We start from the raw sequence: 93,247 nt of genomic DNA, 5'->3' as shown, positions 1-93,247 counted from the left end.
CCAAACCGCACCAACAATGCCGCCCGCGCCCCCTCCGGCAATAAGGAAATGTGATACTCCCAAACCGGCTTGGTTTTGCCTCCCACTTTCCTCGAAAGTTCAGAGTTTTTTCTCCAATATGCCCGTCCGTGGTTTTCAAGACTTTTATATGTTTTCGGCAACCCTGGCAAAGCTGCCTCAGCCAATTCGGCAATAGTAAACCACTCCTTCATGGCTGCCCCCTTTTAATGCGAACCGGCGTTGCGCGCATGGCTTTCAATCGCGCTGCAATCTCCCGCTGTTCCTGCTGCAACCGCGCAATCTCTGCTAAACGCGCCTCATCCCCTTGCAACAGCAACAATCCATCTTCACTCACCACCTCATCCCAGAGCCAAAATGCCTCTGTCGCCCGCACAAATGCCTTAAACCGCNCTAAATAATGCGCCATACGCTCCGCAATCACACTGCGCTCATGCCGGCATTCTCTCAAAGCCCGCGCCATCGCACGCTTAATGCGTGAGCGAAACCGCCCTAAATCAATCTGCGCAACGGGTTCACGACAGGGAAAAACCGGCTTTTGGAAAAAATCAAGCTGCCCGCAACCATGCCTTTTCATGACAGCACCTCCCCACATTCTCTTGCAAGATAATCACAAAACCGCGCCTTTGTCTGCGCATCTGCTCTCTGCCAAACACCCAATAACTGAGCAAAAATCCGTTCCTGTTCATTAATTTGCGGTGGCGTATTAACCCCATTGACCAAATCAACAGCCCGCCTCAAATCCCCATCAACCTGTTGGAGCGCAATCGCCACCCGCCGTTGCGAAACCGGCTCCATCTTGGCAAGCTTTAATAACTGCGCTTGATTATCCGCCAATGCCGTCCCCCGCAAAACCGCCCGCAACTCCGGCTGTAGATGCTGGGCAATACAGTTAAGACGTTTTACAACATCTTGAGACAAACCAATACGATCCGCCACATGTTTGGCAAAGTGCAAACCTTGCACTTTGCCATTTAAGTCACCATCATTTGGCAAAGGTGCAACTTGCACCTTTGCCACTTTGTCCTTTGTATATTGATTACCATGGTCACCGCCACGTTGAATCTCCCCATACTTCTTTTCCCACAACTCGCGGTAAGTCTGGACAAAAAGCGCACGGTCAATCACAGACAATTCATTGCGAAACAGATTTTCAGCCACTTCTAAAAGCGCAGCATTATCCTTATCAGCCTGCACCACAACCGCATCGATTTCGCTATACCCTAAAAGCTCCGCAGCACGAAGCCGATGCGCTCCAGCAATAAGCGTATAATTGCCTTCCTTAGCATTAGGGGTATGGCGCACCGTAATCGGATTCATCAATCCCTCCCGCGCCATTGATTGTGCAAGCGCCTTGGCATGCTCATCATCTACAGGGCGTATACGCTCCGGCACCACAATCACATCAAGAGCAAGCTTTTGAAACTGTGCCATCACGCCCCCACCTTTCTGATCTCTTTAAAGAACAAATCCATCGCACGCCCCGCCCATCTTTGATAAGCTTTCGCAAAAACGGGTTCTTCCAAACGCCGGTTAATGGTACGCAAAGAACGAGCAACAGCAGTGCGTTCACGCTCTTGCATGGCAACAATACGCCGCCGCGGCACCTCAAACTGATAATGCAAAATATGAATAACAATCTGCCGTGCTAACGCCGCATCAAATAAGCCATGCGGAGGGTCAATAATATACCGGATCGGCAGATGCTTAAATCCACCACTCACCGCCTTAAAAGAACAGGCAAGCATAGCTTCCAAACGTTCAACTTCTGAATAAGGATTAACGATATCGCTTCTGGCTTCTGGGGTCCATAAATTACAAGCAGCAACCATAACCACCCCCTATAAAAACAATATGACCACCATCTAATCGCCAAAACCAACCCATCCAAACGGCTGTTCTATGATGCAACTCTCTGCAATTTATCTTGCCTATTTCGTACTGATCTTTAGACATTGATAAACCTTTTTATCTTATGGTATTTAAATTCATGGCAAATGCGCAAAAACGCAAAGCCGTGTAACGAAGTTCAAGCAGCATTCCCACGCAAAGCAGAATGCGCACGCGAATCTGTGTTGGCATGTTTTGCTGCTTTAAAAATGCGACGGCGACTTTTGGGGTAGCGGTCGCTAAAAACCTGCTCAACGGGCAAACCGATAAAATCGGCAATAGCGCGTTCGGCTTTCTCGTTAGACCGTGTCCAGATATGTTGAACACTGGATGACGATAGTTGATAAGCTTTCGCGAGCTCCGCCAAGGTCATATTACGGCGGCGTAGCTCAGCTAAAATACTATGGCGATCCCATACTTGTGTGATAGTCATAAATTTCGCTCCTGCTTCAAACGGATGCTCAAACCATCCGTTTTTTGTGGGGTTAATTGTAAAATATCTGCCCTCTATATCGGGCGGTAATTAGATGTGTATACCAAATATTTTGTGTTGTAAACAATTTATTTTGTATAGAGGTGATTTTTTTTGGCACGTCCAGAAGTAGAACCAAAAACAGAACTGGCAAAACGCTTGCGTGAAATACGACGAATACTCGGAAACGAAGAGCGGGGCATTTTTGCGCAACGCCTTAATTTACAACGCAATACCCTTGCCAATTATGAAATCGGAGCACATGAGCCAACATCCTCAGCAATTAACGCCTATCATAGAGTCTATAACATTAACCCCCATTGGCTCGTTACGGGTGAAGGTGAAATGTTTAGTGACATGGCAAAAGCGAAAGCAGCAGGTTTTAAAGCGCCCACCATTCCTGCTGGTCTCATGAAAAAGCTTGGTCGCATAGCTTATACAACCTATCGCGATGCTAAAATAAAACTCCCCCCTGAAGATATAGCGGAACTCGCGGCGGAACTTTATAAAAAACTGCAAGAGCTTGTTCAAGACATCAACGACACGGAAGAAGTCGAAGCGACTTTCCCTCTTCTTAAAATTCATTTAAAGCGTCAAATAGAGGCTGAAAGAGTACATCTAGAAACTACACAAGATACGGCTTAATGCCTCTCTAAAATGAAAAATACAGGCGCGTTTCTATTTACATTAAGAAACTTAAATAACGAATTGTTTTTAAAGAATTATATTTGCAAAAAATAGAAACGCGCCATATGGCGCATATCTTTTTTGCTTTTTGGGTCATTTTTGGCTGATTTTGGAGTCAATTGAACTTTTGGAGTGATTTTTTTCACAGGGTCTTCAAAGGCGGTTTTCTGGGCTTTCACAGACTTTTCAAAATTTTTCACAGGGTTTTCAAAGACCTTTCAAAGCCTTCTCTCATTTTTACCATGAAAACGCACTTTTTTCTGATTTTCACTATTTTTCGCTCTTTTTTACAATTTTAGGTGTCAAAATCTATTTTGACAAAACGCGCATTTAATGCTAAATTTTATACATAAAAACAACAAATTACCACGTATTCCTACCTAATCCCACCTTTTCCCACTTAGTATAAAACCTAGTGTCAAACTACAGTAGCTTTCCGGTTGTAGCTTGTCAGCAGGTTTTGTACCAATTTATTTTTTTTCAAAGAGTTTTTAAGGGGTTCTCAAAGGGTCTTCAAAGACCTCTCAAAGGTCTTTATCGTTTTTGCGAATAAATTCTCATTTTTACAATTTTTGCACTTTTTTGATTTTCTGTTACATAAATCTAATCCAGATAATAAGAGAAGGCATAGTAAAATTAAAGAATTATCTCATATTTCTCTCTCATTCTACTTTTGCTTAGTTAGTACAAAACCTACTGTAAAATTATATTATTTTGCACGTCTTGCTTGAATATGTGCTAGCAACCCTAATGTTGAACTATCACGATTATCCGCTTTACTTTCTCCACGAAGAATTGGTAGTAACTCGTTTGCTAATTCTTTACCAAGTTCAACACCCCATTGATCAAATGAATTAATATTCATTAAAATCCCTTCAACAAAAGTGCGATGTTCATAAAGCGCAATAAGACGACCGAGTGCAAAAGGTGTTAATGAATCTTGAACCAGCGTAATGCTGGGACGGTTTCCTTTAAAACTTCTATGACGTGCTAAATGGTCTGCTTCACCCTCATCAACTCCATTTTTTATCAAGATATGCCGAGCATCTTCAAGACTACGCCCCTTCATCAAGGCTTTTGATTGTGCTAAACCGTTTGCTAGCAACATCTCATACATAGAATGTAATTTTTTCTCATGCCCTTTTATAAATAAAATAAATTCTACAGGAATAATATCTGTTCCTTGATGCAGAAGCTGAAAAAAAGCATGTTGACTATTTGTTCCTGAATCCCCCCAAACAATTGGACCACTTGAAAAACTTAATGGTTTTCCATCCAGCGAGACTTGCTTACCATTTGATTCCATATCAAGCTGTTGTAAATAAGCTGGAAAATGTATTAAACGCTGTGCATAAGGAATGATCGAACGTGATGAATAACCACAAATAACACGATGCCAGAATCCTAAAAGAGCAAAACGAATAGGAATATTTTTATGCAAAGGCATAGTTTTAAAATGTTGATCCATTTGCAAAGCACCATTGAGAAATTGGCGAAAATTTCCACCACCTATTGCAAACATAACAACAAGTCCAATGGCTGACCAAATTGAATAACGTCCTCCAACCCAATTCCAAAATTTAAAAACTCTTGTGGAATCTATGCCAAATTCTGCCACTTTATCAAGCGCACTTGAAACAGCAACAAAATGCGTACAAACGGCTTCTTCTCCTAAATGTGAACAAATCCACTGACGTGCAACTTGAGCATTGACCATTGTTTCAGCCGTTGTAAAAGTTTTAGAAGCAATGACAAACAGCGTTGTTGCTGGATTCAAAATAGAAAGAGTATCAGAAATATGGGCACTGTCAGCATTCGAAACAAAATGACACTGTGGACCATCATGATAAGGTTTTAAAGCATATGTGACCATTGCAGGACCAAGATCAGAACCACCAATACCAATATTGACAATATCACTTATTCTCTCGCCACTGCTTCCCTTATAGCTTCCATCACGCACCTTTTCAGAAAATCTTTCCATATCTTCAAGGACGTCTTGAATATCGCGAATAAGATTATGACCATCCAACATGAAAATTTCATCAGCAGGTAAACGTAATGCAATATGAAGAACTGAGCGTTTTTCAGTTGTATTAATCGCCTTACCAGAAAACATTGCATCACGCCGGCCTAACACATCTGCTGCGACCGCTAAATCATCTAGAAGTTGCAATGTTTTAAATGTCACACCACATTTTGAAAAATCGAAAAGAAGATCATCAAGTCTGAGGGAAAAATGGGAAAAACGCTGTTCATCTTCTACAAAATGCCGACGAATATCATAGACCCCATCCTTTGCGGCATGGTTTCTTAAAGCTTTTAATGTGGCTTCAAAAGCCATTTCATTTCGAATCGAAAAGCTATCTCCCATAAGCTTATCCTATACGGTTATTGATAATGAAATCTATGCCCAAACAATAACAAAGCAGAAAACACCTCCTTTATTGCTCGCTATTTTCACTGCTCACATAAAAATGAAGGAATATACAAAATAAAAGGATAAGATCCGAAAATGATATTTTTACAAGAATAAACTTTCAAATCTTTTCTATCATATACATCATTTAACTTGATTGAGTTCTTTTGTTAAACGTAAATCTTCTTCTGCTTTTGGTCTTATAAAACGCCCTAAAAAAAGATAAACAACCGGTGTGACATAAAGCGTAAAAATAGTTGCTAAACCTAAGCCACCAACGATAACCCAACCTAAGGCTATACGAGCTTCTGCGCCAGCACCTTTGGCCAAAACCAAAGGAATACCTCCTAAAATGGCACAAATCATTGTCATACAAACTGGACGAAGGCGAATGTTTGCTGCTTCTTCTACGGCTTCACGCACGCTTCTTCCCTGATCACGTAATTGATCTGCAAATTCAACAATAAGAATACCATTTTTTGCCATAACACCAATTAACAAAATTAATCCAATTTGGCTGTAAATATTAAGACTTACACCACTTAATAGCATAGCAATTACAGCACAACCAATCCCTAATGGGACAGTGGCCATAATAATGAATCCTGAAATAAAGCTTTCAAACTGAGCAGCCAAAATCAACAAAATAATCAAAAAAGCAATGCCAAAAACAATCATAAAATTGGAAGATGTTTCGTTAAGCGTTTCGGCTTCCCCTAAGGGAACCAAGTAAGTTCCTTTCGATAACAAAGGAGAAGCAATTTTCTGTACAGTTTGGTAAGCTTCCCCTAAAGCGATATCTGGAGCAAGATTTGCGCTTAAAATAACAGCACTCATGCGTTTTTCCCGTTTTAATTGAGGAGCAATAGCTTTTTCATGTAAACGCGCAATAACCGATAAAGGAACATATCGATTGTCTTTGGTTTTTAAAAAAATATTTTCTAAATCGCTAGGACTCTTCATAGAATTTGTACGCGATATCAATTTAACATCGTAAGAATGATCATCCACGTTAATGGAACCAATCTTTTTACCATCCAACATTGTTTGTAATGTATCGCCCAAATTGGTGATATCAATCCCTAAATCGGAGGCTTTTTTTCGATTGATTTCAATAAAAAATTGCGGTTGTGTTGCATCAACAGTAAGGCGTGGGCGAATAAAACGCGGATCATCTTGTAAAGCACTTACCAGCTTATCAGCAATGGGTTGTAATATTGCATAATCATTGCCAAGAATTGCAAATTGCAACCCTTGCCCAGTTCCGCTCACACCTAGAGAATTTCCCTGCGCAGCAAACACAAAAACTGCGGGAAACTGTTTAACCTTTGCATTAATATCTTTCACGATTTCTTGCTGACTCCGTAAACGTTTATCCCAAGATGAAAGCAATAAAATCAAAAAAGCAGTATTGGGTGAACCGCCAGCACCCGCAATAGAGTAACTGTTAGCAATCTCCCCTGCATCACGTAATGGCTGTAGACTTGCTTCAATTTGCTCTATTTGCTCGTTCAAATATTGTGTTGAAATACCTTGTGGTCCATTAATAACCAAAAAGATCACAGCTCTGTCTTCTGCTGGCGTTAATTCCTGTTGTAGCTTCGTATAGCCTCCAACACAAAGACCCGCAAAAATAAGTGAAGCAAAAACAACAGCCCAAGGCTTTTCTAAACACTTATGCAAACTGTAAGTATATGCCTTATGAAAAAAAGTACCTAATTTATATAAAAAAGCAAAATGATGGGACTTTTCCTCTTTTTCCTCAATATGTTCTTTGAGAAAACGCGAAGCCAACATTGGACAAAGCGTTAAGGCAACAACTGAAGAAAGCAAAATAGAAATTGCCAAAACAAAACCAAATTCTCTAAAAAGACCTCCAACTTGCCCAGGAAGAAAGGAAATAGGAACAAACACAGCCACTAAAGTCAATGTTGTTGCTAAAACAGCAAAAAATACTTCACGTGTTCCTATCACTGCTGCTGCTCTGGAACCTAATCCCATGTTGCGCCACCGAACAATATTTTCAAGAACAACAATGGCATCATCCACAACAAGCCCTGTTGCTAAAACAAGTCCTAAAAATGTGAGAATATTCAATGAAAACCCTACAAGATAAATAGCCGCAATGGTACCAATCAAAGCGACAGGAAGAGATAAAGCAGGTATCAGCGTTACACGAATGTCTCTGAGAAAAAGAAAAATGACCAAGATAACGCTCAAAATAGCAATAACCAACGCAACTTCAACCTCATGAAGAGCGCTTTTAATAAAAATTGCATCGTCATTAATAACGTCTATATTTACAGAAGAAGGAACAATACTTTTGAGATTATCAACAACGGCTCTCACACCTTCAGAAATATTAAGAGTGTTGGATTGTGCTTTACGCACGATACCTAATCCAATACCTGTCTTTCCATTGATACGAAGAATAACTGTTTCTATATCCGGCGATAAAGTAACATGCGCAACATCACCAAGATGCACATGAGGCTTTAAAACAACTTGTTCAAAAGATTCTGGTGTTGTTAAACGTGCAGTAGCACGTACAACTAAAGTTTGCTTAGAATTGCGTAATGACCCTACTGGCACATCTGTTGTCATATCAGCAAGAACACGTGAAATATCTGCTACAGTTAATCCATAACTTGCAAGTTTTGCTTGATCTATATCAATCTGAAAAATCTTTGTGCGAGCACTATCGACCTGTACATCACCAACACCATCAACAGCAGAAATAGCATCAACAATCTGATCGTTTACAATCGTGGTTAAATCATCAACACTCATTGTTGGTGACGTCACAACCAAATACATCATGGCAGCAGCATTCGAATCTGCTTTAATAATCAAAGGCGAATCCGCATCTTTCGGTAAAGAATAGGTAACACGGGAGAGAGCATCACGAATATCAGATGCTGCAACATTCAAATCAACACCGACATTAAAGTTAATCTTCACACGGGAGCGTCCAAAAGAAGACGTTGAAGAAATCGTCTTAACACCTGAAACACGAGAAACAGCATCTTCTATAACTTTTGTAACTTCACGATCAATTGTTTCTGCCGATGCACCAGAAAACATCGTCACAATCGTTGTTACAGGAGTATCAACATCGGGTAATTCTCTTACATCAACATTTAACCATGCTGCAAATCCTGCAATGATGATCATAGCATTCAAAACAAGAGTAAAAACCGGTCTGCGAATAAATAAGGTAATGAGACCACCTTGCTCCACCTTTGACGTAGGCTGTTTTGTGCTCAATTCTTGGCTCATTGTATATCCGTTCCATAACCTACTGATAATTGCTGTTGATGAGACTTTGGATCATCAATAGTTACTTTACTTCCTGGATAAAGCATTTGCACCCCTTGAATGACAACTTGATCACCATTTTCTAGGGGAGCTTTCACGAAAACATGATCGGCTTTATGCTGAATAATTGTTACGGGAATAGACTCTACTTTTCCTTCTCTCACACGCCAAACGAATGACCCTTTACTATTCCATTGAACTGCAAGAGGATTAACGACAGGAAAAGAACCACCATGAAACTGCAAGGAAACAGAAAAGGACATACCAGACATGAGCGTATCTTTTTCATTATTGATTTCAACCTGAACATGAAGTGTGCGACTTTCTGGATCAACGATATTATCAATCGCATAAATATGACCAACAAAAGATCTATCTGGCTGCGCGATTAACGTTGCCGTTACCTCATCTCCTTTATGGATGCGCGACACATATCGTTCAGGGGCCCATACATCGACCAAAATACGTTCTCTATTCTCAATACGGCCTATTACAGTATTAAGGGTCACGTTATTCCCCGCATCAACAGGCAAAATACCAACAACTCCAGGAATCGGTGCTCGAATTGTTCGCCGATCGAGATCTAATTCAGCATTACGCAAAACTAAATTTGCGTTATCCAACTCTAAGCGTGCCATAATTTCTTGAACTTCCGTTGCTGTATTGCTGGCGCGTAATTTAAGAATACGCGAAAGCGTCAACGCATTGTTATCACGTTGCACTTTTGCTTTTGCAGCCGCTATTTCTTCTTTTTTAGAATCAAGCTTTGCAATCACATCATCAGCTTGTACTTTTGTACCCGCTGATACAAAAAGCTTATCAATAACACCTGAGGATAAAGGGGTAAGTTCGACTTCTGCAAGAGCTTTTCCACTCCCAAGAACGTTAAGTTGTTCATAAAGATCTTGAACTTTTACAAGATCAACGACAACATTTACCGGTGGCCTTCCCATTTTTTCATTTGAAGCTTTATCCGATATTCTTGTTTTATCCACCATAGAAATGGGTTGGTCTGCACTCTTTTTTCCAGCCCAATAAGTAACCGTTAAAACAACGATTAAAAACACTAATGGAAAGCTCTTTTTTAATAACGCCATACATCCGCCCTTGCTGTGTCATGTTCATCTGAAATAGTTTTCAACAGTAATATCGGCGTTTTACACAAAAACCCAACAGCGGGTGTATATATCTTACCCCCACCGCAAAAAACACATCTCATCTCTGCTTGACTATCTTTCATAGATTAAAACGTCAAGTTAACTATCGTTCATATTGCTTTGTATGGTCATGACAAAAAAATGTTCATATCAAAATCAACTGAAGCCATAATATATTATATCCTTTTTTAAAATATCTCATAAAAAAGAGAAATTTTTTTTATTACTATCCAAGTTTCACTTGCATTTCTTTAATGAAACGATTAGGAACCCTTTGTCTTAGACAATGTAAAAAATTGAAATGTATGCACCCGTAGCTCAGCTGGATAGAGCACCAGACTACGAATCTGGGGGTCAGGAGTTCGAATCTCTTCGGGTGCGCCATCTATCAATATCTTCTTATAAAGTCAGACTTTTTAAATTCTTTATTTTGTGATTTATTTTTACCTATCTTTGTATTTTGTTATTTCATTCTGTTGTGAGTCGTTTCTTTAGCCATTTGCTAGAATAAGATGTTATGAGTCCTTCAATTCAGCTCTAAGGTGCTTTTATTAGCTTATAATCGTAGCGATTGCATGAGTAGCGTATGTTGTTGTTTTCTTTTTTCAATCTATGCGCTTGTTTTTGGTCTCTTCCGGATTATACTCTCTACTCAGTTAGGTAATTTTTTACGTTCTTATTTCTAATTGTTCCATAACTGGATGTTTCTGGATATTTTATTCCTAGCAGTCCCATCTTAAGAGGGACTTCAGATGTGTCGCCATAAATTCCGGTTTACCACCATGTGAAACTTTTTCAGTGTGTTGTTAGAAAGAATAAATAAACTACTTCTCAAACGTACTACTATGAAACACTTATGGTATCCATTAATGTCATCAACATTTGTTGCAAACCAAAGCTTCTTTTCGCAATATTTTTAATTGAATTAAACGTATTTTTACTGCTTAAAAGCAAAAAGATTCTTTTTCCTAAAAAACAATAAAACTCTTCTTGTGCTTCTTTAGCATTATCTCTTGCATGGCATATCATCGATTTCTATGATATCTTAATATTTTTCTGTTCTCTATGAATTTTTCTAATTAATCCATGGAGTACAGATCTCAAACATTAATAAAAGCTGAATTTAAAGAATTTTTCCATGCCTAAAACTGATATTGAAATTGCTCGCACTGCTAAAAAGCAACATATTATTGAAATTGCACAAAAAATTGGTATTTCACATGAAAATCTCATTCCCTATGGTCATGATAAAGCTAAAATTTCTTCTGAATACATAAAATCGCTTAATAAAAATCCAGATGGTAAACTTATCCTTGTCACAGCTATCAATCCCACACCTGCCGGAGAAGGCAAAACAACAACAACAGTTGGACTAAGTGATGCTCTTAATCTTATTGGTAAAAAAACAATAGCTACCTTGAGAGAACCATCTTTAGGTCCCTGTTTTGGTGTAAAAGGTGGTGCTGCTGGTGGTGGTTATGCGCAAGTCATTCCAATGGATGACCTTAATTTACATTTTACCGGTGATTTTCATGCTATTACATCTGCTCATAATCTTCTTGCCGCAATGATAGATAATCATCTTTATTGGGGAAATACTCTAAACATTGATCCACGTCGCATTGTTTGGAAACGCGTTCTTGATATGAATGACCGTGTATTGCGCGATATTGTCATTTCATTGGGGGGCATAACAAATGGTTTTCCACGTCAAACAGGTTTTGATATTACTGTTGCATCAGAAATTATGGCGCTTCTTTGTCTCTCTGAAAATTTAGAAAACCTTACACAAAGACTCAAAAAAATTATTGTTGCTTATCGTTATGATAAAACGCCCATCACCGTTGCTGATCTCAATGCGGAAGGTGCAATGGCAGTTCTTCTCAAAGATGCTATACAACCCAATCTCGTACAGACAATTGAAAATAATCCTGTTCTCGTTCATGGAGGACCTTTTGCCAACATTGCTCATGGTTGCAATTCAGTTATAGCAACAAAAACTGCTTTAAAACTTGCTGATTATGTTGTCACAGAAGCAGGGTTTGGAGCAGATCTTGGAGCAGAAAAGTTCTTCAATATCAAATGTAGGCAAGCAGGTATTGTACCAAATGCTACAGTGATCGTCGCAACTATTCGTGCATTAAAAATGAATGGTGGTCTGGATAAAAATAACCTGACAGAAGAAAATATCACCGCTTTAGAAAAAGGAGCTGCCAATCTTTTACGACACATAGAAAATATGAAGCACTACGGTATTTCTTGTGTTGTGGCTATCAATCATTTTGACAGCGATAGCGATGCTGAAATAAAAACATTACAAAAAATAGTTGCAACAACTGGACACAAAGCTATTATCTGTAAGCATTGGGAACAAGGTGGAAAAGGCGCTATAGAACTTGCACAAGAACTCGTTACCTTGATTGAAAAGCACGATTCTGATTTTAAAGTTCTCTATCAAGATGATATTCCCCTCGTTCAAAAAATTAATTGTATTATAACAAAGCTATACGGTGGACGTGGTGCCATTATCTCAGCCCCTATTCTCAAACAACTTGAAACTTGGGAAAAAGAAGGTTTTGGCGTCTACCCTATTTGTATGGCAAAAACACCTTATTCTTTTTCTTCTGATCCCAAGCAATACGGTGCTCCTGTTGATTTTGAAATTCCCATACGAGAAGTTCATCTCTGTGCAGGAGCCGGTTTTATTGTTGTCATTTGTGGAGATGTTATGACCATGCCGGGACTACCCCATTATCCCACGGCTGAAAAAATTCATCTTGACGAAAATGATCAAATACAAGGACTTTCATAAGTTTATAATCATGAAATCTATCATTCATTATAAAAAGCATTTTATTACAAAAAAAATAGAATTTTTAAAAGCGATATAGACAAATGTCTTATTTATATGATATAAGTTTCTGTCCTTTTGGATATGCCTTTAAAAGGACGTAGGTTTTCCTATTATTTGTGACACTGAAAAAAGCAGGATAAATAGTGCAAGTACTCGTTCGTGATAATAATGTTGATCAAGCGCTCCGCGCGTTGAAAAAAAAGATGCAGCGTGAAGGTATCTTCCGTGAAATGAAAATGCGTAGTTATTATGAGAAGCCATCTGAGAAGCGTGCTCGTGAAAAAGCTGAAGCTATTCGTCGTACACGCAAGCTTGCTCGTAAGCGTGCACAAAGAGAAGGTTTTGTTAGTAACGGACGAACTGTTGCGGTAAAGTAATATACTTTATGATATTATATAATTGCATAAGCAATAGATAGTAAGCTACTAGAAAATTTTATCTTCATAGGCAATTGCGATGAATTGCTTGTGTAGGTTTTTATGTACAATGTTATCTAATATGTTAGTTATTTGAAAATAATAAGGTTTCTATCATAGAGGTGGTTTTTATTTCACTCTTATATTTTAAAAATAGATAACAAACTACACTTGAGATATTTAAGCGACTTTTTCCTATGTAAATTGAGTGCGGGGTGTTTTATTATCACTTTTCGCTATAATTTTCTCCTTCTGGATATCTCTTACATCACTGCTTCTTATGTGCAAATTTCATGATGAATTTCTTTTTGTCATTAAATATTCTACATCTTTCGATCATCCTAGGTCTGATTACAAAACAAAAATAACTATCGCAATATGCGATTGTGTGTAAAATATAATATCAAATTCATAATCCTCTTTCCCTTCAGTTATGTAACGAAACGATATAATTCCATAACTTTTTATATCTCTTGATTCTGTCTCTCTAAAGGATGACGAATTTCAACCACTGCACTATAGATTCTTTTTTCTTGATAAATTTCTTCTATTCATCACTTATGTAATTACCCTCATCAGTGTATCGAATAAGCCTTTCTATTTCATTCAACTTTCTTCTATACTGAGTTAGAGAAAAAGAAAATTGACAATAAACAGAGAAAACACTGTGTTTTAATATGGATGAATGTGCCTTTTATTACCATTTTTGATGGAAATGTTTTTAAAATTTAAATAACGAGTTAAGGTTTTTAACGCGGAGATTTGTTATTATAAGTAATCGTTTTTCATATTAAGTAATAATTCTGAATAACGTAAAGTTTCTCAACACTTTCTCATATTGAATCAATCAAGATTATCTTCTTGTACATCATAAGCGGGATTCGTACGCAAATAGAATAAAAGCTATTTAAGAAAAAACAAAAATGCTTCTTATGAATACCATAAATAATAGGAACTGCATAACATTGAAAGCTGGTAAATAGAACGATGAAGCCAGCTTATCTACCATACGGATAAGCATTATCATGGCATAAGATTAGAGTGTAGCAAATTTTATAAATGAATTATCACGAAAAAGTATCCTGTTAAAATTAGCCCTTCATATATCAATCTACTCTATAAATGTTGCTCATATTTTTACGCTTAAATGTTTTATTTATCGTATTATTTTGTTCATTCAAAACTTCTTTTCAAGCCACACAATAATCCCTTTCTGAACAGCTCTTTGTTCATAGTATGCATACATGCACTTTTACTTTGAGAAACAAACTCAAAAAAGAGATGCAATACTTTAGCCCTAATTTCCTGTACAAAAACTGCCTATGGCTCCAATATACTTTACTGTTTTATCACGCTTACAGCTACATAAAAATCTAATGTTTATTTATATCTACCCCCTCATAAACAAGATAAGCACTAAGAAATACAAACCTTTTGTTTTCCTTATTTTGATATTTTTGTAGCAATTTTTTCATCGTTTAGATCTCTTTAACGAGCAATGTGTCATACTTTTTATCAGTTTCCAGTCTTATCTTTCAGATTTTAAATTTCCAATATATGACGAAATAAAGGAGTTCGGTGTGCAAAATTCTCGTTGGTTTCGCGTTTCAATACTCATATCATGTATCTTAATAGCAACAGTCATTGTATTGGGTTCACCTCATTTGTTGCATGCACAAACATTTAATCAAAATTTAGGGCCCAGTGGTTTACCACTTCCGCGATTTGCTTCGATTAAACCCACCAGCGTTAATGTACGCGTCGGACCAGGAAGCAACTATTCTATCATTTTCACCTACAAAAAGAAGGGCTTACCTATTGAAATCATTCAAGAATATGATCAATGGCGCAAAATTCGTGATGCAGAAGGCGATGAGGGATGGGTGTATCAATCGCTTTTATCGGGAAAGCGAACTGCTATAACTATTCCATGGCAAAAAGATAAAACAAAAAGGCTGATGCTACGAAAAAACCCCACCGACAACGCAGAACTTGTGGCGGAAGTAGAACCTAACGTCATTGGTAACATCCGCCAATGTGATGGACAATGGTGCGAACTAAACATTAATAATACGCGCGGATGGCTTCAGCAACCCCAGTTATGGGGAATCTATCCTGATGAAAAAGTAAAAGGTTGGTGAATACTCAAACTCAACAAGTTTAATTTTTATTCCTCATTAAATATCCTCACTGCCTATCACAAGATTGATTTTTTGGTTTCAATCGCACGATTAAATCAACATGTGAAATTTCCATACCTTCTGGTGGCTTAGGCAAATTTTTAATAATGGGAGCTTCTTCCAAATTATAAGGAATATCAAGAATACGATTTTCGCCTTCTATATAAAAATGGTAGTGATCAGAGGTATTGGTATCAAACCAAGTTTTTGAGCCTTCTACGGCAATAATCCGTAATAATCCCGCTTCCGTAAATTGATGAAGCGTATTATAAACCGTTGCTAAAGATACAGGTACACCTACCCTCACCGCTTCCTCATAGAGCTCTTCAGCAGTAATATGACGATTTCCTTGAGAAAAAATCATATGTGCAAGTTCCAACCGCTGACGTGTTGGACGCAGACCATTTTGACGCAAACGTTTTTCTAACATAGAAATGGAATAATATTGCACAATTTTTCCACACTCTTTTGTGAACTGCTGCTCTTCATTCATATCTAAATTGTCTGCACTCACTGACATATTACAAACCCAAATATATTCCTACTAAATAAGATCAAAATACAAAAAAATGGGAATAGTATGGTGTAATCTTGTATTCCATTTTTAAATAATTACCTATGTAGAATACATAAAAAAAGGCTTTTGTCATTAAAAATGATATAAAATCATTTCCCTCTCTTTAAAATTTGCTCTAAAAGTAGGTTGGGAAAAGCGCAGAAATAAAGATATATGCAAATAAATGGAGTAACAATGGCTGAACAAAAGTCTCGCTACACTTATGAAGAGCTTCTAAGCTGCGCTCGCGGCGAAATGTTTGGTAGAGGTAATGCGCAATTGCCAGCACCGCCAATGTTAATGATTCATCGAATCACTCAAATTAGTGAAACTGATGGTAAATACGATAAAGGAATGGTTCGCGCCGAATTTGACATTACACCAGACATGTGGTTCTTTAATTGTCACTTTATAGGCGATCCCGTCATGCCAGGATGTCTCGGACTGGATGGTATGTGGCAATTAACAGGTTTTTTTCTTGGTTGGCTAGGCGAACCAGGCAAAGGAAGAGCAATATCAACAGGTGAAGTAAAGTTATCAGGGATGGTAACTCCACAAACCAAAATTCTTGAATATGAAATAGATTTTAAGCGTATTCGACGTGGAAATTTAGTCTTAGGAATAGCTGATGGGTGGCTAAAAGCAGATGGAGAGACTATTTATAAGGCGAACGATTTACGCGTTGCTTTATTCAAAGAAGATTGAACGTTATTTCCGTCAGAAAGAACTTTTCACTATTCTGTATGGAACGAGGAGGTATGAATGCGTCGAGTTGTTGTAACCGGAATGGGAATTGTCTCCGCAATTGGAAATAACCCTGGAGCTGTTTTAACCAGTTTACGTGAAGCAAAATCCGGAATTTCTTACGCACCTCAATATGCTGAATTAGGCTTTCGTAGCAGAGTTTATGGCAAGCCCGATATTAATATAGAAGAACTCGTAGATCGACGTGCTCTACGTTTTCATGGGCGTGGAACAGCATGGAATCACATCGCCATGGATCAAGCAATTGCTGATGCGGGTCTAGAACCGCATGAAGTATCGAACGAACACACGGGTATTATTATGGGTTCTGGAGGTGCTTCAACACATTCAATCGTAGAAGCTGCTGACATTACACGCCAAAAAGGTCCAAAACGTGTTGGACCTTTTGTTGTCCCTAAAGCGATGAGTTCCACAGCATCTGCAACATTAGCAACTTTCTTTAAAATAAAGGGGATCAATTATTCAATCTCTTCAGCTTGTGCTACCTCCAATCATTGTATTGGTAATGCTTACGAAATGATACAATATGGTAAACAGAAGCGCATCTTTGCCGGTGGCTGCGAAGATTTGGATTGGACACTATCTGTTTTATTCGATGCCATGGGCGCTATGTCCAGCAGATATAATGACATTCCTCACAAAGCTTCACGTGCTTATGATGTTAATCGTGATGGTTTTGTCATTGCTGGAGGTGCTGGCGTTTTAGTCCTTGAAGATTTAGAACTTGCTAAAGCACGTGGTGCAAAAATCTACGGAGAAATCGTTGGATACGGTGCGACATCCGATGGACATGATATGGTTGCCCCATCAGGAGAGGGAGCAGAACGATGCATGCGCATGGCCCTTGCAACAGTCGATAATAAAATTGATTATATCAATCCCCATGCGACAGCAACTCCTGTTGGTGATCCTCCTGAGATAGAAGCTATCCGTCGTGTCTTTGGAGCAGGTGATCAATGCCCCCCCATTTCCGCTACCAAGTCTCTAACAGGACATTCCTTGGGAGCAGCAGGTGTTCACGAAGCAATCTATACATTGTTAATGATGAATCATAATTTTATTTGTGAAAGTGCCCATATTGAAGAACTTGATCCAGCTTTTGCTGATATACCAATCGTTCGTGAACGACGTGATCATCAACAACTGAATACCGTATTGTCGAATACTTTTGGCTTTGGCGGTACCAATGCAACGCTTGTTTTCCAACGTTATGTATAAACAAAAGCTCTTAGTAATTGAAAAAAGTACGGTCTTACGGAGAATAATATGAAAGGTTTGATGGAGGGCAAACGCGGCCTTATTATGGGAATTGCGAATGACCATTCAATTGCTTGGGGCATTGCCTGTCAGCTCGCACAAGCAGGAGCGGAATTAGCGTTGACTTATCAAGGAAATGCTTTTGGAAAACGTGTTCATCCCCTAGCAGATAAACTTGGCTGCAAATTAGTGCTAGAGTGTGACGTTGAAAAAAGTGAAAATATTGATTACGTCTTTGAGCAACTTGAAAAAGAATGGAAAACAATTGATTTTATTGTCCATGCCATTGGTTTTTCAGATAAAACTCAGCTAAAAGGGCGTTACGTTGATGTTACAACACGTGAAAACTTTCAACGCACGATGGTTATTTCAGCTTATTCCTTTACTGAAATTGCCCAGCGCGCGGGTAAGCTTATGCCCAATGGAGGAACACTTTTAACTCTTACCTATGGTGCTTCACAGCAAGTTGTGCCTAATTATAACATCATGGGTGTTGCTAAAGCAGCTTTAGAAGCTATGGTACGTTATTTAGCAGCGGACTTTGGTCCTCAAAATATTCGTGTCAATGCGATTTCCGCTGGTCCTGTTAGAACTTTAGCAGGTAATGGTATTGCAGCTGCACGGGCAATATTTTCACATCAACGCCGTAATGCCCCATTACGGCGTACCGTAGATATTCATGAAATTGGAAAATCTGCTCTTTATCTACTCTCTGACTTATCATCAGGTGTTACAGGTGAAATCCATTATGTTGATTCAGGCTATAACATCATGTCTATGCCAATACTTGAAGAACTGAAAAAAAGTGACGATTCCCAAGAAGAATAAAATTTGTTTCATTGCACTAAAAAAGAAAATCAATCATGTACATAGTGCTTTAATCGGGTATTGAGTACTTTCTCAGCTATATAATAGTGTATTGACTTATAATAATATGACGTAAGGAATATGTGCAAATGTTTGTAAGAATAAGTCAATACAAAACCAGATGTACGATGCCTTGTTTCGCAAAATATTTTATAAAAGCCGGAATATTTCTTCAATCCATGGTTGATAAAGTGTGTATTTTATGACGTTATTTACCTTACTAAAGCATACGCTTTTGCCATTGCTTATAAATCAATATCCAACCCTCATGCCACCGCAGTTTGAAACAGAGATTAGAGAATTATTAAAACCCTTAGTTTCAGCTTTTGTGTAGCAAATTGAAAAAATATTCCTACCGTTTGATTTATTCTTGAAACGCAAATACAATCTAATTTAGGATGAATATGAAGGCGTAAAGAAATCAATCATTAATCTTACTATTGTTCTTTAATGAAAGCATTGCTCTGATGTGTCAGGTAAAATAGAACACCCAAAAACACTATAGCTGTTTCTCCTTCATGCATTTTTTAAAGATATCTCTCAATGCACGCCATTCCATTTCACAATGGTACCTGTAGAACGTATAAAAAATCCTTGTGAAGTACATAAAATCCTTTTTTTACCACCATTTTAATGTTTATACAGATGACAAACCGACACCGTCATTTTACTTGCCATGTTCTAATATTGAAACAACCCTTGACACTTGAGATGATTCATTAGAAGTATCTTTAATAATTTTTATCCACATACTAACCCGCTTGTGACAAGCAAACATATATTTTTAATTAACTCAATACAAAAATAAAATGAATCATTTATATAAATCAATTTTTTATCTTTATAATCACATTATTTTTCAGTTTAAATGACAGCCATAAACAAGTACAATAACATTTTTTCAATCTTAGACTTTCAAAGTTATAATTCCAAAAATCATTTCTTGCATATAAAAAACAGAATTGACATGTGAGAAAATAAAAGGCTTAAATATCTCTACTGAACAGCTTCAAGTGCCAAGAGCTGTCTCACAACATTTGGGGGTGTAATGATGCTCGTCTTCCTCCTTCATAAACATAAAGATGGGGATGTGCACAATAGCTTTATCGGTTACACTATTCACGGTCACCGTCGCAAATTGGACTTAGGATTTTTAAGAGAGGTCTCTTTAAAACAAGCACGTGAATATATAACAGCAATCGTGTTTTTTGGGACGTTCTATTTTACCTGACACATCAGAGAAATGCTTTCATTAGAAAATGAGAAAAATAAAGGTGTGAGATAATCTCCATTATTTAAAAGATATTGCTTTAGATAGCGTAAAACTGAATTTAAAAATGATTGTAGAAATGGGAACAGATTTTCAGCTTTAAAATTTCATCTTCTTCCCAAATTAGATTCTCTTCTTGTTTTAAAGAATTACAAAAACAGAGATTCACAATATCCCTGCCCCGATATTCTTAGCTTATACGTTACATAAATAAGATGCTTCTACCTAATGAGTCTTGTACTATTCTGTTTGCAAATATCATTGTGAGATGAATTTAAGAGACAATAAAAATATCTTGTTCATTACATTACATAAACATGTGTAAGTGGAAACGATAATTTATCTTCAAAGAGATAGCTCTGAGACAAAAGCCAAAACTTTTATATTTCAGCCATGTTTCATAAAGAATCGAATGATATGAATCTATAATTTTCTGGAATATGACCGCCTTATACAACCATCAATAAAATCTATTTTATATGTCTATCATAACATGTTTCTATTTTTTACGATTGGAATTATTAAAAAACAGGATATCATTGAATTTCGTCCTTGAGGGCGCGGCTTAGTAATGTGTTTGCCGCTTCAGTTATATTTTTACCACAATAGAGAATTTGATAAATTTGTTCTACAATGGGCATTTCTACCCCAATACGCTGCGCCAACGTATATACTTCCTTGGTATTTAAGTATCCTTCCACAACCTGACCAATTTGTTTTTCTGCTTCTTTTATATCTATTCCTTTACCAAGAAGTATTCCAAAACGGCGATTACGCGACTGATTATCAGTACATGTCAAAACCAGATCACCTAAGCCTGTCATTCCCATAAATGTGGAAAGCTCAGCACCCATAGCCCCCCCTAAACGACTGATTTCAGCTAGTCCTCGTGTGATAAGAGCTATTCGTGCATTTGCCCCAAAACCTATGCCATCTGATATTCCTGCACCAATAGCAATAACATTTTTGACTGCCCCCCCTAATTGAACACCAATCATATCTGAACTTTTATAAACTCTAAAAGTTTTGTCACAATGAAAAAGTTGCTGCAATTCTTTACCAAACTCAACATCAGAAGCTGCTATCGTCATTGCAGTAGGCCAACCAATAGCTAGTTCTTGCGCAAAAGTTGGTCCAGAAAAAACAGCTAAAGGAATTTTTTCACCTAAAATCTCACGAGCAACCTCTTGTAAGAAACGTCCAGTACCATGTTCTAAACCTTTTGTAGCCCAAATAACGCGTGAATGCTGATCTAAATAAGGCTGAATATTATACAAAACTTGATGAAATACATGGCTTGGAACAGCGATTAATATATTGTGACTTGCCGTTATTGCAGTTTCAAGGGAAGCTTCAAGTAATAAATTTTCAGGAAATCGAACATCGGGTAAATATACTTGATTACAACGTTGTTCCTGTAATTCTTTGATATGTTGAGGACTATATCCCCAAAGTAAAACATTATGACCATTACGGGCAAGAGCTATCGCTAATGCAGTACCAAAAGAACCAGCACCTATAACTGTCATTGCAACGGTTTTCATTAAATTTTCTGATTATTCTCTAAATTTTTGATTTCAATTGCATATTATTATTACAAATAATTTTAATGCTATACTAAATACCCCACGGACTTTCTCTTTTAAATTAAAAGTATATTCAAAATAATGATACTCATTCCACTGATATCTTGTACTTATCCCTGCTTTATATCCTACGAATTTCTTCTACGAAGCTGATACATGCCGCATCAGCTCCGTAGATATTTCTAACAACTACTCCACAGGAAACTGCGTATTTGGATCTTGCTCCATGGGCATTTCTGAACCAGGTGCTTGATCTACAGGAGTTTGCGTACTTAGACCCTGCCCCATAGGCATTTCTGAACCAGGTGCTTGATCTACAGGAGTTTGCGTACTTGCACCTTGCTCCATAGGCATTTCTGAACCAGGTGCTTGATCTACAGGAGTTTGCGTACTTGCACCTTGCTCCATCGAAACCTCTGAGCCCTGTATCTTTTCTGGCTGTTTTCTTACGGATATATCTTTGTTTGATAACTGCTCAGACACTGAAGAATCATCTCTACTTGATATTTCCGGTTCAATAACACGTCCTGAACCACCCATCATATTATAATTCAAATGAGAAATAGCCCACCAAGTTCCCCCAATAATAACAAAAACGCAAATAGCAGCAAACCACAACGCGCTTAAATTCCACTTGGCGTCTGGACCAGAATTCAAGTGCAAAAAGAAAACAATTTGTACTATAATCTGAATAATCGCCATCCCAATAAGATACGCAACCTTTGTACTAATTGCCCAACTTTCCATCATTCCATACATCACAGGAATAAAAGAACCCAAAGTGAAAAATACAGCCAGAATAAAACCAACCAAATAGGAACCAGTACTGGGACCATGTGTTTCATTTTGCACGCTCATCACAACGCTCCTAATAGATAAACCATGGTGAAAACACCAATCCATACAATATCAAGTAAATGCCAAAAAATGGAAAGACATGCTAAACGTGTTTTATTGTTCTGATCCAAGCCATTACGACGAAGATGAAAAAACATCACAACCATCCAAAGAAGGCCAACACTTACGTGAAGTCCATGAGTGCCAACCAAAGCAAAAAATGCTGACCAATAAGCAGAGAGAATTTCCCGTCCAAAAAGCTGTAAACCTGTTGCAGGATCAATACCCGCATAAGCATTTGGATCGAAATAAAAAACCTTACTCAAAAGTTCATGAAATTCGTAAAGTTCCATACCAATGAAGCAACATCCCAATACAAAGGTAATAGCCATCCATAAACGCACACCACTGATGTTATTTTTATGTGCTTGTGCCATTGCAAAGCCATAAGTGACGGACGAAAACAACAAGAAAGCAGTCTCAACCAAAACAAACTTTAAATCTATAAACTCACTGCCCGCTTTACCACCACCATAAGAAGCAGAAAATACAGCAAAACTTGAAAACAGTGTCGAAAACAGGATTAAGTCTGAAAGAATATAGACCCAAAAACCAAACGTCATTACCGAGCTACTATCGTGGTGAAGTTCATCTATAGTACTCGCGTTATTCATTGTTACAGCACTCATACTGTCACTCCTTGTTCTTTAAGAACAGCCGTAAAGGCATCTTCAGTTTTTTGCACTTCTTCAGCTGGAATATAGTAACCATGATGATCACCTGTTAATGAATGACACACAAGCGTTGCAATAAAACCAACCAGTCCAACCGCAACAAGCCACCAAATATGCCAAACAAGCGCAAAACCAACAACTAATGAGAAGAAGCCAGCAATAATTCCAGCCGATGTATTCGATGGCATATGAATTTTTGTAAATCCACTTGTCGGCCGTTGATAACCACTTTTCTTCATATTCCAATAAGCATCATCAGACTGTATCTTTGGAAGGAGGGCAAAATTATAAGAAGGAGGCGGTGAAGAGGTAAACCATTCAAGTGTACGTGCATCACCCCAAGAATCATTTAATGTTACCGGTAAGTGCCCTTTATGCTTAATACCGTACCAAATCGCCAAAACAACCTGTAGCACAAAACAAAGGATACCAAGTAAGATAATACAAGCACCCAATGCAGCAATAATAAACATCGGCTGCCAACTAGGTTCCATGTAATGCTGCAGACGACGCGTCGCCCCCATTAAACCAAGCGCATAAACGGGGAAAAAGGCAAGGTAAAAACCAATAAACCAACACCAAAAAGATGTAATACCTAGTATGCGATTTGGTTTATAACCAAAAACTTTTGGAAACCAAAATGCAATCCCCGCTAAGTACGCAAAAACCACACCTCCAATAATTGTATGATGGAAATGTGCTATCAAAAAGAGCGAATTATGAAACTGCCAATCAGCAGGAACAATAGATAATAAAACACCTGTTAATCCACCACCAACAAATGTAAAGATCATACCCATGCACCAAAGCATAGGAGGCTCAAAGCGAATCCGACCTCTATACATCGTAAGCAGCCAATTAAAAACTTTTACACCGGTTGGAACTGCAATAATCATCGTAGCAATACTAAAGAAGGTATTTACAGCTTCACCCCCACCCATTGTGAAGAAATGATGGCCCCAAACAAGAAGCGAAAGAATCAAAATAACCAACATGGCCCATATCATTGAAGTATAACCAAAGAGGCGTTTTGAAGAAAAAGTTGATACAACTTCAGAAACAATTCCAAAAGCAGGAACAACCAAAACATAAACCTCAGGATGACCAAAAACCCAAACATAGTTAATCCATACCATCGGATTTCCGCCACCAACATTGGTAAAGAAATTCATGTTCAAATAACGATCACATGCCAAGAGTGCAAATGCTACAGCCAAAACAGGATAAATGACTACAATAAGAACATTGCTGACAAAAGCACTCCAACAAAAAATAGGCATTCTCATCATTGTCATTCCAGGAGCACGCATTTTAATCATCGTTGCAATAAAATTCACTGATCCCATTGTTGTTGCAATACCAGAAAGCTGAAGTGACCATAAATAATAATCTACCCCTGTATCTGGACTCGTTTGCAATTCTGTAAAAGGTGGATACATCAACCAACCACCACGACCAAAATTCCCAACACCTAGGGATATGTTAATCAATATCGCCCCTGCAGCCGTAATCCAAAAACCTAGATTATTTGCAAAGGGAAAAGCAACATCACGCGCACCAATTTGAAGTGGTATAAGATAATTAAAAAGACCAAATAAAATAGGCGTGGCCATGAAAAAAATCATGATCGTACCATGCGCCGAAAAAATTTGATCAAAATGCTCAGGGGGCAAATAACCTGCTGTTTCACTCCCAAGAGCTAAAGCTTGATGCGTTCGCATCATAAGTGCATCCGCAAAACCGCGAACAAGCATAATAATTCCAAGAACGATGTACATAATACCTATGCGTTTATGGTCAACCGTTGTAATCCAATTTCGCCATAGAATCCCCCACCACCCAAGTACTGTTAGAGCAATAACAGCAATTAAACCAACCAAAACAATCGCAATACATGTATACAAAACGATCGGTTCATGTGCAAGCGCATGAAAAGCACCTGCCGTAGGATCTGTAAGTCTTCCAAACATTTCTCAACCCATTTCAAATGAAATTCAAGTTTAAAAGAAACCTTTGTTAAAAGGGCTCTTTACTTTATTGACTCTGTTAAATAACATCAGGATCAAATACTGAACATAGTGCACCCCATAGCGTCTGAGCAGCAGCACGTTTCATTAAATCTTCATTACATACCGTCTTTTCATCGACACATCGATTAACAACACGATAGTAAAGCCGCTTCTCAACAGGTGCAAAATAACGAACTTCAGCATCTTTTTCCTTCGCAGCAATATCACCCATACGAGGCGCAATAGAAAGTTGACGATAAGATGAACGATCAAGTACTCGACCATTAGCCCGAGCTTTTACAATCCAATCCTCAAAATCCTGCAAAGACACAGAATGCCACTTAAACCGCATACCCGAAAAACCATCACCACTATAATTTGCTGAGGCCCCTTTGAATACTCCTTGCTCTTCAGCGACCAAATGCAACTTAGCATTCATCTGCGGCATAGCGTAAAGAACTGTACCCAATTTGGGAACCCAAAAAGCATTGACAGAATTCTCTGACGTCAATTGCAATAAAACTTGACGTCCTTCAGGCGCATAAATCTCATTAATCGATGCAACACCGTATTCAGGATAAATAAAAAGCCATTTCCAATCAAGAGCAACAGCATCAATCTGTAATGGCTTTCCTTCACCTACAACTTCCACTGGAAGAGGATTTGTAGGTTCAAGCTTATAGGTATAATAAGCTGTTAATGAACCTAAAACCATTACAATTACAACTGGAATACCCCACATCAATGCTTCAATTTTATTTGAATGTGCCCAATCAGGAGAATAGTCCGCTTTCATATTCGATGCACGATATTTTATAGCTAAAAATACCACACTCACCATAACTGGGATAACAATACAAAGCATCACCACCACACAAACAACGATCAAAATGAGCTGTTGACGTGCAACATAACCTGATGGCTGCATAACATCAATTTTACAACCAGACAAAAGCAGTGCTCCCCCTAAAATCACAAGCATTTCTAATTGTCTAACAAAGCTTTTCATCTCTATTTACCCCCGTCATACGCACTAAAAACTGTCATAAATATATACCTCACATTGTACAGATTTGAAAATAATTATCAAGAGAATTAAATGCCTATATTACTCTTATTAAACGCTTACTCTTTACCTATCACAATTTAATTGTTTTGCTTAATTGTTTTGCAATATACTCAAGTGCAAACCGATATCCATCACCTCCACACCCAGTTATGATAGCGTCTACACCTGCAGATGTATAAGAATGGTGACGAAAAGCTTCACGCTGATAAATATGAGATAAATGAACTTCTACTTTCGGCCCTGAAAACATTTTTAGGGCATCAAGAAGTGCAACAGATGTATGACTGTAAGCCGCTGGGTTAATGATCAATCCAGAACTTGCCTCTATTGCTTCTTGTATCCATGCCACTAATTGCCCTTCATAGTTACTTTGATAAAAATTTATTATAATATCATTTTTTTTTGCCCATTCTCTGCATCTTTTTTCAATATCTTCTAGAGTTTCAGTTCCATAAATTTCTGGCTCACGTTGACCTAGAAAATTTAAATTAGGACCATTTAAAATCGTTATTATCTCTGACATAGCAAGCCTTTTCTTTCAGACCTATCACTTATTAAAAAATATTTAGCATGTTTTTACGGCAATAAAGCTCCATCCTTAATCTCAAAGAATTCTGCGCGTCCTTTTAAGTCATCAAATAAAAGACGATCTGTTCCTGTCATAAATGTTTGTACAGCTAAATCATCAAGAATATCAAATAGAGCAGCACGTCGATGCGAATCAAGATGGGCAGCCATTTCATCAAGAAGAAGAATGGGAGATCTTTCCGACATCATACCTGTTAGACGTGCATGACACAAAACTAAACCTGTTAGCAGCGCTTTTTGTTCACCTGTTGAACAAGATGTTGCTGCTCTATTTTTATCAGCATAAAAAACCTGCAAATCTGCACGATGTGGTCCTTCTAACGTCCGACCAGCAGCACGATCCATTGCGCGATTATGCCGCAATCGATCACAAAATTGTTCTTCAACTTCAGTTGCTGATATTTCACTAAGAGCTGTTTCTAAAAAACCATCAATTTGCAAAAAAGCTCGTGGAAAAGGTATCTGTGAGGGCATTTGTGTAAACATGTCATTTAAAAGACGAATAACATCAACACGCGCCGCAGAAATAGCTGTCGCCAATTCTGCCATTTGCTTTTCTAAAGCATCAAACCAAGCACAATCTTCATTTCCATCTAAAAACAAACGATTACGTGCGCGCATAGCTCTATCATAATCGGCTATGCGGCGCCTATGCAAGGGATCAATCGCCAAAACCATACGGTCCAAAAAACTACGGCGCTCAAGTGAAGGACCTGTAAAAAGACCATCCATAGACGGTGTTAGGACACTAATATGACAATAATCTGTTAGGCAATCACTCGACTCATTCACACCATTAATATGGACCTTTCGACTGTTATCGCTAACCTCAAAAGCTGTACCAATCTTTACTTCACCATAAAGAGCGCATTCAAGACGCGCAAATACAACAAATCCTCCACCATCACCATCTACAAAGCTAACGTCAGAATAAACAGCACGCCGCAAACCACGACCAGGAGAAAGAAAAGATAACGCCTCTAAAAGGTTCGTCTTACCAGCACCATTATGGCCAGTAAAAACCACATGCTGACCAGAAAAATGAATATTGAAAAAAGAATAATTGCGATAACGTAAAAGCTTCAGCTGCCTCACTGCCACTTTGTGCACATGACTGGCCATGCATTGCAAAACAACTGCCCCTAAACGCGAATAGGCATCAGTACATAGAGCACATCCGCATCATCATTATCACGAATCAGAGCTGGTGCTCCAGCCTCAGCCAACATAAAAACCATCTCATCACTTGAAAGCTGCCCAGCAATATCCAAAAGATAACGTGAATTAAATCCTATCTCAAGCGGTTCAGATGCATAAGTTACTGATAATTGATCTTCTGCACTGCCCGAATCTGGGCTATTAACAACAAGCCTTAACTGTCCATGCTCAATCGTTAATTTAACTGCACGCCCCCGATCACTTGAAATCGTTGAAACACGATCAACTGCAGAAGAAAAGTCCTGCCTATTAACAATTAATTCTTTATCATTTCCAAGAGGGATAACACGTTGATAATCTGGAAATGTTCCATCAATTAATTTTGATGTAAAAATCACAGAGCCTATAGAAAAACGAATTTTTGTCTCCGAAAGCTCTATACATACATCGCTATCATTTTCTTCTGAAAGAAGTTTTTGCAATTCTCCTACAGCTTTACGGGGAACAATAACACCAGGCATTCCCTCAACTCCCGAAGGAGCTTCCATCTCAACTTGTGCCAAACGATGACCATCAGTTGCAACCAAACGCAATTTCAAAACACCATCATTAATAATATGGAAATAAATACCATTAAGATAATAACGGGTTTCTTCAGTAGAAATGGCAAATTGTGTACAATCAAGTAAATGTTTTAAGCCTGATGCCGATAAAGAAAAACGATAACCAAATTGCCCAGGAAGCGACTCTGGAAAGTCTGACTTCGGAAGACATTGAAGCTGAAAATGTGCACAACCCGAAACAACGGACATTGTACCTGCTTGATTCTCATCGAGGGATAATACAACTTCATTGCTATCAGGAAGTTTTCGAATGATATCATAGAGCAAATGTGCCGGAACAGTTGTTGCTCCAGCTTGTTTAACATTAACTGCAAAAGATTCCATAACCTCTAAATCAAGGTCTGTTGCTTTTAACTGTACACGGCCATTTTCTGCATCAATCAACACATTCGATAAAATAGGAACAGTATTACGGCGCTCTACCACACGGTGAACCCGACCAAGAGACTTGAGAAATTGACTGCGATCAACTGTAATACGCATAAAAGCCCCGTATGATTTACTAAAAACTATAAGAATTCCTTAGAATTAAAGAATAGATCCCTTTAGAGAATCGCCTGCTAGAGTTTATTAAACCTCTCTTAAAATGGCAAGTCACTCCTGCATAAGAAAAAATAAATCTTTTCATTAAATTCTTTAAAGTCTCTCCAAAGAAAGAAACGATAAACACTATACAGCCTGTTCTCCAATCAACCGCTTAAGCAACTCAAGTTCCTTAGCCAAGGTCTGATCACCACAAACCAAATCTTCAATTTTACGCACAGCGTGTAAAACTGTTGTATGATCACGCCCACCAAAACGGCGCCCAATTTCTGGTAATGAGCGAGGAGTTAATACTTTTGCTAAATACATTGCAACTTGCCGTGGCTTCACAACCGTACGTGTTCGACGATTAGATAACAAGTCCTGTTTAGAAACATTATAATGGCGTGCTACCGTACGCTGAATTTCTTCAATCCGAATACGCTTAGGTTCACCAGGACGTGTCAAATGACCTAATAACTCATCAATCCGCTCTAAAGATAAATCAGACTCAAAAGATTGACGAAACAAGAGCTGATTAAACGCACCTTCAATATCACGCCCCGACCCTAAAACCGTTTTCGCAATATATTCCAAGATATCATCAGAAATTGATACCATGCCATCATCTTGTTGTGCCACCTTCAACCGCTGGCGCAACATTTGCAAACGCATTTCATAATCTGGTGCTTCAATTTCAAGAGCTACCCCTCCCTGAAGACGAGAGCGAACGCGAAGATCAAGCGATTCTAATTCTGCTGGTGGACGATCTGCAGCGACAACAACCTGTTTTGCACTATCAAGCAACATATTAAGCAAATGGCAAAACTCATGTTGTATCGACTTACCCTGCAAAAACTGCATATCATCAATAATCAAAAGGTCGATATCACGAAGCTGTTCTTTAAAAGAAAGAGCATCATTATCACGAATAGCTGTTGCAAAACGCCACATAAAATATTCAGCAGTTAAATAAATAACGCGCGCAGACGTTAAACGCTTCAATGCAGAAGCAGCAATCGCTTGAAGCAAATGTGTTTTTCCTAAGCCAACAGATGCGTGAATAAAAAGAGGATTAAAACGCAAAGCACTTTTATGCCCCTCTGCAATGGAACGCGCAGCTGCTAAAGCAACACGATTAGAAGCCCCCTCAACAAAACTTTCAAAAGTATAGCGAGAATCAAGTGGAGATCCAAAAACTCCCGTTTGAGAACTCTTAACTGAATGCTCTGCACAACTTTCAACAAAAGATGAAGTCGCTTGCTCCTCTAGCACAGCAGAAGGAACACTTCTTTTACAAACGACGTCTCTTGAAACGCGTTCCATACCACGAACAATAACTTCAACACGAAGAATTGCTGAATTCTCTTGTTTCCATAAATGAGTCAAAAGAGAACCATAGTGATTATTAATCCATGAACGTAAAAAAGCTGTAGGAACAGAAAGCTTTACAAGAGTATGGCTATATTCAGCAAGCTTCACACGTCCAAACCAACTGGTATAAGCCTCAACACCAACCTGCACCTTTAATTGCGCCATAACACGTATAAAAGCCGCCGCACTTTCCTCCTCTGAAACAATAGAATGCCCTATAGAAGCATTTCTACAAACGTCCTCATCACTCTCTGTCATCCTATTCTTTATTATGTTCTCTGCCGACAGGATATTCACCGAAACCCTTTTAAAGGAACTAGCTTTAGAGTTCAATTTATCCACCATCTTCCATCCTGATAAAAATAAAATTTTGTCCTGCCAAACAACTAAAATAAATCTAGCGAAGGCAAAACGCCCTACCCCAAATAAGATTACTCACCCTCCCCTAGGATAGCCTCATCACAACCCCACTAACAAAGATGACCAATAAGATTTACTTGCACTCATGATATGACCCACCCTTCTAAAATGGTAAACATATCCATTAAGAAAACTAAAAAACCGTCAGAAAACCTCTCCAACACAAAAGTTTCGAAAAGCCTAAATCAAAACATCTTGTATTCAACAAAATACAGAATAATGCGCTGATGTGACCCCTTCATGCTTCTTAGTCTTCATAAGAACCATACAAAACAGCAGAGGTAAAATGCAAGAGGTCAAAATAAAATCAAAAAACCCGAAAAAAATGCTTATATTAATGAGGACTGAAAAAAATATTGATTCAATTCATTTTTTTTCTCTAAATTTACCAATAATTAAAGAATCTCTTCAGATTTAAAAAAAAAAATAAAATGCTTGACAAAAAAGACTCTGTACAAATCCACAAAGCTTGTGGATAACCATACCTCCCCCTATAAACTTTCTCTCCTTTTTCAAGTGGAGAATCATTATCGATTCTTATTTTCAATAGAAACTTTTTGAAATAATAAACAAAAAGCCAGCATCCTCATGGATACTGGCTTTGTTCTCAATTAAAGGAGAAAAGCTTAAACGCTGAGAGCCTTCAAACGTTTAGCTAAACGCGATACTTTCCTCGCAGCAGCATTTTTATGAAAAACCCCTTTAGAAACTGCACGCATAATTTCAGGCTCAAAATTCTTAAATGCAATCTCTGCAGATGCCTTATCGCCACCCGCTAAAGCATCATCAAACTTACGTATAAAAGTACGAACGCGTGAACGGCGGGCCTTATTAACCTGTGTGCGCGCCGCAACCTTGCGCACCGCTTTTCGAGCAGAAGGTGTATTCGCCATAAATATAATCTCTCTTTCAACACCTTGGTAAAATAAGTCTCAATAACAACTCTACCAATATAAATAAATCCAACCCAAGCAAAACTATAAAGCTGCCTATAACCGTGTGGGTTATAGCGCAATCCTAAAGCTAACGTCAATTAGATTTTCAAAGATAGCCATAAAAAAACGAAGCCAAACTCTTTGATCCGCAACTTTATAGCTTAATAATAGATATTCCTTAACAAACAAAAGAATTTAAACGGCTAACTTACGCAAGACATATTGCAAAATTCCACCATGATGCAAATAATCTAGCTCATCTTCAGTATCAACACGGCATAATAATGGAACGGTTTTTACCGTACCATCAGAAAAAGTAATTTTCGCTACAGTCTTTTGACGAGGTTTCAAGTTATGAATCCCTTCAATTGTCACCTTTTCATCTCCCTTTAAGCCTAAAGATTTCCAACTTAGCCCCTCCTCAAAAACAAAAGGGACAATGCCCATACCAACAAGATTAGAGCGATGAATCCTTTCAAAAGACTGCACAATCACTGCTTTGACACCAAGAAGATTGGTCCCCTTGGCAGCCCAATCGCGAGATGATCCATTACCATATTCAATACCTGCAAAAACAACGAGTGGAATACCTTCTTGTTTATACGCCATTGCTGCATCGTAAATGGTTTGTTCTGCCGCTGACGGATAATGAACCGTATAACCTCCTTCTCGACCATTTTCCCCTAACATGAAATTACGAATGCGAATATTGGCAAAGGTCCCACGCACCATAACTTCATGATTCCCACGACGCGTTCCATACTGATTAAAATCAGCCACTTTAACACCATGATCCATTAAATATTTTCCGGCAGGAGAAGCTGCTTTAATAGAACCAGCAGGAGAAATATGATCCGTCGTGATTTTATCACCAAATAAACCTAAAATCCGTGCATCTTTAATATCTGGTAAGATATCAGGTGTTTTCTGCATATCATCGAAATAAGGTGGATTGCGTACATAGGTGGATTGCTCATCCCAAGAATAGGTAGAACCCGTAGGAATCTGAACTTTTTGCCAATTTTCATCTCCCTTAAAAACATCTGCATACTTTTCGGCAAAAACCTTCCGCGTGACATTTTTTTCGATAAACTCCTGTATTTCTTGAGAAGTTGGCCAAATATCTCTCAAATAAATGGGGTGGCCATTTGAATCTTCACCTAGAGGCTCCTTGGTTAAATCTTTACACACCGTCCCGATGAGCGCATGTGCAACAACTAACGGTGGTGAAGCTAAATAATTCGCTTGCACATCAGGGGAAACACGCCCTTCAAAATTACGATTTCCTGAAAGAACCGCAGATGCAATTATACCATTGTCATTAATCGTTTTGGAAATAGCTGGATGCAAAGGACCAGAATTACCAATACATGTTGTGCACCCAAATCCTACTAAGTTAAATCCTAATGCATCTAAATCTTTTTGCAGACCCGAATTTTGAAGGTAAGCTTCAACGACTTGTGAACCAGGTGCAAGAGAAGTTTTTACCCATGGCTTACTCTTAAGACCCTTTGCCACAGCATTTCGTGCCAAAAGACCCGCTGCAATAAGAACACTTGGATTCGATGTATTCGTACACGACGTAATCGCAGCGATCACCACATCACCGTGACCAAGCGTATATTCTTCACCCTCAACCTGATAACGCTTATCTTGTCCAGAAGTCTTCTTATAGTCTTCGACCAATGCCTTCTCAAAACCCTGCCCAACATTTTCCAATGCAATACGTCCTTCAGGACGTTTAGGACCAGCCATAGAAGGGACAACGGTTCCCATATCTAATTCAATTGTATCACTAAAAATGGGATGAGCCACCATTTCATCATGCCACATCCCTTGTGCTTTGGTGTAAGCCTCCACTAAGGCAATCCGACTTTCATCACGCCCTGTCATATTGAGATAACGCACTGTCTCCTTATCAATTGGGAAAAAACCACACGTTGCTCCATATTCAGGTGCCATATTTCCAATCGTTGCCCGATCAGCAAGCGTCATATGCTCCAAACCAGGACCAAAAAACTCAACAAATTTACCGACAACACCCTTCCGACGTAGCATTTGGGTCACCGTTAATACGAGATCGGTGGCTGTTACACCTTCCTTAAGTTTACCTGTTAGACGAAAACCAATCACTTCAGGTAACAACATAGAAACAGGTTGGCCTAACATTGCTGCTTCTGCTTCAATACCACCAACACCCCAACCTAAAACCCCTAAACCATTTACCATAGTCGTATGCGAATCAGTTCCCACACAGGTGTCAGGATAAATCGTCTCACAGCCCTCTTCATTCTTCATCCATACACATTGTGCTAAATATTCTAAGTTAACCTGATGACAAATCCCTGTTCCTGGAGGAACAACGCGAAAATTTTGAAAGGCTTGTTGCCCCCATTTAAGGAAACGATAGCGTTCACCATTGCGTTCATATTCATGCTCAACGTTTTCCTTAAAAGCCATGGAATTGCCAAAAGCATCAACAATAACTGAGTGATCAATGATGAGATCAACGGGAATGAGAGGATTGATTTTTTCAGCGTTACCGCCAAGTTTAACCATAGCATCACGCATTGCAGAAAGATCAACAACTGCTGGAACACCTGTAAAATCCTGCATAAGAACACGTGCAGGACGGTAAGCAATTTCTGCCCCAGCGCTCCCTTTGTCGTTTAACCACTTAGCAACATTGAAGATATCCTCTTTTTTAACTGTGCGACCATCTTCGAATCGCAATAAATTTTCGAGAATAACTTTCATCGAAAACGGTAAACGAGAAACACCTTCAAGTCCGTTCTTCTCCGCTTCAATCAAGCTATAATAAGTATATTCTTTGCCACCAACATTTAATACTCTACGACAATTAAAGCTATCAATTTGAGTCATGACTGTCCACCCTCATACTATAACCACCCAATTTCCAGGAATGAACAACACAAACTACGAGTCAAGGTCGCAGCTTGAGCGCAGACGCAATTACCTCCGCCATCCATTTCCCCTCCACCCTCTAGGCATAATGCGGAAATCAGCGCCAGAAACCATTTTACACCAGATATTGATGTAAGGTATCCCTTATAGAACTATTTCTAGAACTATTCTAGGTACAATTGCATAAAAAATGTGTTTTTTATTCTATAATGCAATTAAAGAATATGAAAATAAAAACAAAATAGGCAATCACATGGTGTTATCAGGAAAAGATTTAGCCGCTTACAGAAACGAGGAAATTCTGTTTCAAGGTCTTTCTTTTTGTTTATTTTCACAGCAACTTATGACAATCACCGGTCCTAATGGTATCGGAAAGTCTACATTACTCCGAATCATTGTCGGTCTTCTTGAAGCTGCTGAAGGTCATATAATACTTAAAGACCATGATCAAATATACCCTGTTGCAACTGCTTGTCATTATCTTGGTCCTCAAAATGCTATGAAACCTCTCTTATCTGTCATTGATAATTTGCAATTTTGGGCAGATTTTTACGGTCAACATTTACGTTTTGCGCATGAAGCTCTTGCCGATATTGGTCTTTCTAATCTTGAACATTTACCCTTTAACGCTCTGTCAACTGGACAACAAAGACGCGTAGCTATTGCTCGCCTTTTGCTCTCCTATCGTCCTCTTTGGATTTTAGATGAACCAATATCTGGGCTTGATAACCATGCTCAAAAACTCCTTGCTCGTATTTTCCAGCGTCATCTCAATCAAGGTGGTATGATTATCGCTGCAACTCATAATTCCATAGGCATTCCAGAAAACCATAAAATCGCTCTGGAAAAATTTTTACCTCTCTAGGAGAGAATAAAATGAAAGCACTGTTCTGGCGTGATCTTAAACTATTATTAGCGCTACAAGCCACTTCACTAACAGGATTATTGTTTTTTATCGCTGTTGTTGTCATAACCCCCTTTGCCATTGGACCAGATCCCAAAACTCTTGCACAAATAGGACCAGGTATATTGTGGTTTGGAGCCCTTCTTGCAGGACTCCTCAATCTGAACAAACTTTTCCAAATCGATCGCGATGATGGTAATCTCGACCAATTTATCCTTTCAGGAAAAAGACACAGTTTTACACTAATTGTCTTTACAAAATGTCTTGCCCATTGGGTAGGAACAATGCTTCCTCTTATTTTTGCCACACCTATTTTAGCCCTCATGCTCCATTTAGATGTAGTAATAACTTTTACAACAATACTTACCCTTTTATGCGGAACACCAGCTATTATTTTTATTGGTGCTATAGGCGCTGCACTCGCAACCTCATTGTTGCACAGTACTTTGCTTATTTTTATCATTATCTTGCCGTGGATCATTCCAATTATGATTTTTGGTGTTTCCGCTGCTACAGCCCCAATAAACCCAAATACCTCTTTTCTCACTTCTCTAGCTCTTCTCAGCGCTTTTTCACTTCTTTTGAGTCTCTTTAGCTCTTTTGTTGCTGCGATAACGCTTAAACTTTTATCAGAATAATAAAAGATGATTGCCGCATAGCAAAACTCTGCCTATTATGAATTTTATGAATAAACTATCTCGTACATATAAAATCAGGTTACTCCCTGCAAGTTTCACCCTTTTCATGAAAATAAGCAGAGTCGTCTTACCTTGGTTGGCTGGCATAACATTGTGTTTCCTTATCTTAGGGCTTATTCTAGTGATGCATTCCCCTGATGACTATCAACAAGGCATTACTGTTAAAATTATGTACCTTCATGTACCCTTTGCGTGGTTGTCTACATTCTGCTATGTAACGATGAGTGCAGCGGCTTTAGGAAATCTGATTTGGAAATATCATCTTGCTGATGTAGCACTTAAATGTGGAGCGCCTATTGGGGCAATTTTTACCGCCTTGGCTCTCATGACAGGAGCGCTTTGGGGGCGACCTACATGGGGAACATGGTGGGTCTGGGATGCACGATTAACATCAGTTTTAATTCTGCTTTTTATCTATCTCTCCATTATCCTGCTTGGGCGTGCTTTTGACAACCAAGTAAAAGCCGCTCGTGCTACTGCAATTCTTACACTTGTTGGATTTGTTAATATCCCTGTTATTAAATTTTCCGTTAATTGGTGGAATACATTGCATCAACCAGCATCATTGTTACGTGCTGGAGGATCAACAATCGACAATGCTATGTTATGGCCCCTTATAACAATGCTCTTTTGTTTCATCTTTATGTTTATTGCTCTTTATTTGATGGCTATGCGAAATGAAATCAATCGTCATTATATCCGAATACTTCAGATTAAAAAATCCCGTCGTGCACAACAACAGGACGCTTCATCATGCTCGACCTAAATGGCATCCACGGCGGACTTTTAGGAAATCTATCTCAGAAAATTGATTTTTTCCTGAGCACCCTTAAACACGAGCAAATTGTTGTTTTAAGCTATGTGCTTTCTGCAATATGCCTCTTATGTCTTATTGGATATATTCTTTGCAAAGCCCTATACCAAAAAAAAATTCTCCAACAGCTAAACAAAAAAGAGCTGTCCCAAAAAGAAAAGTATAATGAAAAACATCCCTCCAAAACTTAAAAAAAATATATCTTTACCTGTTCTGCTTGTTTTTTTGGGACCATTTGTGCTTTTTCTTCTTCTCATGATGTTTTTTTTCAACTTTATGGGTAAAAAATACCTTCAAGATTCTTCTCTTCTCCCAAATGCATTGGCTGAAAAACCTGCCCCCAATATTCATCTTCCTCTTCTTGATAAAGAAAGTTATCTCAATTCAAAACAGTTTAAAGGACGTGTTACATTGGTCAATTTTTGGGGCTCTTGGTGTTTGCCCTGTCGCGAAGAGCATCCTATTCTTATGCAAATTGCACAAGATAAACGTTTTGATCTGATTGGTATTAATTACAAAGACAATAAAACAAACGCCCTGCGCTTTTTAAACAGTTTTGGTAATCCTTTTAAATTTATTGGCTTTGATGATTCAGGATATACAGCCATTGATTGGGGAATATATGGACCTCCAGAAACCTTTCTCTTGAATAAAGAGAGCATCATTATTGCCAAACATGTTGGTCCCTTAACATGGCAAATTTATCAAAAAAAAATTCTACCAAAAATTGAACAAGCGATTATGACAGAAGAAAAATAATGCAGGTTTGTAAAAACATAACGTTTTATCATGCTATGTATGCTATTTTATTTATACGGCCACGTATTCCTCTCAGAAAAATTTGACAAGAGTATTATCATTGTTGATTCAAAAACATGTGTAAAGAAATATCTGTAGAACAAACCTCCAAAATATGACAAAAATTTTAAGTAGTTTTCATTTTTCTTTAGAGATTAAATATCTGTTTGGGAGCTTTATTTTTGATTATTTGAACAAAACAATATTGCTATAGAACCATCGTTAGCTTAGTGACAGCAACCAACTATTGTTTTCAAAATCATATAGTATTTTTTCTCCGCTTTTTTATCTGAAATACACATTGTTATGAGGGGACTTCACCACTATTCTCATCTTTATAAAATAATAAATCTGCTCTTTTGCAGCGTCATTGTTATATTTATTCCCATTACACTTATCTGTTCGTAATAGACTCCATAAAGTCTATATTGAATCTATACATTCTTATTCTCTCGATAATTTCCCTTATGGTTATAACTAATAAGCTTGATTGAGTCTTAATAAGATAAATTCGAGTAAGAAAATATGGCTACAATCAAAAAGTCTCATTTAACAGAGAAGATAAGTTATGAGTACATAATCAATTTATCAATGAACATTATAAAAGAATTCATTGTAAGAAATAAACTTTTGAGATGTAAAAAGTACACAAGAAGCTTTTTCGAGAGGAGAAAATATATTTTACAGAGAACTCTTTTTTAAGCACTCTATGACGTAATTACTGATCTCAACAGAACGATCACTCGTATACACTAAAAAAACTCTAAGACAAGAAATATTCTAGAAGTTCATATGAGCTTATACGTAAACTTTTATGACGCAAATAAAATAGGCTTTTGTTGCAATCATCATTTTTTATGAAAAATATTTGATTATGTTTTTTCTTCTAAAAATTCTTGCGGTGTAAAACAATATGTTTTTGAGCAAAATTCACATGTGACTGAAATATATTTATTTTTAACCATTTTATTGCGTTCATCAATAGAAAAGCCTTCTAGAATTCCTTTAATTTTTTCGTGTGAACAAGAACATTGATCGACAAGAGAAAAAGGGTTAAAAACTCTAATACCTTGTTCATGAAAAAGACGGAACAAGAGCTGTTTACTACCGACTTGGGGATCTGTTAATTCTGAACTTTCAATCGTTGCCATGAGTATTTTAGCTTCCTGCCATTGGTTATCCAATTGGGTATGAGTTTTCGTTTCTTCTCGCTTTTGATGAGGGGCATCTATTTTATGATGAGACGATTCTTGGGGTAAAAGTTGGATCAAAATACCTCCAGCTCTCCAGCTTTTCTGCTGTTTTCCTTGTTGGTCACGATTAATTAATATAGCAACAGCCAGACGGATATCGGTAGGAATTTGTTCTGATTGATCAAAATAAATACGAGAAGCTTCTTGTAAATTTGATCCATCTAATGCAACTATCCCTTGATAGGGTTGCATATGGGGACCTTGATCAATTGTGAAAGCTAAAGTGCCTTTTCCTAAAAGTGTTTCTGAAGAGGTTTGACCATTGTCTATGGCTTGTTTAAGCTGTTCTTTATCAAAACGAGCGTATCCACGTAAACTTGAAGGAGGCAAAAAATCGCTCACCAACATATTAACTGGTCCATCGGAATGAGTTTGTAAAATAAATTTTCCCGTAAGTTTTAGAGAAGTTCCAAACAGAACCGTTAAAAGTAAAGCTTCTGCTAGAAGATAAGAAACCGGTTCAGGGTATTGATGTCTTGTGAGAATAGAATTTAAAGTTTCCCCAAGTTGTACGGCACGTCCACGGATATCAAGTTCTTCAACTTGAAAGGGAATAACACTATCATCTTCATGCAAGAAGTTGTTGTTGAGAGAGGCTTCATCTTTAGCTTGTTCACTCATAGCTTTGCCTTTTTTATATAATTTGTTGTAGGGAGGCTATTGTGGAGAGAAAAACGCATCTTGTAAACACCAAGAAAGAATTGCTTTTTGAGCATGAAGACGATTTTCAGCCTCATCGAAAACAACGGAGTGCGGTCCATCAATCACAGAATCAACCACTTCTTCACCACGATGAGCAGGAAGACAATGCATAAAAAGAGCATCAGATTTTGCTAATTTCATGAGAGATTCATTGACTTGATAAGGCTGAAAAATAGAATGACTGCGAGCACGAAATTCTTGTCCCATGGAGACCCATGTATCGGTCATAATACAATCAGCATCTTGAGCCGCTTTTTGGGGATCATGGGTTAGCATAAGATGTGCTCCCCGCTCACGTGCCCAATGTACAAATTGTTCCCGTGGTTCACTGCCCTTTGGTGTGGCAATACGCAAATGAAAACCAAAAAGAGCTGCAGCTTCAATTAAGGAATGAAGCACATTATTACCATCCCCCATCCACGCAAATATTTTGCTAGCAATTGGCCCCCGATGCTCCTCATAGGTTAAGATATCTGCTAGAATTTGGCAAGGATGTGTATCATCTGTAAGGGCATTAATGACAGGAATTTGTGCATATTGTGCCAATTCGAGCATACGTTGGTGTTTCGTTGTTCGCAATATCACGATATCCACAAAACGGGATAAAACGCGCGCCGTATCAGCTATGGTTTCACTATGACCAAGTTGCATCTCTGAACCCGTGAGCATGATTGTATCTCCGCCAAGCTGGCGCATACTGATATCGAATGAAATACGGGTTCGTGTGGATGGTTTTTCAAAAATCATCGCAAGTGTTTTACCTATAAAAGGTTTTGAACCTTTTCCTGCTTTAAAAGATGCTTTAAGGATCTTTGCATAATCGATCAGTGCACGTGCTATTGCTGGCGTTAAAATGGATAAGTCCGTGAAATGACGAAGAGCATTTGTCATGTGTGTGATATTTGTCTTTCTTTGTTTACTTGTGAAAGATACGCTATTGCTTTTTCAATACGATGTAAACTTTCATCTATTTCTTCTTCCCTAATGATAAGAGGGGGCAATAAGCGCACAACGTTGTTGTTGGCTGCAACGCTTAAGAGATATTCATTTTCCAAAGCATTAACGACAAGATTTGAAGGTACAATACACTGAATACCCAACATAAGCCCCATCCCCTGAACTGCGCAGATAATATCAGGATAGATATTGAGAATGTGCAAAAGTCCACTTTTTAGTTTATCCCCCATACGCTGAACATGGTTAAGAAAACTTGGCTCTAACAAAACATCAAGAACACTATTTCCTACAGCCATTCCAAGAAGATTTCCTCCAAAGGTTGAGCCATGTGTCCCAAGTGTCATGCTTTTTGCAACTTTATCCGTTGCAAGGCAAGCACCTAATGGAAATCCCCCTCCTAATCCTTTTGCGAGGGTAAGAATATCAGGCGTGATATCACTCCATTCATAAGCAAAAAGCTTTCCTGTTCGTCCTATACCCGTTTGGACTTCATCTAAAATCAATAACAGACCATTATCATCGCATATTTTGCGCAAAAATCTTAAATATTCATGAGGGACCGTTCGTATTCCTCCTTCTCCTTGAATAGGTTCAATAAGAATAGCGGCGGTATTTTTATTAATAGCGTTACGCAAAGCGACTTCATCACAAAAAGGTACTTGAATAAATCCACCAGCTTTAGGTCCAAAGCCTTCAAGATATTTTTCATGCCCAGTCGCAGCAAGTGCAGCAAGTGTACGTCCATGAAATGCCCCTTCAAAAGTAATTATTTCAATGCGTTCTGAATGACCAGCAGCATAATAATAATGGCGTGCCGTTTTGAATGCGCACTCCAATGCTTCAGTACCTGAATTGCAGAAAAAAACCTTATCCGCAAAACTATTTGCACAAAGCCGCGTGGCAAAAGATGCTTGTTCAGGAGATTGAAAAATATTAGAAACATGCCAAAGTTTTTCAGCTTGTATTTTGAGCGTATCAACCAATTTTGGATGTGAATACCCTAATGCGTTAACAGCAATACCAGATGTGAAATCAAGATAATGTTCTCCTTTATCGGAAATAAGCCATACACCATGCCCTTGTTCAAAATGCAAATTTCGTCGTGCGAAGCATTCATAAAGTGGTTGTATAGAGACGACATCCATCATAATTCCCTTTATATTTTAGTCTTTTCAATATATATACAAAGCAACACTACAAATAAAACAGCATGGTATATTTCGTTACGGTGCTTTCAACATTTCATTACGATTAGTGATTACACCTATAGAATAGATCATTACACCAATTGAAAAAAAGTCAATGAAGGTTCTACAAATAAGCATTTTGGGAAAAAGCCTTAAACAAAAGTGAAAGTTTAACCTATGATTGATTTGCAAGTTGGGGAAAACATTCTAAATAAACTCTTCAAGAGGTAAAGACTCTTGTCATAGAGTGAGTGCATATTGTAATTTACAATATAATAAGCAAGATGATGTGTTTTGATTTGTAAATCCACAGGTTGGATGATTTTTTTATGCTCACGTAGAGTGTAAAGTTCTTTCATTCAGCGTAATGAAAACATTATTTAAACATTTGAAGATGCAACGGGGGAGAGCATCTTAGTGACGTAATCGGAATGGAGTGCTGGTATGGGTTGGACATGTGAACGCGTTGAGCTTCTTAAAAAGCTTTGGAGTGAAGGGTTAAGTGCAAGTCAAATTGCTGCTCAATTAGGTGGGGTCAGCAGAAATGCAGTCATCGGCAAAGTACATCGATTAAAGTTACCAGGACGTGGTAAGACAGCACAAGGAAGCACGCGTGCGCAAAAAACTCCCGTGGGAAGCAGCAGCCCATCATCTCCACGTGTGCGTCGCAACACATCCACGGTATCGCCAATAAACACATCATCTGTAAGTATTGAAGAAACAGCTTTAAAGACAGAATTTGTAGTGGAAGATGTAAAAGAAGTTGATATGTCCACAAAATCCAATGTCGTTGTGCCTATATCACGTCAACTTAATCTTCTACAATTGAGTGAAAATACATGTAGATGGCCGGTTGGCGATCCATTATCAGCAGATTTTCATTTTTGTGGTGCAGATTCTGATGAAAATAGCCCCTATTGTGCCTTTCATGCTAAGCTAGCATTTCAACCAATATCTGAAAGACGTCGGATAAGAGTGTAATATCCTCAATTGAATCTCGTATTCTACGCCTTCTGCGCTTCGCTATTAAATTTTAATTATCGAATTATTATGAGAAAGAAATTTAATGGAGCTTTTAATAAATGAAAAAATTTCTTCATGAAACTATTCAACGAAACTGTATCTTTTGGTGCTATTGCGCAGCTGTGTGTTGTAAAGTTATATTCCTGTTTATTTTCACAATTTTCTTTAATTTAGTTGTACTGCTTTTAACACTATCCATAGCGACATCTTTTGAATGAGCTAGTTTCTCAATTTCTCATGTTTTTATGCTTCGTGTATTTATATAGAGTAATGCTGTGGTTTATAAAAATAATTTATCGCTTTGCAACCTGAATGAGATCCATTTATATCTCTCTCATTTTAAGTCCTCTTATATTGAAACAATCAAAATCTTTTGTTTGGGCGTCACGAGCGAGATGAGAACTGTGGAGAGTTAAAAACACTTAAAGAAAAGCATGCCTCTTATAAATGCTTTCAAGTGCCAAGGACTTAAAGGGTTGTTGCAACATTGGGAGATGGCAAAGTGTATAATGATGCCAGATTGCTCTTTTATTAAGTATAAAGATAGGGGGGTGCTTCATGGATTTATCGTTATACCCTTCACGGATGCCGTCGCAAAATAGGCTTGGGAGCGTTGAGAGATGTTTCTTTAAAACAAGCCTGTGAATACATGCAATTCAATGTTATTCTGTTTTGCGTGAGGGATGTGCCCCGTTAAAGAATGCGATAAACAAAAGCGTGAAGCAATACGTAGAATGTAAAATAATATCTTTATAATTTTTTATAAAAAATTATAAAGAAGGGAATATTGTATTCAAGGCTCTTACGAAATATACAAAAACAATAAATTATAAGTATAAATAAATATAAAATTTAGAGCGACCACAATAACATCACTTTCCTTCTCCCGACACAAAACGGCGTAACCAAACATAAAGCGCGCCTTCTCCGCCATGCTGACGCGCTGCTTGTTCAAACGCGTGGACATAATATCGAAAAGCTGGTGTTGATAACCAATACGGAACAAATCTATACAAAGCTCCATCGCTCCCAACGGATCGTCCTTTTCCTGTAATCACAAGGACATAACGCAATCCTCTCTGCTGAGAGGACTGTAGAAATTTTTTTAAGAAAAAATAAGCTTCTTCCTGCATATAACCATGGAGATCAAGACGCGCCTCAAGAGGACAACGACCTTGGGAAATTTTACGATATGCAACATGATCAAAGAAATGAATCTTTTGTTCTTGTGTAACTGACCTCTTTTCTCTTTTAATAATTGTCGAGGGTTGTTGATTTTCCTGAGACAATGAGGAGATTTGAGTTACAGGCTGTTTTTTATCATTAATATTTGCAATAGTTTCTGAAGTAGAAGAGAGCATCTTACCGTGAAGCGGTGTTATCGTACGACAAACCATCTCCCATAAAAGACGATCTTGTGGAGCCAATAAATCTCTTTTTTGTCTCCATTTACTTGAGGACATTTTAATTTCTCATAAATCATTGAATGCTTATGGAAGAAAAACAAAAAGTATTTTAATTTTCATTTTCTGTAGCAAAAAGCTTCCAGTTGGGATCTGACGATAAACTATTGCGAACAAAAGTCCAAATATCCCTGATTTCTACAATAGCATCAGGATCACCGTCTATACGCTCGCCCTGTTCATTATAAGTAACAGAAATCATTTCACTGACAATACGTATCGTTAAAAGTTCATCTTTTTCTTGTATTGCCGCCGCAACAAATTCGGCCTTATTAATTCCAACAAAAGTGAATTCTATTCTTTCTTTATTTTTTTCTCGTTGCTCAATAGCCATACAAAAGCTCTCAAAAACATCCTGACAAAGCAAGCTTTTAAGTTGATTGCGATCACCTTTGGCAAAAGCTGTTACAATCATTTCATACGCAATTTGTGCACCTTTTATAAAAAGTTGAGGAGAAAAATGAGGATCAATTCTATGAAATTCCCGCAAATTTTTATTCAAAACACTCCCCTCCGGTGAAATTTTATCAATTTCACTAAAGTCGTCTTTTTGTGAATTTTTCTGATGAGGGAACGAAACAATATTATCAGCCGTTTCTGCTTCAACTTGTTTTTTAGAACGTCGTGAATAAGGATCAAAGGGTGGCTTTTCAAACCCAATTCGTTTCCCTAATACATTACGGAGTTGCACAAAAATAACAACCATAACAACAAGAGCTATGACAAGTATAACGTCAAATTCCATAGGCGCTGTCAATCTCCAAAGCTTAAGTCTCTAATAAACATTGCAGTCAATACCATTTATCAATAAATATGTAAAATAAGGAATCTTATCATTCAAATATTTTTATAGATTTTGTATTTAAACGGAGTTCTCTTAAGAATTTCTCCCCCTACTCATCTAGAAGGAAACTTTCATGTGATAAAACTTTATTCTATAAATCCTCGTTTTTTTGTTGTTATCTTTCTTTGCATTCTTTTAATCGAGATTGCTGGTTTTATCTTTGTTGGTCAAGAAATTGGTATTTTGGCAACCTTGAGCTTGGTTATTCTCACAACCATAGTTGGGGTTGTTTTATTGCGAATTCAAGGGATTAGCCTCTTAAAAAATATACAAAATGAACTTATCCAAGGACGCACATTAGAGAATAATATTATTAATGATGCTTTCATCATGTTTAGTGCAATTTTACTTATTCTTCCCGGCTTTGTAACTGACCTCTTGGGAATATTACTTCTTATTAAACCAATTCGCTCTGTTGCTTGGCATTTCTTTGCATCATTAAAAAACAAAATGAATCCCAATACTAAAAGAAAAAATGACTCTGAAAAAATAATTGATCTAAAAGCAGAAGATTACACAATTCATGATACGACAGAATCTCCATGGCGCAAAAATGATGATAACCATTGAAATGCCTAAAAAATCTGTAACAAACTAAAAAAATATTCAAGATAAAGAGCGCATTTCTTGCAACCTTTTGCAAGGCGTGATAACCAATCTGGTCTTTAGATCTAAAATAAATATACATATTATAATGGAAGAGGTTTGTCGTATGGCCGAAGATGAAATGAATAACAGTGGTGGAGAGCCGGTTTTTGCTGTATTAACTCAATATTTAAAAGATTTATCATTCGAAAACCCTGGTGCTCCTCGTTCATTACGTGCACGTGAAAAATCACCACAAATTGATATCAATATTAACGTCAATGCTAACCCAATTGGTGATGACAATTATGATGTCGTTTTGTCTCTCTCCGTCAAAGCCAATGATGAAACTGAAACCTTATTTCATGTAGAACTTATTTACGGTGGTGTTTTTCACCTTAAAAACATTCCACAAGAACATGTTATGCCACTGGTCTTTATTGAATGTCCCCGTCTTTTATTTCCATTTGCTCGCCAAATTATATCTGATGCTACTCAAAGTGGTGGTTTTCCACCTTTGTGGATTGATCCTATTGATTTTGCAGCACTCTTCCAAAAGCGTCTTTCTGAAGAGCAAAAAGACAATCAAATACAGCCCTCTTAAAAAATTTATTTTTTTTGCTATCAAAAAGCCCCTTGATATATTATTGGTATATTAGGGGCTTTTTTCCTTTAGACGACTTTTGCGGCATGATAAGCCGCAAGCATTGCAATATTGACAACATCTGTATCGCTCCCACTAAACGGTACAATTTGGACAGATTTTTCCAATCCAATTAAAATAGGACCAATGATAGTTGCTTCACCGAGTTCTTGTAACATTTTGCTTGCAATGGAAGATGCGTGATATCCAGGCATAACCAAAATGTTAGCAGGCTCCGTTAATCCCATAAATGGATATTGCTGCATCAATTTGGAATTGAGTGCCACATCAGCACTCATTTCTCCATCAAACTCAAAATCAACTTTGCGTTCATGCAAAATATTAATCGCATCCTGAATTTGCTGCGTCGTCTTCCCTTTCATATAACCAAATGTAGAAAATGCTAAAAATGCTACCCGTGGTTGATATCCAAATCCTCGCACAAATGAAGCTGCTTGTTCAGCTATATCTGCAAGTTCTTCAGCATTAGGATTTTCATAAACGGCTGTATCCGTAATAAACACAATTCGTCCACGGCAAATAGCCATTGAAATACCAATCAATCGTTCTTTTGGTTTTTCATCAATTGCACGACGTATATCGATCAACGCTGTTTCATAATTGCGTGTCACCCCTGTAACCATTGCATCAGCATCTCCTAGTGCCACCATACACGCAGCAAAATAATTGCGATCATTGTTGATACGACGATGACAATCACGCAACAGCCAACCTTGACGCTGCATCTTTTTATAAAGATAATTCGCATAAGCATCTGTACGGCAAGAAAGCTTAGCATTCATAATAGAAATACCTTCACGCTCCAGATCAATTCCAGCGATAACAGCCGCTTCTCTTACTTGCTCTTCACGACCAACCAAAATAGCTTGTCCTAATTTTTGATGAACATAGGAAACGGCTGCTCGCATAACTTGCTCTTCTTCACCTTCTGCAAAGACAATTTGTTTTGGTGCTTGACGAACATGGTTATAAACTCCACGCATCATCGAGGAAGTAGGATCACGTCTCGCATTCAAATCGCGCTCATAGGCCTCTAAATCATCTATGTTCTTTTGCGCAACACCGCTTTCCATTGCTGCTTTTGCTACCGCTATTGAAACAACCGTAAATAAACGCGGATCAAAAGGAACAGGGATGATATAGTTAGGACCAAACTTTAATCGCTTTCCATAATAAGCTTCTGCAACGCTGTCAGGCACTTCTTCATGCGCTAAATTAGCAAGAGCCTTTGCCGCAGCAATCTTCATGTCTTCATTAATAACTCTTGCACGCACATCAAGCGCACCACGAAATATATAAGGAAAACAAAGAACATTATTAATCTGATTTGGATAATCGGAACGTCCTGTTGCGACAATGGCATCATGACGCACTTGCATAACCTCTTCCGGCGTAATTTCTGGATCGGGATTAGCCATAGCAAAAATAATCGGCTGGGGTGCCATGGATCTTACCATTTCAGGAGTAAGAGCACCTTTAGCAGAAACCCCAAAAAATATATCTGCACCTTCCATTGCTTCCATAAGCGTACGTTTATCTGTTTGAATAGCATGCGCAGATTTCCACTGATTCATTCCCTCTTTGCGGCCTTCATAGACCACACCCTTTGTGTCACATAATATGATATTTTCGGAACGAAAGCCCATCGCTTTAATCAATTCAATACAAGCAATCCCTGCAGAACCAGCACCATTACAGACTAACCGCGTATTTTGCATATCGCGCCCTGTTAAAGTCAAAGCATTGAGAACACCCGCAGCAACAATAATCGCTGTACCGTGTTGATCATCGTGAAAAACAGGTATATTCATCACCTCGCGTAGGCGGCTTTCAATCATAAAGCACTCTGGCGCCTTAATGTCTTCAAGATTAATTCCACCAAAAGAAGGTTCTAAATGGCGCACCAAATTGATAAAACTTTCTGTATCGTTTATATCAATTTCTAAATCAATGGAATCAATATCCGCAAAACGCTTAAACAACACTGCTTTGCCTTCCATGACCGGCTTAGAGGCAAGTGCCCCTAAGTTGCCTAACCCTAAAATAGCGGTTCCATTTGAAATAACAGCAACAAGATTACCTTTTGCTGTATAATCATAAGCTAGCGCTGGATTTTGAGCAATTGCCTTAACTGGAACTGCAACACCTGGTGAATAAGCAAGTGCTAAATCATGCTGTGTTGCCATAGACTTTGTTGCAATAATCTCAAGCTTTCCTGGTCGACCACGACTATGAAAATCTAGAGCTTCTCTTTCGCTCGCACTGTAAACAGTTTGAGACATTTTCTGATCCTGCTCGCTCTTTTTCATCTCACTTTATTTTCTCCAAAAACAGTGTAAATTTTGCTTGATAATGCGTATAGTCATTAAATTTGATTCATATATTAGAAATCGCTATTCTTGCCTTAGCAAATCTGATGATGCGTTGCAATTTAGAGATAAATAGATATTGAAGTAAACAAAAAAGAGTAAAAACTTCACTTAAAGGAAACAGGCCTCGTACAAATGGATAAAAAAAACAATCATAAAAATAATTTAATTCCACAGCCTGCCTCCCCATCTGCTTCCTCTCAAGAACGTCTTACACCTATGATGGAGCAGTACATAGAAATCAAAGCCGTCCATCATGATTCCCTTCTCTTTTACCGAATGGGGGATTTTTATGAATTATTTTTTAATGATGCGATTGAAGCTGCTCAGGCTTTAGGAATCACACTCACAGCACGCGGAAAACATTTAGGACAAGATATTCCTATGTGTGGTGTTCCCGTTCATGCTGCAGATGATTATTTACAAAAACTGATTGCTTGTGGTTATCGCGTTGCTGTTTGTGAACAAATAGAAGATCCTGCTGAGGCAAAAAAACGGGGCTCAAAATCTGTTGTTCGGCGTGATGTTGTTCGCCTTGTAACCCCTGGAACGATAACAGAAGAAAAACTCCTTGATCCAACACGCGCAAACTATTTGATGACACTCTCCCGTATAAAAACCGGAGATGGAGAAGAATTTGCCCTTTCTTGGATTGATATTTCAACAGGTATATTTCGTGTAACAGAAAGCCGCCAAGAAAAACTTTTAGCAGATATTATGCGTGTGGATCCACAAGAAATCATTGTTTCTGATTCATTTTTTCATGATAAATCTCACAAGTCACTTTTTAGTGTTCTTGCTCGTATCGTTTCACCTCAACCTGCTTGTCTCTTTGATGCACTCACCGCTGAACGCGATATTTGCAATTATTTTAAACTCTCAACTCTTGAAGGCGTTGCCGATTATTCACGCTGTGAACTCTCTGCAATTGTAGCTGCTATTCGTTATATCGAAAAAACACAAATCACGCATCGCCCTCCCCTCATGCAGCCTGAACGCCAAAATGAAAGTGCAACTCTTTTTATTGATGCCGCAACCAGATTAAGCCTTGAACTTATTCGAACGACATCAGGTCAACGGGATGGAAGTTTATTAAAAGCTATTGATCGCACTGTAACAGGAGGAGGATCACGCCTTCTTATTGACCGCCTTATTGCTCCCCTCACCACTCCTTCAGCTATTGATACGCGTTTGGATTCTATCGATTTTTTTCTACGTAATCCTTCTCTTGCAGAAGCGATAAAGCTTATTTTAAAGGGGGGACCAGATATGCCCCGCGCCGTTTCACGTTTGGCTCTTGGACGAGGAGGTCCCCGTGATATGGCGACAATCCAGCGTGGCTTTGAAATCATTCGTGAATTGCATCAACTTCTTGATAATGAGCTTCTTCCTCAAGAAATAAGTGATGTACAACAGGTGTTCTCAAACTTACCCACAGCGTTATACTTTCATTTAGAACAAGCATTAGCTGATGATCTCCCACTCCTTAAACGTGATGGTGGTTTTATTCGTTCCAATTATCATAAAGAGCTCGATGAAATGCGTGCTTTACGTGATGAATCTCGCCGTGTCATTGCTGAACTTCAAGCGCAATATGCCCAAAAAACAGATATTAAGACGCTTAAAATAAAGCATAATAATATTCTAGGTTATTTCATTGAAGTAACCAGCACACAAGCATCTGCTCTTACAAATAATCCAGAAGCTAAAGCACGTTTTATTCATCGGCAAACAATGGCAAACGCTATGCGTTTTACGACAACAGAGCTTGCTGACCTTGAAAGCCGTATTGCCCATGCTGCCAATCACGCATTGACACTTGAACTAGAGATTTTTGATATTCTCGTTCAGGAAATTACCGAACAAGTTGACTTTATTCGTAAAGCCTCTGAAGCACTTGCTATTTTAGATGTCTCTGTCGCTTTAGCATATCTTGCTGAAGAACAAGGATATTGCCGCCCTAAAATTGATCTTTCACTTACCTTTCATATCACAGCAGGACGCCACCCTGTCGTTGAGCAAGCACTCCGCAAACAAGCAGCAGAACCTTTTATTGCCAATAATTGTGATCTCTCTGTGCAAGAAAATCAGCAATATGCAGCAATCTGGCTGTTGACAGGGCCTAATATGGGAGGAAAATCAACTTTTTTGCGGCAAAATGCTCTTATTGCTATTATGGCGCAAATGGGGTCCTTTGTTCCAGCAACTTCAGCACATATTGGTGTCGTTGATCGCCTATTTAGTCGCGTTGGAGCTTCCGATGATCTTGCACGAGGGCGCTCAACCTTTATGATGGAAATGGTTGAAACAGCAACGATTCTCAATCATGCTAGCCACCATTCCCTTGTTATTCTTGATGAAATAGGACGTGGAACATCAACCTTTGATGGACTTTCTATTGCTTGGGCTGCTGTTGAATATCTCCATGAAGTTAACCATTGTCGTGCTATTCTTGCTACCCATTTTCATGAAATGACTGCACTTACCGAAAAACTTGACAGACTGCATAATGTAACCATGAAAGTCAAAAACTGGGATGGTGATGTAGTTTTTCTTCATGAAATCACACCAGGAGCTGCTGACCGTTCCTATGGTGTACAAGTCGCAAAGCTTGCTGGACTTCCCCCAGCCGTTATTACACGAGCAACAGATGTACTCCATCAATTAGAACAAAGCGAAATGGCTGGAAAAGGACATAAACTCATTGATGATTTACCACTCTTTTCTCTTAAAGCAACATCTCCCGTCAATGAAGCAAAAAACAAACATTGTATACTTCACGAAGCTTTAAAAAATATTCATCCCGATGAACTCTCTCCTAAACAAGCTTTAGAAGCAATTTACCACCTCAAACAGCTTGAAAAGAGTAACCCTTTATAGAAAACAGATGTTATTTTTTATTAAAAAACCTTCTTAATAGGAGATAACGTAACCATTTTTGATATACCACAGCATAAACAGTTATTTATCGTATTCCCATCGCTTTTCTACATAATATATTTTGATAAGTGTAATGGCCTATAGGCAAAACCCTATGCATTATATTTCATATTTCCTTAGATTAATATTGGCTCTTATACAAAAAATTGGTCAAGATCGACTATTTTTACAAGATAGTCGTTTTTTGTAAAGATTGTCATGAAATCTCCTCCACCTTGAAAATACGCCATATTTAGTGAATTATGCTTTTTCACGATCGATATTATTGTTATCATAGCAACATTTCTAGTTTAAAGCTGTTGGTGTTGGAATACCATCCCATTTTGCATAATAAATTCATGGATAATGGATCTCGTATTTTCTTCACATTTTAAGTTATAAAGAGCTCTTTTACTGTTTTCATATGAAACATATAATCAGATATATCACAGCTGTACTTTATTTTCATAAACATCCTTCAACTCCTTCCCACACCTTAATGGATAAGGATTTTCATTCGAATCAAGTCTGCAAATAGTCCAGCTTCTAACGGATTTTCCTTGACTTCCTAATCATGTGCTTCTCTTAAACTCAAAGCTTTACAAACAAGTCTAAGAATATTCACCACACACTAAAAACACACTTAATATTTAAGGAAGATGCCGTATATCACAGTCCTAAATGACAGTGTTTTACGGTACAACAAGATAATGCCACCAGTACAATAAATATCTTTCATAAATATGAGTAATAAGAAATCATAATCTCATATAAGATTGGAATATGATATGAAAAGTAATTATACTGTATCTGTTTTACATAGCTGCTAAAATAAGCAATCTACCGCAGTTTTTAGTTGTATTGATAGCTTTTTAATCATACTCATCATGACTCGAAATATTCTGATAAGTTCATAAACTCATAAAATAATTAGCTTAGAATATCGTGCAAAAGATGCAAAAAATCAGAACACTATCTCTATTCAACTCATCAAATATTACGTACTGCACCCTTTGCAGCAGATGTGGTCATCGCTGCATAGGCTTTGAGAGCCTTTGAAACTTTACGCTGACGCTTCTCAATCGGTTGCCAAGCGCCTTTTCCTTTTGCTTCCATCTTAGAACGGCGCTGCTTCATCTCAACGTCATCCACCAACATATGAATTCTACGATTTGGAATATCAATTTCTATGATATCCCCCTCTTCCACCAACGCAATTTCTCCTCCTTCAGCAGCTTCTGGTGAAATATGTCCTATTGAGAGCCCTGAACTTCCCCCTGAAAAACGTCCATCTGTAACAAGTGCACAAACCTTGCCTAATCCTTTAGATTTGAGATAACTCGTTGGATAAAGCATTTCTTGCATTCCAGGTCCACCACGTGGGCCTTCATAACGGATTAAAACAATTTCACCTGTTTTAATCTTATCAGTTAATATAGCTGAAACAGCTGAATCTTGGCTTTCAAAAATTCTTGCTGGACCTTTAAAGGTTAAAATTGACTGATCAACACCTGCTGTTTTTACAATACAGCCATCTTTTGCAAGATTTCCATAAAGAACTGCCAATCCTCCATCTTGTGAATATGCATGTTCCCTATCGCGAATCACACCTTTTTCACGATCAAGATCAAGGCTCTCATAGCGACAAGATTGGCTAAAAGCTGTCTGTGTTGGAATACCACCTGGAGCGGCACGATAAAATGCATGAACTGTTGGCTCATTAGTTTGCTTTACATCCCAGCGATAAAGAGCTTCTTTCATTGTTTTTGCGTGAACCGTATAAGTCGATGTATCAATGAGTCCCGCCGCATCCAGTTCGCCTAGAAGCCCCATAATACCACCAGCGCGATGAACATCTTCCATATGTACATTTGCAACAGCAGGAGCAACCTTACATAAAACAGGAACACGACGTGAAAGATGATCAATATCCGTCATGGTAAAATCCACCTCACCTTCTTGCGCCGCGGCTAAAAGATGCAGTACTGTATTGGTTGATCCCCCCATGGCAATATCAACGGTCATTGCATTTTCAAAAGCCTTGCGTGAAGCAATAGAGCGCGGCAAAACTGTTTCATCATCTTCTTCATAATAACGTTTAACCAATGCAACAATCTGTTTTCCAGCTTCTTCAAAAAGCATTCGTCGATCTGAATGTGTTGCTAACATTGATCCATTTCCAGGAAGCGAAAGCCCCAATGCTTCCGTTAAGCAATTCATAGAGTTGGCCGTAAACATCCCTGAACAAGAACCACATGTAGGACAAGCTGCACGCTCCATTTCAGCAACTTCTTCTTCTGAATTTTGTTCTGAAGCTGCTGCAACCATGGCATCGACCAAATCAACCGTTAGATCTTGATCCTTCCATTTAATCTTACCTGCTTCCATAGGACCGCCTGAAACAAAGATTGTCGGAATATTCAACCGTAAAGCAGCCATTAACATACCAGGCGTAATTTTGTCACAATTAGAAATACAAACAAGTGCATCTGCACAGTGTGCATTAACCATATACTCTACAGAATCAGCAATGATTTCACGTGAGGGCAAAGAATAGAGCATTCCATCGTGCCCCATCGCAATTCCATCATCTACAGCAATGGTATTAAATTCTTTCGCAACACCACCGGCAACGGCTATCTGTTGTGCGACTAATTGCCCAAGATCTTTTAAATGGACATGCCCTGGTACAAATTGTGTAAAAGAATTCGCAATCGCAATAATGGGTTTACCAAAATCTGCATCTTTCATCCCTGTTGCACGCCAAAGACCACGGGCTCCTGCCATATTGCGCCCGTGAGTCGATATTCTTGAACGGTAAGAAGGCATTATTTTTTCCCCTCAAATAATTCCATTTTGCTTGTTGTGCTGTAACTTCATTATAAAAACAAGAGCTTTAATATTCAAAAGAGAAAAATACCTTGTACTGCGGCATTTGAAGCACAAAATTAAAAGCTCTGCATAAACTTTTTCATAAAGCCTTTGTTTTTTATTACCTGTTAATCAACATCTAATCCCTGTGCAAGTCCACGTTTGAGACAAATATCAAAACGCTTCAGTATGACACGAACTGTTCCAGATTTTTGTATGCCAGATTTGGTTAGCATATTGCATCTATCTGTTTGCGTAATTTCTGGAATTGGAAAGAATATAAAGAAATCGTGATAAAAATCTATCATCTCCTTATAATTCAGCTTTACACCTTTCAAACGCATTCATAAAAATATCTTTTAAATAATGATGACGCATTATCTCATGCTTTTGTTTTTACACTCTTCAATAGAGCTACTCCCCTCAGGAAGAACAAAACACACCAAACAAAATACACTTGTATAGCCTTTATACTCATTTTAAAGAGACATCTTTCAATGCACTCGAGCCCATTTCACGATAGCGCCTATGAATGGTATAACAGCCCCCGTGAATAATATAAATCTATAAGGGACATCTTCACACTTATGAAGAAGAAAACTGACACCATCATACATTTTTTTATCCCCATATCGTGAACGTCCTTGGTAATTGAGACAATTAAAAAGAGATATTTTTATTCCTTTCTTCAAGTGTTTTTATCCACATGGCTCTCCCTGCTTATGACATCAAGCAAGTGACTTTAATTGTTTCAATATAAGAAGATCTCAAATGAGAGAACCTTATGATATTCGGGACTCTCATTCCAGTTGTAAAAAATTAATTATGAATATAAATCAATACTTAATCTAATTATAACTCACATTACACACTTTACGAAAAAACAGATAGAATTTATAAAGAGTACAGCTTTTTCTCGTAAGGTAATCTAGTGCAGAGTTACAATTTGTAGTTCATGCTCATTGGCTCCAGCAAGGGCGATAGAACGCTCATCGGATAAAATGATAGGATAACCTGTTTCACCAAAGAGAGCCCATATCGTAATGCCTGGGGTCATCGGTGGAAGATCTGGAAAGTTTTTAGCCAGATCATCTGTACAAACTTTTTTTAAATAGGCAATCTGTCCCGCATCAGAGTAGGATGTGTTCTGAAACGACAAGTTTTGTTTGTGTTCTCCCATTTCACTGTTCCTTTACGCCTTAACTTTTATGACTCACCACTACTGACTTTAATTGGAATCTGTTTTATTTCTTTTTTTAATTTTGGTTGATACAGATTAATTGATAAAAGACCATTTTTCAACTCTGCATTTGTAACATGCATCCCTTCCGCGAGAACAAAGGTTCGCTGGAATTGTCGCGCAGCTATACCGCGATATAAATATTGATGATTTTGGTTGTCTGTTTGTTTACCATGAATAACCAATTGATTATCATCGAGTAAAATATTAAGATGGTTAATCTTAAATCCAGCAACAGCCAAAGTTATCCGGATATGATTTGCATCATCACTTTTATGCAAACGTTCAATATTATAGGCTGGGTAAGCCTCATCAGCTTTACCGATACGTTGCAATATTTTTTCTACGGTTTCAAACCCTAAAAGAAAAGGATTGGAGAAAGGCGTCACATGTGTCATTCATGAGTATCCTCTTTAAAACGGCTTTACTTGACCAAACTCTATAAAAGTGTTCGCTGCACTCCTCTCATATGGCGAGCGTGAATGATAACTTCAAGAGAGAAGATTTAAGAGAGTTCAATGCCTCAAAGTAACATAAAATTATCAAAGGTGCGAAATTTATTTAGTATATTGTATAATAAAGATGAAATTGCGGAAATATTTCGCCGTTTTTCTGTGCAACGCCCAACACCTAAGAGTGATCTTAACTACATAAATACTTTTACACTTTTAGTTGCCGTTGTGCTTTCGGCTCAAGCGACAGATGTAAGCGTTAATAAAGCGACAAAAGAATTATTTTGCCTTGCTGATCAACCGGAAAAAATGGTTGCATTAGGGGAAGAAGAAATAGCAAATCATATCCGTTCAATTGGCCTTTGGCGTGCAAAAGCACGTAATGTTTATGCGCTTTGCAACTGTTTAATTGATTATTATGGCGGTCAAGTACCCGATACGCGTGAAGCACTCATGGCCCTTCCTGGAGTGGGGCGCAAAACGGCTAATGTGGTCTTGAATGTTGCTTTTGGTCAGCCTACATTGGCAGTAGATACACATATTTTTCGCTTAAGCAATCGTCTTGGTTTGGCGCCTGGCAAAACACCAGAAATTGTTGAGAAAAAATTATTAAAGATTATACCGGTTCATTATATTCGCCATGCGCATCATTGGCTGATTTTACATGGTCGCTATATTTGTCAAGCCCGTAAACCACAATGTACGCAATGCATTATTGCCGATTTATGTAAAGCAGCCATCAAAACAAATGCAATTCCAGCACCTTTGGTTGAGCTTCAAGGCAATGGAGCGCCAATTTTTTTGTAATACGGTCTTGCTATTTTGTGTATACTAGCTTATGAAAACATCTTTAAGAGCCGCCCGGCAGGGCATGCCGTGGCTGTTTAAATGCTTGTTCAAGCGTTGGTCCGCTTGAGTGAATAAAATGTTTGATTGAATAAATTAATGTACGGAGTAGCAAAATGCCCAAGATGAAGACCAAATCATCCGCTAAAAAGCGGTTTAAAATCACTGCGTCAGGCAAAATTAAAGTAGCAGCTGCCGGTAAGCGCCACGGCATGATTAAGCGTTCGAATAAATTTATTCGCGATGCACGTGGAACAATGGTTTTGTGTGAACAAGATGCTAAAAAAGTCATTCAGCATTATTTGCCGAATGGTATTTAAACCTTACGCTTTTGATTTTGAGGAGATTATAATATGGCTCGTGTGAAAAGAGGTGTGACAGCACACGCTAAGCACAAAAAAGTTCTTAAACAGGCTGAAGGTTTTTACGGTCGTCGTAAAAATACCATTCGTGCAGCTAAAGCAGCGGTTGATCGTTCAAAGCAATACGCTTATCGTGATCGCAAAAATAGGAAACGTACTTTCCGTGCTTTGTGGATTCAGAGAATTAATGCGGCTGTTCGCGCAGAAGGTTTAACTTATGGACGTTTTATTGATGGCTTATCAAAAGCCGGTATTGAGGTTGATCGTAAGGTTCTTTCAGATATAGCAATCCATGAGGCAGAAGCATTTTCTGCTTTAGTTGATTCGGCAAAAAAAGCTTTAGAATATTTAAAAGATACGACACCTAATGCTTTCGAAGGCGCTGTCAAATAAGCCAGTCGTGTTCTCTTAAAGCATTCATTTATTCGAGGTCCCGTGCTGGCTATTGCGAGTGCGGGTTTTTCTTTATTAAAAAATAGGCAAAAATATGAATGATATTGAGCGTCTGGAACAAGAAATTTGTTTAGCCTTAGAGGCAGCAGGTGATGAACAAGCACTTGAAGAAGTGCGTATTGCAGCATTGGGTAAAAAAGGTAGTATCTCTGAAAAATTAAAAGAATTAGGAAAAATGGATGCTGGCGAGCGCCATAAAGTTGGACCAGTTCTTAATGGATTAAAAAATCGCATTTTAGAATTATGGGCACAAAAGCGTGATCTTCTGAAAAGACAGGCAATGGATGCCCGTCTTTCTCGTGAAACAGTTGATGTTACCTTGCCTGTTCGCTCTTCACCTATAGAACGGGGACGCATTCATCCTATTTCACAAGTGATTGAGGAAATTATTGCCATTTATACAAAGTTGGGTTTTTCTCTTGCAGAGGGACCTGATATTGAAACAGATTATTATAATTTTACAGCATTGAATTTTCCTGAAGGGCATCCAGCGCGTGAAATGCATGATACCTTCTTTTTTGATGTTGATAAAATGGGAGAACGAAAATTATTGCGAACCCATACATCACCCGTACAAATTCGCACACTAGAAAAACAAAAAGCACCGATACGAATCATTATTCCTGGAAAAACTTACCGCATGGATTCGGATGCAACACATTCTCCCATGTTCCATCAGGTAGAAGGTCTTGTCATCGATAAAACCTCCACCATAGCCCATATGATGTGGCTACATGAAACCTTTTGTAAAGCATTTTTTGAAGTTCCCTCTGTAAAAATGCGTTTTCGTCCCTCTTTTTTCCCTTTTACCGAACCATCTATGGAGGTAGATATTCAATGTGATCGTTCTGGTTCAGACGTAAAGTTCGGAGAAGGACAGGATTGGTTGGAAATTTTAGGATGCGGAATGGTGCATCCCCAAGTGTTGAAAAATGTTGGTTTAGATCCAGATGAATATCAAGGTTTTGCATGGGGCATGGGCATTGATCGTATTACCATGTTGAAATACGGTACGCCTGATTTGCGGGCTTTTTTTGATGCTGATCTGCGTTGGTTAGACCATTATGGCTTTCGTTGCTTTGATATGCCTGCTTTTTTTCCTAATAGAAATGTGTGATCTTAGTCATCGCTTTCATGTGAGGTTTTAAAATGAAGTTTACATTGTCCTGGTTAAAAGATCACTTAGAAACAAATGCATCTTTGAATGAAATTTGTGAAAAATTAACCGCTATAGGTCTTGAGGTTGATTACGTTGATGATCGATCTTCTTTAAAAGGTTTTGTGATTGCAAAAGTTTTAACAGCAATAAAGCATCCTGATGCAGATAAACTTCAAATTTTATCAGTCGATACAGGGACTTCCACACCTGTTCAAGTTGTCTGTGGAGCACCAAATGCACGCGCAGGTCTTGTTGGTGTTCTGGCACTACCAGGCACTTATATTCCAGGACTTGATGTAACATTATCTGTAGGAAAAATCCGAGGTGTTGAAAGTTTTGGGATGATGTGTTCACAAGCGGAGCTTGAATTATCAAATGAGCATGATGGGATTATTGAACTTCCAGAAGATAGTCCTATTGGAGGTTCATTTGCAGCTTATGCTGGTTTAGATGATCCGGTTATTGATATTGGTTTGACCCCTAATCGTTCCGATTGCACAGGTGTTCGTGGTATTGCACGTGATCTTGCTGCCGCTGGAATGGGAAAATTAAAAGAATTATCCCTGTCAAAATTTGATCCTTCCTTTGAAACACCTCTCGATGTTTCATTAGATTTTTCGCAAGATTCATCATTATGTTTAGGTTTTGCTTGGCGTGAAGTGCGCAATGTTCAAAATGGTGCATCACCACAGTGGATGCAACAGCGTTTGAATGCAATTGGTCTGAGACCGATTAATGCGCTTGTTGATATGACCAATTACATCAGTTTTGACCTTGGTCGTCCACTCCATGTTTTTGATGCAGATAAAATTAAAGGTAATTTGTGTGTACGTTGCGCGCGTGAAGGAGAGCAGCTTCAAGCACTGAACGGAAAAATCTATCATCTGGGCCCTAAGAATTGTGTCATTGCAGACGACGAGGGGGTTGTTTCGATTGCCGGTATCATGGGCGGAGAAAGAACGAGTTGTGATGAAACAACACATCGCGTTATTATTGAATCGGCGCTTTGGGATGCGCGAAGCATTGCACAAACAGGAAGAGCATTAGGTCTTATCAGTGATGCACGTTATCGATTTGAACGAGGTGTTGATCCGGCTTTTATAGACACAGGACTTGAGATTGCAACAGAATTGGTCTTACGTCTTTGTGGTGGTGAAGTATCTAAAAAGAGGATCGTTGGCTATCAGCAACAAGAAATCAAACAGATCGCTTTTCCTTTTTCTGAAATTAAACGTTTAACAAATTTGGAAATAGAACCTGAAAAAGTCATCTCTATTTTAACAAAACTTGGATTTTTTGTTGAAGGAAAAGGAGAAGTCGTTACGGTAAAAGTACCATCATGGCGCCCTGATATTATGGGTAAAGCCGATTTGGTGGAAGAGGTTATGAGAATTTATGGGTTAGATAAAATTAAACCTATTCCTTTGGAAAACTTTGCAGAAGGAAAAGATCAAATTTTAACATGCGCACAAATTCGTTCACGTGCTACACGTTTGGCTCTAGTGCAACGTGGTATGAAAGAAGCGGTGACATGGTCTTTTATTTCTGAAAATCAAGCTCTTGCTTTTGGAGGAGGTCAAGAAGAGCTTAAATTAGTTAATCCTATTGCTGCTGATATGTCAATGATGCGTCCTTCCCTTTTACCTGGCTTGATTATGGCGGCACAAAGAAATGCTGATCGTGGTTTTTCCGATCTTGCTTTGTTTGAAGTTTCAAGTATTTATGAGGGCGACACCCCTGATAAACAACACCGTGTTGTTAGTGGAATTCGTCGCGGAACAGAGCAATTTAAAGGGGCTGGGCGTTTTTGGAATGGAAATGCAACCGTCGTTGATGTTTTTGATGCCAAAGCAGATGCTTTAGCTATTTTAGAAGCATGCGATATGGATGTTGGGAAAGTGCAGATTGAAGTTGGAGCACCGGATTGGTATCATCCTGGTCGTTCAGGTGCCATAAAACTTGGATCAAAGATTATTCTTGGTTTTTTTGGTGTTTTTCATCCTGCTACATTAGAAAAGTTAGATGTCAGTGGCCCTTTATGCGGCTTTGAAATTTTTCTAGATCGAATTCCAGAATCAAAGAAAAAAACGACCAAAAGCCGTCCTCCTTTGAAACTCTCACCTTTTCAAATGGTGCGGCGTGATTTTGCCTTTATAGCGGATAAAACTGTTGCCTCTTCTCTTATTATTCGGGCGGCAAGTGGAGCCGATAAAAAACTTATTCATTCAGTGCAGGTTTTTGATATTTTTGAAGATTTAAGCTTTGGTGAAGATAAAAAATCTGTTGCAATTGAAGTAACTATTCAGCCCATAGAACGGACTCTAACAGATGAAGATTTAGAAAAGCTTGCCTCAAAGATCGTGGATAATGTTACCAAAATGACAGGTGCATATTTACGCTACTGAATATTCTCATTTTTTATGAGATATTTTACATGAAGTGGGAGCTTGTTTGAGTACTCCCTTTTTGTTTAGCACTCAAGAGCTATAGAGCTTCTTGAAAGGGGATTTTATTACCAAAACAAGCTGCTTAAATCATCAGTTTTTTCAATATGAAAAAACTGTTTTTAAACATCTTGAAAAGTTATTTTTTCTCTTAATCCTTCATTGCAAATGTAAAAGATAACTGCTATTGCTAAATGATAATGCAAATTATTTGCAATAAAAAGAAGGCATATAAAGAAAAGAGAGAATCAATGAACGTAAGAACGTTTTTCACCATAGTTTTTGGAAGTGTTATTTTTTTTACACCCAATTTTGCTTTGTGTGCTGGTAAATTTAAAGCTGTTACGACATTCACTATCATTGCTGATATGGCACGCAATGTAGCAGGTGATGCCGCTGATGTTGAATCCATTACAAAACCAGGTGCGGAAATTCATGAATACCAACCCACCCCACGCGATCTTATGCGTGCTCAGGGAGCTAACCTTGTATTGTGGAATGGTTTAGAGTTAGAGCTTTGGTTTGAAAAGTTTTTTCAAAATATCAAGGATGTTCCAAGTGTTGTTGTTTCAAAAGGTATTGTACCCATTAAAATTGGTGAGGGCCCCTTTAGCGGTAAACCCAATCCTCATGCGTGGATGTCACCGACCTCTGCTTTGATTTACGTTGATAATATTCGCGATGCTTTTGTAAAATATGATCCTGAACATGCTGAAATTTATAAACAGAATGCTGAAATTTATAAACAGAAAATTCGTGCAACGATTGATCCAATTAGGGCTGAATTAGAAGCTGTACCGCAAGATAAACGTTGGCTTGTAACCAGTGAGGGGGCTTTTAGCTATTTGGCGCGTGATTTTGATCTAAAAGAACTTTATTTATGGCCCATCAATGCTGACCAACAAGGAACACCACAGCAGGTCAAGCATGTTATTGATATGGTTCGCAAATACAATATTCATGCAGTTTTTTCTGAAAGCACTATTTCCCCTGCGCCTGCTAAGCAGGTTGCCAGAGAAACAGGAGCTAAATACGGTGGTGTTCTTTATGTTGATTCTTTAAGTGAGAAAAATGGTGAGGTACCCACTTATATTGATTTATTACGTGTCACGAGTGGGCGTATTAGCAATGCTTTAGTAGAGGGAGTAAAAAACCAATGACGGAATGTGGAATTTTTGCCCAAGGAGTAACGGTAACATATCGTAATGGACATACAGCTTTACGCGAAGTGAATTTTGAAAGTCCAAAGGGTTCTATTACGGCATTGGTTGGTGTTAATGGATCCGGTAAGTCAACGTTATTTAAAGCGATTATGGGGTTTGTACGCCCCTCAAAGGGAAAAATTCGTATGTTTGATTTGCCCGTTGATATAGCTTTGAAAAAAAATCTTATTGCTTATGTTCCTCAAAGTGAAGATGTTGATTGGAATTTTCCTGTCTTGGTTGAAGATGTTGTATTGATGGGGCGGTACGGTCATATGAATTTCTTTCGCTATGCCCGTACACAAGATTATGAAGCCGTTCGTATTGCCTTAGAACGCGTTGATATGTTGGCTTTTGCCAAGCGCCAAATTGGAGAACTTTCTGGTGGACAGAAAAAGCGTGTTTTCCTAGCGCGCGCTCTTGCACAGAAAGCAAAAGCTATTTTATTAGATGAGCCGTTTACAGGGGTTGACGTTACAACAGAAGATAAAATCATTGCTTTGTTACAAGATCTCCGTAAAGAAGGAGCAGTGATCTTGGTTTCAACTCACAATTTGGGTTCTGTTCGCGAATTTTGTGATCATACAGTTTTAATAAAAGGTACTGTTTTAGCTTCTGGGTTAACAGAAAAAATCTTTACAAAGGAAAATCTGGAGAAAACTTTTGGTGGGTCTTTGCATCACCATATTTTTGATCTTCAAACCACAAAAAAAAATGATGTTTTCATGGGAAGAAAGCAGTCTGCCGTTTGTGAAGATATTGAAAGAGTGGAGCACGTTGCATGATTTCTTGGTTGCTTGAGCCACTGAGCTATCAATATATGGTGAATGCAATGTGGGTTTCTGGGTTAGTTGGGTGTGTTTGTGCCTTTCTTTCAGCTTTTTTGATGTTAAAAGGTTGGTCATTGATTGGTGATGCACTTTCCCATTCGATTGTTCCTGGTGTAGCAGGAGCTTACCTTTTAGGGTTACCTTTTTCACTCGGCGCTTTTTTTTCTGGTGGTCTTGCAGCAGCAGCAATGCTCTTTTTTAACCACCGGACAAAGCTTAAAGAAGATACCATTATTGGGCTCATTTTTTCTTCCTTTTTTGCCTTTGGGTTGTTTCTCAAATCATTAAAACCAATGGCTGTTAATATTGATACGATTGTTTTGGGAAATATTTTAGCAGTGAGTTCAACAGATATTCTACAATTGGCTTTTATCGGCTTTGTTTCGTTGCTTATATTGCTTTTGAAATGGAAAGATCTTCTTGTTTCATTATTTGATGAAACGCATGCGCATGCCATTGGATTAAACGTAAAATTTTTAAAGATTCTCTTTTTCACATTGCTTGCCGCTTGTACCGTTGCTGCGATGCAAACCGTTGGAGCGTTCTTAGTCATTTGTCTTGTTGTGACACCTGGGGCAACGGCCTATCTTTTAAGTGATCGTTTCGTAAACATCTTGGTTATTGCAGTTGTAATTGGAACCTTCACAAGTGTCTTGGGTGTTTATGTGAGTTATTTTTTGAATGCACAAACGGGGGGGGTTGTAGTGCTTTTTCAAGCATCTTTATTTGTTTTGGCTTTTATTTTTGCTCCTAAACATGGGTTTATTGCTGCGCGCTTACGCATAAATGCGGCAAAAAAGGGTGTAATATTATCATGATTGATCAATTACTGCTTCCGTTTCAGTTTTCTTTTATGCTTAAGGGTATGCTTATTGTCATGATTCTTTCTATTCCCATGGCGATGCTTTCCTGTTTTCTTATTTTGAAAGGATGGGCGCTGTTAGGCGATGCCATTTCTCATGCAGTTTTTCCAGGTGTTGTTGTTGGTTATATGACAACACCATGGGTAATCGCATTTTTAACTTCTTTGCCATTTGCTTGGTTTCAGCATATACGTCCAGAGAATATTACAATGACTTTGATTACTTGCGGTGCTTTTGTTGCAGGAATGGTGTGTGCACTATTAACGGGTTTTTTAGGGAGCAATAGCCGTATCAAACAGGACACGGTGATGGGTGTGGTCTTTTCTTCAATGTTTGGTTTGGGGCTTGTTTTAGCCACGTCTATTTATAGTAGCTTAGATTTGAATCATATTCTATTTGGTAATCTCTTGGGTGTTAACTGGCTTGATATAACGCAGACGGCAATCATTTCTGCTGTTGTCACTTTTATTTTAGCAGCAAAATGGCGCGACTTTATGCTGTATATTTTTGACACAGTTCAAGGACGTGCAATGGGGTTACCAATATCTCTACTCCACTATACCCTGCTAACGATGATTTCTCTTACAATTGTTGCGGCTTTGAAAGCTGTAGGTATCGTACTCGTTATTTCTTTACTGATAGCACCAGGAGCAATTGCCTATCTTGTCACAAAGCGGTTTTCTTTTATGTTAATGATCGCGATACTTGTTGCAGCTTTTTCTGGTTTTTTAGGGATTTATCTCAGCTTATTTATCGGCTCTGATTCTGCTTCCACAATTGTGTTGATCTTGACGTTGATTTTTATGGCTATTTTCATGATGATTTTCTTTCGTCGAAACACAGTTCAAGAGACTTGAAAGTGTTAAAATTCATGCATATCAGCCATGCATTTTTATATATTGTTTCTCATTTTTATTTTAATTAGAGTCCGGGGTGCTAGATTATTTTTCCTCCTAATATCTAGCAGGTGAATGCAGTAAATTTTCTCCCCCCCAACACTGCATTCTTAATTAAGAGGCTGCATTGATTTCTTCTGCAGCCTTTTTATTTTTTTGTTTTTCTAAAATCTCTCCTCTTTTCTTGAAATCATTTAAAATGATTATAATATTGTGTAAGCTATTCGGTATTTTCAAGGAACTTATAACAGCAAAGACACTTACGCATGAAGGGATAGAGCGTAATTGTACACTCAGACATGTAAACAGAAAAAAACAGATACAATGTTTTTGTATAGGGTTTTGCGTAGAGGAAAATAGTACGAGAAAATGAAAAAAGATTTGAAGATATCGCACCCTTTACGTATCTGCTATTATATAGCAGGGTGGGCGATGGTTATATTAGGTATTATCGGTGTCGTATTACCTATTATGCCAACTGTGCCTTTTTTATTGGTTGCCTCATGGTGTTTTACGCGTTCTTCTCCACGTTTTCATCAATGGTTGAATAATCATCGTATTTTTGGTCCCCCTATTAAGCGATGGGAAGAAAAAAAAGCAATCTCTCCATTCGTTAAAGTTTTTGCAATGATGAGTATGACAGGAGGATTTTTATCCTTTTTTGTAATGCTACACCCTCCTTTGTGGATTTCTTTACTTGTTGCGGTTATATTATTGCTGATTGCCATTTATATTATAACACGTCCATCTTCCTAATGATAAAAAAGGCTTTATGGGATACTCTTTTTAGCTTCAACTTATTTGTAAAAACTATGAGAACTTTTAAGTTTTGAATATAAGCTCTCCATTTCCAAAATGCATATGAAATAGCAAGCTTTTTGAACGCAATTAATTAATAATATGTTTGTGAAATAATTTTTATGAACACTCAAAATGTTCTCACTTGGTAAACAATGATAAATCACATTCATGGAAGAGAGTCATTATTTTTGTAAAGCATGTTTGTATGAATCTCTACATATACATCATTAAAAAGTCATTGATATGATAGTCATTTCTTTCTAAAAGACATTTCGTTTATTTTCATATCTCTTAATGAGGATATAATACAAAGCTTACTAAACACCATCATTTTTATACTTATACAGTTAAGAAGCCGGTCTATTATATCAATCTTTAATGTTACATCTGTTATTAACTTAAGAATAATTCATAAGAAACAACAGAGTTTTTCAAATGGTTTTATATATACACGCATTCTTATTATAATATGCGAATAAATAATTTCTCTGTCTTTGTATAAAGCTTATTCGAAATAAAAATATTATTGCATTCTCTGTTTTTTAATGAAGTCATGCCCCTCACGTAAAACAAAAGGTCTCCAAAATCATGTTATTTACACATTTATTTTTAATGAAACATTTCTCAACGCTTTACTCATTTCATAATAGCAGACTATACATGGATAAAGTAAAATCTCCTGTAACATGTATAAAATCTATTTGAGCACCATCATCCTTGCCTTTCAAAATGCACACCAATAGTCACCATGCTATTTGTCATCCTCCAATGTTGCCTTAGTAATTCCTAATGCTACAATTATAGCTTGTCATCTGGTTTTGTATATTTTGACACTAGATTTTGTACCAATTTATTTTTTTCAAAGAGTTTAAAGATGTTCTCAAAGGGTTTTGAAAGCCTTTTCTCATTTTTACTTATGGAAACGCACTTTTTTCTGATTTTCGGTAATTTTTGTAATTTTAGGTGTCAAAATCTATTTTGATAAAACGCGCATTGAATGGTCAAAATTGTACATAAAAACAACAAATTACCACGTATTCCTACTTAATCCAACCTCTTCCCACTTAGTATAAAACCTACTGTCAAACTACAACAATAACCCTTAGAACTTGAAAACCTTCATACATGCAAGGAGATGAGTGTGCTTGATTTAACAGGGTTAAAATGAGAAAATCTCCTTGGCTAAACTTCCTTGGCACGTTAAGTATTTTTTTAATGCGTCGTAAATATTTTTAAGTCTTATCTATCGCGCCTTATGTAAGTGAAGCGTATGCGTGGTAGGCCAAGTAGAATCTGCTCAAAAACAGCCGAACTGTTTACAGACCAGCAAAGGTTAAGAATCCTCGTCCTTAGGGTAGGACAAAAATCAATCTTATAAACAATATGATGGATCAATATACTTGTTTTAAAGAACCGGAAACTATGTCTTTATAGGTCTAGCAATTCGCTTTTTATTACCAAAAAAATTGAGATAACGTTGTACTTCTTTTGAATCACCGATCGTTTTTTCAGGATTATCTGAAAGTTTTACGGCTGGTTGACCATTGGCATAGGTCACCTTACAAACAAGGGAAAGAGCATCAAGAGTTTCGATTTCCTGAGGTGCACAGCCTGTAAAATCATTGGTAAGATCCGTGCCCCATCCAAAACTCATGCGCACTTTACCATGGAAATGATGATAGGTTTTTTCAATTGTATTGACATCAAGAGCATCAGAAAAAATTAAAAGTTTTTTGCGTGGATCTTTTCCTTTTTCTTTCCACCATTGAATAATACGTTCACCACCTTCAATAGGGGGCGCACTATCGGGTCTGAAACCCGTCCAATCAGCGACCCAATCTGGTGCATTGCGTAAAAATTCTTCTGTACCAAAGGTATCAGGTAATACAATGAGAAGATTTCCACCATAATAACGATTCCAATCTTGCAAGACTTGATACGGAGCTCTGCGTAATTCATCATCATTGTTGCTGAGAGCCGCAATAACCATAGGCAATTCGTGTGCATTGGTTCCAAGAGCTTCTAAATCCGTATCCATGGCAAGAAGAACATTAGAAGTTCCAGTAAAAGAATGACCAATGCCTTCTTTTAATGCTTCCACACACCAGCGCTGCCATAAAAAAGAATGGCGACGCCTTGTCCCAAAGTCAGATATTTTAATATCAGGCAATTTTTTGAGACGTTCAACTTTACTCCACATTTTTGCTTTAGCACGCGCATAAAGTACATCAAGAGCAAAACGATCCAGTTTTTTGAGAGCAGCACGTGAACGTAATTCACTAATAATAGCAAGGGCAGGAATTTCCCACATGGAACTATGGGCCCAGGGTCCATGAAAATGAAGGATATATTGGCCATCTTTGCGGGTGAGTTCATATTCTGGAAGTTGAAAATTCTCAAGCCACTGAAGAAAATCCGGTTCAAAAATTTGTTTGCGTCCATAAAATGTATTACCAGCAAGCCAAATCATTTCTTTTTTTGTAAAGCGCAAACTAAGAGCATGATCAAGTTGGGCACGCAATTCACTCTCATCAATATCATCGACAAGACGTATTGTTTTAGAGCGATTTATGAGGGAAAAAGTAACATTAACATTAGGATATAACCCCCAAATCATCTGCACCATTAGAAGCTTATAAAAATCCGTATCAAGAAGTGACCGAATAATGGGATCAAGTTTCCAAGTGTGATTGTAAACACGTCTAGCAATATCCGGATGATTCATAACCTTTTTCTTTCATTTTCATAAAATCTAAAATATTATGCACCAACACGGCTAATATAGGCGGTGCAATATAACAACTCTACAGTTTTGGACAAGAATAAAAAGTCTGCTCTCTTTTTTCATCTTTAATCTTTAAGATTTGACAATACGTATAATTTCATGCTGACCTGTTTTTTGTAACTTTATCCCTGTATGAACTTCGGTATATTCTTTGCTATTAATATAGAGCATATTTTTAGGTCCCCATTTTACTTTAATGCAATAAACGGCATCATAAAACTTCATTGTTGCTTCATATTTTGGCCAAATAGAGGGTAAATGTGGCTGCAAAAACAATAGGTCTCCCTGACGCTGTATTCCAAGAATAGCTTGTGTTGCGGCGCGATAAAACCAACCGGCTGAACCTGTATACCAAGTCCAACCGCCTTGACCACATCGTGGTTCAACAGCATAAATATCTGCGACCATTACATAAGGTTCAACACGATAAATTTCAGGATCTTGTCCATGGGTAATTGGGTTTATCATAGAAAATAAAGCATAAGCTTTATCGTTTTGTTCCATTTCAGCCAACGCAAAAATACTCCAAATGGCACCATGCGTGTATTGACCACCATTTTCTCGAATTCCTGGAGGATAACCTTTTATATAACCAGGCTCGAGCGTACTTTTATCAAAAGGCGGCCAAAAAAGGCGAATGAGTCCGCCTTTTTTATCATAGAGATGTTCCAACATTGATGTCATTGCTTGTTTTTGACGTTCAGGCGATGCCATTTGAGAAATGACAGCCCAAGATTGAGCAATGGTATCAATTTGACATTCATCATTGATTTTAGAGCCAAGAGGTGTTCCATCATCAAAATAACCACGTCGATACCAAGCACCATCCCAACCATTTTTCTCTAGGGATTTTGTTAAATGTTCAAGGTACGTACTCCATATTTGCATATGGCTATTGTCACCACGTTTTTTGGCTAAAGAGATAAATGCTTGTAATGTGTACCCAAGAAACCATCCTAACCAAATGCTTTCGCCTTTTCCTTCCACACCGACCAAATTCATGCCATCATTCCAATCCCCACCTAAAATAAGAGGGAGACCATGTGGTCCGCAGCGTTTAATGGCAAGGTCTAAAGCTAAAACACAATGTTCATAAACTGTTGCAACCTTTGGGGATTGGGTGGGTTGAAAATAAGCATCCTGTTGCCCACTTTTGAGAACATCACCTTCAATAAAAGGAATGAGCGTATCAAGAAAAGCGTCATCACCAGTGGTAGTGACATAGAGAGCTGTTGCATATGCAAGCCAAACGATATCATCAGAAATGTATGTACGAACACCAGCATTTGTGTCAGGCAACCACCAATGTTGCACATCACCTTCAAGAAATTGGTGCGCTGCTGCATTTAACAATTGTTCACGTGCTAATTGTGGTTCCAGCAATAACAAAGACAAGCTATCTTGTAACTGGTCACGAAAACCAAATGCACCACTCGCTTGGTAAAAGCCTGCGCGTGCCATGATGCGGCATGCGTAGATTTGATAAGGAAGCCAATGGTTGACCATAAGATTAAAAGAAGCATCAGGTGTTTTGACTTGGAAAGGAGAAACAAAATCACTCCATTGCTGTTTTTGTTTTGTGAGCTGAATTTCAAAATCACTTGCACGTACTTGATTGAGTAATTTTTCAGCTTCTTGCCTATTTTCAGCACTGCCAAGATAGAAGATGATTTCTTTTGTTTGCCCTGGTTGAAGATCAATATCATAGGCGAATGCTGAACAAGGATCACATCCTGCTTCAATGGTATTTGAAAGAGCAGCGGCTTTACGGATCGCATTTGGACGTGTTACGGTTCCCGTTGCACCAATAAATTCAGCGCGATTGGTCGTCGTGCTGGTTGGCATTTCGGATGCTGATAAAAATGTAACTTGTTGAGATTTCTCGATGTGATAGGGATTTTGAATAAAATGTGCACCCCATCTGGTCTCATAAGAGGAAACAATAAAGGGGGCATATTTTGTACGGACATTTCCCAAAACCCATTCAACATAATTATAAAGGCGTAAACTGCGTGGTTTTTTCCCTTCATTCGTAAGGATAAGACGTGAAAAGCGAATAGGTTTTTCGGGATCAAGTGTATGAGTCAGTTCTAATGCGATTTCTGAATGTGTTGATTTAAAAGTTGAGAATCCAAACCCATGACACGCCTCATAGACAATATTTTCGTCACATTCAACAGTAGAAACGGGTGAGAAACGTTTTAAAGACTGGCGATCAACCAGATAAAGAGCTTCTCCTGGCCGGTTAGACGTTGGATCATTCGCCCAAGGAGTTAGTTGATAATCGCGGCTATTGTTAGCCCAAGTAAAAATTGCACCTTCAGCAGAGACATGAAAACCAAATCTGTGATTAGCAATGACATTAATCCACGGATGCGGTGTAGTGGTACGTCCATGAAGACGTATTACATAATGATTGTGCTGATTAAAACCACCGTAACCATTCCAATATCTTAGATCTTCTCCATTTGGGAGTAAAGAGGATGGTTTTTGTTGGCTAATAAGACCAATGGAAGAAAAAAGATTTTGTTCAGTTTGTGTTGTAAATTGCTGTCCTTCATTATATCTTGGCAAGTCTAATTGATCATAAGGTTCTTGATAATTTTTACGAACTGTGAGATTAAAATCATTCTCATCAAGTCGTTTAAGTTGTTCAGATAAAGAGCCATTTTGGGCATCAAGAACGATACGCGCTGATGCAAGAAGCGTTTTAAAACTCTGTTCACTCATTTGATCGCGTCGAAGCATGAAAATATGTTGGCGTTCATCTGCTTTTTGCATGTGGTGATAATAAGATTCACAGACCCACTCAAGAGCGCGTTGTGTACTTTGTATATAAGAAAATGTTTGTTCATTAAGAATGACCAAATCAACAACAAGACCGCGCATACGCCAATATTCATGTGCTTTAAGGAGCTCGCGCAGTACAGTTATATTTCCCTCGTTATTTAATCTAAGAAGACAGAGTGGATTGTCTCCTGAGATAGACATGGGCCAAAGATTAGACTGTTTTCCTAGCGTTTTTGCTAATATTTCAGAAGGAAGACGCCACGTTCTTTCTGGATAAATAAGCGGTGTTGCATATTTTTGATAGATAATAGCTTCTTTAAGCTGGGTTCCGCTCTGATACAGTGCGACTTGTGAGCGCGTCCATGCCATTGAAAGTTCTTTTTGAAACATATCAGGTTGTCGATAATGTTTAATATGATTATTTAGTGCTTCTTTTGTATGAGCAGCGAAAGTCCAAAAAATAAGTTCTGCTTTTTCATGGGCTGAAATTTTTATACGGCATCGCAATGACATAACAGGGTCAAGAACACAACCTTGACTGTTACTAAAACGAGTATTTTGGTCAAATGCAGCGGGACGATGAATAGATCGCCCCCGACCAATAAACAGAGAGCGATCTGTTTCAGCTTCTGTCTCTTGGAGAGTATCTGTTGTACTAGAAACAAAATGAGCAATATGAATATCAGGGTCGCTAGGTGAGCGTTTACGCCTTTTGGCAAAAATTGTTTTACCTTCTTCAGTAATTTCTGTCTCTATAAACATACGGGAAAAAACAGGATGAACTTGGTCTGTATCCATTGTGGCAAGTGCTAATTCACCATAAGAAGTCACTTCAATGAGTCGGTCTTTATTTGTCGTATTCATCAGTTGAATACGTCTCCCTTCGCCACATCCTTCAGATGTAATAAGACATTCAAGTGTTGATTTAATACCATCAACCATTTTTGTATATTCAGCCTTTTCATCTGTAAAAATGCTGACAGCGTCTTCTTCAATAACACGTGTTGGCTCACCAGTAACAGACCACCACCGTCCACTATGCGTGTCACGTAAGAAGAATAAAGTACCTTGTTGATCTTCTGTTGCATCAGGAATAAAGCGCGTAATCGCATAATCGTGCCAACGACTGTAACCAGAACCGTTCGCTGTTAACATGGTAGAATAAAAGCCATTAGACAAAAGTAAAGTTGCTCGTGGTTTGAGTAACGGGTTTGTAATAATGCGCAAAGGGGCTTCGTCAAATGCTTGAGACTTATTGCGCATACGATTAACAGCTTTGGTATGAATAATAGGAATGAGATGAGGCGCTCTTTCCTGTAAGAGCAATTGTGTTGCTTCAATAACGGGATCACGATGAAAACGATCACGCATTCGCCCTTGAAAAATAACATTGTTAAGAGCAAGAATAGACATGCCATGATGGTGCGCATAATAATTGCGTACAATGGCGTATTTTTCCCCTGTTTTCACACGTGTTGGAGTAAAATCAACAGAGTCATAATAACCATATGTTCCTAAAGCTCCAAGATCACGGAGTCGTTTTAAATTAGCGACAGCGCAAGCAGGAGCATATTGTGCCGCTAGAAGGCTGGCATAGGGAGCAATGACAGCATTGCGTGAAAGACCACGTTGGAGTCCGAGGTTTGGAACACCAAAATGAGCGTATTGGTAATTCATTAAATGATCGCGAGCATTAAATGCGGCTTCTGAAATACCCCATGGCAATTCCCGTTTATGGGCATATTGTATTTGACAACGAATAATCAATCGATTTGTTTGATCTAGGAGAGATCCTAAAGGTTCATGCATTACGAGAGATGGCATAAGATATTCAAACATTGATCCAGACCATGATAGGAGTGCACCTTTCCCACCTATGGGTACGAGAAGTCGACCAAGACGAAACCAATGTTTAAGTTTTATATCTCTTTTTGCGATGGCAAAAAAGCTTGCAAGACGTGCTTCTGAAGCAAGTAGGTCATAACAATTTTCATCGAGTTTGTTTTCTTGAACACGATATCCAATGGATAAGAGATGCCGTTTAGGCTGTTCTAAAAAGTCAAATTTCATATCAAAGGCTATTTGCCGTGCTGCTATAGCCAGCCTGTTTAGTTTTTTACGTAATTTTTCAGTATCACAATGAGCAGTCGCATCATTATGATGAGCGTTACAGGTGTCGATAAGGCATTTAGCCCAAGAAAGCGCACCAGCAGATTCTATCGTTTGAATTTTGTGGTCAAGTTCACCGACTAAGTGCACAATATCGTGGGCTGCAAGTGAAAGATCTATGATGTGAGAAGGGACCGTATTTTCTTGTTCTAAAAAAGTGAAGACAGAGTCATGAAAACGAGTGATGTTTTCTTCGATTTTTTGGCGTAAAGAGCGTAAACTGGGTTGATGATCTGGAATTTCTCTGACAGTTTCTTCAAGAATAGCAAGAACATCCGATAAGCCTTCTCGATCACTTTGGAAAAAAAGAGGCGGTTTTTCAGCCCATTCACTTAAAGCAGAAGAGAGTGTTACCAAATGACCAGCAAGATTTCCTGAATCAACGGTTGATACATAAGTAGGTAAAAGAGGCCTGAGTGTATCCGTTTCATACCAATTATAGAGATGACCGCGGAACTTTTCCATTTTTGTAAGAGAGCGTAATGTACATTCAATACGGGTAATGGTCTCTTCAAAACCAATCCAACCAAAATCACGTGCTGCAATAATAGACAGGAGATAAACGCCAATATTCGTAGGCGATGTACGTTGAGCAACAAGAGGTTCAGGATCTTCTTGAAAATTATCGGGAGGCAGATGGTTGTTTTGTGCATTGACAAAGGTTGCATAATAAAGCCATGTCCGCCGTGCAATAGAACGGAGTTTTTTTTCATCTTTTGAAGAAAGATCAAAGCTATCTTGAAAGGTTGAAGGTTGACTCACAATCCAAGCAATGAAGGGTGAAAAAAACCATGCTATCCCAAAAGGCAAAGCAACCAAGCTTGCAAAACTATCAGAAAAAAGAGGGAGTGCTATAGTAAGAATACCAATAAGCGATGCTGGTGCCATTGTAAAAACATAGAAACGCAAACTATTGGGTATTGATTTTGTTGCGGCAGAAGTTTTCCATTCAAGAAGATGCTGTTTTGAAATCGTCATACGATAGAGTGTACGAATAATCGCATCGGTCATAAAATACGCCGAATGAGCAAGAAACGTCGTTTTAAGAAATATATCAGCGCTTGTAAGAGCAATTTTGTTCCAAATTAATTGAAAATGTCCACGCAAAGAATGATCTATATTGGATGAGACAAGCGTTTTTAATACACATAGAATGGGTGAAATGAAGGAGCTAAACAACAAGAATAGTTGCCAGACGATTGCACTCTTTAAAGACAAAAAAGCCCATCCTGCAAATGCTGCGATTAACCACATAAGTGGAGTGAGAGAACGACGTAAATTATCCTGCATTTTCCAACGCGTCACGGAACTTATTTGACGGTGGGGAAAAAGATAAGGCAAAAGCTGCCAATCACCACGGACCCAACGATGATAACGCATAACATCAATATTGTAAGCGGTTGGATAGTCTTCAATGACTTCTATGCTACTTACCAGAGCAGTACGAGCATAACCTCCTTCTAAGAGATCATGACTAAGAATAGTATTTTCTTTAATTTTTCCATCAAGTGCTTGTTCAAATGCATCAATATTATAAAGACCTTTACCGATAAAGGTGCCTTCTCCTAAAAGATCTTGATAAGTATCAGAAACAGCAAAAACATAAGGATCAATGCCACGGTTGATAGAAAAAACCCGTTGGAGAATTGATGTTTTTTTTCCTGTTGTAAGAGAAGGAATAATGCGTGGTTGTAAAATGCTATAGCCCTTTACAACCTTTCCACTTTGTGGATCAAAAACGGGATAATTGAGTGGATGGTTAAGCTTTCCAACAAGTTTCGCGACGCTCTCTGGAGTAAGACGTGTATCACAATCTAGCGTCATAACAAAACGGCAATCCATAGGAAGATGTGGATTGGGAGGATAAAAGCTTGTATTTTTATCGCCTCTTAAGAGCCGATTAAGTTCATGAAGTTTTCCTCGCTTTCGTTCCCATCCCATCCAACATTTTTCGCTTGTATTATAAAGGCGTCGGCGATGTAAAAGGAAAAAAAGCGGAAGTTTATCACGATGATAACGACTATTGAGTTTATCAATACTCTTTTGCGCATAGTGCAATAAATCAAGATCATCTTGCGTTTCTCTCAATGGAGCATCCACCCAATCTGTAATGAGTGCAAAATGAATGGCACCTTTAGGATTGGAAAGATAGCGCACTTCAAGATTGCGCACTTGTTCATCAATGTCAGCGCGTGATGTCATCAAAGTAGGTACAACAACCATTGTCCGTGCATGTTTTGGAATACCTTCTTTATATTCATAACCAATGAGTTGTTTTGATGGGACAAACCACGAAACAACAGTGTTAAATAAAGCAAAAGCAGCATCGATAGCAGGAAAAAGCGCCAATCCAGTAAAGCAAAAAGACATCCATTGTGTCATGCCAGATAGCTGTAAAAGGGCGTAAATTACCAGCAAAAGAGCAAGCGTCAGAAAAGAGACAGGAACGGCGATGACTCGCAATTTTGAGCAACAGGAAGCGCGTGTCCATTTTATGAGAAAGGGCGGAATATACCCACAAGCCTTTTCAAATATGCCACGACCATCATCAACAAGGTACCACCCCACACAAGAATGATGAGGCATATCTTTAGAAGTGGAATTTGCCATTTCTACAACTTTATGTGCAACTTCCAGTTCACTAAGAGGCGAAAAGCGAGAAACTTTTTCAATGACTTGTCGATAAATATTGCGTGAGTGAGCATCAATTTCAGAAAAATCACTATTTTTACGCAAAATAGAATCGACACAACTCACTGTTTCAAACCATGCTGTCCAATCAACATCATCTATAGCTTTAAGAGAACGGATAATATTTCCCATGGTCACACCATCTGCTGCTTGTCGGGTATGTTCATCAGCTGTTGCAATCTCTAAGCTACTGCCTTGGCTTTTCAATTGCTTTTCAAGCCAAGTTAATGCTACGGTTGAATCGACAGATGCACTGCGCAGGCGATAGAATAAATGTGCTGAAAAAGTTGGATCAACAGTAAATGGTTTATATTGCGTAAAAAGAGAGTGTAGATTTGTTTTATTTTCTACAAGAGAAATTTTATCAGCTACTTGACTAGCAAGATGGCGCATATGTCGCGCTTTTTCGATACGTACTGAAAGACGACGGACATTTTCAATGAGCAGCATTTGCATAACTGAAGGAAGAGCCCACAATTCACCAATTGTGAGCGCACAAACTTCTTGAAATCCGTTGGTCATAGCAGTGAGTGTTTCTTGTGAAAAGCTGCTATCGGTATGCGCAATATAAAGCCAAGTTAAAGCAAAAATTCGTGGTATTCCGGCTTTGTGTGTAGAAAGAGGAAGTTGCTTTATGAAGGACTTGGGTAGATTACGACGTAGCTTTTGTATGGTTTTATCAATGGTGTAATGATTATCAATGAGCCATTGAGCAGATGGTGCGATGGTTTCATCATTTCGAGCAGCAAAATCACTGGTATGAAAGGCATGAAGAATAAGTTTAGCATTTTCATTCAATCTCTTGCGAAAATCTCCTACTCCTTCATATTCAGGGAGTAAAATTTCTTTACCAGAAGCTATATCATGCCCTAAGTTATAAAGATCTTCCTGTACCTTATAAATTGCACGAAGAGGAAAATCCGTATTAATAAAATGATCTTTTTTCTCTTTTTGAGAAAAAAAGCACTTTATGAAAGGTATTATGCACGTCATAGTGTCCCATTGTTATTCAATTACATCGTTTTTTATTTAAATTTTAAGCATTTTATCTGAATAGTGAACCGTTGTTAGACAAAAAACAAACTTTTTGTTTTTATTTGCAAGCATTTATAATTTTTTTTCAATAATTTAAAAATAAGCAGACAATTTTTTTAGAAAATAAAAAGGTCACTCCTAATGAGTGACCTTAATAATAAAACCAACTTTAATGATTGATGATTAATCTTGTTCTTGTTTTTTTAAAGCTGCACCCAGAATATCACCAAGAGAAGCACCTGAATCTGTAGAACCATATTGTGCAACAGCTTCTTTTTCCTCTGCAATTTCTAAAGCTTTAATCGATACTGAAATTTTACGTGTTTTTTTATCAAATGCTGTGATGCGAGCATCAACCTTTTGCCCAATTGCGAAACGCTCAGGACGTTGCTCATCACGATCACGCGCAAGATCAGCACGCCGAATGGTTGTCTCAAGGTTGTGGTCAATCAATTTCACACCAATATCATTGTCGTTAACAGCAATCACTTCGCATGTTACAACTGCACCTTTTCGCAATTCGCCAGAAGCAGCTGCTTCTCCAACTTTATCGCTGGAAAGCTGCTTAATTCCAAGAGAAATGCGCTCTTTTTCAATGTCAACATCAAGGACCACAGCTTTAACAATATCGCCTTTATTGTAAGTATCAATAACTTGTTCACCAGGACGGTTCCAATCAAGATCAGACAAATGAACCATACCGTCAACATCGCCTTCAAGCCCAATAAACAGACCAAATTCTGTTTTATTTTTAACCTCTCCTTCAATTTGCGAATTGACAGGAAATTTATTGGCAAAAGCTTCCCATGGATTTTCAAATGTTTGTTTTAAGCCAAGAGAAATACGCCGTTTAGAAGGATCAATCTCAAGAACAACCACTTCTACTTCTTGTGATGTAGACAGAATTTTTCCAGGATGAACATTTTTCTTTGTCCAGCTCATTTCAGAAACATGGATCAGCCCTTCGATTCCTGGTTCAATTTCAACAAAACCACCGTAATCAGTAATGTTGGTAACAGCACCCGTAATTTTTTTACCAATCGGATACCGGACACTGATGCTTTCCCAAGGATCACTTTCAAGCTGTTTCATTCCAAGAGAAATACGGTGCGTATCTTGATTAATGCGAATAATCTGCACTTTAATTGTTTGGCCAATTGTGAGCACTTCAGATGGGTGATTAACACGCCGCCATGCCATATCTGTAACGTGCAAGAGACCATCAATCCCACCAAGATCAACAAAGGCACCATAATCTGTAATATTTTTCACCACACCTTCAACGATTTGATTTTCTTCAAGATTTTGTACGATTTCTGAACGTTGCTCAGCGCGACTTTCTTCTAAAACAGTGCGGCGTGAGACCACAATATTGCCACGACGACGATCCATCTTCAAAATTTCAAAGGACTGTGAATTATGCATGAGGGGTGAAACATCACGAATGGGACGAATATCAACTTGGCTGCGAGGCAAGAAAGCAACGGCACCATCAAGATCAACTGTAAAACCACCTTTTACTTGGCTAAAGATCACTCCATCAACGCGTGCACCAGCATTGAATTTTTCCTCTAAACGGACCCAACTTTCTTCGCGCCGTGCTTTTTCACGCGATAAAACAGCTTCACCCATCGCATTTTCAATGCGTTCAATGTAAACCTCAACTTCATCGCCAACTTGCAAAGAACCATCTTTTGCTTTAGCTCCAAATTCTTTGAGAGGAATACGTCCTTCGACTTTAAGACCAGCATCAATAATGGCCATGTCTTTTTCGATTGCAATAACACGACCTTTAACAACAGATCCTTCATTAAGATCATTAGTTTGAAAAGATTCTGTTAAAAGGGCTTCAAAATCCGCTGTTGTGGGATTGTATTGTGACATAAGAACTCCTAATATATACCTTGTATTATAAGGTATGAGCGCTAGGTTAGTGTTAACATAAGTAACTCCCTAGCCTTTTCCTTGAATAAAGGAAAAAAGTTAGCGCTAGGCTGGAAGTTACCTTAACGAATTTATCCAATTATATGCATTTTTATGATTGGATCAACAAAACTGCATGCAATTTCAAATGTTGCTTCTATACTCAATTCTGACGTATCAAGCAAGTGGGCGTTTTTTGCTGGTTTTAGTGGATTTTGTTTGCGCGTTATATCGCGACTGTCGCGCTGTTCAAGTTGAGCTAGGATTTCATGATAATTTGCTTGAACACCTTTTTTTAAAATCTCTTGGTAGCGGCGTTTGGCGCGTGTTTGAACATTGGCTAGAATATAAAACTTGATATCGGCATCAGGACAAACAATCGTTCCGATATCACGCCCATCAAGCACACAGCCGGGCAAAACTTTAGCAAAGTTGCGTTGTTTTTCGACAAGAATTTTGCGTACAGCAGGGTTAATTGCTATTTTTGAAGCCGCTTCACCAAGTTCATGAGAAGAAAGAAGAGAAGGATTTAAGGTATTACAATCAAGTTCTTTAGCATAAATAATAGCATTTTTTTCATCATTAAGAGCTAAATTTTGTTGTAAAAGCGTATGAGCAACACTACGATAAGTAAGACCAGTATCGAGATGACGAAGGCGATAATGTGCAGCAATTTTGCGTGCTAAGGTTCCTTTGCCTGAGGCAGCAGGTCCATCAATGGCGATAACAAAAGGCTTCAAGCGATTTTTCCCCCAAGTTGTTTTATAAAAGGAATAAATTCTGGAAAGCTCGTAGCGATCATTCGTTTATCATCAATGGTAACAGGTTTTTCTGACACAAGCCCAAAAATGAGAAAACACATAGCAATTCGATGATCAAGATGTGTGGCAACATACCCACCCCCCAAACCTTTGGCAGAACCTTTTCCATAAACAATAAGAAAATCTTGACCTTCTTCACAGTCTACGCAATTAATTTTTAATCCTTGAGCAACAGCAGACAATCGATCCGATTCTTTTACACGCAATTCTTCAATTCCTAGCATCACTGTTTTGTCTTCTGCAAAGGCTGCTGCTACTGCCAAAGCAGGATATTCATCTATCATCGATGGAGCACGTTCTTTGGGCACCGTAACGCCTCTAAGGACCGATGATTTTATCCGTAGATCAGCAACATCCTCTCCACCTGTTTGACGCCGGTTCAAAAATTCAATTTGAGCACCCATTTCCCACAATGTTTCGATAAGTCCTATTCGAGAGTTATTTATCAAAACATTTTCAATGGTGATATCAGAGTCTTCTATAAGAAGGGCTGCGATAATTGGAAAAGCAGCAGAAGAAGGATCACCCGGAATATGAATCGTTTGTCCAGTAAGATGGGGTTGACCATTAAGATGAATCAAACGCGCAGCTTCGTTATCTTTTTCTATTTCAAGTTGCGCACCGAATGCTTTTAACATTTTTTCCGTATGATCTCGTGTCAGAACTGGTTCAATAACAGTTGTAGTGCCGGCGGTATTGAGTCCAGCAAGCAGGATTGCTGATTTAATTTGGGAGGAAGCTATTGGAACACGGTAACGAATCGGATTAGCCATTTTCGGACCATAAAGCGTTAAAGGAAGGTGATCGTCGCGCGTTGCCTCAATTTCAACCCCCATGAGACGCAGTGGATCAAGGATACGTCCCATTGGACGTTTAGAGAGAGAAGCATCACCAATAAAGGTTGTTTTCATATGATACGGACCAACCATTCCCATAACCAAACGAGCACCTGTTCCAGCGTTTCCAAAGTCTAAAGGTTTTTGTGCAGCTAAAAGGCAACCATTCCCTGTTCCTCGTATGATCCAGAAGTCTTCTTTTTTAATAATACAGGCACCCATAGCTTGCATAGCAGCAGCTGTATTGAGTACATCAGCGCTTTCAAGTAATCCATGAATATATGTCTCACCACTTGCTAATCCTCCCAATATAAGAGAGCGATGAGAGATTGATTTATCTCCTGGTATTTGAATTTTTCCAGAGAGACTACTCGATTTATAGGTGGTTATAGGGATTGCTTTTTGCATGGAAATTCTATTTAATTCTATCTAACTTTTATGAAATTGTGCATCCTTTAGCACATGCTTTAAAAGACGTCATGAAAAAATCACTGTGGAACAGTGTATTTATCTTTGACAAAGGTATTATTTTTCGATTAAGCACCATAAAATTTATCTTTTAATGGAATAATAGTTAATCAAAGAGGCACGGTTTATGGCAAAACAAAAACTTGGAACTAAACGTGTTGATCCAGAAACAGGAAAAAAATTTTACGATCTAAATCGCGATCCTATTGTGTCGCCCTATACAGGGATTTCTTATCCGCGTTCTTACTTTGAAGTTGCAGCAGCTGAAGCAAACAATGAGGAAGAAGTTGATACTGAAGAGCTTGATACAGCACTTGAAAAATCTGCTTTTATGCTTCTTGAAGATGATGATGTGGATTCTAAAGATGACGATCTTCCTGATTTAGAAGATAGTGATGTAGATCTTGGTGATGATGATGATACATTTTTGTCTCATGATGGTGACGATGAAGATGATGACGTTACTGATATTCTCGGAGGCGGTGTTTCTAATGATGACGATGCTTAAAAGAAGTAAAAGAGGACATCTTTTCCATTGAATGTAAATTCTTCTTGATCTTCAATTTTGATCGTTCTAGAAAAGCTGGAATTGTATACTGTCTTTTTGGGACAATTTGTTTTTATAGGGGCTATAGCTCAGCTGGGAGAGCGCTTGCATGGCATGCAAGAGGTCAGCGGTTCGATCCCGCTTAGCTCCACCAAAAAGACCAACTGTTCTATCAAGGGAATCAATTATAATAAAAGATGTGTGCATCAATTTAAAAGGTTTATGTGCTATTTAATTATCATTCCAATAGCGCCTGTTCCTTGCATTTTAATGATATTATAATACATTTTTAATCATTTGTTGGATTATAAAATTTATTGTCGCAACCGTGAAAGTAGATAATTTTTTTATGCTTTGCACAGAAATAGAAAATGAGCTGTTTAACTTACGCCTTGTCTTAAAGGATAAAATTTGAATTTCCTTTACCACAATATTTCCACAAATATCATAATATGTTGGTTACCGGTATCTTTTTAAAAGATATGAAGTACTTAAACAAAGAGTAGAGAATAAAATATTAAAATATACTTTTCAATTATTGCGAAACAGAACTTTTTTCGAGTATTTTTAGCCTGATCAGATGTTCTGCCAATTAAAAATTATCCACCTTGAGTAGCGTATACCTGCTCAATACTAAGGTATATTAACACTTAAATAATATATTGAATCAATTAATTTTTTTCCTTGCACGTCATAAACAAGGTCGAGGTGTAAGAGCAAAGTGGTGCTATCATTATATGTGCTAATTCCCAATGTTACGGATAATTCTTACATTTGAGAATGTATGTTCATAAAAAAACATTTTTAGTCTTTTCTTTCACAGTTTTTATCCACATACCCATTGTGCTTGTTATGTGCAAGCCAATGGTTTTATTGATTCAACCTCAAGAGATCTGAAACGATAAAACCCTACGCCATTCGAGATTCTTACTTTAATATGAATAACGATATATTATCTTTATAAATCAATATGCTTAAACCATTTAAGAAAAAGAATAAAAATGCTTCTCATAAATATTCTCAAATGCAAAAGCTATCACAACATTGGAGACTGACTTGTTACTTCATAGGCGTTACAAATCTTTCTCTGAATATTCCCTACCCTGAATATTCATTGTGTAAAGTTGCATATACCTTATCATCCTATAAACGGGAGTGTTTTTACAATACAATAAGATAACTTCTTTCAATTAAGATGAACTGGATGGACGACTATGTTTTATTTCATACAATACTAAATACACTTAGTTTTTTTGAAGACTGTAGCGCCCTCTTTATACAAAACAACGTTTTTTCGTTTAATACATTTCTCGTTTTTTTATATTGAATATTTTACCCTTTTTATGAGGCCCGAATTGCATTTGTTTTAATTGCTATTTTATACGCTTAACAAAGAAAATATTCATATAATAATCAGCCAGTAATACGCATAATGAAAATAAAAAATGATATTATATTTTAAAATTTTTCTTCAATAATCTCTGGCACTTAGCCCAAAGCGAAATGCCAGCGCTAAATAGAAGATAGTTTCTATTATAAATTTTTTTAACAAAGGAGGTAAAAATGTCGAGAGTATCTTCAAATATATTGTGTATTGCAAAAACTTTCTGTTGCTTGAGTTTATTCTAAAAAATAACAATTTATTTCATTGAACGATCGGAAAACGACACTATTTTATCATATCATGTGGAATTTTGCTTTCGAATAATTTTATCCCATCAATTCCCTGATTGAGATTTTCAAAAATCTTCCCTAATGCCATCCACATCTTTTTAATTGCTGTTCATAGAGCCTCGAGATCCTTGCCATGCGCTGTGCTATCTGTGAAAGCGCAGCACTGACATGCCCACCACTACGTGCATAAGCACCATGCCCCATATGATAATTTAAATAAAGGCTATATGCATCATCAAACCTCACCCCATTGCGTTGAACACTTTGGCTATGATACCAAGCAACAAAATCAGCAGCATCTGCGAAATTCGTACGCCATGCAAAAGACTTTCCTGTAGAGCGAAGATACATTGCCCATGTACTATCAAGCGCTTGAGCATAACCATAAGCTGTCGACCGACGCTTCCATGGGATAAAACCAAGTAGTTTTTTGCGTGGAGGACGTGCATTGTGACGAAAGCTCGATTCCATCTTAATGGTTGCAAGAATAATAGGCATAGGAATTCCATAGCGCATTTCCGCTCTTTGAGACACCTTACCCCAATTGTCAAAAAAACCATTTTTTTGTGCTAAAATAGCACAAGCATTATTTGTGTGGATGGGAGTGGTTGTTGCACATCCCTCTAGCAAAAACACCAGTGCCCCTAAAAACAAAAGGTGTCGCATATTCCTATTCCTCTCGTTTAAGAAATAAAACAAGATAGAGATACTAAAAAATGATTACCAATCAATAAAGAACATGATCTAACTTGTAATATTTAAGAAGCTTGCTTTGCTTTATTCCTCATCAGCAAAACGCAATGTTTGCGACTGAGCCAATGTTGTCATTTTTGTTGGTTCAGAGTAATTTTCTTTTAATTCGACAGTTTCAATGCGATTTGCCCGTTTCATGATTTTGGAGGACGATATCAAAATTCCCTCTATATCTTCACCTGCTTTATGAAAGTGCTTCTGTAGTGCGCGAACACGCGTATCCATTCGTCCAAAATCTTCCATCAATTTTGCTACTTCTGATTGAATTAAATGCGCTTGTTCACGCATCCGCGCATCTTTCATAATGGTTTGTACCACTTGGACAGAGAGCATCAACAAAGATGGTGAAACAATAATCACATGGGCTCTATTGGATTTTTGTACCAATGCCTCAAAGTCCTCATAAATTGTTGCGAAAATCGATTCAGATGGCACAAAAAGGAAAGCAGTATCATGGGTTTCTCCAGGAATCAAATATTTTTGTGCAATATCACGAATATGAACTTCCATATCGGTACGAAATTGGCGTTCTGCCTCTTGACGCTCTTGCGCTGATTCTGCCTTACGCATAGCATTCCAAGCTTCCAGAGGAAATTTAGCATCAACAACAAGAGAAGGAGCTTTATTGGGCATATGAATGAGACAATCTGGGCGCTTTCCATTAGAAAGAACAGCCTGAAATGCATAGGCATTTGTTGGTAAGGCATCGGCAATAATTGCTTCCATCCGCCCTTGACCGAAAGTACCACGCGTCTGCTTATTGCTTAAAATGGACTGCAACTGAACAACTTGTCCCGTAAGCGATTGAATATTATTTTGTGCTGCATCAATCACTGCTAAACGCTCTTGCAAACGATTCAAATTTTCATAAGTGGATTTGGTCTGTACCTGAAGTGTTTGGCCTAAGCTTGTTGTCATCCCATTGAGTTGCTCACTGAGTGATTTATTCAATTCAGCCTGCCGTTGACCAAAAATTTCCGCCATCGTTTGCATTCGTCCTTGCATTTCAGCTTGTGTTTTCAGCAAGGTAGCCATCTGCATTTGTGCCTCACGTGCGCGTTCAGCAATTTCATTTTCCAAAAATGCTTTTTTTCGATAAGAATGTATCAACATAAAAAATGCCAAACAGACAAGTATAAATAAAAGCAAAAGCATTAGTTTAGAAAAAAAATCACCAGCAAGTATGGAAAAAAACGAATCAAACATAAATTGTAATATAACGCTCTTATTGTAAAAAAACGCAAGAATCCGTTATTCAATATTGACCAATAACAAACCATTGATTAATCTCTACTTATGCCAATGAGATCTTTAGTTACTTTACCTGATCCGATTTTACGGGAAGTGTCCAAACCTGTTGAGCAGGTCGATTCAGCTCTCCAAAAACTTGCGGATGACATGTTGGAAACCATGTATAATGCTAAAGGCGTTGGTCTTGCTGCTATTCAAATTGGTATACCGCTACGTATGTTGGTTATAGATGTCTCTGGAAATTCTGAAGATGAGCAGAAAAAACCACTTGTTATTATCAACCCTGAAATTTTATGGCTTTCAGATGAGCGTAATATTTACAAAGAAGGTTGTCTTTCTATTCCTGATTATTTTGCAGAGGTTGAACGTCCTAAACGCCTTCGTGTTCGCTATCAGAACCGTGAAAGAAAACAAACAGAAATTGAAGCAGACGATCTCTTAGCAACTTGCTTGCAGCATGAAATTGATCATTTAGATGGGCGCCTTTTTATTGATTACATTTCAAAGATCAAACGCGATATGGTGATACGAAAATTTAAAAAACGCGCAAAAGAAAAAAACATGCAGGAAGCAGTTTTGTAATGGCTTTACGATTAAGTTTTATGGGAACACCAGATTTTTCTGTTCCTATTTTACATGCTTTATTGGATGCAGGTCATGATGTTGTTGCTGTTTATAGTCAACCCCCTCGTCCAGCAGGACGTCGAGGACTTAAATTAATCCCCTCCGCTGTTCACACCGTAGCAAAAGAAAAATCCATTCCTGTCTTCACGCCTCAAACACTCAAAACAATCGAACAACAGGAGCAATTTGCAGCACTTTCTGTTGATGCTGCTATTGTGGTGGCTTATGGACTCCTTTTACCCAAAGCTATTCTCGAAACGCCACGTTTTGGTTGTTTTAATGCCCACGCTTCACTCTTACCACGTTGGCGTGGTGCTGCGCCTATTCAACGAGCAATTATGGCTGGTGATAAAGAAACAGGTATCATGATCATGAAAATGGATGAAGGACTTGATACGGGGCCTATCGCTCTTTCTCGCTCCATCCCCATTACTGATAACACCACCACTGCTGAGCTTTCAAACAGACTTTCACATATTGGCGCAGAACTTATGGTAGAGACTTTATCCACTCTTGAAAAAGGACAACTTAAACTGACCCCACAATCAGAAGAAGGCATCACCTATGCCGCCAAAATTAGAAAAGAAGAGACCCGCATTGATTGGACAAAACCTGCAGAGTTTATTCATAGGCATATTCGCGCGCTCTCTCCCTCTCCTAGTTGCTGGTGCAATATGAATATCGGTGGACGAGAAGAACGTGTAAAAATTCTTGATAGTCGCTTAACAACAGGTCCTTCTCTTGAAATTGGACGGATAGAACCAGATTCTTTGATTATCCATTGTGGGCAAGGACGGATAGAAATAACCTCTCTCCAAAGATCTGGCGGTAAAATTCTTGAGTGCGCAACCTTTTTGCGAGGTGCTCATATTTCTGCTGTTTTTTAAGATGCCACGTTTTAAACTCACTCTTGAATATGATGGTTCAAATTATGCTGGTTGGCAGCGTCAAGCAAAACTTCACACGATACAAGGAGCTCTTGAACAAGCGATTTTTTGCTTTAGTGGACAACAATTGACCATAACAACAGCAGGAAGAACCGATGCGGGCGTACACGCTACCGGACAAGTTGCGCATGTTGATTTTGAAAAAAACTGGCTCTCCCATACTGTGCGTGACGCGCTCAATACTCTTTTACGTAAACAGGGAGAGGCGATTTCAATCTTAAATGTAGAAAATGTCCCTGATGACTTTGATGCACGATTTTCCGCTGTAAAACGCCATTATCTTTTTAAAATACTTAATCGTCGCTCTCCACCAGCTTTAAATGCCAAACGCGTGTGGTGGATACCAAAACCTCTTCATGCTGAAGCCATGCATGAAGCTGCGCAAAAGCTTGTAGGACAACATGATTTTACAACTTTCCGTTCAGCACATTGCCAAGCCAAAAGCCCTATTCGCACCCTTGAACGTCTCGATATTCAAAGAGAAGGTGAAGAAATTTTCCTTTATGCACAAGCTCGTTCTTTTCTTCATCATCAAATCCGTTCATTCGCAGGAAGCCTCATGGAAGTGGGTATTGGACGTTGGACAGCTCAAGATCTCGAAACAGCTCTTCATGCTAAAGATCGTAAACGTTGTGGTGTTGTTGCCCCCCCCTCAGGACTTTATTTAACCAAAGTAGAGTATTAATTATCCTTCAAGAGTGAGTATCTCAAAAGTCGTTAAGGCAGTTTATAAAAAGAACGAATTTCTTCAAAAGCTTCTGCTGCTGTATTAACAAATTTCACAAAATTAATATCAGTAGGAGAAATTGTACCTTGTGCAGACAGATACTCAAAATTGACAGTATTGCTCCAAAATTCTTTGCCAAACAATAAAATTGGTACCTGTTTCATACGCCCCGTCTGTACTAAAGTTAACGTCTCAAACAGTTCATCCAGAGTTCCAAATCCGCCAGGGAAAATGGCTAATGCTTTCGCTCGTACTAAAAAATGCATTTTGCGCATCCCCAAATAATGAAAATTGAAACATAAATGCGGCGACACATACGAATTAGGCTCTTGCTCATGTGGTAAAATAATATTCAAGCCAATCGTTGGGGCACCAACATCACAAGCACCACGATTTCCCGCCTCCATGATTCCTGGTCCGCCCCCCGTAACAACCACAAATTCACGATATTCTGTCGTAGCAGAATAGAGTGAGCACAAACGTGCAAACTCTCTTGCTTCATCGTAATAATGTGACATAGCATGCAAATTTTTCTTTTGTATTTCATTTTTTGCAGCCCATGCTGCTTGCCCAGGTTCAGGAATACGCGCACCACCAAACAAAACAACTGTTGATTGAATATCATATTCTTTAAGGGTTATTTCCGGCTTTAAAAATTCAAGACTAATACGTTGTGAACGCAGCTCTGGACGCATCATAAAATCTTGATCGATATAGGCTAAACGATAAGTAGACGAACGCACCTGTGCTGAATTAGAGACTTTATGGATCTGTTGTAGAGCATCCTTCGTATGGAGAAGTGGCGTCCAGTTTTCTTGCTCCCTTTTTCTTTTTTCTTTACAGCTTTTTTTCATGCACCTGTCCTACTTCCTCATCGTTTTATTGACTGAACACATTTCTTCGCGTAGTTCATAGAGAATAAATCTTGAAGCTTTCAACTTGTTTAACGGAACTCTCGTCATGACTCATATCACACAACTTGAAATTATTATCGAACAAGCTTTTGACGATCGCGATTCTATCGATACTACCACAAAAGGCGAAATACGTGAGAGTGTTGAACATGCATTGAACCTTCTTGATAAAGGTGAAATCCGTGTTGCAGAACGACAAAAAAATGGACAATGGCATGTTCATCAATGGTTGAAAAAAGCGGTTTTACTCTCTTTTCGGCTTAATCCTATGCAAATTATTACTGGTGGAATCAATGGGACACATTGGTGGGATAAAGTTCCTTCAAAATTCTCTGGTTGGCAAGAGGCAGATTTTAAAAGTGCTGATTTCCGTTCCGTTCCTGGAGCCATTGTACGTCATTCTGCTTACATTGCACCCAATGTTATATTGATGCCATCCTTTGTCAATCTTGGTGCTTTTATCGATGAGGGCACAATGGTTGATACATGGACCACCGTTGGTTCTTGTGCACAAATTGGTAAACATGTCCATCTTTCTGGCGGTGTTGGTATTGGAGGTGTTTTAGAACCACTGCAAGCAAATCCAACAATCATTGAAGATCATTGCTTTATCGGTGCTCGCTCTGAAATTGTTGAAGGCTGTATTATCCGTGAAGGTGCTGTTTTGGGAATGGGAGTCTTTATTGGAAAATCTACAAAGATTATTGATCGTACAACAGGTGAAATTTTTATTGGTGAAGTACCAGCCTATTCAGTGGTTGTACCAGGTTCTCTCCCTGGAAAACCTTTACCAAATGGTGAAGCAGGCCCAAACCTTTATTGTGCTGTTATTGTAAAACGCGTTGATCAAAAAACACGAGAAAAAACATCCATTAATGATCTTTTACGTTCTTAGACACAAGATTAATTCATAATAATATTTCATCGTTTTTTAACTTGAATAATAACCTCGAATACAAGGATTCTCTCATTTCAAATCCTTTCATAGTGAATCAATCACTATCATTTCCTTGCACGTTACAAACGCAGTTGGTGTGTGGGTAAGAAACACTTCAAGAAAAGAGTGAAATACCTTTAATGAATTCTCTCAAGTGATAAGGACTGTCATAATATTTTGAGCTGAAAAAGAGTATGATGGGTGCGCTTTGCACCTTTCTGACGCGTAAAAGCGGTAATGCCAAATGGATTTTATATCATTCACAGTGTATTTTACATTATATTTTGTTACATCCCCCGTTGTGAAATGGAGTTTGATGTATTGAGAAATGTTTCTTTGAAACAAGTGCACAAATATGCAACATAAATGTATTTTGTTTAAAGCATTCTGTTTTACGTGAGCAACATGACACAATGAAAAACACTATATCCAAAAGTGTGAATATTGCGCAATTTCCATTAAAAAGCACTCTTGAACAACGGAACCAACCGACAAAAGCAAAACACAATTAATGAAGAAAAATACTCCTTTTTTCATTATTTGTTCATTTTGAGCGCTTGAATAAATGCCGATTGTGGAATTTCTACTTTTCCAAATTGGCGCATCCGCTTTTTGCCTTCTTTTTGCTTTTCCAAAAGTTTGCGCTTACGCGTAACATCACCCCCGTAACATTTCGCTGTTACATCTTTACGCAAAGCACGAATCGTTTCGCGCGCTATAACTTTACCACCAATAGCCGCTTGAACTGGAATCTGAAACATATGCTGAGGAATAAGATCTTTCAGTTTTTCACACATTGAACGCCCGCGCTTTTCTGCAATCGTGCGGTGAACAAGCATCGATAATGCATCAATAGGCTCTCCATTCACCAAAATAGACATTTTAACTAAATCACCTTCTGCATAATCTGTCATTTGATAATCAAAAGAAGCATAACCCTTTGAAATCGATTTTAGCCGATCATAAAAATCAAAAACAACTTCATTCAGTGGTAAATCATACGTTACCATAGCACGGGTTCCAACATAGGACAAACCAACCTGTACCCCACGCCGCTCTTGGCATAGCTCTAAAATTGACCCAAGATAATTATCAGGAGTCATGATTGTCGCTCGAATCCATGGTTCTTCTATGGAAGAAATTTTAACCACATCAGGCATATCCGCTGGATTGTGCAACTCTTTAACAGAACCATCATTCATATTCATGCGATAAACAACTGAAGGTGCTGTCGCAATTAAATCCAAATTAAACTCACGCTCTAATCGCTCTTGAATAATTTCAAGATGCAGAAGTCCCAAAAAACCACAGCGAAAACCAAACCCCAAAGCCGCAGACGTTTCCATTTCAAAAGAAAAACTCGCATCATTTAAGCGTAATTTGCCCATGGCTGCACGCAAATCATCAAAATCAGCAGCATCAATTGGAAAAAGTCCACAAAAGACAACCGGTTGCGCCGGCTTAAAACCAGGCAAAGCATTTTCACAAGGACGACGCTCTTCAGTAATCGTATCCCCAACCCGTGTATCTGCTACCTCTTTGATAGAAGCAGTGATAAAACCAATCTCGCCTGGTCCTAATTCATCAACCTGTACCATTTTAGGTGTAAAAACCCCAACGCGCTCAACTGGATATTTTGCACCTGTACCCATCATACGAATGGTTTGGCCTTTTTTTAAAATACCATCTATCACCCGTACCAAAACAATGACACCAAGATATGCGTCATACCAGCTATCAACCAACATTGCTTTCAAGGGATTTGCAACATCGCCTGTATGTGGAGGTGGTAATTGTGCAACAATTGCCTCCAGAACATCAGGAACACCCAAACCTGTTTTTGCTGATATTTCTACTGCTTGAGATGTATCAATGCCTATCACATCTTCAATTTGTTCTTTAACTCGCTCAGGTTCTGCTGCTGGAAGATCAACTTTATTGAGAACAACAACCAACTCATGGGAATTATCAATGGCTTGATAAACATTTGCTAACGTCTGCGCCTCTACGCCTTGGCTTGCATCCACCACCAACAGAGAACCTTCACAAGCTGCCAGTGAACGCGAAACCTCATAAGCAAAATCCACATGACCTGGTGTATCCATAAGATTTAAAATATAGGTTTCACCATTCTTTGCCTTATAGTGTAAACGTACCGTCTGTGCTTTAATAGTAATTCCACGTTCACGCTCAATATCCATGGAATCGAGTACTTGTTCTTTCATCTCACGTGTATCAAGCCCACCTGTTATTTGAATCAAACGATCAGCTAAAGTGGATTTGCCGTGATCAATATGCGCCACGATGGAAAAATTACGAATATAATTACGATCTATTGTCATATAAGGCGATTTAGCAAAGAATAATACAAAACGCAAAGACCAATTATGCTCCGGCTTCTATCAAAAGAATATAAACCTAAAAAGCTTCTCAAAACACAACTTTTTATAGCCTAAAAAATGAGGCTTTATTTGCTAAATTAAATCCAAGGCTGCTAAAATGATCTTTTCGCATCTTATTTGATAACTCATATGCTGTAGTAAGCTAGCACCATCACACACTTTGCCAATCTCCAATATTGCGACGATCCTTTACACTTGAAAAAGTTTATAAGAGATATGCCTTTCTTGTACAGTCTTTACCCACATGCCCCCACCCACTTGTGATGTGTAAGAAAGTGATTTGGATTGATTTAACATGAAAATGATTTGACGTGAGAAAATTTTACGGTATTCAGGGTTCTAATTCAATGTGAATAATGCTTATAATTGTAGCTTGCCAGCAGGTTTTGTATAATTTGCCACTAGGTTTTGTACCAATTTATTTTTTCTCAAAGAGTTTTAAAGATGT

General features: G+C 38.2%; 72 protein-coding genes, 2 tRNA genes and 1 pseudogene. 34 read left to right on the top strand and 41 right to left on the bottom strand.

Going from position 1 to position 93,247, the window contains the following annotated elements; all coding sequences use genetic code 11:
• The 6 genes from ACFILT_RS05100 to ACFILT_RS05075 form a co-directional block, all read right to left on the bottom strand.
• Positions 1-212: DNA-binding protein (locus tag ACFILT_RS05100; RefSeq protein WP_375679692.1), on the bottom strand; the 212-nt coding region annotated here is incomplete at its 3' end.
• Entirely contained in the window at positions 209-595 is a 387-nt protein-coding gene (locus tag ACFILT_RS05095) for a hypothetical protein (protein WP_375679691.1), read from the bottom strand. The genes ACFILT_RS05095 and ACFILT_RS05100, both read right to left, overlap by 4 nt.
• Entirely contained in the window at positions 592-1,452 is an 861-nt protein-coding gene (locus ACFILT_RS05090; RefSeq protein WP_375679690.1) for a ParB/RepB/Spo0J family partition protein, read from the bottom strand. Before ACFILT_RS05090 ends, ACFILT_RS05095 begins: the two co-directional genes overlap by 4 nt.
• Complete coding sequence (locus ACFILT_RS05085) at positions 1,452-1,850, bottom strand: hypothetical protein (protein WP_375679688.1); 399 nt, start codon at positions 1,848-1,850, stop codon at positions 1,452-1,454. Before ACFILT_RS05085 ends, ACFILT_RS05090 begins: the two co-directional genes overlap by 1 nt.
• Positions 1,834-1,974 carry a hypothetical protein gene (locus tag ACFILT_RS05080; protein WP_375679687.1) on the bottom strand — a complete coding sequence of 47 codons (141 nt, stop codon included), beginning with the start codon at positions 1,972-1,974 and terminating at the stop codon, positions 1,834-1,836. Before ACFILT_RS05080 ends, ACFILT_RS05085 begins: the two co-directional genes overlap by 17 nt.
• Positions 1,975-2,047: 73 nt before the next feature.
• Positions 2,048-2,341 carry a helix-turn-helix transcriptional regulator gene (locus ACFILT_RS05075; protein WP_183194530.1) on the bottom strand — a complete coding sequence of 98 codons (294 nt, stop codon included), beginning with the start codon at positions 2,339-2,341 and terminating at the stop codon, positions 2,048-2,050.
• 153 nt (positions 2,342-2,494) lie between these two features.
• Between ACFILT_RS05075 and ACFILT_RS05070 the strand changes: the two genes are divergently transcribed.
• A complete protein-coding gene (locus ACFILT_RS05070) occupies positions 2,495-3,025 on the top strand; it encodes a helix-turn-helix domain-containing protein (RefSeq protein WP_375679685.1) in 531 nt (176 codons plus the stop codon).
• A gap of 77 nt (positions 3,026-3,102) precedes the next feature.
• Here the strand turns inward: ACFILT_RS05070 and ACFILT_RS05065 are convergent, their stop codons facing one another.
• The 4 genes from ACFILT_RS05065 to ACFILT_RS05050 form a co-directional block, all read right to left on the bottom strand.
• Entirely contained in the window at positions 3,103-3,267 is a 165-nt protein-coding gene (locus tag ACFILT_RS05065; protein ID WP_375679684.1) for a hypothetical protein, read from the bottom strand.
• A 509-nt stretch (positions 3,268-3,776) separates the two neighbouring features.
• Complete coding sequence (pgi, locus tag ACFILT_RS05060; protein WP_375612841.1) at positions 3,777-5,441, bottom strand: glucose-6-phosphate isomerase; 1,665 nt, start codon at positions 5,439-5,441, stop codon at positions 3,777-3,779.
• Positions 5,442-5,630: 189 nt separating this feature from the next.
• Positions 5,631-8,765, bottom strand: coding sequence for an efflux RND transporter permease subunit (locus ACFILT_RS05055; protein ID WP_375678793.1), 3,135 nt, complete (start codon positions 8,763-8,765; stop codon positions 5,631-5,633).
• Complete coding sequence (locus ACFILT_RS05050; protein WP_375678794.1) at positions 8,762-9,901, bottom strand: efflux RND transporter periplasmic adaptor subunit; 1,140 nt, start codon at positions 9,899-9,901, stop codon at positions 8,762-8,764. Before ACFILT_RS05050 ends, ACFILT_RS05055 begins: the two co-directional genes overlap by 4 nt.
• 367 nt (positions 9,902-10,268) lie before the next feature.
• Here ACFILT_RS05050 and ACFILT_RS05045 point away from each other — a divergent pair.
• From ACFILT_RS05045 to ACFILT_RS05030, 4 genes are all read left to right on the top strand, one after another.
• Positions 10,269-10,345, top strand: a tRNA-Arg gene (locus tag ACFILT_RS05045).
• A gap of 754 nt (positions 10,346-11,099) precedes the next feature.
• A complete protein-coding gene (locus tag ACFILT_RS05040; protein WP_375679683.1) occupies positions 11,100-12,773 on the top strand; it encodes a formate--tetrahydrofolate ligase in 1,674 nt (557 codons plus the stop codon).
• Between the two features lie 185 nt (positions 12,774-12,958).
• Complete coding sequence (rpsU, locus tag ACFILT_RS05035) at positions 12,959-13,192, top strand: 30S ribosomal protein S21 (RefSeq protein WP_012754552.1); 234 nt, start codon at positions 12,959-12,961, stop codon at positions 13,190-13,192.
• 1,619 nt (positions 13,193-14,811) lie between these two features.
• Positions 14,812-15,372, top strand: a complete 561-nt coding sequence (locus tag ACFILT_RS05030) for an SH3 domain-containing protein (RefSeq protein ID WP_375652410.1) — start codon at positions 14,812-14,814, stop codon at positions 15,370-15,372.
• Between the two features lie 46 nt (positions 15,373-15,418).
• Here the strand turns inward: ACFILT_RS05030 and irrA are convergent, their stop codons facing one another.
• Entirely contained in the window at positions 15,419-15,931 is a 513-nt protein-coding gene (gene irrA / locus ACFILT_RS05025) for an iron response transcriptional regulator IrrA (protein WP_375678796.1), read from the bottom strand.
• Between the two features lie 231 nt (positions 15,932-16,162).
• On the opposite strand from irrA, the gene fabA reads away from it, so the two are divergent.
• Genes fabA through fabI form a run of 3 tightly spaced genes read left to right on the top strand, consistent with a single transcriptional unit; the run spans position 16,163 to position 18,817 of the window.
• On the top strand, positions 16,163-16,672 hold the full coding sequence (fabA, locus tag ACFILT_RS05020; protein ID WP_273722474.1) for a 3-hydroxyacyl-[acyl-carrier-protein] dehydratase FabA: 510 nt from the start codon (positions 16,163-16,165) through the stop codon (positions 16,670-16,672).
• Between the two features lie 57 nt (positions 16,673-16,729).
• Positions 16,730-17,950: a beta-ketoacyl-ACP synthase I gene (gene fabB, locus ACFILT_RS05015; RefSeq protein ID WP_375679682.1), complete on the top strand. Its 1,221-nt coding sequence runs from the start codon at positions 16,730-16,732 to the stop codon at positions 17,948-17,950.
• Between the two features lie 48 nt (positions 17,951-17,998).
• Positions 17,999-18,817: an enoyl-ACP reductase FabI gene (gene fabI, locus ACFILT_RS05010; RefSeq protein ID WP_375610038.1), complete on the top strand. Its 819-nt coding sequence runs from the start codon at positions 17,999-18,001 to the stop codon at positions 18,815-18,817.
• Positions 18,818-20,662: 1,845 nt separating this feature from the next.
• On the opposite strand, the gene gpsA is transcribed toward fabI, so the two are convergent.
• The 11 genes from gpsA to acnA form a co-directional block, all read right to left on the bottom strand.
• Positions 20,663-21,670 carry an NAD(P)H-dependent glycerol-3-phosphate dehydrogenase gene (gpsA, locus tag ACFILT_RS05005; RefSeq protein ID WP_375652409.1) on the bottom strand — a complete coding sequence of 336 codons (1,008 nt, stop codon included), beginning with the start codon at positions 21,668-21,670 and terminating at the stop codon, positions 20,663-20,665.
• Between the two features lie 231 nt (positions 21,671-21,901).
• The gene (gene cyoD, locus ACFILT_RS05000) at positions 21,902-22,570 is read right to left on the bottom strand and encodes a cytochrome o ubiquinol oxidase subunit IV (protein ID WP_375679681.1); all 669 of its coding nucleotides are present in this window, start codon (positions 22,568-22,570) and stop codon (positions 21,902-21,904) included.
• Complete coding sequence (locus ACFILT_RS04995; protein ID WP_375678799.1) at positions 22,570-23,238, bottom strand: cytochrome (ubi)quinol oxidase subunit III; 669 nt, start codon at positions 23,236-23,238, stop codon at positions 22,570-22,572. The genes cyoD and ACFILT_RS04995 overlap by 1 nt, the downstream gene beginning before the upstream one ends.
• The gene (gene cyoB / locus ACFILT_RS04990; RefSeq protein WP_375611433.1) at positions 23,235-25,253 is read right to left on the bottom strand and encodes a cytochrome o ubiquinol oxidase subunit I; all 2,019 of its coding nucleotides are present in this window, start codon (positions 25,251-25,253) and stop codon (positions 23,235-23,237) included. Before cyoB ends, ACFILT_RS04995 begins: the two co-directional genes overlap by 4 nt.
• A gap of 76 nt (positions 25,254-25,329) precedes the next feature.
• Entirely contained in the window at positions 25,330-26,301 is a 972-nt protein-coding gene (gene cyoA / locus ACFILT_RS04985; RefSeq protein ID WP_375611432.1) for a ubiquinol oxidase subunit II, read from the bottom strand.
• Between the two features lie 130 nt (positions 26,302-26,431).
• A complete protein-coding gene (gene aroQ / locus ACFILT_RS04980) occupies positions 26,432-26,884 on the bottom strand; it encodes a type II 3-dehydroquinate dehydratase (RefSeq protein WP_375611431.1) in 453 nt (150 codons plus the stop codon).
• A 53-nt stretch (positions 26,885-26,937) separates the two neighbouring features.
• A complete protein-coding gene (recF, locus tag ACFILT_RS04975) occupies positions 26,938-28,071 on the bottom strand; it encodes a DNA replication/repair protein RecF (protein ID WP_375678800.1) in 1,134 nt (377 codons plus the stop codon).
• A gap of 20 nt (positions 28,072-28,091) precedes the next feature.
• Positions 28,092-29,213: a DNA polymerase III subunit beta gene (dnaN, locus tag ACFILT_RS04970; RefSeq protein ID WP_375678801.1), complete on the bottom strand. Its 1,122-nt coding sequence runs from the start codon at positions 29,211-29,213 to the stop codon at positions 28,092-28,094.
• A gap of 186 nt (positions 29,214-29,399) precedes the next feature.
• Positions 29,400-30,971, bottom strand: a complete 1,572-nt coding sequence (dnaA, locus tag ACFILT_RS04965) for a chromosomal replication initiator protein DnaA (RefSeq protein WP_375648581.1) — start codon at positions 30,969-30,971, stop codon at positions 29,400-29,402.
• 701 nt (positions 30,972-31,672) lie between these two features.
• Positions 31,673-31,939 (bottom strand): 30S ribosomal protein S20, encoded by a 267-nt coding sequence (gene rpsT / locus ACFILT_RS04960; protein WP_273790272.1) that lies wholly within the window; start codon positions 31,937-31,939, stop codon positions 31,673-31,675.
• A 237-nt stretch (positions 31,940-32,176) separates the two neighbouring features.
• Complete coding sequence (gene acnA, locus ACFILT_RS04955) at positions 32,177-34,864, bottom strand: aconitate hydratase AcnA (RefSeq protein ID WP_375678802.1); 2,688 nt, start codon at positions 34,862-34,864, stop codon at positions 32,177-32,179.
• Between the two features lie 295 nt (positions 34,865-35,159).
• Here acnA and ccmA point away from each other — a divergent pair, with 295 nt between their 5' ends.
• From ccmA to ACFILT_RS04930, 5 genes are read left to right on the top strand one after another with little or no spacing between them, the layout of a single operon-like run.
• Complete coding sequence (gene ccmA, locus ACFILT_RS04950; RefSeq protein WP_375611428.1) at positions 35,160-35,771, top strand: heme ABC exporter ATP-binding protein CcmA; 612 nt, start codon at positions 35,160-35,162, stop codon at positions 35,769-35,771.
• A gap of 11 nt (positions 35,772-35,782) precedes the next feature.
• Positions 35,783-36,448 (top strand): heme exporter protein CcmB, encoded by a 666-nt coding sequence (ccmB, locus tag ACFILT_RS04945; protein WP_375678804.1) that lies wholly within the window; start codon positions 35,783-35,785, stop codon positions 36,446-36,448.
• 46 nt (positions 36,449-36,494) lie between these two features.
• Positions 36,495-37,274, top strand: a complete 780-nt coding sequence (locus ACFILT_RS04940; RefSeq protein WP_375611426.1) for a heme ABC transporter permease — start codon at positions 36,495-36,497, stop codon at positions 37,272-37,274.
• Entirely contained in the window at positions 37,262-37,513 is a 252-nt protein-coding gene (locus ACFILT_RS04935; RefSeq protein ID WP_375628439.1) for a hypothetical protein, read from the top strand. The genes ACFILT_RS04940 and ACFILT_RS04935 overlap by 13 nt, the downstream gene beginning before the upstream one ends.
• Positions 37,488-38,081: a DsbE family thiol:disulfide interchange protein gene (locus tag ACFILT_RS04930; RefSeq protein ID WP_375628441.1), complete on the top strand. Its 594-nt coding sequence runs from the start codon at positions 37,488-37,490 to the stop codon at positions 38,079-38,081. The genes ACFILT_RS04935 and ACFILT_RS04930 overlap by 26 nt, the downstream gene beginning before the upstream one ends.
• Before the next feature lie 911 nt (positions 38,082-38,992).
• Here the strand turns inward: ACFILT_RS04930 and ACFILT_RS04925 are convergent.
• The 3 genes from ACFILT_RS04925 to ACFILT_RS04915 are packed head-to-tail and all read right to left on the bottom strand — an operon-like array spanning position 38,993 to position 42,177.
• On the bottom strand, positions 38,993-39,994 hold the full coding sequence (locus ACFILT_RS04925; RefSeq protein ID WP_375678806.1) for an Hsp33 family molecular chaperone: 1,002 nt from the start codon (positions 39,992-39,994) through the stop codon (positions 38,993-38,995).
• Between the two features lie 36 nt (positions 39,995-40,030).
• Positions 40,031-40,966, bottom strand: coding sequence for an ornithine carbamoyltransferase (gene argF, locus ACFILT_RS04920; protein WP_375678807.1), 936 nt, complete (start codon positions 40,964-40,966; stop codon positions 40,031-40,033).
• Entirely contained in the window at positions 40,963-42,177 is a 1,215-nt protein-coding gene (locus tag ACFILT_RS04915; protein ID WP_375678886.1) for an aspartate aminotransferase family protein, read from the bottom strand. Before ACFILT_RS04915 ends, argF begins: the two co-directional genes overlap by 4 nt.
• A 486-nt stretch (positions 42,178-42,663) precedes the next feature.
• Between ACFILT_RS04915 and ACFILT_RS04910 the strand changes: the two genes are divergently transcribed.
• Both ACFILT_RS04910 and ACFILT_RS04905 read left to right on the top strand, forming a co-directional pair.
• The gene (locus ACFILT_RS04910; RefSeq protein WP_375617530.1) at positions 42,664-43,200 is read left to right on the top strand and encodes a GcrA family cell cycle regulator; all 537 of its coding nucleotides are present in this window, start codon (positions 42,664-42,666) and stop codon (positions 43,198-43,200) included.
• Positions 43,201-43,729: 529 nt separating this feature from the next.
• Positions 43,730-43,979: pseudogene (locus tag ACFILT_RS04905) on the top strand (Arm DNA-binding domain-containing protein); the annotation flags it as partial.
• Positions 43,980-44,114: 135 nt separating this feature from the next.
• Here the strand turns inward: ACFILT_RS04905 and ACFILT_RS04900 are convergent.
• Positions 44,115-44,705 carry a Smr/MutS family protein gene (locus ACFILT_RS04900; RefSeq protein WP_375678808.1) on the bottom strand — a complete coding sequence of 197 codons (591 nt, stop codon included), beginning with the start codon at positions 44,703-44,705 and terminating at the stop codon, positions 44,115-44,117.
• 52 nt (positions 44,706-44,757) lie between these two features.
• Positions 44,758-45,450: a Tim44/TimA family putative adaptor protein gene (locus ACFILT_RS04895; protein ID WP_375612823.1), complete on the bottom strand. Its 693-nt coding sequence runs from the start codon at positions 45,448-45,450 to the stop codon at positions 44,758-44,760.
• Between the two features lie 174 nt (positions 45,451-45,624).
• On the opposite strand from ACFILT_RS04895, the gene ACFILT_RS04890 reads away from it, so the two are divergent.
• Positions 45,625-46,119, top strand: a complete 495-nt coding sequence (locus tag ACFILT_RS04890; protein ID WP_375612822.1) for an FxsA family protein — start codon at positions 45,625-45,627, stop codon at positions 46,117-46,119.
• A gap of 142 nt (positions 46,120-46,261) precedes the next feature.
• Positions 46,262-46,738: a protein-export chaperone SecB gene (gene secB / locus ACFILT_RS04885; RefSeq protein WP_375611417.1), complete on the top strand. Its 477-nt coding sequence runs from the start codon at positions 46,262-46,264 to the stop codon at positions 46,736-46,738.
• A 68-nt stretch (positions 46,739-46,806) separates the two neighbouring features.
• Here secB and ACFILT_RS04880 read toward each other — a convergent pair whose 3' ends face one another.
• Positions 46,807-49,107, bottom strand: coding sequence for an NADP-dependent malic enzyme (locus ACFILT_RS04880; protein WP_375678809.1), 2,301 nt, complete (start codon positions 49,105-49,107; stop codon positions 46,807-46,809).
• Between the two features lie 195 nt (positions 49,108-49,302).
• Between ACFILT_RS04880 and mutS the strand changes: the two genes are divergently transcribed.
• Complete coding sequence (gene mutS / locus ACFILT_RS04875; RefSeq protein ID WP_375679680.1) at positions 49,303-52,047, top strand: DNA mismatch repair protein MutS; 2,745 nt, start codon at positions 49,303-49,305, stop codon at positions 52,045-52,047.
• 1,029 nt (positions 52,048-53,076) lie between these two features.
• Here mutS and ilvD read toward each other — a convergent pair.
• The 4 genes from ilvD to ACFILT_RS04855 all read right to left on the bottom strand — a co-directional run bounded on the left by ilvD (position 53,077) and on the right by ACFILT_RS04855 (position 56,595).
• Positions 53,077-54,915, bottom strand: a complete 1,839-nt coding sequence (gene ilvD, locus ACFILT_RS04870; RefSeq protein ID WP_375679679.1) for a dihydroxy-acid dehydratase — start codon at positions 54,913-54,915, stop codon at positions 53,077-53,079.
• Between the two features lie 170 nt (positions 54,916-55,085).
• Positions 55,086-55,265 carry a hypothetical protein gene (locus ACFILT_RS04865; protein ID WP_375652402.1) on the bottom strand — a complete coding sequence of 60 codons (180 nt, stop codon included), beginning with the start codon at positions 55,263-55,265 and terminating at the stop codon, positions 55,086-55,088.
• A gap of 620 nt (positions 55,266-55,885) precedes the next feature.
• A complete protein-coding gene (locus tag ACFILT_RS04860) occupies positions 55,886-56,137 on the bottom strand; it encodes a DUF1150 domain-containing protein (protein ID WP_012754519.1) in 252 nt (83 codons plus the stop codon).
• A 26-nt stretch (positions 56,138-56,163) separates the two neighbouring features.
• The gene (locus ACFILT_RS04855; protein ID WP_375612819.1) at positions 56,164-56,595 is read right to left on the bottom strand and encodes an Hsp20 family protein; all 432 of its coding nucleotides are present in this window, start codon (positions 56,593-56,595) and stop codon (positions 56,164-56,166) included.
• Positions 56,596-56,715: 120 nt separating this feature from the next.
• On the opposite strand from ACFILT_RS04855, the gene nth reads away from it, so the two are divergent.
• The 10 genes from nth to ACFILT_RS04805 all read left to right on the top strand — a co-directional run bounded on the left by nth (position 56,716) and on the right by ACFILT_RS04805 (position 66,460).
• Positions 56,716-57,456 carry an endonuclease III gene (nth, locus tag ACFILT_RS04850; RefSeq protein WP_375678812.1) on the top strand — a complete coding sequence of 247 codons (741 nt, stop codon included), beginning with the start codon at positions 56,716-56,718 and terminating at the stop codon, positions 57,454-57,456.
• A gap of 155 nt (positions 57,457-57,611) precedes the next feature.
• Complete coding sequence (gene rpmI, locus ACFILT_RS04845; RefSeq protein WP_183193590.1) at positions 57,612-57,815, top strand: 50S ribosomal protein L35; 204 nt, start codon at positions 57,612-57,614, stop codon at positions 57,813-57,815.
• A 33-nt stretch (positions 57,816-57,848) separates the two neighbouring features.
• Positions 57,849-58,250 (top strand): 50S ribosomal protein L20, encoded by a 402-nt coding sequence (gene rplT / locus ACFILT_RS04840; protein ID WP_375678813.1) that lies wholly within the window; start codon positions 57,849-57,851, stop codon positions 58,248-58,250.
• 94 nt (positions 58,251-58,344) lie between these two features.
• Positions 58,345-59,427 (top strand): phenylalanine--tRNA ligase subunit alpha, encoded by a 1,083-nt coding sequence (gene pheS / locus ACFILT_RS04835; protein WP_375679678.1) that lies wholly within the window; start codon positions 58,345-58,347, stop codon positions 59,425-59,427.
• Positions 59,428-59,459: 32 nt separating this feature from the next.
• Positions 59,460-61,874: a phenylalanine--tRNA ligase subunit beta gene (pheT, locus tag ACFILT_RS04830; RefSeq protein ID WP_375679677.1), complete on the top strand. Its 2,415-nt coding sequence runs from the start codon at positions 59,460-59,462 to the stop codon at positions 61,872-61,874.
• A gap of 290 nt (positions 61,875-62,164) precedes the next feature.
• Positions 62,165-63,073 carry a metal ABC transporter substrate-binding protein gene (locus ACFILT_RS04825; protein ID WP_375611408.1) on the top strand — a complete coding sequence of 303 codons (909 nt, stop codon included), beginning with the start codon at positions 62,165-62,167 and terminating at the stop codon, positions 63,071-63,073.
• Complete coding sequence (locus ACFILT_RS04820) at positions 63,070-63,900, top strand: manganese/iron ABC transporter ATP-binding protein (protein WP_273790252.1); 831 nt, start codon at positions 63,070-63,072, stop codon at positions 63,898-63,900. The genes ACFILT_RS04825 and ACFILT_RS04820 overlap by 4 nt, the downstream gene beginning before the upstream one ends.
• Positions 63,897-64,763: a metal ABC transporter permease gene (locus tag ACFILT_RS04815; RefSeq protein ID WP_375611406.1), complete on the top strand. Its 867-nt coding sequence runs from the start codon at positions 63,897-63,899 to the stop codon at positions 64,761-64,763. The genes ACFILT_RS04820 and ACFILT_RS04815 overlap by 4 nt, the downstream gene beginning before the upstream one ends.
• Positions 64,760-65,665, top strand: coding sequence for a metal ABC transporter permease (locus ACFILT_RS04810; protein WP_375678816.1), 906 nt, complete (start codon positions 64,760-64,762; stop codon positions 65,663-65,665). Before ACFILT_RS04815 ends, ACFILT_RS04810 begins: the two co-directional genes overlap by 4 nt.
• Before the next feature lie 408 nt (positions 65,666-66,073).
• A complete protein-coding gene (locus ACFILT_RS04805; RefSeq protein WP_375678817.1) occupies positions 66,074-66,460 on the top strand; it encodes a YbaN family protein in 387 nt (128 codons plus the stop codon).
• A 1,465-nt stretch (positions 66,461-67,925) separates the two neighbouring features.
• Here ACFILT_RS04805 and pncB read toward each other — a convergent pair.
• The 5 genes from pncB to aroA form a co-directional block, all read right to left on the bottom strand.
• Positions 67,926-69,230, bottom strand: a complete 1,305-nt coding sequence (gene pncB / locus ACFILT_RS04800; protein WP_375678818.1) for a nicotinate phosphoribosyltransferase — start codon at positions 69,228-69,230, stop codon at positions 67,926-67,928.
• Between the two features lie 132 nt (positions 69,231-69,362).
• A complete protein-coding gene (locus ACFILT_RS04795) occupies positions 69,363-77,933 on the bottom strand; it encodes a GH36-type glycosyl hydrolase domain-containing protein (protein WP_375679676.1) in 8,571 nt (2,856 codons plus the stop codon).
• Between the two features lie 225 nt (positions 77,934-78,158).
• Positions 78,159-79,859, bottom strand: coding sequence for a 30S ribosomal protein S1 (gene rpsA, locus ACFILT_RS04790; RefSeq protein WP_026500132.1), 1,701 nt, complete (start codon positions 79,857-79,859; stop codon positions 78,159-78,161).
• Positions 79,860-79,990: 131 nt separating this feature from the next.
• On the bottom strand, positions 79,991-80,638 hold the full coding sequence (gene cmk / locus ACFILT_RS04785) for a (d)CMP kinase (protein WP_375679675.1): 648 nt from the start codon (positions 80,636-80,638) through the stop codon (positions 79,991-79,993).
• Positions 80,635-81,963 carry a 3-phosphoshikimate 1-carboxyvinyltransferase gene (gene aroA / locus ACFILT_RS04780; protein ID WP_375679674.1) on the bottom strand — a complete coding sequence of 443 codons (1,329 nt, stop codon included), beginning with the start codon at positions 81,961-81,963 and terminating at the stop codon, positions 80,635-80,637. The genes cmk and aroA overlap by 4 nt, the downstream gene beginning before the upstream one ends.
• A 187-nt stretch (positions 81,964-82,150) precedes the next feature.
• On the opposite strand from aroA, the gene ACFILT_RS04775 reads away from it, so the two are divergent.
• Both ACFILT_RS04775 and ACFILT_RS04770 read left to right on the top strand, forming a co-directional pair.
• Positions 82,151-82,531 (top strand): TIGR02300 family protein, encoded by a 381-nt coding sequence (locus ACFILT_RS04775; protein ID WP_375678822.1) that lies wholly within the window; start codon positions 82,151-82,153, stop codon positions 82,529-82,531.
• Between the two features lie 117 nt (positions 82,532-82,648).
• Positions 82,649-82,724 (top strand) — tRNA-Ala (locus ACFILT_RS04770).
• Positions 82,725-84,322: 1,598 nt separating this feature from the next.
• Here ACFILT_RS04770 and ACFILT_RS04765 read toward each other — a convergent pair.
• Positions 84,323-84,910 carry a hypothetical protein gene (locus ACFILT_RS04765; protein WP_375678823.1) on the bottom strand — a complete coding sequence of 196 codons (588 nt, stop codon included), beginning with the start codon at positions 84,908-84,910 and terminating at the stop codon, positions 84,323-84,325.
• Positions 84,911-85,021: 111 nt separating this feature from the next.
• Positions 85,022-86,203, bottom strand: a complete 1,182-nt coding sequence (locus ACFILT_RS04760) for a DNA recombination protein RmuC (protein ID WP_375678824.1) — start codon at positions 86,201-86,203, stop codon at positions 85,022-85,024.
• A gap of 90 nt (positions 86,204-86,293) precedes the next feature.
• Here ACFILT_RS04760 and def point away from each other — a divergent pair, with 90 nt between their 5' ends.
• The 3 genes from def to truA are packed head-to-tail and all read left to right on the top strand — an operon-like array spanning position 86,294 to position 88,504.
• Positions 86,294-86,830 carry a peptide deformylase gene (gene def / locus ACFILT_RS04755; RefSeq protein WP_375628478.1) on the top strand — a complete coding sequence of 179 codons (537 nt, stop codon included), beginning with the start codon at positions 86,294-86,296 and terminating at the stop codon, positions 86,828-86,830.
• On the top strand, positions 86,830-87,759 hold the full coding sequence (fmt, locus tag ACFILT_RS04750; protein WP_375620855.1) for a methionyl-tRNA formyltransferase: 930 nt from the start codon (positions 86,830-86,832) through the stop codon (positions 87,757-87,759). The genes def and fmt overlap by 1 nt, the downstream gene beginning before the upstream one ends.
• Before the next feature lies 1 nt (position 87,760).
• Positions 87,761-88,504: a tRNA pseudouridine(38-40) synthase TruA gene (gene truA, locus ACFILT_RS04745; protein WP_375678825.1), complete on the top strand. Its 744-nt coding sequence runs from the start codon at positions 87,761-87,763 to the stop codon at positions 88,502-88,504.
• A gap of 32 nt (positions 88,505-88,536) precedes the next feature.
• Here truA and ACFILT_RS04740 read toward each other — a convergent pair whose 3' ends face one another.
• Positions 88,537-89,400, bottom strand: a complete 864-nt coding sequence (locus ACFILT_RS04740; RefSeq protein ID WP_375679672.1) for an LOG family protein — start codon at positions 89,398-89,400, stop codon at positions 88,537-88,539.
• 106 nt (positions 89,401-89,506) lie between these two features.
• Between ACFILT_RS04740 and dapD the strand changes: the two genes are divergently transcribed.
• Positions 89,507-90,355: a 2,3,4,5-tetrahydropyridine-2,6-dicarboxylate N-succinyltransferase gene (dapD, locus tag ACFILT_RS04735; RefSeq protein WP_375611393.1), complete on the top strand. Its 849-nt coding sequence runs from the start codon at positions 89,507-89,509 to the stop codon at positions 90,353-90,355.
• 578 nt (positions 90,356-90,933) lie between these two features.
• On the opposite strand, the gene lepA is transcribed toward dapD, so the two are convergent.
• Complete coding sequence (gene lepA, locus ACFILT_RS04730) at positions 90,934-92,739, bottom strand: translation elongation factor 4 (protein ID WP_375611467.1); 1,806 nt, start codon at positions 92,737-92,739, stop codon at positions 90,934-90,936.
• Between the last annotated feature and the right edge of the window lie 508 nt (positions 92,740-93,247).

The sequence above is a fragment of the Bartonella sp. AP7XZML genome, from assembly GCF_042195745.1.
GTDB lineage: Bacteria > Pseudomonadota > Alphaproteobacteria > Rhizobiales > Rhizobiaceae > Bartonella.
Note: the sequence above shows the minus strand (reverse complement) of the source record. Positions and strands in the feature narration are given on the sequence as shown.

What these genes read in the sequence shown, in the direction of transcription:
- ACFILT_RS05090 (WP_375679690.1), bottom strand. Translation starts at nt 1,452, where the DNA reads ATGGCACAGTTTCAAAAGCTTGCTCTTGATGTGATTGTGGTGCCGGAG.
- ACFILT_RS05085 (WP_375679688.1), bottom strand. Translation starts at nt 1,850, where the DNA reads ATGGTTGCTGCTTGTAATTTATGGACCCCAGAAGCCAGAAGCGATATC.
- ACFILT_RS05080 (WP_375679687.1), bottom strand. Translation starts at nt 1,974, where the DNA reads ATGTCTAAAGATCAGTACGAAATAGGCAAGATAAATTGCAGAGAGTTG.
- ACFILT_RS05075 (WP_183194530.1), bottom strand. Translation starts at nt 2,341, where the DNA reads ATGACTATCACACAAGTATGGGATCGCCATAGTATTTTAGCTGAGCTA.
- pgi (WP_375612841.1), bottom strand. Translation starts at nt 5,441, where the DNA reads ATGGGAGATAGCTTTTCGATTCGAAATGAAATGGCTTTTGAAGCCACA.
- ACFILT_RS05055 (WP_375678793.1), bottom strand. Translation starts at nt 8,765, where the DNA reads ATGAGCCAAGAATTGAGCACAAAACAGCCTACGTCAAAGGTGGAGCAA.
- ACFILT_RS05050 (WP_375678794.1), bottom strand. Translation starts at nt 9,901, where the DNA reads ATGGCGTTATTAAAAAAGAGCTTTCCATTAGTGTTTTTAATCGTTGTT.
- ACFILT_RS05040 (WP_375679683.1), top strand. Translation starts at nt 11,100, where the DNA reads ATGCCTAAAACTGATATTGAAATTGCTCGCACTGCTAAAAAGCAACAT.
- irrA (WP_375678796.1), bottom strand. Translation starts at nt 15,931, where the DNA reads ATGTCAGTGAGTGCAGACAATTTAGATATGAATGAAGAGCAGCAGTTC.
- fabA (WP_273722474.1), top strand. Translation starts at nt 16,163, where the DNA reads ATGGCTGAACAAAAGTCTCGCTACACTTATGAAGAGCTTCTAAGCTGC.
- fabB (WP_375679682.1), top strand. Translation starts at nt 16,730, where the DNA reads ATGCGTCGAGTTGTTGTAACCGGAATGGGAATTGTCTCCGCAATTGGA.
- fabI (WP_375610038.1), top strand. Translation starts at nt 17,999, where the DNA reads ATGAAAGGTTTGATGGAGGGCAAACGCGGCCTTATTATGGGAATTGCG.
- gpsA (WP_375652409.1), bottom strand. Translation starts at nt 21,670, where the DNA reads ATGAAAACCGTTGCAATGACAGTTATAGGTGCTGGTTCTTTTGGTACT.
- cyoD (WP_375679681.1), bottom strand. Translation starts at nt 22,570, where the DNA reads ATGAGCGTGCAAAATGAAACACATGGTCCCAGTACTGGTTCCTATTTG.
- ACFILT_RS04995 (WP_375678799.1), bottom strand. Translation starts at nt 23,238, where the DNA reads ATGAGTGCTGTAACAATGAATAACGCGAGTACTATAGATGAACTTCAC.
- cyoB (WP_375611433.1), bottom strand. Translation starts at nt 25,253, where the DNA reads ATGTTTGGAAGACTTACAGATCCTACGGCAGGTGCTTTTCATGCGCTT.
- cyoA (WP_375611432.1), bottom strand. Translation starts at nt 26,301, where the DNA reads ATGAAAAGCTTTGTTAGACAATTAGAAATGCTTGTGATTTTAGGGGGA.
- aroQ (WP_375611431.1), bottom strand. Translation starts at nt 26,884, where the DNA reads ATGTCAGAGATAATAACGATTTTAAATGGTCCTAATTTAAATTTTCTA.
- recF (WP_375678800.1), bottom strand. Translation starts at nt 28,071, where the DNA reads ATGGCCAGTCATGTGCACAAAGTGGCAGTGAGGCAGCTGAAGCTTTTA.
- dnaN (WP_375678801.1), bottom strand. Translation starts at nt 29,213, where the DNA reads ATGCGTATTACAGTTGATCGCAGTCAATTTCTCAAGTCTCTTGGTCGG.
- dnaA (WP_375648581.1), bottom strand. Translation starts at nt 30,971, where the DNA reads ATGGTGGATAAATTGAACTCTAAAGCTAGTTCCTTTAAAAGGGTTTCG.
- rpsT (WP_273790272.1), bottom strand. Translation starts at nt 31,939, where the DNA reads ATGGCGAATACACCTTCTGCTCGAAAAGCGGTGCGCAAGGTTGCGGCG.
- acnA (WP_375678802.1), bottom strand. Translation starts at nt 34,864, where the DNA reads ATGACTCAAATTGATAGCTTTAATTGTCGTAGAGTATTAAATGTTGGT.
- ccmA (WP_375611428.1), top strand. Translation starts at nt 35,160, where the DNA reads ATGGTGTTATCAGGAAAAGATTTAGCCGCTTACAGAAACGAGGAAATT.
- ccmB (WP_375678804.1), top strand. Translation starts at nt 35,783, where the DNA reads ATGAAAGCACTGTTCTGGCGTGATCTTAAACTATTATTAGCGCTACAA.
- ACFILT_RS04940 (WP_375611426.1), top strand. Translation starts at nt 36,495, where the DNA reads ATGAATAAACTATCTCGTACATATAAAATCAGGTTACTCCCTGCAAGT.
- ACFILT_RS04935 (WP_375628439.1), top strand. Translation starts at nt 37,262, where the DNA reads ATGCTCGACCTAAATGGCATCCACGGCGGACTTTTAGGAAATCTATCT.
- ACFILT_RS04930 (WP_375628441.1), top strand. Translation starts at nt 37,488, where the DNA reads ATGAAAAACATCCCTCCAAAACTTAAAAAAAATATATCTTTACCTGTT.
- ACFILT_RS04925 (WP_375678806.1), bottom strand. Translation starts at nt 39,994, where the DNA reads ATGAGTGAACAAGCTAAAGATGAAGCCTCTCTCAACAACAACTTCTTG.
- argF (WP_375678807.1), bottom strand. Translation starts at nt 40,966, where the DNA reads ATGACAAATGCTCTTCGTCATTTCACGGACTTATCCATTTTAACGCCA.
- ACFILT_RS04915 (WP_375678886.1), bottom strand. Translation starts at nt 42,177, where the DNA reads ATGGATGTCGTCTCTATACAACCACTTTATGAATGCTTCGCACGACGA.
- ACFILT_RS04910 (WP_375617530.1), top strand. Translation starts at nt 42,664, where the DNA reads ATGGGTTGGACATGTGAACGCGTTGAGCTTCTTAAAAAGCTTTGGAGT.
- ACFILT_RS04900 (WP_375678808.1), bottom strand. Translation starts at nt 44,705, where the DNA reads ATGTCCTCAAGTAAATGGAGACAAAAAAGAGATTTATTGGCTCCACAA.
- ACFILT_RS04895 (WP_375612823.1), bottom strand. Translation starts at nt 45,450, where the DNA reads ATGGAATTTGACGTTATACTTGTCATAGCTCTTGTTGTTATGGTTGTT.
- secB (WP_375611417.1), top strand. Translation starts at nt 46,262, where the DNA reads ATGGCCGAAGATGAAATGAATAACAGTGGTGGAGAGCCGGTTTTTGCT.
- ACFILT_RS04880 (WP_375678809.1), bottom strand. Translation starts at nt 49,107, where the DNA reads ATGAAAAAGAGCGAGCAGGATCAGAAAATGTCTCAAACTGTTTACAGT.
- mutS (WP_375679680.1), top strand. Translation starts at nt 49,303, where the DNA reads ATGGATAAAAAAAACAATCATAAAAATAATTTAATTCCACAGCCTGCC.
- ilvD (WP_375679679.1), bottom strand. Translation starts at nt 54,915, where the DNA reads ATGCCTTCTTACCGTTCAAGAATATCGACTCACGGGCGCAATATGGCA.
- ACFILT_RS04865 (WP_375652402.1), bottom strand. Translation starts at nt 55,265, where the DNA reads ATGATAGATTTTTATCACGATTTCTTTATATTCTTTCCAATTCCAGAA.
- ACFILT_RS04860 (WP_012754519.1), bottom strand. Translation starts at nt 56,137, where the DNA reads ATGGGAGAACACAAACAAAACTTGTCGTTTCAGAACACATCCTACTCT.
- ACFILT_RS04855 (WP_375612819.1), bottom strand. Translation starts at nt 56,595, where the DNA reads ATGACACATGTGACGCCTTTCTCCAATCCTTTTCTTTTAGGGTTTGAA.
- nth (WP_375678812.1), top strand. Translation starts at nt 56,716, where the DNA reads ATGCCTCAAAGTAACATAAAATTATCAAAGGTGCGAAATTTATTTAGT.
- rpmI (WP_183193590.1), top strand. Translation starts at nt 57,612, where the DNA reads ATGCCCAAGATGAAGACCAAATCATCCGCTAAAAAGCGGTTTAAAATC.
- rplT (WP_375678813.1), top strand. Translation starts at nt 57,849, where the DNA reads ATGGCTCGTGTGAAAAGAGGTGTGACAGCACACGCTAAGCACAAAAAA.
- pheS (WP_375679678.1), top strand. Translation starts at nt 58,345, where the DNA reads ATGAATGATATTGAGCGTCTGGAACAAGAAATTTGTTTAGCCTTAGAG.
- pheT (WP_375679677.1), top strand. Translation starts at nt 59,460, where the DNA reads ATGAAGTTTACATTGTCCTGGTTAAAAGATCACTTAGAAACAAATGCA.
- ACFILT_RS04825 (WP_375611408.1), top strand. Translation starts at nt 62,165, where the DNA reads ATGAACGTAAGAACGTTTTTCACCATAGTTTTTGGAAGTGTTATTTTT.
- ACFILT_RS04820 (WP_273790252.1), top strand. Translation starts at nt 63,070, where the DNA reads ATGACGGAATGTGGAATTTTTGCCCAAGGAGTAACGGTAACATATCGT.
- ACFILT_RS04815 (WP_375611406.1), top strand. Translation starts at nt 63,897, where the DNA reads ATGATTTCTTGGTTGCTTGAGCCACTGAGCTATCAATATATGGTGAAT.
- ACFILT_RS04810 (WP_375678816.1), top strand. Translation starts at nt 64,760, where the DNA reads ATGATTGATCAATTACTGCTTCCGTTTCAGTTTTCTTTTATGCTTAAG.
- ACFILT_RS04805 (WP_375678817.1), top strand. Translation starts at nt 66,074, where the DNA reads ATGAAAAAAGATTTGAAGATATCGCACCCTTTACGTATCTGCTATTAT.
- pncB (WP_375678818.1), bottom strand. Translation starts at nt 69,230, where the DNA reads ATGAATCATCCGGATATTGCTAGACGTGTTTACAATCACACTTGGAAA.
- ACFILT_RS04795 (WP_375679676.1), bottom strand. Translation starts at nt 77,933, where the DNA reads ATGACGTGCATAATACCTTTCATAAAGTGCTTTTTTTCTCAAAAAGAG.
- rpsA (WP_026500132.1), bottom strand. Translation starts at nt 79,859, where the DNA reads ATGTCACAATACAATCCCACAACAGCGGATTTTGAAGCCCTTTTAACA.
- aroA (WP_375679674.1), bottom strand. Translation starts at nt 81,963, where the DNA reads ATGCAAAAAGCAATCCCTATAACCACCTATAAATCGAGTAGTCTCTCT.
- ACFILT_RS04775 (WP_375678822.1), top strand. Translation starts at nt 82,151, where the DNA reads ATGGCAAAACAAAAACTTGGAACTAAACGTGTTGATCCAGAAACAGGA.
- ACFILT_RS04765 (WP_375678823.1), bottom strand. Translation starts at nt 84,910, where the DNA reads ATGCGACACCTTTTGTTTTTAGGGGCACTGGTGTTTTTGCTAGAGGGA.
- ACFILT_RS04760 (WP_375678824.1), bottom strand. Translation starts at nt 86,203, where the DNA reads ATGTTTGATTCGTTTTTTTCCATACTTGCTGGTGATTTTTTTTCTAAA.
- def (WP_375628478.1), top strand. Translation starts at nt 86,294, where the DNA reads ATGCCAATGAGATCTTTAGTTACTTTACCTGATCCGATTTTACGGGAA.
- fmt (WP_375620855.1), top strand. Translation starts at nt 86,830, where the DNA reads ATGGCTTTACGATTAAGTTTTATGGGAACACCAGATTTTTCTGTTCCT.
- truA (WP_375678825.1), top strand. Translation starts at nt 87,761, where the DNA reads ATGCCACGTTTTAAACTCACTCTTGAATATGATGGTTCAAATTATGCT.
- ACFILT_RS04740 (WP_375679672.1), bottom strand. Translation starts at nt 89,400, where the DNA reads ATGAAAAAAAGCTGTAAAGAAAAAAGAAAAAGGGAGCAAGAAAACTGG.
- dapD (WP_375611393.1), top strand. Translation starts at nt 89,507, where the DNA reads ATGACTCATATCACACAACTTGAAATTATTATCGAACAAGCTTTTGAC.
- lepA (WP_375611467.1), bottom strand. Translation starts at nt 92,739, where the DNA reads ATGACAATAGATCGTAATTATATTCGTAATTTTTCCATCGTGGCGCAT.